The 110199-nt window shown below is 72.0% G+C and carries 115 protein-coding genes and 2 pseudogenes (2 of these 117 cut by a window edge); 60 read left to right on the forward strand and 57 right to left on the reverse strand.

The annotated features are described in order from the left end of the window. Positions 1-349: the 5' portion of a hypothetical protein gene (locus ACH5AC_RS06760; protein ID WP_398860584.1), read on the reverse strand. 419 nt of this gene lie to the left of the window's left edge; 349 of the gene's 768 nt are visible here — the first part of the coding sequence; its start codon is at positions 347-349; its stop codon lies beyond the left edge, outside the window. Between the two features lie 147 nt (positions 350-496). Here ACH5AC_RS06760 and ACH5AC_RS06765 point away from each other — a divergent pair, with 147 nt between their 5' ends. After that, positions 497-1465, forward strand: a complete 969-nt coding sequence (locus tag ACH5AC_RS06765; protein WP_398860585.1) for a nucleoside hydrolase — start codon at positions 497-499, stop codon at positions 1463-1465. Between the two features lie 65 nt (positions 1466-1530). Here the strand turns inward: ACH5AC_RS06765 and ACH5AC_RS06770 are convergent, their stop codons facing one another. Continuing rightward, positions 1531-2487: an LAETG motif-containing sortase-dependent surface protein gene (locus tag ACH5AC_RS06770; RefSeq protein ID WP_398860586.1), complete on the reverse strand. Its 957-nt coding sequence runs from the start codon at positions 2485-2487 to the stop codon at positions 1531-1533. Between the two features lie 261 nt (positions 2488-2748). Next, positions 2749-3243 carry a hypothetical protein gene (locus ACH5AC_RS06775; protein ID WP_398860587.1) on the reverse strand — a complete coding sequence of 165 codons (495 nt, stop codon included), beginning with the start codon at positions 3241-3243 and terminating at the stop codon, positions 2749-2751. Positions 3244-3551: 308 nt separating this feature from the next. On the opposite strand from ACH5AC_RS06775, the gene ACH5AC_RS06780 reads away from it, so the two are divergent. Together ACH5AC_RS06780 and ACH5AC_RS06785 are read left to right on the forward strand one after the other, a co-directional pair. Beyond that, positions 3552-4349, forward strand: coding sequence for a M23 family metallopeptidase (locus tag ACH5AC_RS06780; protein ID WP_398860588.1), 798 nt, complete (start codon positions 3552-3554; stop codon positions 4347-4349). Positions 4350-4506: 157 nt separating this feature from the next. Further along, positions 4507-5862, forward strand: a complete 1356-nt coding sequence (locus tag ACH5AC_RS06785; protein ID WP_398860590.1) for a hypothetical protein — start codon at positions 4507-4509, stop codon at positions 5860-5862. 61 nt (positions 5863-5923) lie between these two features. Here the strand turns inward: ACH5AC_RS06785 and ACH5AC_RS06790 are convergent, their stop codons facing one another. Beyond that, positions 5924-7609: a lysyl oxidase family protein gene (locus ACH5AC_RS06790; protein ID WP_398860591.1), complete on the reverse strand. Its 1686-nt coding sequence runs from the start codon at positions 7607-7609 to the stop codon at positions 5924-5926. A 170-nt stretch (positions 7610-7779) separates the two neighbouring features. Between ACH5AC_RS06790 and cpt the strand changes: the two genes are divergently transcribed. After that, positions 7780-8313 carry a chloramphenicol phosphotransferase CPT gene (gene cpt / locus ACH5AC_RS06795; RefSeq protein WP_398860592.1) on the forward strand — a complete coding sequence of 178 codons (534 nt, stop codon included), beginning with the start codon at positions 7780-7782 and terminating at the stop codon, positions 8311-8313. A 124-nt stretch (positions 8314-8437) separates the two neighbouring features. Here cpt and ACH5AC_RS06800 read toward each other — a convergent pair whose 3' ends face one another. From ACH5AC_RS06800 to ACH5AC_RS06810, 3 genes are all read right to left on the reverse strand, one after another. Beyond that, positions 8438-8770, reverse strand: coding sequence for an STAS domain-containing protein (locus ACH5AC_RS06800; RefSeq protein ID WP_398860593.1), 333 nt, complete (start codon positions 8768-8770; stop codon positions 8438-8440). 219 nt (positions 8771-8989) lie between these two features. Beyond that, entirely contained in the window at positions 8990-9331 is a 342-nt protein-coding gene (locus tag ACH5AC_RS06805) for a TfoX/Sxy family protein (protein ID WP_398860594.1), read from the reverse strand. A gap of 63 nt (positions 9332-9394) precedes the next feature. Beyond that, positions 9395-10786: a hypothetical protein gene (locus ACH5AC_RS06810; protein WP_398860595.1), complete on the reverse strand. Its 1392-nt coding sequence runs from the start codon at positions 10784-10786 to the stop codon at positions 9395-9397. 113 nt (positions 10787-10899) lie between these two features. Between ACH5AC_RS06810 and ACH5AC_RS06815 the strand changes: the two genes are divergently transcribed. Further along, entirely contained in the window at positions 10900-12165 is a 1266-nt protein-coding gene (locus tag ACH5AC_RS06815) for a molybdopterin-dependent oxidoreductase (RefSeq protein WP_398860596.1), read from the forward strand. Between the two features lie 322 nt (positions 12166-12487). On the opposite strand, the gene ACH5AC_RS06820 is transcribed toward ACH5AC_RS06815, so the two are convergent. The 3 genes from ACH5AC_RS06820 to ACH5AC_RS06830 all read right to left on the reverse strand — a co-directional run bounded on the left by ACH5AC_RS06820 (position 12488) and on the right by ACH5AC_RS06830 (position 14841). Then, complete coding sequence (locus ACH5AC_RS06820) at positions 12488-13255, reverse strand: class I SAM-dependent methyltransferase (RefSeq protein ID WP_398860597.1); 768 nt, start codon at positions 13253-13255, stop codon at positions 12488-12490. Further along, a complete protein-coding gene (locus tag ACH5AC_RS06825) occupies positions 13252-13881 on the reverse strand; it encodes a DUF2064 domain-containing protein (RefSeq protein ID WP_398860599.1) in 630 nt (209 codons plus the stop codon). The genes ACH5AC_RS06820 and ACH5AC_RS06825 overlap by 4 nt, the downstream gene beginning before the upstream one ends. Before the next feature lie 249 nt (positions 13882-14130). Then, positions 14131-14841, reverse strand: coding sequence for a glycosyltransferase family 2 protein (locus ACH5AC_RS06830; protein ID WP_398860600.1), 711 nt, complete (start codon positions 14839-14841; stop codon positions 14131-14133). A gap of 103 nt (positions 14842-14944) precedes the next feature. Here ACH5AC_RS06830 and ACH5AC_RS06835 point away from each other — a divergent pair, with 103 nt between their 5' ends. Together ACH5AC_RS06835 and ACH5AC_RS06840 are read left to right on the forward strand one after the other, a co-directional pair. Continuing rightward, the gene (locus tag ACH5AC_RS06835; protein ID WP_398860601.1) at positions 14945-15733 is read left to right on the forward strand and encodes a response regulator transcription factor; all 789 of its coding nucleotides are present in this window, start codon (positions 14945-14947) and stop codon (positions 15731-15733) included. Positions 15734-15735: 2 nt separating this feature from the next. Next, a complete protein-coding gene (locus ACH5AC_RS06840; protein WP_398860602.1) occupies positions 15736-16848 on the forward strand; it encodes a sensor histidine kinase in 1113 nt (370 codons plus the stop codon). Positions 16849-16851: 3 nt separating this feature from the next. Here ACH5AC_RS06840 and ACH5AC_RS06845 read toward each other — a convergent pair whose 3' ends face one another. Next, positions 16852-17841 (reverse strand): NAD-dependent epimerase/dehydratase family protein, encoded by a 990-nt coding sequence (locus tag ACH5AC_RS06845; RefSeq protein WP_398860603.1) that lies wholly within the window; start codon positions 17839-17841, stop codon positions 16852-16854. A 173-nt stretch (positions 17842-18014) separates the two neighbouring features. Between ACH5AC_RS06845 and ACH5AC_RS06850 the strand changes: the two genes are divergently transcribed. After that, positions 18015-19238 (forward strand): FG-GAP-like repeat-containing protein, encoded by a 1224-nt coding sequence (locus ACH5AC_RS06850; RefSeq protein ID WP_398860604.1) that lies wholly within the window; start codon positions 18015-18017, stop codon positions 19236-19238. Between the two features lie 370 nt (positions 19239-19608). Here ACH5AC_RS06850 and ACH5AC_RS06855 read toward each other — a convergent pair whose 3' ends face one another. From ACH5AC_RS06855 to ACH5AC_RS06870, 4 genes are all read right to left on the reverse strand, one after another. Continuing rightward, positions 19609-20355 carry a DUF4142 domain-containing protein gene (locus tag ACH5AC_RS06855; protein ID WP_398860605.1) on the reverse strand — a complete coding sequence of 249 codons (747 nt, stop codon included), beginning with the start codon at positions 20353-20355 and terminating at the stop codon, positions 19609-19611. Between the two features lie 108 nt (positions 20356-20463). Next, positions 20464-20856 carry an SCO5389 family protein gene (locus tag ACH5AC_RS06860; protein WP_398860606.1) on the reverse strand — a complete coding sequence of 131 codons (393 nt, stop codon included), beginning with the start codon at positions 20854-20856 and terminating at the stop codon, positions 20464-20466. 30 nt (positions 20857-20886) lie between these two features. Continuing rightward, the gene (locus tag ACH5AC_RS06865; RefSeq protein WP_398860607.1) at positions 20887-21861 is read right to left on the reverse strand and encodes an adenylyl-sulfate kinase; all 975 of its coding nucleotides are present in this window, start codon (positions 21859-21861) and stop codon (positions 20887-20889) included. A gap of 80 nt (positions 21862-21941) precedes the next feature. Beyond that, positions 21942-22499, reverse strand: coding sequence for a YciI family protein (locus ACH5AC_RS06870; protein ID WP_398860608.1), 558 nt, complete (start codon positions 22497-22499; stop codon positions 21942-21944). A gap of 168 nt (positions 22500-22667) precedes the next feature. Here ACH5AC_RS06870 and ACH5AC_RS06875 point away from each other — a divergent pair, with 168 nt between their 5' ends. From ACH5AC_RS06875 to ACH5AC_RS06890, 4 genes are read left to right on the forward strand one after another with little or no spacing between them, the layout of a single operon-like run. After that, positions 22668-23099, forward strand: coding sequence for a sortase-dependent protein (locus tag ACH5AC_RS06875; protein ID WP_398860609.1), 432 nt, complete (start codon positions 22668-22670; stop codon positions 23097-23099). Then, positions 23096-23704: a class F sortase gene (locus ACH5AC_RS06880; protein ID WP_398860610.1), complete on the forward strand. Its 609-nt coding sequence runs from the start codon at positions 23096-23098 to the stop codon at positions 23702-23704. The genes ACH5AC_RS06875 and ACH5AC_RS06880 overlap by 4 nt, the downstream gene beginning before the upstream one ends. Before the next feature lie 5 nt (positions 23705-23709). Then, positions 23710-24210: an RNA polymerase sigma factor gene (locus ACH5AC_RS06885; protein WP_398860611.1), complete on the forward strand. Its 501-nt coding sequence runs from the start codon at positions 23710-23712 to the stop codon at positions 24208-24210. After that, positions 24194-24727 (forward strand): hypothetical protein, encoded by a 534-nt coding sequence (locus ACH5AC_RS06890; RefSeq protein WP_398860612.1) that lies wholly within the window; start codon positions 24194-24196, stop codon positions 24725-24727. Before ACH5AC_RS06885 ends, ACH5AC_RS06890 begins: the two co-directional genes overlap by 17 nt. 54 nt (positions 24728-24781) lie before the next feature. Here ACH5AC_RS06890 and ACH5AC_RS06895 read toward each other — a convergent pair whose 3' ends face one another. The 3 genes from ACH5AC_RS06895 to ACH5AC_RS06905 are packed head-to-tail and all read right to left on the reverse strand — an operon-like array spanning position 24782 to position 26384. Further along, a complete protein-coding gene (locus ACH5AC_RS06895) occupies positions 24782-25636 on the reverse strand; it encodes a helix-turn-helix domain-containing protein (protein WP_398860613.1) in 855 nt (284 codons plus the stop codon). A gap of 6 nt (positions 25637-25642) precedes the next feature. Beyond that, positions 25643-26158 (reverse strand): DUF6879 family protein, encoded by a 516-nt coding sequence (locus tag ACH5AC_RS06900; protein WP_398860614.1) that lies wholly within the window; start codon positions 26156-26158, stop codon positions 25643-25645. Next, the gene (locus tag ACH5AC_RS06905) at positions 26133-26384 is read right to left on the reverse strand and encodes a hypothetical protein (protein ID WP_398860615.1); all 252 of its coding nucleotides are present in this window, start codon (positions 26382-26384) and stop codon (positions 26133-26135) included. Before ACH5AC_RS06905 ends, ACH5AC_RS06900 begins: the two co-directional genes overlap by 26 nt. Before the next feature lie 308 nt (positions 26385-26692). Between ACH5AC_RS06905 and ACH5AC_RS06910 the strand changes: the two genes are divergently transcribed. The 3 genes from ACH5AC_RS06910 (at position 26693) to ACH5AC_RS06920 (ending at position 28125) form a co-directional block, all read left to right on the forward strand. Beyond that, positions 26693-27019, forward strand: coding sequence for a DUF6415 family natural product biosynthesis protein (locus tag ACH5AC_RS06910; RefSeq protein ID WP_398860616.1), 327 nt, complete (start codon positions 26693-26695; stop codon positions 27017-27019). Between the two features lie 297 nt (positions 27020-27316). Further along, complete coding sequence (locus ACH5AC_RS06915) at positions 27317-27550, forward strand: DUF397 domain-containing protein (RefSeq protein ID WP_398860617.1); 234 nt, start codon at positions 27317-27319, stop codon at positions 27548-27550. A 92-nt stretch (positions 27551-27642) separates the two neighbouring features. Next, positions 27643-28125 (forward strand): hypothetical protein, encoded by a 483-nt coding sequence (locus ACH5AC_RS06920; RefSeq protein WP_398860618.1) that lies wholly within the window; start codon positions 27643-27645, stop codon positions 28123-28125. Here ACH5AC_RS06920 and ACH5AC_RS06925 read toward each other — a convergent pair. From ACH5AC_RS06925 to ACH5AC_RS06935, 3 genes are read right to left on the reverse strand one after another with little or no spacing between them, the layout of a single operon-like run. Continuing rightward, the gene (locus tag ACH5AC_RS06925) at positions 28109-28567 is read right to left on the reverse strand and encodes a hypothetical protein (protein ID WP_398860619.1); all 459 of its coding nucleotides are present in this window, start codon (positions 28565-28567) and stop codon (positions 28109-28111) included. The genes ACH5AC_RS06920 and ACH5AC_RS06925 overlap by 17 nt on opposite strands. Then, positions 28564-28746, reverse strand: a complete 183-nt coding sequence (locus ACH5AC_RS06930; RefSeq protein WP_398860620.1) for a DUF397 domain-containing protein — start codon at positions 28744-28746, stop codon at positions 28564-28566. Before ACH5AC_RS06930 ends, ACH5AC_RS06925 begins: the two co-directional genes overlap by 4 nt. Continuing rightward, complete coding sequence (locus ACH5AC_RS06935; protein WP_398860621.1) at positions 28746-29597, reverse strand: helix-turn-helix domain-containing protein; 852 nt, start codon at positions 29595-29597, stop codon at positions 28746-28748. The genes ACH5AC_RS06930 and ACH5AC_RS06935 overlap by 1 nt, the downstream gene beginning before the upstream one ends. A 234-nt stretch (positions 29598-29831) precedes the next feature. Between ACH5AC_RS06935 and ACH5AC_RS06940 the strand changes: the two genes are divergently transcribed. The 3 genes from ACH5AC_RS06940 to ACH5AC_RS06950 all read left to right on the forward strand — a co-directional run bounded on the left by ACH5AC_RS06940 (position 29832) and on the right by ACH5AC_RS06950 (position 31473). Next, complete coding sequence (locus ACH5AC_RS06940) at positions 29832-30257, forward strand: ATP-binding protein (RefSeq protein WP_398860622.1); 426 nt, start codon at positions 29832-29834, stop codon at positions 30255-30257. Positions 30258-30352: 95 nt separating this feature from the next. After that, positions 30353-30745 (forward strand): luciferase family protein, encoded by a 393-nt coding sequence (locus tag ACH5AC_RS06945; RefSeq protein WP_398860623.1) that lies wholly within the window; start codon positions 30353-30355, stop codon positions 30743-30745. A gap of 47 nt (positions 30746-30792) precedes the next feature. Continuing rightward, positions 30793-31473 carry a hypothetical protein gene (locus ACH5AC_RS06950; RefSeq protein WP_398860624.1) on the forward strand — a complete coding sequence of 227 codons (681 nt, stop codon included), beginning with the start codon at positions 30793-30795 and terminating at the stop codon, positions 31471-31473. A gap of 19 nt (positions 31474-31492) precedes the next feature. Here ACH5AC_RS06950 and ACH5AC_RS06955 read toward each other — a convergent pair whose 3' ends face one another. Continuing rightward, complete coding sequence (locus ACH5AC_RS06955) at positions 31493-32020, reverse strand: DUF4396 domain-containing protein (RefSeq protein WP_398860625.1); 528 nt, start codon at positions 32018-32020, stop codon at positions 31493-31495. A 164-nt stretch (positions 32021-32184) separates the two neighbouring features. Between ACH5AC_RS06955 and ACH5AC_RS06960 the strand changes: the two genes are divergently transcribed. Next, positions 32185-32991: a DUF2182 domain-containing protein gene (locus ACH5AC_RS06960; RefSeq protein ID WP_398860627.1), complete on the forward strand. Its 807-nt coding sequence runs from the start codon at positions 32185-32187 to the stop codon at positions 32989-32991. Between the two features lie 42 nt (positions 32992-33033). On the opposite strand, the gene nrtS is transcribed toward ACH5AC_RS06960, so the two are convergent. Both nrtS and ACH5AC_RS06970 read right to left on the reverse strand, forming a co-directional pair. Next, a complete protein-coding gene (gene nrtS, locus ACH5AC_RS06965; RefSeq protein ID WP_398860628.1) occupies positions 33034-33285 on the reverse strand; it encodes a nitrate/nitrite transporter NrtS in 252 nt (83 codons plus the stop codon). Then, positions 33278-33901, reverse strand: coding sequence for a DUF1326 domain-containing protein (locus ACH5AC_RS06970; protein ID WP_398860629.1), 624 nt, complete (start codon positions 33899-33901; stop codon positions 33278-33280). Before ACH5AC_RS06970 ends, nrtS begins: the two co-directional genes overlap by 8 nt. Before the next feature lie 192 nt (positions 33902-34093). On the opposite strand from ACH5AC_RS06970, the gene ACH5AC_RS06975 reads away from it, so the two are divergent. From ACH5AC_RS06975 to ACH5AC_RS07000, 6 genes and pseudogenes are all read left to right on the forward strand, one after another. After that, a complete protein-coding gene (locus tag ACH5AC_RS06975) occupies positions 34094-36373 on the forward strand; it encodes a heavy metal translocating P-type ATPase (protein WP_398860630.1) in 2280 nt (759 codons plus the stop codon). Between the two features lie 393 nt (positions 36374-36766). After that, positions 36767-37492, forward strand: a complete 726-nt coding sequence (locus tag ACH5AC_RS06980; RefSeq protein WP_398860631.1) for a flavodoxin family protein — start codon at positions 36767-36769, stop codon at positions 37490-37492. A 51-nt stretch (positions 37493-37543) separates the two neighbouring features. Further along, a complete protein-coding gene (locus tag ACH5AC_RS06985) occupies positions 37544-37678 on the forward strand; it encodes a hypothetical protein (protein ID WP_398860632.1) in 135 nt (44 codons plus the stop codon). 375 nt (positions 37679-38053) lie between these two features. After that, positions 38054-39475, forward strand: a complete 1422-nt coding sequence (locus ACH5AC_RS06990) for a PH domain-containing protein (RefSeq protein ID WP_398860633.1) — start codon at positions 38054-38056, stop codon at positions 39473-39475. 253 nt (positions 39476-39728) lie between these two features. Then, positions 39729-39923, forward strand: a pseudogene (locus ACH5AC_RS06995) (tachylectin-related carbohydrate-binding protein); the annotation flags it as partial. 224 nt (positions 39924-40147) lie between these two features. Beyond that, entirely contained in the window at positions 40148-42058 is a 1911-nt protein-coding gene (locus ACH5AC_RS07000) for a PA domain-containing protein (RefSeq protein ID WP_398860634.1), read from the forward strand. 49 nt (positions 42059-42107) lie between these two features. Here ACH5AC_RS07000 and ACH5AC_RS07005 read toward each other — a convergent pair whose 3' ends face one another. Then, entirely contained in the window at positions 42108-43097 is a 990-nt protein-coding gene (locus tag ACH5AC_RS07005) for a LacI family DNA-binding transcriptional regulator (RefSeq protein ID WP_398860635.1), read from the reverse strand. 215 nt (positions 43098-43312) lie between these two features. On the opposite strand from ACH5AC_RS07005, the gene ACH5AC_RS07010 reads away from it, so the two are divergent. Then, complete coding sequence (locus tag ACH5AC_RS07010) at positions 43313-45346, forward strand: RICIN domain-containing protein (RefSeq protein ID WP_398860636.1); 2034 nt, start codon at positions 43313-43315, stop codon at positions 45344-45346. Between the two features lie 143 nt (positions 45347-45489). Here ACH5AC_RS07010 and ACH5AC_RS07015 read toward each other — a convergent pair whose 3' ends face one another. Then, the gene (locus ACH5AC_RS07015; RefSeq protein ID WP_398860637.1) at positions 45490-46302 is read right to left on the reverse strand and encodes a MerR family transcriptional regulator; all 813 of its coding nucleotides are present in this window, start codon (positions 46300-46302) and stop codon (positions 45490-45492) included. Between the two features lie 396 nt (positions 46303-46698). Here ACH5AC_RS07015 and ACH5AC_RS07020 point away from each other — a divergent pair, with 396 nt between their 5' ends. The 3 genes from ACH5AC_RS07020 to ACH5AC_RS07030 all read left to right on the forward strand — a co-directional run bounded on the left by ACH5AC_RS07020 (position 46699) and on the right by ACH5AC_RS07030 (position 49088). Continuing rightward, positions 46699-47226, forward strand: coding sequence for a DinB family protein (locus tag ACH5AC_RS07020; protein WP_398860638.1), 528 nt, complete (start codon positions 46699-46701; stop codon positions 47224-47226). 90 nt (positions 47227-47316) lie between these two features. Beyond that, entirely contained in the window at positions 47317-48297 is a 981-nt protein-coding gene (locus ACH5AC_RS07025) for an ATP-binding cassette domain-containing protein (protein WP_398860639.1), read from the forward strand. Next, a complete protein-coding gene (locus tag ACH5AC_RS07030; RefSeq protein ID WP_398860640.1) occupies positions 48294-49088 on the forward strand; it encodes an ABC transporter permease in 795 nt (264 codons plus the stop codon). Before ACH5AC_RS07025 ends, ACH5AC_RS07030 begins: the two co-directional genes overlap by 4 nt. Here the strand turns inward: ACH5AC_RS07030 and ACH5AC_RS07035 are convergent. Together ACH5AC_RS07035 and ACH5AC_RS07040 are read right to left on the reverse strand one after the other, a co-directional pair. Beyond that, positions 49066-52209, reverse strand: a complete 3144-nt coding sequence (locus ACH5AC_RS07035) for an ATP-binding protein (protein ID WP_398860642.1) — start codon at positions 52207-52209, stop codon at positions 49066-49068. The genes ACH5AC_RS07030 and ACH5AC_RS07035 overlap by 23 nt on opposite strands. A 526-nt stretch (positions 52210-52735) precedes the next feature. Then, a complete protein-coding gene (locus ACH5AC_RS07040) occupies positions 52736-52930 on the reverse strand; it encodes a hypothetical protein (RefSeq protein WP_398860643.1) in 195 nt (64 codons plus the stop codon). A gap of 686 nt (positions 52931-53616) precedes the next feature. Between ACH5AC_RS07040 and ACH5AC_RS07045 the strand changes: the two genes are divergently transcribed. The 6 genes from ACH5AC_RS07045 (at position 53617) to ACH5AC_RS07070 (ending at position 59289) form a co-directional block, all read left to right on the forward strand. Continuing rightward, entirely contained in the window at positions 53617-53868 is a 252-nt protein-coding gene (locus ACH5AC_RS07045) for a GntR family transcriptional regulator (protein WP_398860645.1), read from the forward strand. A 457-nt stretch (positions 53869-54325) separates the two neighbouring features. Then, positions 54326-54730, forward strand: a complete 405-nt coding sequence (locus tag ACH5AC_RS07050; protein ID WP_398860646.1) for a DUF6507 family protein — start codon at positions 54326-54328, stop codon at positions 54728-54730. Continuing rightward, complete coding sequence (locus ACH5AC_RS07055) at positions 54727-56682, forward strand: hypothetical protein (RefSeq protein WP_398860647.1); 1956 nt, start codon at positions 54727-54729, stop codon at positions 56680-56682. The genes ACH5AC_RS07050 and ACH5AC_RS07055 overlap by 4 nt, the downstream gene beginning before the upstream one ends. After that, positions 56670-57164, forward strand: coding sequence for a hypothetical protein (locus tag ACH5AC_RS07060; protein ID WP_398860648.1), 495 nt, complete (start codon positions 56670-56672; stop codon positions 57162-57164). Before ACH5AC_RS07055 ends, ACH5AC_RS07060 begins: the two co-directional genes overlap by 13 nt. Before the next feature lie 9 nt (positions 57165-57173). Continuing rightward, positions 57174-57818, forward strand: coding sequence for a hypothetical protein (locus ACH5AC_RS07065; protein ID WP_398860649.1), 645 nt, complete (start codon positions 57174-57176; stop codon positions 57816-57818). Between the two features lie 61 nt (positions 57819-57879). Then, entirely contained in the window at positions 57880-59289 is a 1410-nt protein-coding gene (locus ACH5AC_RS07070) for a DUF6177 family protein (RefSeq protein ID WP_398860650.1), read from the forward strand. Positions 59290-59324: 35 nt separating this feature from the next. Here ACH5AC_RS07070 and ACH5AC_RS07075 read toward each other — a convergent pair whose 3' ends face one another. Further along, the gene (locus ACH5AC_RS07075; protein WP_398860651.1) at positions 59325-60308 is read right to left on the reverse strand and encodes an MBL fold metallo-hydrolase; all 984 of its coding nucleotides are present in this window, start codon (positions 60306-60308) and stop codon (positions 59325-59327) included. Positions 60309-60386: 78 nt separating this feature from the next. Continuing rightward, positions 60387-61313: a serine hydrolase gene (locus tag ACH5AC_RS07080; RefSeq protein ID WP_398860652.1), complete on the reverse strand. Its 927-nt coding sequence runs from the start codon at positions 61311-61313 to the stop codon at positions 60387-60389. A 49-nt stretch (positions 61314-61362) separates the two neighbouring features. Here ACH5AC_RS07080 and ACH5AC_RS07085 point away from each other — a divergent pair, with 49 nt between their 5' ends. Continuing rightward, entirely contained in the window at positions 61363-62319 is a 957-nt protein-coding gene (locus ACH5AC_RS07085) for a LysR family transcriptional regulator (protein WP_398860653.1), read from the forward strand. Between the two features lie 49 nt (positions 62320-62368). Here the strand turns inward: ACH5AC_RS07085 and ACH5AC_RS07090 are convergent, their stop codons facing one another. Beyond that, complete coding sequence (locus tag ACH5AC_RS07090; RefSeq protein ID WP_398860654.1) at positions 62369-62896, reverse strand: DUF1062 domain-containing protein; 528 nt, start codon at positions 62894-62896, stop codon at positions 62369-62371. Positions 62897-63153: 257 nt separating this feature from the next. Here ACH5AC_RS07090 and ACH5AC_RS07095 point away from each other — a divergent pair, with 257 nt between their 5' ends. Next, on the forward strand, positions 63154-63633 hold the full coding sequence (locus tag ACH5AC_RS07095; RefSeq protein ID WP_398860656.1) for a cation:proton antiporter regulatory subunit: 480 nt from the start codon (positions 63154-63156) through the stop codon (positions 63631-63633). Positions 63634-63638: 5 nt separating this feature from the next. Then, entirely contained in the window at positions 63639-64787 is a 1149-nt protein-coding gene (locus tag ACH5AC_RS07100; RefSeq protein ID WP_398860657.1) for a cation:proton antiporter, read from the forward strand. A gap of 72 nt (positions 64788-64859) precedes the next feature. Here the strand turns inward: ACH5AC_RS07100 and ACH5AC_RS07105 are convergent, their stop codons facing one another. Both ACH5AC_RS07105 and ACH5AC_RS07110 read right to left on the reverse strand, forming a co-directional pair. Continuing rightward, positions 64860-66086, reverse strand: coding sequence for a cation:proton antiporter (locus tag ACH5AC_RS07105; RefSeq protein ID WP_398860658.1), 1227 nt, complete (start codon positions 66084-66086; stop codon positions 64860-64862). Between the two features lie 6 nt (positions 66087-66092). Next, positions 66093-66563, reverse strand: coding sequence for a cation:proton antiporter regulatory subunit (locus tag ACH5AC_RS07110; RefSeq protein WP_398860919.1), 471 nt, complete (start codon positions 66561-66563; stop codon positions 66093-66095). Positions 66564-66697: 134 nt separating this feature from the next. On the opposite strand from ACH5AC_RS07110, the gene ACH5AC_RS07115 reads away from it, so the two are divergent. Beyond that, positions 66698-67114, forward strand: a complete 417-nt coding sequence (locus ACH5AC_RS07115; protein WP_398860659.1) for a hypothetical protein — start codon at positions 66698-66700, stop codon at positions 67112-67114. A 394-nt stretch (positions 67115-67508) separates the two neighbouring features. Beyond that, complete coding sequence (locus tag ACH5AC_RS07120) at positions 67509-67889, forward strand: hypothetical protein (protein ID WP_398860660.1); 381 nt, start codon at positions 67509-67511, stop codon at positions 67887-67889. Between the two features lie 2 nt (positions 67890-67891). Here the strand turns inward: ACH5AC_RS07120 and ACH5AC_RS07125 are convergent, their stop codons facing one another. The 9 genes from ACH5AC_RS07125 to ACH5AC_RS07165 all read right to left on the reverse strand — a co-directional run bounded on the left by ACH5AC_RS07125 (position 67892) and on the right by ACH5AC_RS07165 (position 76445). Beyond that, positions 67892-68395, reverse strand: coding sequence for a DUF5994 family protein (locus ACH5AC_RS07125; RefSeq protein ID WP_398860662.1), 504 nt, complete (start codon positions 68393-68395; stop codon positions 67892-67894). Between the two features lie 68 nt (positions 68396-68463). Then, positions 68464-68754: an SCO5918 family protein gene (locus ACH5AC_RS07130; RefSeq protein ID WP_398860663.1), complete on the reverse strand. Its 291-nt coding sequence runs from the start codon at positions 68752-68754 to the stop codon at positions 68464-68466. Positions 68755-68784: 30 nt separating this feature from the next. After that, complete coding sequence (locus ACH5AC_RS07135) at positions 68785-70179, reverse strand: DEAD/DEAH box helicase (RefSeq protein WP_398860664.1); 1395 nt, start codon at positions 70177-70179, stop codon at positions 68785-68787. Positions 70180-70411: 232 nt separating this feature from the next. Then, a complete protein-coding gene (locus ACH5AC_RS07140) occupies positions 70412-70615 on the reverse strand; it encodes a cold-shock protein (protein ID WP_010032345.1) in 204 nt (67 codons plus the stop codon). Between the two features lie 230 nt (positions 70616-70845). Next, the gene (locus ACH5AC_RS07145; RefSeq protein ID WP_398860666.1) at positions 70846-71187 is read right to left on the reverse strand and encodes a MerR family transcriptional regulator; all 342 of its coding nucleotides are present in this window, start codon (positions 71185-71187) and stop codon (positions 70846-70848) included. 180 nt (positions 71188-71367) lie between these two features. Next, entirely contained in the window at positions 71368-73761 is a 2394-nt protein-coding gene (locus ACH5AC_RS07150; protein WP_398860667.1) for an endonuclease/exonuclease/phosphatase family protein, read from the reverse strand. A 209-nt stretch (positions 73762-73970) separates the two neighbouring features. Beyond that, a complete protein-coding gene (locus ACH5AC_RS07155; protein ID WP_398860668.1) occupies positions 73971-74693 on the reverse strand; it encodes a hypothetical protein in 723 nt (240 codons plus the stop codon). Positions 74694-74778: 85 nt separating this feature from the next. Further along, positions 74779-75654 (reverse strand): DUF2690 domain-containing protein, encoded by an 876-nt coding sequence (locus tag ACH5AC_RS07160; protein ID WP_398860669.1) that lies wholly within the window; start codon positions 75652-75654, stop codon positions 74779-74781. Further along, positions 75651-76445: a peptidoglycan-binding protein gene (locus ACH5AC_RS07165; protein WP_398860670.1), complete on the reverse strand. Its 795-nt coding sequence runs from the start codon at positions 76443-76445 to the stop codon at positions 75651-75653. Before ACH5AC_RS07165 ends, ACH5AC_RS07160 begins: the two co-directional genes overlap by 4 nt. 297 nt (positions 76446-76742) lie before the next feature. Here ACH5AC_RS07165 and ACH5AC_RS07170 point away from each other — a divergent pair, with 297 nt between their 5' ends. After that, positions 76743-77207, forward strand: a complete 465-nt coding sequence (locus ACH5AC_RS07170) for a hypothetical protein (protein ID WP_398860671.1) — start codon at positions 76743-76745, stop codon at positions 77205-77207. A gap of 394 nt (positions 77208-77601) precedes the next feature. Next, on the forward strand, positions 77602-78330 hold the full coding sequence (locus ACH5AC_RS07175; protein ID WP_398860672.1) for a ferritin-like domain-containing protein: 729 nt from the start codon (positions 77602-77604) through the stop codon (positions 78328-78330). Here ACH5AC_RS07175 and ACH5AC_RS07180 read toward each other — a convergent pair. From ACH5AC_RS07180 to ACH5AC_RS07215, 8 genes are all read right to left on the reverse strand, one after another. After that, the gene (locus ACH5AC_RS07180; protein WP_398860673.1) at positions 78297-79502 is read right to left on the reverse strand and encodes a methyltransferase domain-containing protein; all 1206 of its coding nucleotides are present in this window, start codon (positions 79500-79502) and stop codon (positions 78297-78299) included. The genes ACH5AC_RS07175 and ACH5AC_RS07180 overlap by 34 nt on opposite strands. Beyond that, a complete protein-coding gene (gene tgmB / locus ACH5AC_RS07185; RefSeq protein ID WP_398860674.1) occupies positions 79499-80464 on the reverse strand; it encodes an ATP-grasp ribosomal peptide maturase in 966 nt (321 codons plus the stop codon). The genes ACH5AC_RS07180 and tgmB overlap by 4 nt, the downstream gene beginning before the upstream one ends. Before the next feature lie 7 nt (positions 80465-80471). Continuing rightward, positions 80472-80768, reverse strand: a complete 297-nt coding sequence (tgmA, locus tag ACH5AC_RS07190; protein ID WP_398860675.1) for a putative ATP-grasp-modified RiPP — start codon at positions 80766-80768, stop codon at positions 80472-80474. 203 nt (positions 80769-80971) lie between these two features. Next, a complete protein-coding gene (locus tag ACH5AC_RS07195) occupies positions 80972-81433 on the reverse strand; it encodes a hypothetical protein (RefSeq protein ID WP_398860676.1) in 462 nt (153 codons plus the stop codon). Then, positions 81430-81612 carry a hypothetical protein gene (locus ACH5AC_RS07200; RefSeq protein ID WP_398860677.1) on the reverse strand — a complete coding sequence of 61 codons (183 nt, stop codon included), beginning with the start codon at positions 81610-81612 and terminating at the stop codon, positions 81430-81432. Before ACH5AC_RS07200 ends, ACH5AC_RS07195 begins: the two co-directional genes overlap by 4 nt. 167 nt (positions 81613-81779) lie before the next feature. After that, the gene (locus ACH5AC_RS07205) at positions 81780-82964 is read right to left on the reverse strand and encodes a helix-turn-helix domain-containing protein (RefSeq protein WP_398860678.1); all 1185 of its coding nucleotides are present in this window, start codon (positions 82962-82964) and stop codon (positions 81780-81782) included. Between the two features lie 229 nt (positions 82965-83193). Further along, on the reverse strand, positions 83194-84471 hold the full coding sequence (locus ACH5AC_RS07210) for an MFS transporter (protein ID WP_398860680.1): 1278 nt from the start codon (positions 84469-84471) through the stop codon (positions 83194-83196). Continuing rightward, positions 84468-85820, reverse strand: a complete 1353-nt coding sequence (locus ACH5AC_RS07215) for a rhodanese-like domain-containing protein (RefSeq protein WP_398860681.1) — start codon at positions 85818-85820, stop codon at positions 84468-84470. Before ACH5AC_RS07215 ends, ACH5AC_RS07210 begins: the two co-directional genes overlap by 4 nt. A gap of 76 nt (positions 85821-85896) precedes the next feature. Here ACH5AC_RS07215 and ACH5AC_RS07220 point away from each other — a divergent pair, with 76 nt between their 5' ends. From ACH5AC_RS07220 to ACH5AC_RS07235, 4 genes are read left to right on the forward strand one after another with little or no spacing between them, the layout of a single operon-like run. Continuing rightward, positions 85897-86622, forward strand: a complete 726-nt coding sequence (locus tag ACH5AC_RS07220; protein WP_398860682.1) for an ArsR/SmtB family transcription factor — start codon at positions 85897-85899, stop codon at positions 86620-86622. After that, a complete protein-coding gene (locus tag ACH5AC_RS07225; RefSeq protein WP_398860683.1) occupies positions 86619-87875 on the forward strand; it encodes an MFS transporter in 1257 nt (418 codons plus the stop codon). Before ACH5AC_RS07220 ends, ACH5AC_RS07225 begins: the two co-directional genes overlap by 4 nt. Continuing rightward, a complete protein-coding gene (locus ACH5AC_RS07230) occupies positions 87872-88030 on the forward strand; it encodes a hypothetical protein (protein WP_398860684.1) in 159 nt (52 codons plus the stop codon). Before ACH5AC_RS07225 ends, ACH5AC_RS07230 begins: the two co-directional genes overlap by 4 nt. Further along, positions 88027-88302, forward strand: coding sequence for a sulfurtransferase TusA family protein (locus ACH5AC_RS07235; protein ID WP_398860685.1), 276 nt, complete (start codon positions 88027-88029; stop codon positions 88300-88302). Before ACH5AC_RS07230 ends, ACH5AC_RS07235 begins: the two co-directional genes overlap by 4 nt. 3 nt (positions 88303-88305) lie before the next feature. Here the strand turns inward: ACH5AC_RS07235 and ACH5AC_RS07240 are convergent, their stop codons facing one another. Beyond that, the gene (locus ACH5AC_RS07240; RefSeq protein ID WP_398860686.1) at positions 88306-88767 is read right to left on the reverse strand and encodes a MarR family winged helix-turn-helix transcriptional regulator; all 462 of its coding nucleotides are present in this window, start codon (positions 88765-88767) and stop codon (positions 88306-88308) included. A 59-nt stretch (positions 88768-88826) separates the two neighbouring features. On the opposite strand from ACH5AC_RS07240, the gene ACH5AC_RS07245 reads away from it, so the two are divergent. From ACH5AC_RS07245 to ACH5AC_RS07255, 3 genes are all read left to right on the forward strand, one after another. After that, on the forward strand, positions 88827-89486 hold the full coding sequence (locus tag ACH5AC_RS07245; protein ID WP_398860687.1) for a class I SAM-dependent methyltransferase: 660 nt from the start codon (positions 88827-88829) through the stop codon (positions 89484-89486). Beyond that, the gene (locus ACH5AC_RS07250) at positions 89483-89884 is read left to right on the forward strand and encodes a spore germination protein GerW family protein (RefSeq protein ID WP_398860688.1); all 402 of its coding nucleotides are present in this window, start codon (positions 89483-89485) and stop codon (positions 89882-89884) included. Before ACH5AC_RS07245 ends, ACH5AC_RS07250 begins: the two co-directional genes overlap by 4 nt. 131 nt (positions 89885-90015) lie before the next feature. After that, positions 90016-90711 carry an ester cyclase gene (locus ACH5AC_RS07255; protein ID WP_398860689.1) on the forward strand — a complete coding sequence of 232 codons (696 nt, stop codon included), beginning with the start codon at positions 90016-90018 and terminating at the stop codon, positions 90709-90711. Between the two features lie 4 nt (positions 90712-90715). On the opposite strand, the gene ACH5AC_RS07260 is transcribed toward ACH5AC_RS07255, so the two are convergent. Beyond that, positions 90716-91171: a CDP-alcohol phosphatidyltransferase family protein gene (locus ACH5AC_RS07260; protein ID WP_398860690.1), complete on the reverse strand. Its 456-nt coding sequence runs from the start codon at positions 91169-91171 to the stop codon at positions 90716-90718. Here ACH5AC_RS07260 and ACH5AC_RS07265 point away from each other — a divergent pair. After that, complete coding sequence (locus ACH5AC_RS07265) at positions 91139-92215, forward strand: class I SAM-dependent methyltransferase (protein ID WP_398860691.1); 1077 nt, start codon at positions 91139-91141, stop codon at positions 92213-92215. The two genes, ACH5AC_RS07260 and ACH5AC_RS07265, sit on opposite strands and share 33 nt — an antisense overlap. Before the next feature lie 35 nt (positions 92216-92250). Beyond that, positions 92251-93594, forward strand: a complete 1344-nt coding sequence (locus ACH5AC_RS07270) for a phosphatase PAP2 family protein (protein WP_398860920.1) — start codon at positions 92251-92253, stop codon at positions 93592-93594. A 5-nt stretch (positions 93595-93599) separates the two neighbouring features. Here the strand turns inward: ACH5AC_RS07270 and ACH5AC_RS07275 are convergent, their stop codons facing one another. Beyond that, the gene (locus tag ACH5AC_RS07275) at positions 93600-94796 is read right to left on the reverse strand and encodes an Ig-like domain-containing protein (protein ID WP_398860692.1); all 1197 of its coding nucleotides are present in this window, start codon (positions 94794-94796) and stop codon (positions 93600-93602) included. Positions 94797-95002: 206 nt separating this feature from the next. Between ACH5AC_RS07275 and ACH5AC_RS07280 the strand changes: the two are divergent. The 5 genes and pseudogenes from ACH5AC_RS07280 (at position 95003) to ACH5AC_RS07300 (ending at position 100648) form a co-directional block, all read left to right on the forward strand. Beyond that, a pseudogene (locus tag ACH5AC_RS07280) lies at positions 95003-96197 on the forward strand (lipid II:glycine glycyltransferase FemX). Further along, the gene (gene murJ / locus ACH5AC_RS07285) at positions 96194-97807 is read left to right on the forward strand and encodes a murein biosynthesis integral membrane protein MurJ (RefSeq protein ID WP_398860693.1); all 1614 of its coding nucleotides are present in this window, start codon (positions 96194-96196) and stop codon (positions 97805-97807) included. The pseudogene ACH5AC_RS07280 and the gene murJ overlap by 4 nt, the downstream one beginning before the upstream one ends. An 83-nt stretch (positions 97808-97890) precedes the next feature. Next, on the forward strand, positions 97891-98583 hold the full coding sequence (locus ACH5AC_RS07290; protein ID WP_398860921.1) for a response regulator: 693 nt from the start codon (positions 97891-97893) through the stop codon (positions 98581-98583). Next, positions 98580-100058, forward strand: a complete 1479-nt coding sequence (locus tag ACH5AC_RS07295) for an ATP-binding protein (RefSeq protein ID WP_398860694.1) — start codon at positions 98580-98582, stop codon at positions 100056-100058. Before ACH5AC_RS07290 ends, ACH5AC_RS07295 begins: the two co-directional genes overlap by 4 nt. After that, entirely contained in the window at positions 100055-100648 is a 594-nt protein-coding gene (locus ACH5AC_RS07300; RefSeq protein WP_398860696.1) for a hypothetical protein, read from the forward strand. Before ACH5AC_RS07295 ends, ACH5AC_RS07300 begins: the two co-directional genes overlap by 4 nt. A 48-nt stretch (positions 100649-100696) precedes the next feature. Here the strand turns inward: ACH5AC_RS07300 and ACH5AC_RS07305 are convergent, their stop codons facing one another. After that, positions 100697-102031, reverse strand: a complete 1335-nt coding sequence (locus tag ACH5AC_RS07305; protein ID WP_398860922.1) for a helix-turn-helix domain-containing protein — start codon at positions 102029-102031, stop codon at positions 100697-100699. A gap of 214 nt (positions 102032-102245) precedes the next feature. Here ACH5AC_RS07305 and ACH5AC_RS07310 point away from each other — a divergent pair, with 214 nt between their 5' ends. Next, positions 102246-103010 (forward strand): DUF4232 domain-containing protein, encoded by a 765-nt coding sequence (locus tag ACH5AC_RS07310; protein ID WP_398860697.1) that lies wholly within the window; start codon positions 102246-102248, stop codon positions 103008-103010. A gap of 67 nt (positions 103011-103077) precedes the next feature. Here ACH5AC_RS07310 and ACH5AC_RS07315 read toward each other — a convergent pair whose 3' ends face one another. Then, complete coding sequence (locus ACH5AC_RS07315; RefSeq protein ID WP_398860698.1) at positions 103078-104586, reverse strand: nitronate monooxygenase; 1509 nt, start codon at positions 104584-104586, stop codon at positions 103078-103080. A gap of 459 nt (positions 104587-105045) precedes the next feature. On the opposite strand from ACH5AC_RS07315, the gene ACH5AC_RS07320 reads away from it, so the two are divergent. After that, complete coding sequence (locus tag ACH5AC_RS07320; protein ID WP_398860699.1) at positions 105046-105822, forward strand: hypothetical protein; 777 nt, start codon at positions 105046-105048, stop codon at positions 105820-105822. Positions 105823-105911: 89 nt separating this feature from the next. Beyond that, complete coding sequence (locus ACH5AC_RS07325) at positions 105912-107456, forward strand: HD domain-containing phosphohydrolase (RefSeq protein WP_398860700.1); 1545 nt, start codon at positions 105912-105914, stop codon at positions 107454-107456. 13 nt (positions 107457-107469) lie between these two features. Here the strand turns inward: ACH5AC_RS07325 and ACH5AC_RS07330 are convergent, their stop codons facing one another. Both ACH5AC_RS07330 and ACH5AC_RS07335 read right to left on the reverse strand, forming a co-directional pair. Beyond that, the gene (locus ACH5AC_RS07330; RefSeq protein WP_398860702.1) at positions 107470-108279 is read right to left on the reverse strand and encodes an alpha/beta fold hydrolase; all 810 of its coding nucleotides are present in this window, start codon (positions 108277-108279) and stop codon (positions 107470-107472) included. Then, positions 108276-109160, reverse strand: a complete 885-nt coding sequence (locus ACH5AC_RS07335) for an alpha/beta fold hydrolase (protein ID WP_398860703.1) — start codon at positions 109158-109160, stop codon at positions 108276-108278. Before ACH5AC_RS07335 ends, ACH5AC_RS07330 begins: the two co-directional genes overlap by 4 nt. Positions 109161-109623: 463 nt before the next feature. Between ACH5AC_RS07335 and ACH5AC_RS07340 the strand changes: the two genes are divergently transcribed. Beyond that, on the forward strand, positions 109624-110199 hold the beginning of the coding sequence (locus tag ACH5AC_RS07340) for an ATP-binding protein (RefSeq protein ID WP_398860704.1). It continues 1971 nt past the right edge of the window; 576 of the gene's 2547 nt are visible here — the first part of the coding sequence; it begins with the start codon at positions 109624-109626; its stop codon lies off the right edge, out of view.

Consider the following 110199-nt stretch of genomic DNA (forward strand, 5'->3'; position numbering starts at 1 on the left):
CGCGGGCGGGCCCGCCGAGCAGCTCATCGGTGTAGAGCACGTCCAGCAGCCGCTGGCACTCACCGGCGGCCGTGGACTTCAGCAGCCCGTCCCGCCAGGTCGCCGCCCCCCGCGTCGCCGCCCACGGCGCGCCCAGATCCGACACGGTGATCAACGCGGCCTGCGCCTGCGCAGCGCTCAGCCCGTCCGTCCCGTCCCCCGTACCCGCCGTCGGCACCGGCGCCGACGACTCGACCGTCGGGGTGGGGCGGGGCGCGGTCGCCGGGTGCTCCAGACCGAGCCCGGCACAGCCGGTGGTGAGGAGCAGGCCGAGGACGAGGAGGGTGGGGCGGGCGACGCGGCGGCTCATGGCGGGGCCTCCTCGGTGGGGGATCTCCCTCCCACGGCACCACCGGCACGGTCGCCCCACCAGCGCGGAGGTCCGTATGGGGGTACGGCCCCGCGTCCCCTCGGCGGCGTCGCGGCTTACGCTCGCAGCAAGCGGAAGGAGTCCGGTATGGCCGATGACCAGCGCACCCCCGTGATCATGGACTGTGACACCGGTGTGGACGACGCGCTCGCCCTGCTGTTCGCCGTGCGGCACCCGGCGTTGGAGCTGCGGGCGGTGACGTGCGTGGCCGGGAACACGGATGTGGACGGCGTCGTACGGAACACGCTGACCGTGCTGGAGCAGGCCGGGGCGCCGGAGATCCCGGTCGCGCGGGGGGCCGAGCGGCCGTTGCTGGAGGCGCCCCGGGTGGCCCGGCATGTGCACGGTGAGGACGGGATGGCGGACCTGGGGCTGCCGGCGCCCACGCGTCGTCCCGCCGAGGTGGACGCGGTGACGCTGCTGCGCCGCGAGATCCTCGCCGCACCCCGCCCGGTGACGCTGATCCCGACCGCGCCGCTCACCAATATCGCCCTGCTGCTGCGCACCCACCCGGAGGTGGTGCGCAACATCGAGCGGATCGTGTTCATGGGGGGTGCGGTGGCCTGCGGGAACGCCACGCCGGTCGCCGAGTTCAACGTGTGGCACGACCCGGAGGCGGCGGCGATCCTGCTGACCGCCGGGGTGCCGACCACGATGTACGGGCTGGATGTGTTCCAGCGGGTGGTGGTGCCCGGCGCGGAGGTGCGGCGGCTGTGCGGGAGCGCCGAACCGGGTGCCCGGCTGGCGGGGCGGCTGCTGTCCCACCGTCCGGCCACACCGGACGCCGACGGGGACGACCCCGGCGGCGGCATCGGCGACGCGGGCGCGGTGTGCGCGGTCGCCGACCCGGCGGGCCTGACCACGCGCCGCCTGCCGGTCGAGGTCGCCCTGTCCACCGGTCCGACCCGCGGCCAGACCGTCGTCGACCGCCGCCCGCGCCCCGGCGAGGCGGAGATCCACGGCGGTGGTCGCGAACAGGCTTTGCTGGACGTGGCGTTGGACGTGGACGTGGACCGCTGGGTGAAGCTGTACCTGGAGACGGTCGAGAGCGTCTAGCGCCACAGCGGCGCCGGGTGGGTGGTTGCCTTCCCGCCCGGCGCCGCTGATCGCGTGTCGGGGTGTTACGCGCCGGTCGCGCGCCGACGACGCGTCGCCACGACGATGCCCGCACCGCCCGCGAGGAGGACGGCCGCGCCGCCCGCCAGCAGGGCGGTGTTGTCGCCGCCGCCGGTCTCGGCGAGGTCACCGCCGCCACCGTTGGGGGTGGGCGCCGGGGCGGGCGTGGAAGCGGAGGCGCTCGGCGTCGGGGTCGACGGCTCCGAGGGAGTCTCCGAGGGGGTCTCGGACGGCGTGTCGGCCGGCGGCGTGGAGGGGGTCTCCTCGCTCGGCGGCGTGGACGGGGGCTGCTCCGGCTCGGTCGGCGGCTGCTCCGGCTGGGACGGCGGGGGCTGCTCGACGGTCGTGCAGTCCTTCGTACCGCCGTTCCAGGCGGCGATCAGCTTGTCCTTGATGACCGGGCGGTCCGGGCCCTTGGGCAGCTCGCCGTGCTCGTAGCCGTCCTGCGCGTCGAGCCTGCCGTCGAACTTGACCGCGCCCCGGTAGAGGTCGATCTGCGCGTAGCAGCCGGCGTCCGGCACGGCGATGTCGAGGGTGTCGGTGGCGCCGGGCTTGACCGTCACGGTGTCGAAGTCGACGAAGACCTGCTCGCCGGAGGTCTTGAAGTCCGGGCCGTGGGCCAGGTAGGAGGCGAGCGAGGCGGTGCAGGTGGTGGCGTTGCCGGCGGCGCGGACGGTGATGTGGACCTTGCCGTCGGAGGTCGGCTTCAGGTTCTGGTCGTCGACGCGGACGGAGTCGAAGAACTCCTTGCCGTCGAGGGAGAACTGGCAGCGGTCGGTCTGCGTCTCGGTGCCCGCGCCCGTCCCCGGCTTGTACGTGTCGCCGGCCTTCCAGCCGTCCCCGCCGGGCGCGCTGGAGGCCCAGGCGCCGGAGGCGGCGGCGACGGAGGCGGCGCACAGGGTGAGCGACGCGGCGCCGGTCACCAGAAGGCGTCGCACAGTGACACGTCTCGCTATGGACATGCGGATCCCATCTTGGCGTGTGCCAGGGCTGATTGGTCAGATCAGAGCAAGCTCGGACGGAGCCGACACCATGACGGCACGGCAGGCGTCCGGAGAAACACTGGGCCCATTCGTCAAATGCGCAACAGTGTGGGCCCATCGTTGTGCCCGGCTCTCGCCCTGTCAACTCACCCTGGCCCCCGGGGAATCCGTGGTTCCGTCACAACTCCGCTACAAGGGGACCAACTCACTCCGATTTCGCGTCGGCGTGAGCCTCCGGCGTCAGTAGCGGACCGCTCTCTCCAGGGTCGTCCTGACCTCGTCCTCGGCGCCGAGGTCGCGGGTGCTGCGCGCGGTGGCCTCGGCGGTGCGGGTGGGGGCGACGTCGGGGACGGTGACGACGACCGTGTCCAGCCAACTGCCGGAGGCGTCGGTGAAGTTGACCTGGACAGCGAAGGACTTGGTCGAGTCGGCGGTGTTCTCCGCCGTCACCTGGACGAGGACGTGGCCGTCCGGGTCGGTCGTGGGGGTGCCCAGCCGGACGTCGTCCTTGGCGTCCACACCCTCCTTGATCTCGTCGAACCGGCGGCCCGCCTCCGCCGTCGCCGACGCGAACGCGTCCGTCGCCTCCGAGGCGAGCGACGCCGCGGCGGAGGCGGCCCGCTCGGCCGGGTCGGACGCGCCGTCGTCATCGCCGCAGCCGGTGAGCGCGACGAGCGCCACCGACACACAGACCGCCACCGTGCCTGCGGTCCGGCGTGAGCGGGGAGTGGCCATCGTGCCTCCAGCGTCGGGTTCGGTCGGTACCGGCGGCGGCCCAGCCGCCGTCGGTACCGGCGGCGGCCCAGCCGCCCGCCTCCGCCCAGTGAAGTCCCCTCCACGCCCACCCGCATGCCGGCTCATCCGTATGGCGCACGTCTCACGGAGCTGATGTGCCAGTACCGCCGGCGGCTGGTCGGCCCGGGCGTGCTGGTGCTTGGTGGGGGCGGCTCCGGACCGCTGCAGGAGGGCCATCCGGTGGAACCTCCGGCGCGTTCGGGATCGTCGTACCCCGCTCGGCGCACCCTCGGTCCGATGATCCGGAGATGCGACGAGAACACCGCATTCGCACCTGCCGCCGCCGTCTCCGCCGCACGGTCGTCTGCACCGTGCTGCTGCTCGCCCTCGCCGCGACTCCCGCCCTGGCCGACGGCGGCTCCGGCCGCTCCGCCGCCGCCAAAGCCGTACGCGACCACGAACGGGCCCGGGAACGCGTCGAGCGGCTACGGGCGGCAGGCGCCCCCGCGGACCAGGTGCAGGCGGCCGAGAAGCGCCGGAAGGAGATCCGCGCCCAGCTGTGGGACCAGCTCTGGGCGGTGCAGCGGAGCCTCGGTGACCCGGTCGCCGTCGACCGGTCCGGGCGGGCCGGGCGCTGCCCCGTCGGCCGGCGCAGCACCCCGCCCCTCCACGCACCCACCTCCTGGACCGCTCCGGCGAAGGACTACTGGCTCTCCGCCGGGTACGCCGACAAGGGCGGCCACTGGAGGCACCAGCACACCGGCCAGGACTTCGCGGTGAACTCCGGCACCCCGGTGTACGCGGTCGGCCCCGGCACGGTCCGTGCCGCCACCTGCGGCGACGGCTTCGGCAACCAGGTCCTGGTCCGCCACGCCGACGGCTACTTCACCCAGTACGCCCACCTCTCCCGCATCGACGTCCGCAAGGACCAGCGGGTACGCGCAGGCCAGCGCATCGGCCTGTCCGGCGCGACCGGCAACGTCACCGGCCCGCACCTGCACTTCGAGGTACGCGTCACGCCGTACCTCGGATCGTCGGTACCGCCACTGCCGTGGCTGCGACGCAAGGAAGTGCTGGTGGCGGCGACTTCCGGTCCGCGCGGGTGAACGTCCCGCCAACGGGCGTCGAACGCCTGGCGATCGGCGGCTGACCTGGCAGAACAGTGGCTGCCGGCGTACAACCATCGTCCGCTCCCGGTCGTCCAACTCCCGCCCGGTGCACCCCATCGCACCGGTGTTCTCACCCTCGCATCCGGGAGATGCCATGAGTTCTGTCTCCGCCGGCCGTATACAGCGGCGCGGAGTGTGTGTCGCGGCCGTCGGTGGTCTGGTGCTGGCCGCGCTGGGTGGCGGGGTCGCCGTCGCCGAGGAGGAGCCGCAGAGCGACCAGCTGTGGATCCAGGCCCCGTACGAGCAGACGGTCACCGTCGCTCCGGCGGGCGGCGTCGCCGCGTACCGGTCGCTCGCGCTCGGGCTGTACCACGACAACGACAACTTCACCGTCACGGACGGCCGCATCAACGTCGACATCTCCGGGCTCGCCGGTGTCGCCGAGGTGGCCTGGCCCGACAACTGCACGCCGGCGGACGCCGACGGTACGACGGCCGTGTGCGACACGGGTGACGTGTCCGTCTTCGCGAAGACGTCGTTCGAGCTGAAGGTGCGCGCCGTCGAAGGGGCCGCTCTGGGCGCCGAGGGGCTCATCAGCTACTCCGCGGAGGCCACCGGCGGTCCCGAGGGCACGCTGACCACCCCGGAGGGCTGGTCCGAGACGACCGTACGCGTCGGCTCCGGCCCCGACCTCGGCATCGCCCACCCGGCCGCGCTGACCGACGTCGCCCCCGGCACCGTACTCACCGCACCGTCCGTGATCACCAACACCGGCAACGAGGCCGCACAGGGCTTCACCGTGTGGATGGCCGCGACGTACGGCATCGACTTCGTCACCAAGTTCCCCGAGTGCACCTACCCCGAAGCCGGGGAGAGCGGGGACACGAAGCAGGTCAGCTGCTCCTTCGACACCGTCGTCGAGCCGGGCGCCACCGTCGAACTGCCCGAGCCGCTGAAGCTCGCGGTGAACTCCCGTGCCCTGTACGACCGTTTCGACATCAGCGTCCAGCCGGGCGGCGACACCGAGGACCTGGACGGCCGCGACAACTACCGCGCCTGGAGCATCGGCGCCGCCAACACCGCCGACTTCGCGGTGCGCGGCAGCGATGTGAGCGGCGCGGCCGGTGAGACCGTCGACGCCACGTTCCGCTTCGTCAACCGCGGACCGGCCTGGGTCGCGCACGTCTTCTCCGGTGACGCGCCCGCGCTGATCGACTTCACCGTCCCCGAGGGGACGACCGCGACCACCGTGCCCGAGCTGTGCCAGCCGCGCACCCTGGACGGCGAGTGGATCGAGCGGCGCGTCGGCGCCCCGCGCTACACCTGCTTCCTGCCGTCGGCGGCCTTCCCGGGCCTCACCGTCGACTACGCCTTCGAGCTGCGCGTCGACCGCGTCGTCCCGGACGCGACCGGCACGGTCGTCGCCCACCCCGAGCGCGGCACCGGCCACCCCTTCCCGTTCGACCCGACGCCGCGCAACAACACGGCCAAGGTCGTGGTGAACGGCTAGCGACGGACAAGGGGGGACGGCCGGGTGCTCCGGCCGTCCCCCCACTCCTGACCACTGCTCCTTACGGCGCGTCGATCAGCCCGTGCGGCGGGACCTGCACCGTGCGGGCGCCGGGCTCGCCGCCCAGGATCACCTTGCGCAGGGAGACGTTGTTCTTCGTGTCGGTCTCCTGCAGGCGGTTCTCCGGGTTGGCGATGACCTGGATGTGGTACGTGCCGTTCGGCAGGTCCGTGATGTCGAAGGACTGGCCGGGACGGTACTGGGTGTACGTGTCGCCGGAGCCGACGTCGAGGACCTCACGCACGGAGATCGAGTTCTCCGAGCCGCAGGCCGTCGACAGGTCGGTGTTGTACGGGTGCCAGTTGGCGTTCTTCACCGTGTAGTCGATGGCGTCGGTGTTGGCCAGGCAGAACGCCTCCTTGCCGCTGCGCACCTCCTTGGTCTTGTCCTCGCTGAGCAGCCGGTAGCTGGCGAAGTCCGTGAAGTGCCAGTGCTCGTGGCCGATGCGCGCGTCCCACTCCATGGTGCCGGTGGGCGTGTATCCGACCTGCTTGCCGTTCGCGTCGTAGAAGTACTGGTACGCGTCCATCAGGTCCTCGCCGGGCTTGCGGAAGCCGTCGACGACGAGCGGGGCGGGGCCCGCGTTCCACACGTTGGCGCTGAAGGCGAGGTAGTCCCGGCCGGGCGCGTCGCCGTCCTCGCCGTCGGTGACCTCGATGCCCCAGGCGGGCAGCGACCGCAGGTCCGGCTTGGGCACGTTGGCCGGGACGCCCGCGAGGCCGGTGGGCCGCTTGGAGTTGGCCTTCAGCGCGGGCGCGATGCGGGAGCCGTCGGTGTGGCCGAGGCCGTCCCCGAGGTGGTGGGCGAGGCCGCGGGCCTTCAGGGCGTGCGAGAGGGCGCCGGGGGTGGGCGCGTCGGCGCCGCGCGGGCCGTACACGTGCGTGTGCCCGGCGCTGTCCGGCCCGGTGCTCTCGTGCCCGGCGTGGGCGGAGGAGCGCATGCGGGCCGTACCGCGGCCCTCGCCCTCTTCGTCGTCCCAGCTCCGTTCACGGACCGTCACCTTGATGGTGGGCCGGTCGTCGGGGATGCGGAACAGGTCGCGGTACTTCTTGGCGACGGACACCTTGGCGGTGTACTCGCCGGCCGGCAGGTCGACGGGAGTGTCGTAGTCGACGGTGCTGGAGTTGGCCGCCCAGCCCTTCTCGACGCCCCACACCGAGCCGAGCGTGAACGGGTTCTCGGGGCAGCTCTCCGGGTAGTGCGAGGTCGCCGGGGCGTCCGGGCGCAGGCGGCCCGAGGCGTTGTTGGGGCAGAAGTTGCCCTGGCTCTTCACGACTTCCTTCCCGTCGGCGTCCGTCACGGACACCTCCAGGAAGCCGCGCAGCCCGGAGAAGTCGTCGACGAGCCCGGCGGGCAGGACCTTCGAGGTCACCTTCTTCCCGTTGCGCAGGATCTGCTTCGCGACGACGGGGTCGTTGTACGACTTGCGCGTCACCTGGAACTCCAGCGGCGCGTTGTCGACGGTGATGTACGTGCCGAGGTCGAGGTAGATCCCGGGCTCGTCGTCCCAGCGGTCGAGCGTCACGGACTTCGTCGCGGCGACAAGCTTGAGCTGCGGCTTTCCGGGTGTGGTCTTCGTGGCGGTACCGGCGCCGGGAGCGGCCCCGGCGACGGTGACGACGGCAAGCGCGGCCCCCGCGGCGAACGTCGCGCGCTTGAGCTTTTTGCGGTCTGGCTGACTGGTCATCGGTTCCTCGTCTGCGAGTGCCTTGGTCAGAGGCATCGGACAGAGACTGTGAGCACTCTGTGAGAGGGGTAATTACCGTGCCGAGGTTGCCTGTTGGGGAGAAGTTCCCCTGATCGGGTGGCCGGGAAATCGGTTGGGGCGGGGGTGGGGGACGGCCGTAGGGTGCCCGGGTGACGACTCAGGTGATCGTGCTCAACGGCGGTTCCAGCTCCGGCAAGTCCGGCCTCGTGCGGTGTCTTCAGGCGGTGCTGCCGGACCCCTGGCTGGCGATGGCCGTCGACTCGTTCGTGGACGCGCTGCCCGCGCCGCTGCGGGCCTCGGCCGAGGGCTTCGATGTCGCGGCGGACGGCGCGGTGCGGATCGGGCCGGCCTTCCGGGCCCTCCAGTCGGCGTGGGAGCAGGGCGTCGCCACGATGGCCCGGGCGGGGGCCCGCGTCATCATCGACGACGTCTTCCTCGGCGGCGCGGCGACCCAGGACCGCTGGCGGACGGTCCTCGACGGGTTGGACGTGCTGTGGGTCGGCGTCCGCTGCGACGCCGAGGTGGCAGCGGGCCGCGAGATCGCCCGCGGGGACCGCACCCCCGGCATGGCCGAGTCACAGGCCACCCTGGTCCACAAGGGCGTCGTCTACGACATGGAGGTGGACACCACACACACGGAGTCCCTGACCTGCGCCCGCCTCATCGCGGCCCAGGTGCGCTGACAACTGGTGACGGGGCTGGGGCGTGTTTCGAAAGTCCCGCCTGTCCCGCGACGCCTGGCATCGCACGCACCTGACGCCGCGGGACCCGCCCTTCGGGCGGACGACGGGACTTTCGAGACACGCCCTACGCGGACCTGCGGTGGTCCAGGAGGGGGTCCAGGTTGCACAGGCGCAGGACCTGCCGCTGTCGGGGGTTGTCGCAGAGTACGTGCAGGGTGCCGTGGAGGCGGGTGACCTGCCGCTGGATCCGTACCAGGAGGCGCAGGCCGCCCGCGTCCAGGAACGTGGCGGGGCGCAGGTCGACCAGGACGGCCGTCCCCGGCCGGTCGATCAGCGCGCTGATCCGTACGTGCAGATCCTGGTCTGCCCACGCGTCCAGCTCACCGTGCAGCTCAAGGACGGTCGTGCCGTCGGTGACGCGGTGACGGAGACGGAACGGGACTGGATGGCTGTCCATGGCTGACACCCCGGTCACGTTGGCCCGCAGAACGGCTACTTCTCTGGTGCCCGCTGCGGCGGTGGGTACGCCCGCCCCGCAGGTCCGGAAGCGCACGGTGGGCCGACCTGGACCCTTCCGGCCGGGACTCATCCTGCCCGGCCGCAACCCGCAGCCGACCCCCCGTGAGGCTGTTGGAGACGCCGGGTCGGCCACCTGCCCGGAGCACCTACGCGCACATCAAAGTGGCCTCCGCTTCGGTGGCAGGCTCGCCGCGAAGGTGTGGCCCTCCTCGACCCAGGTGCGCAGGGCGTCGTCCTCGGTGACCGCCGCGCCCTCGACCACGACCCAGCCGCGCATCGGGCGGCCCGTCATGTCGAAGACGCGGGTGCCGGGGCGGGTGAGGGCCGTGTCGGTCGCGTCGGCGCCGACACGGACCATGAGGTCGTCGCCGGTGACGCCGACGGCCATGTTGCCGGCGTGGAGGAACGCGAGCCCGCCGAACATGTGCTTCTCGGTGACCTCGGGGTCCGGGGCGAGGAGTTCTCGGACGCGCCGGGCGAGTCCTTCGTCGTATGCCATGGGCAGCAGGATCCGGTATGCGGTCGGCTGTCCACAGGGTGTGGATGGTGTGTCGCCCCCGGGTCACCAGTCCGTGTGGAGGAGGTGGTTCAGGACGAGGGGGAGGGCCGCCTGGGCCGTCAGCCAGGCGCGCGGGTGGGAGAGGAAGGCGCCCGCCGGGAGCAGCCACATCGCGAAGGGCAGCCAGATGCGTTCCGTCTCGGCCTTGCTCATGCCGGAGAGGTCGGCCACCAGCAGCGCCAGAAGGGCGGCGGCGATGAGGAAGGCCAGGCGGCGGGCGGCGGGGCTGGGCGGGGTGCGGAGGGTGGTGGCCGTACGGCGCAGGCCCGCCGCTGTCGCCAGGCCCGTGATCAGGACCGTGCAGGCCAGGTTCGCCCAGATCCAGTAGGAGTACGGGCGAACCCCGCCGGCGCCCTGGTAGTAGCGGGTGACCAGGGTGTCGTAACCCTCGTACCAGTTGAAGCCGAGTGAGGTGAAGACGGTGGGGACGACCGCCAGGCCGGCCAGGAGGGGGAGCAGGAGGGGGAGCGGGCGTTCGCGCAGGGTGCGGTGGGTGAGGAGGAGGACGGCGGCGGCGATGACGGCGAACAGGGTCAGGCCGTACGACAGGTAGCAGGTCAGGCCGAAGAGGAGGCCCGAAACGGCCGCCCAGAGCGGCGAGCGGCGGGTGAGGGCCAGTGCCAGCGCGGCGATCGCCCAGGCGGCCACCGCCGCGAAGTACGCGTCCGCCGATGTGCCCAGCCACACCGCGGCCGGCGCCAGCACCAGGAAGGGCGCCGCGCGTCGGGCCAGCGCCTCGTCGGCCAGCGCCCGCACCGCCACCAGCACCGCGAGGCACGCCGTGGAGCCGAGGGTGATGCACCAGACGCCGGCCCAGCCGCCACCGCCCAGTCCGATCCGGTCCAGGAGGACGAAGGTGAGCGTGGCGCCCGGCGGGTGCCCGGCGACATGGGCGGGCCAGTTGTCGGGGGAGCCGATCAGGATGTGGTTCGTGAAGTCGCGGAGGGTCGCCGGGATGTTCTCCCAGCGGTGCGGGACGACCTGGAGGTATTCGAAGCGGGTGGTGAGGCGGACCGCGACGCCGCGGTGCCAGCCGTCGATCAGGGCCAGTGACCAGATCCAGGCCAGCGACGCGCCCCAGGCCGTCGCCAGCAGGGCCCGCCAGGGCAGCCGGGCGGCCAGGGTGGGGCCGTACGCCACCGTCGCCACCGCCACCAGCACGGCGGCCGGGGTGCCGGGGCCGAGGTGCGGGCCCCAGGTCGCGGCCAGGGGGGCCCAGTGGACGTAGAGCGTGTGGTCGGTGTTCTGGATGTGATGGCCGATGACGATCGCGGCCGTCACGAGCAGGGCGGCGGCGAGGGCGGCGTAGAGGTCTCGGCGGAGGGGGCGCGGGGCGGCGCGCCGGTCGGTACGGGGGTCTGTGCGGAGGTCGGTACGGGGGTCTGTGCGGGTCACACCCGCACGCTAGGGCGGGCGACGGGGTCATGGGCGGCGCACACGGTGGACGTCAGCGTTTCGTCATGGGTCGCGCGGGCTTCCCGGGGCTCCACCCGTCCTACCGTCGAACCATGCGCGACCCACTCCATACGGCCCGGCGGCCACGGCTCCCCACTTCGCCCGGCTTCTGGCGCAGCCCCCTGCGCGGACCCGCGTTCACCTCGGTGCTCGGGCTCGTCCTGCTCGCCGGCATCACCGTGCTGTTCCTGACCGGGCTCGTCTCGTACGCCGCCTACAACCCGGACCTGCACCCGGTGAACGACAAGACCCCCGACAAGGGCGTCCTCGGCTTCTACCTCTTCGCCTGGCCGACGAACCCGACCTGGCTGTACCGGCTCAACCAGGGCGTCCATGTCACCCTCGGGCTCGTCCTCATCCCCGTCCTGCTGGCCAAGCTGTGGTCGGTCGTGCCCCGGCTGTTCACCCTGCCGCCGGCCCGCTCCCTCTCCCACGCCCTGGAGCGGATCTCGCTGCTGCTGCTGGTCGGGGGCGCGCTGTTCGAGTTCACGACCGGGGTGCTCAACGTCCAGCTGGAGTACGTCTTCCCCGGCTCCTTCTATCCCCTGCACTTCTACGGGGCGTGGGTGTTCTTCGCCGCGTTCGTCACGCACGCCGTGCTGAAGGTGCCGGTGGCGGTGCGCAACGTGCGGCGGATGCGGCACGGGCAGGAGGGCGACAGCGATCTGGTCCCGCCGCGTCCCGATCCGCCCACCGTGTCCCGGCGGGGCGCGCTGTGGTTCGTCGGCGGGGGGTCCCTGCTGCTGTTCGTGACGAGCGTCGGGCGCAACTTCGACGGCCCGCTGCGGCGGACGGCGATCCTCACCCCGCACGGCGGCGCCGAGCCGGGCAGCGGGCCCAACGGCTTCCAGATCAACAAGACGGCCGCCTACGCGGGCATCGTCCCGGCGGAGACGACCGAGGAGGCGTGGCGGCTGGTCGTCGTCGGGAAGGACGGCGCCACGGTACGGCTCGGCCGCGCCGAACTGCTGCGACTCCCGCTGCACAGCTCGGCGTTGCCGATCGCCTGCGTCGAGGGCTGGTCGACGTCCGACCAGTGGTGGCGCGGGGTGCGGCTGCGGGACCTCGCGGCGCTCGTCGGATACGACGCCGAGGATCCGCCGGACGTGCTGGTCGAGTCGCTCCAGCGGCGCGGCGCCTTCCGCCGGGCCGCCCTGCGCGCCAACCAGGTGGCCGACCCGCGCTCCCTGCTCGCCCTCCAGGTCAACGGCGAGGATCTGTCCCCCGACCACGGCCACCCGGCCCGCGTGATCGTGCCCGCCGCGCCCGGGGTGCTGTGCACCAAGTGGGTGGCCCGGATGACGTTCGGAGACCTGTGATGAGGCCGAGCATGCGGCGGCTGCCGATCGGCAGCCCCTTCCAACTCCTCCTCCTCACCTGCTCGTTCGCGCTCGCCGGGTACGCGGGCGTGCGGCTGTTCGCCGACGACTGGTTCGGGGTGGCGGTGTGGTTCGTGGGCGCGGCCCTGCTGCACGACCTCGTGCTGCTGCCGGTGTACGCGCTCGCCGACCGGGCCGTCGTACGGGGGCTGGGTGCCGTACGACGGCGGGAGTGGGCGGTGTACGTACGGGTGCCGGCGGCGCTGTCCGGGCTGTTGCTGCTGGTGTGGTTCCCGCTGATCAGCGGGTCGGTGGCGCGGCGTTACCGGGCGGCGTCCGGGCTGTCGGCGGAGCCCTTCCTGGCCCACTGGCTGCTCATCACCGCCGTGCTCTTCGGCGGCTCGGCGCTGCTGCTGGCGCTGCGGGTGCGCAGGGCGGCGAAGCAGCGGCCACCGGCGCTCCACTGACCGGCCCGCTGCCAGCCGCCCGCGTACCGCAGCAGGGCGGGGGTGCCGAGGCGCGCCCAGGGGAAGGGGGCACCGGTCGTCGCCCGGGTGTCGGTGACGTCGACGACCTGGACGTGGACGCGTTCGTCGATGTCCACGGGGGCGGTCTCGGCGATCAGCAGGCCGCCGGGGGCGAGGAGCCGGGCGGCGCGGTCGAGGAGGGCGCGCGGGTCGCCTCCGATGCCGATGTTGCCGTCCATGAGGAGGACGGTGCCCCAGCGGCCCTCGCCGGGCAGCGGGTCGAACACGGAGCGGCGCAGGGCCTGACCGCCGAGGGCCTCCGTGTGGGCCACCGCCGCCTCACTGACGTCGATGCCGAGGACGGTACGGCCGCGTGCGGCCAGCTCGGCGACGAGCCGGCCGGGGCCGCAGCCCACGTCGAGGACGGCGCCCTCGCAGCGGTCCAGCACGGCCCGGTCCACCCGGTCCGCCCGCGCGCACCAGCGCTCGACGTCCAGGGGCAGCAGCCAGCCGTCGGTGCGGCGCAGGAAGAGGGGGCCGCGGCCGGTGCGCAGGGCGCTGGCGTACGGGTCGGAGGCGGCCCACGCGGGGGAGGGGGCGGTGAGTTCGGGGGCGCTGCTCATCGGCGGCCCGTCGGGGTCGCCGCATAGGTGGCCAGGCGGGCGGCGAACCGGCCGGCGGGGGTGAGGGCGGCGACCGCCTCGGCGTCGGCGACCGTGTCCACGTCCCGCAGACACGGCAGGTCCCGGACGCGCAGGCCCGCCGCGACGAGGCGCTCCCGCTGTACGGCACCTGTCCACGCCGTCGACATCGGGACGCCGCGCAGCAGCGCCGGGTCGGGGACGGCGAGGCCGAGCGCCCAGAAGCCGCCGTCGGCCGCCGGGCCGAAGTACGCGTCGCAGTCCGCGAAGTCCACGGTGAGCAGGTCGGGGGTGACCTGCGGGGTGTCCATGCCGATGAGCAGCGCGGGGCCGCCGCCCGTGTGCCGGGCGAAGGCGTCGGCGAGCCGCTCGTCCAGGCCGCCCGGACACTGCCGTACGACGTCGAAGCCGGGCGGGAGCCAGGGGCCGGGGTCGCCGTCCAGCACGAGGACGCGCCGGTCGGCGGGGGTGGCCGCGACGGCGTGCAGCGTGTCGGCCAGCGCCGCCTCGGCGAGCGCGGCGGCCTCCGCCGGGCTGAAGGGGGGCGTCAGCCGCGTCTTCACCCGCCCGGGGCGCGGCTCTTTGGCGATGACGAGCAGAGTGGTCACCAGGGGCTCCGTTCCGTCGGGGGGTGGGTCACGGGGTGGGTCGCGCAACTCGGCGCTGCCGAGGTGCCGCTGCGCCCACCCGTGCCGCTCCAGCGGCACGACTGCCCGCAGCTGGGGCGACTGCCAAGCACGCTTGACTGCGGCGTACCCAGGGGCGCGGGGCTGTGTTTCATGTGCGGCTCCGCCGCGTGGGCGCGATCAGCCACGACGCGCCCGCACCCGGTCGATACGCCCCCGCCCCACGGCGATTCACCGCGCACCCCCTTCCCCCAGCACGCGGCTCATGTCGCGCACCGCCTGCCAGGTCCCCCGCCACGTCCCCGTGACCTTGGACTTGCCGGCGCGCGGCAGATACGGGACGTCGTACTCGGCGATACGCCACCCCGCGTCGGACGCGCGCACGACCATCTGCAGCGGATACCCACTGCGCCGGTCCGTGAGGCCGAGCGCGAGGAGCGCCTCGCGGCGGGCGGCCCGCAGCGGCCCGAGGTCGTGCAGCCGCAGCCCGGTACGCCGCCGCAGCATGCGGGAGAGCGCCAGGTTGCCGACGCGCGCATGGGCGGGCCAGGCACCCCGGGACTGCGGCCGGCGGCGCCCGAGCACGAGGTCGGCCGATCCGCCCCGCACCTCCTGGACGAAGGGCGTCAGCAGCCCGGGATCGAGGGACGCGTCGCAGTCGCAGAAGCAGACGACGTCGGCGGTCGCGGCGGTCAGCCCGGCATGGCAGGCCGCGCCGAACCCCCGGCGGGCCTCGTGCACGACGGTCGCGCCGAGCGCCAGCGCGATGTCGGCGGAGCCGTCCGTGGAGCCGTTGTCCACGACGATCGCGCGCCAGCCGGCCGGGATGCGGTCGAGGACCCAGGGGAGGGCCTCGGCCTCGTTCAGACAGGGGAGCACGACGTCGACGTCCTGCGTCGGTGGGGAACTCGTCACGGGAGTCTCGGGTGTCACGGGTCTCACCCTACGGACGCAAAACCGGCAAACCGGACCTCGGCTCCTTACGAAACGCGGACGTCGGCACCACGACCGCACACACGGACGCCCACGGTGCGACGCTGGACGCATGCAGCAGCCGTACGAGCCGCCCCGGGAGGGCCCCGCCCGCGTCCTGGTCGTCGACGACGACCCCACCGTCGCGGAGGTCGTCGCCGGATACCTGGACCGCGCCGGTTACGTCGTCGACCGTGCCGACGACGGCCCGACGGCCCTGACCCGCGCCGCCGCGCACCGGCCCGACCTGGTGGTGCTGGACCTGATGCTGCCCGGCATGGACGGCCTGGAGGTCTGCCGGCGGATGCGCGGCCAGGGCGCCCCCGTGGCGGTCATCATGCTCACCGCGCGCGGCGACGAGGACGACCGCATCCTCGGCCTGGAGGTCGGCGCCGACGACTACGTCACCAAGCCCTTCAGCCCCCGCGAACTGGTCCTGCGCGTGGAGTCGGTGCTGCGCCGCACCCGCCCCCGCCCGGACACCGGGCCACTCGGCGGCGCCGGCGGCCTGACCGTCGACCCGGCGGCCCGCCGCGCCACCAAGAACGGCAGCGAACTTGCCCTCACCCTCCGCGAGTTCGACCTGCTCGCGTTCTTCCTGAGCCATCCGGGGCGGGCGTACAGCCGTGAGGACCTGATGCGCGAGGTGTGGGGCTGGGACTTCGGCGACCTGTCCACCGTCACGGTCCACGTCCGCCGGCTGCGCGGCAAGGTCGAGGACGACCCCGCCCGCCCCCGCCTCATCCAGACGGTGTGGGGCGTCGGCTACCGCTTCGACCCCACCGGCGGCGACGGCGGCCAGGGCGCGGGCGCGGGCACGGATACGGGCACGGGTTCGGGCGCGCACGAGGGGGCGGCCTGACCATGCGCGACACCCTCCTCATCGCCCTGTACGCCTTCGCCGGCGCCGCCGCCACCGGCCTGGTCGGCGCGGCCGTGCTCCGGCTGATCCGCCGCCGTTCGCTCACCGCGTCGCTGGCGGTGGTGGCGGCCGTGGGGGTGGTGGCCATGCTCGCGGGCACCCTCGCCGTCGCCTGGGCGATGTTCCTCTCCCCGCACGACCTGACCGTCGTCACCACCGTCGTCGCGATGGCGGCCGTGGTCTCCCTGCTCACCGCCCTGCTGCTGGGCCGCTGGGTGGTGGCCCGCAGCCGTGAACTGGCCGTCGCGGCCCGCTCGTTCGGCGACGGCGGCGACTTCGCGGCGCCCGCCGAACCGGCCACCGCCGAACTCGACGCGCTCAGCCGCGAGCTGGCGGCGACCAGCGCCAAGCTCGCCGAATCCCGGGAGCGCGAACGGGCGTTGGAGACCTCCCGGCGCGAACTGGTCGCCTGGATCTCGCACGACCTGCGCACCCCGCTGGCCGGTCTGCGCGCGATGTCCGAGGCCCTGGAGGACGGCGTCGCCGCCGACCCGCACCGCTACCTCCGCCAGATCCGCACCGAGGTGGAACGCCTCAACGGCATGGTCGGCGACCTCTTCGAACTCTCCCGCATCCACGCCGGCACCCTCCCCCTCACCCCCACCCGTATCTCCCTCTACGACCTCGTCGGCGACGCCCTCGCGGGCGCGGACCCGCTGGCCCGCGAGTACGGCGTACGGCTGGTGGGGGCGCGGGTGGATCCGGTGCCGGTGGAGGTCGACGGCAAGGAGATGAGCCGGGTCCTCGGCAACCTGCTGGTCAACGCGATCCGCCGGACCCCGGCGGACGGCACGGTCGCCATCGCCGCCGAACACTCCCCGCGGGGCGTGGTCCTGTCGGTGACCGACGGCTGCGGCGGCATCCCGGCGGAGGATCTGCCGCGCGTCTTCGACACGGGCTGGCGCGGCACGGACGCGCGGACGCCTCCGGCGGGGGCGGGACTCGGCCTGGCCATCGTCCGGGGGATCGTGGAGGCGCACCAGGGCAGTACCACGGTGCGCAACATCCCCGGCGGCTGCCGCTTCGAGGTGACACTGCCGGTGGCGCGGGCGTGACTCTCATTCCTCCTCGGCGAACTCCCGCATGCCCTCCTCGAAGCCGACCTCGGGCTTCCAGCCCAGCTCCGCCCGCAGCCGCGACGAGTCGGCGGTGATGTGCCGGACGTCGCCCAGCCGGTACTCCCCGGTGACGACCGGCGCGGGCCCGCCACAGGCCGCGGCCAGCGCCTCGGCCATCTCACCGACGGTGTGCGGGTCCCCGCTGCCGGTGTTGTAGGCGGCGAGCATCCCGCCGCGCCCGTCCGCCTCCAGCGCGGTCACATTGGCGGCGGCGACATCCCGTACGTGGACGAAGTCGCGCCGCTGCCGCCCGTCCTCGTAGACGCGCGGGGCCCGCCCGTGGGCGAGCGCGGACCGGAAGAAGGAGGCGACACCGGCGTACGGGGTGTCGCGGGGCATCCGTGGGCCGTACACGTTGTGGTAGCGCAGGGAGACGGCACTCCCGCCCGTCGACCGGGCCCACGCGGCGGCCAGGTGCTCCTGCGCCAGCTTGGTGGTGGCGTACACGTTGCGCGGGTCGACGGGCGCGTCCTCGCCGACCAGCCCGGGTACGAGGTCCTCCCCGCACACCGGGCACAGCGGCTCGAAGCGCCCGGCGTCGAGATCGTCGACGGCTCGCGGCCCGGGCCGTACGACGCCGTGCCGCGCACACTCGTACCGCCCCTCCCCGTAGACGACCATCGACCCCGCCAGCACCAGGTGCCGTACGCCCGCGTCGGCCATGGCGGCGAGCAGTACGGCCGTGCCGAGGTCGTTGCGGGAGACGTACTCGGCGGCGTCGGCGACGCCGTTGCCGAGGCCGACCATCGCCGCCTGGTGGCACACGGCGTCCACTCCGACGAGCGCCTGTGCGACGGCCGTGGGATCCCGCACATCGTGCCCGGGCTCGCCCCGTACGTCGTACACGACGGCCTCATGACCCCGCTTCCGCAGGGCGTCGACGACATGGGACCCGATGAACCCGGCTCCGCCGGTGACCAGTACGCGCATACGGCCACGCTAGGGCGGGGCCGCCGGGGAAGTCCCGGGCTGACCTGGTGTGTCACGACTCTGTAAGAAGTCCTGACGCGTGAGGTCCCGCCCGTAGGCGTGATCATATGGACGGGTTATCGTCCTCCGGCGGCGCGTCGAGCATCTCTCCGCGCCGTTCAGGGAGGGAAGACATGCGCGTACCACTGCTTCGGCGCCTGGCCACGCTGGCCACGACGCTGGGGCTCACCTCGCTGGGGCTCCTCGGCGCGGGCTCGGCGCCCGCCCAGGCCGCGATCAGCGACTGCCCGTCGGGCTATTTCTGTGCCTGGAAGACGTATGACGGCACGGGCACGATGTTCAAGTCGAACACCAGCGTGGCGACGCTCGGCACCTGGGACAACACGTTCCGGGCGGTCGTGAACCGCACATCCAAGTACGCCTGCCTGCACGACGACCAGAACTACGGGCAGACCGGACTCGTCACCACGTGGAACCCGGACCCCGCGGGCACCGAGTGGGGCAACGCGGGCAGCACGTCCGTCAGCTCGGTGAAGCTCGTCTCCACGGCGCGGGAGTGCACCCAGCCGGCCTACCCCCAGTGGTACGCGGTCACCGCTCCCCAGGCGGCGGGCTTCGGTGACCTCAACGCCGACCGCCGGGCCGACGTCCTCGTGCGGGACAAGGCGGGCCGGCTGTGGTTCCTGCCCGGCGACAACACCGGGAAGCTGGTCGGCAGCGGCGGCTGGAACGCGTTCAACGCGCTCGTCCGGCACGGTGACTTCAGCGGTGACGGCCGCGAGGACGTGATCGCCCGCGAGGCGTCCACCGGCAGGCTGTGGCTGTACCCGGGCACCGGCACCGGCTCCCTCGGTGCGCGCAAGCTCATCGGCACGGGCGGCTGGAACGCCATGGGCCGCCTGGTCGCGTTCGGCGACCTCTCCGGCGACGGCCGCTCGGACCTGCTGGCCGTCGAGAAGTCCACCGGCAGGCTGTGGCTGTACCCGGGCACCTCCACCGGCACCCTCGGTGCGCGCAAGCTCATCGGCACCGGCGGCTGGAACGCCATGAACGGCCTGGTCGGGGCCGGCGACATGAACAGCGACGGCCGCGCCGACCTGATCGGCCGCGAGGCGTCCACCGGCAAGCTGTGGCTGTACCCGGGCAAGACCGGGGCCCTCGGCTCCCGCGTCCTGATCGGCTCCGGCGGCTGGAACGTCATGGACACCCTCATGGGCCTGGGCGACGTCTCCGGCGACAGCCGCCCCGACCTCGTCACCACCACCAAGAGCAGCTACGTCGGCGAGGGCTGCCGCGGCGTCGGCTGCCAGCTCGTCTACGCGGGCACCGGCACCGGCACGCTCGGCCGGGGCGTCATCTCGGCCGACGACTGGTGGGGCCTGAACGGCACCTTCTGACGGGAAAGGGCCCCACGAGAAATCGGGGGCCCTTTTTTCATGCCCTTGGCCAGGAGGCAGATCGGCAGCACGGAAGGGACATCCATGATCACCGCCACCCAGGGAGCCCAGCTCACCTCGCCGTGCGCGACCTGCGCTGGTGTGCTGGTCCGCGACGTCGGTCAGTTCATCGACCGGGGAGAGGTGTGCTGGGGCGTCGAAGGGCGCTGTCAGGCTTGCGGCAACGCATGGTGCGAGACGGGCACAGGCCCAGCTCCCGAAGAGATCAGGCAGGCGCTCCTGTCCGAGCACGGGGCCGCTCGAGAAATGGCGCACCTGGCGGAAGGGCTCCGTAAGCGGTCCGTGGCCACGACCCTCGCGAACGCTCCTGTCACCCCGCCGACGGCGCCGGTGTGGGGGCCGGGGACCTGGTGTTGACGTTCAGGTCGGGGCGGGGGGTGAGGACCACGACCGGGGAGCCGGGCTGGGGTGGGGGCGGGGTCAGCTGGTCCTTGGGGAGGGTCGGGGGGCTGGTCTGCTGGAGGTTGACCTGTTCGTAGTTGATGACGCCGGTCTTCTCCAGGACGGTGATGTGGTCCAGCACGGTGTCGTTGGCGAGGTCGGCGAGCTGACGCACCAGGGTGTTCTTGGTGTTGGCGCGGATCTTGGCGATGGCCGGGAAGATCTGGCCGTGGGTGACCCGCATGATGTTGGCGGCGGTGCTGTCGAACTGCGGCCCCGACAGCGCCGCCGACGTCGCCACGAACTGCTGCTGCTGCGGGCTGGCCTGGTTGGGCAGTTCGATGCGCAGCTCCGGCGCGATCTTCCGGCACATCTCGTCCAGCCCCGCGTGCCCGACGATCAGATGCGCCCCCGCCTCCTTCATCTCCGGCGTCGAGCCCTTCTCCATCGCCAGCTCACCCAGCGGGTACTCCCACAGCCCCGCCGCCCGCACCTTCACCACGAAGTCACGGTCGGCCTCGCTGAGCGGGCCGTACGGGGTCTCGCGGACGATCCGGTCCGGGTCGGCGGACATCTTCTGCATACCGAGCATGGCCGGGTAGGCGAGCGAGGTGACGGTCAACGTCAACGCACCCGCCACGATGACCGATCCTGCCAGCTTGCGGGTGACGGGCATGGTCCCTCCAGACGCGGTACTTCAGCACTTCGAGCACTCCGGTGAGTTGCGAGTACTTCAGTAAGTACGCACGGGACGGCCGGACCGATCAGCGTGGCGGCGAGTTTTTCAGCAGTCCCGGAACTCCGGGGACTGGTTGAGGATCTGGGCGCGCAGGGAGGTGAAGCGCGTGTGCGTCTCGCTGCCGCGGGCGTCCGGGTGGAAGGCGGCGACGCGGTGGCAGTTCTGGAAGGCGAGGGTGATGCCGAAGTGGCGCTCCAGAGTGCCCCGGATGGCGTCGCTGGACAGGGCGCGCAGCAGCTGGCCGCGCTCCTTCTCCGAGGGCGGCGGGGTCTGGTTGTCGGCGAACTCGGCGCTGCCCGAGCGCAGTTCGTCGGCGAGGCGGGCTATGAGGTCGTAGGCGTACGGCAGGGACGTACGGACCGTGGCGACGAAGTCCTCCTCCCGCACCTCACCGGTTTCGGCGTCGGCGAGCAGCTGCGGGGAGACGTCGAGAGACATGTGGTTCCTGTTCTTGTTCTGTTCTTGGTCTTAGCGGTTGTTGCGGTTGTTGTGGTCGGCCAGGGCGGTCGGGCCGTGGCGGAAGTCCGGGTCGATCTGGGCGGCGAGATCCTGGCCGGTCGCCATGTTGGCCCAGGCGGCGGCGTTGCGCAGGTGGAACTCGACGGCGTGGCGCTGGAAGGTGTCCCAGTCCTTGGTGCGGGCGTCGACGGCGGCCCGGAGCGTGTCCAGTGCGCGGAGGTTGTCGTACTCCAACTCGCCGTGCTCCCGGCCCTGTTCCAGGGCCCGCACGTACGAGGAGAGCACGCAGTGGGTCAACAGGTCGTCGCCCACGTGCTCCTTGAGGAAGAGCAGGTCGTCCTCGCCGGTGACCTTGTTGCCGACGACCGCGATCGGGATGCCGAACTCGGCGGCGTGGTCCCGGTACTGGCGGTACACGGAGACGCTCTTGCGGGTCGGCTCGACGACCAGGAAGGTCATGTCGAAGCGGGTGAACAGGCCGGAGGCGAAGGCGTCGGCGCCGGCGGTCATGTCGACGACGACGTACTCGCCGGGTCCGTCGACGAGGTGGTTGAGGTACAGCTCGACCGCGCCGAGCTTGGAGTGGTAGCAGGCCACGCCGAGGTCGCGTTCGTCGAAGGCGCCGGTCACCATGAGCGGGACGCCGCCGACGGACCGGACATGGCGGGAGTGGATCTCGTCCTCGCCCAGCGGGCGCAGCAGGCGGGAGCCGCGGCCGGGCGGGGTCGTCTTGACCATGGCCTCACGGGACGCGATACGGGGATTGGTGCCGCGCAGGTAGTCCTTGATCTCACCGGTGCGCGCGCTCAGCGGCGGCGCCCCGAACCGCTCGTCCTCGTCCAGGCCGAGGGCGTACGCCAGGTGCTGGTTGATGTCCCCGTCGATGGCGACGACCGGCGCGCCCGAGCGGGCGAGACGACGGGAGAAGAGGGCGGACAGGGTGGTCTTGCCGCTGCCGCCCTTGCCGACGAAGGCGACGCGCACGGCTAACCCCCACTATTGAAAATGGATTTCATGAAGCAATAGGTAGGGGTTGGGTGGGGCCGGTGTCAAATCGCCTGTGGTCAGGGCCGGTTGGGTCGACCGCCATGGCACCAGCGCTGCCCGGTGAGGACGGCGGATGCGCCGGCGAGGTGGTCGGCGAGGGGCTGCGTGAGCTTTCGGGCCTCGTCCGGGAGGGCGGCTACGACGGTGACGATCCCGGTCGTGTGACGCCGGGCGTCGTCCGCGAGAACCGCCGCGAAGGTCAGGCGGCCGTCCAGGTCGAACGCGCCGGGGCGCGGCCTCGGCGACCAGCGGGCGGTGACGAGGGACAGCGGCGTGTCGTCGGCGGGTGTGCGGCCGCGGTTGAGGAGCACCTCGGCACGGGTCGCCGTGAAGGACTCGTACAGGCCCGCCCGCCAGAACGGCTCCTCGGTGGCGAACCGCTCCGCGGACTCCCGGTCGGGGAGGTCGACGACATGGACACTCCCGGTGTGCTCCTCCCCGTCGGCGGAGAGGGTCGGGCCGCGCAGGACGAGGCGGTCGGCGAAGCGGTCCATGTAGGACCAGTGGGCCTCGGAGAGGGCGATGAGCCGGTCGGCGACGGCCGGTCGGTCCTGGGCGTGGACGTAGAAGGTCATGGCGGGGACCGTAGCCACGACGTGTGCGGCCCGCCCGGATTTTCCCGCGCGGGCGGGCTTTGCCATCTCTTTACAACGCGGTGCACCCCCGGCTCGTCTCTCCGCTCGATCCGATCCACCTCCTGTGGATGAGGGCGAGCGAACGTGAGTGACAAGGAGAGCGAGTCCATGCGACGAACCGTTCTGGGGATGGCGGCACTTGTGTGCGCCGGTGTGCTGATGTCGGGCGCGGGGCCGGCCTTCGCGGCGGACGGGGCGGCGACGCCGGTCCCGGCCCCGGCGGATGAGGCAGCGACGCCGGTCCTGGCCCCCGCGGATGAGACGGCGACGCCGGCCCCGGCCCCCTCCGAGGCGAGCGCGGAGCCGGCCCCCGCCCCCTCCGAGGCGAGCGCCGTGCCGACGCCCGTACCCTCGACACCCGGGCAGGTGGCCGTCGTACCGTCGGGGGCGCCCGACACCGGAGCGGTGACGGGGACGACCTCCGACGACGGCACGGGTGGGGAGATCGTGGGCGCAGGCGCGGCCGCGGCGTTCGCGGCGGGCGGTGCGGTGCTCTTCGTCGTACGGCGACGGAGGCGGGCGACCGCGAGCGGGGCGTGACCTCGCTGTCCAGGCGCGGGTTCGGCATCGCGGCGCTGACCGCCACGGGCGCGCTGGTGGCGGTGGGCTGCGGCGGCGCGGACGCGGGTGCGCCGCCGGCCCGGCGCCGCCGGGCTCCCTCGGACACGTCGCCGTCCGGGGATTCCCGGGCGGCGACGCCGGTCGGGCTGCGGATCCCCGCCATCGGTGTCGACACCCCGGTCATCCCGCTCGGGCTCGCCCCGGACGGCACCGTGGAGGTGCCGCCGATCACCGAGGACGACCCCGCCGGCTGGTACCGGCACTCCCCGGTGCCGGGCCGGACCGGCCCCTCGGTCATCCTCGGCCATGTCACCGTCGGCCCCCACGGCGACGGCGTCTTCCGGCACCTCGGCCGACTGCGCCCCGGGGACGGCATCCTGACGCGTCTGGACAGCGGCGGCGCACCGGAGTTCACGGTCACCTCCGTACGGACGGTCGCGAAGGCGGACTTCCCGACGGACCAGGTCTACGGCGACGTGGACCGGCCGGAGCTGCGGCTGATCACGTGCGGGGGACCGCGTACGGGCGGGGACGGGACCGGCGGCTACCGGGACAACGTGATCGTGTTCGCGGCGGTCCGGTGAGCCACGTGGGGAGACGGGCCCGCGACCGGGCGGCGTCCGAGCTGTTCGCCGCCCTCTATCCACGGCTGGCGGGCTGGTGCCGGCGGCTCGTGGACGACGACGACACGGCCCATGAGATCGCCTCGGAGGCGTTCACCCGGCTGTGGGCCCGCTGGACGACCGTGGCGGAGCCGCGCGGCTTCCTCTACGTCACGGCGGCCAACCTGGTCCGGGACCACTGGCGCAAGCTGGAGCGCGAGCGCAGCGCGGTACGGCGGGCCGGGACCGAGGCGGTGGTGCGGGCGCAGGGCGCTGCCGGAGAGGCCGATCCGTCGGTGCGGCTGCTGGTGCAGTCCCTGCCGGAGCGACTGCGCGTCCCGATCCTCCTCCACTACTACGCTGACATGCCGCTCCGGGAGGTGTCCGTGCTGACCGGACGAAAGGAAGGAACCGTCAAGGCCGACCTCCACACGGCCCGCGAACTGCTCCGCGCCCACCTGAGGAGAAGCCTTGACCACACGGTTTGACGAGGACGGCCGCTACGACGACGGTGGCTACGACGACGGCCGCTACGACGACGGCCGCTACGACGGGGGCCCCGACGACCCCCTCGCGGTGATCCTGCGCCCCCCGGCCGACTTCCTCGGCGTGCCGCCCGGCCGTTACGAGGCGGTCCGGCGTGCCGCGTACCGCCGCAGGCTGGTGCGTACGGCGGTGGGGGCCGGCGTGGCCTGCGCTGCGGCGGCGCTGATCACGCTGCCGTTCCTCATCGGGCGGGACTCCGGCGCTCCGCCCCTGGCACCTCCCCTGTCCCCGCCGTCGGTCGGCACCACGACACCACCCCCCGAAAGCACCGTTCCCCCACCGACCCCGATCCCCTCGGATCCCTCCACCGCCTCCCTGGCACCTTCGGAGCTCGCCACCGCGCAGCCCACCGCGTCGCAGTCGGCCACCGCGGAGCCCGCCCCCTCGGCGTCCGCCGCCACGTGGCCGCCACCGGCCCCGGCCACTGCCGTACCCAGCCCGGCGACGAGCATCCCTTGACGCGGGTCCCCGGTCCTTCGCGGGGCGGGAGGGGGCCGTCTGGTCACGCCCGGGTCAGTGCAGCGCCTCGATGGCCTTCAAGATCAGGGCGCGCGCCTGCGCGCCGTACACGGCCAGTTCCCTGAGCCGGGCGAACGCCCGAAGGTAGATGTCCAGTTCGCCCGGCGCGGTGACGGTCACCTTCGCGGCAAGCAACTCAACATGGATTCGGGTGTCGTCGAAGACCGTGAACTGTTCGACAGGCCACAGCACGCCCTCCCTGGCGGCCGCTGCCGGGATGATGCCCAGGGACATTGAAGGCAGGGTCATCGCGGCAAGCAGGTTGCCGAGTTGGCCAGCCATCACGTCGTGGTCGCCGATCCGATGATTGAGGACGTCCTCCTCGATGAGCGTCGCGAACCGGTGGTCGCCTTCGTGGATGACCCGGGCGCGCCGCATACGGACCTCGACCGCCTCGGCAACGTCGTCCGGCGTGCCGCGGAACCCGGCAATCGTGCCCATGAGGGCCGTCGCGTAGCCGGGCGTCTGGAGATAGCCGGGCATGACGTGGGAGGCGTACACGCGGAACAGGCGAGTTCGCTCGTACAGCTTCGCTGACGTCTCCGCCAGCTGCTTCATGCCCGTGCGCTGGAGCCGCTTCCAGTGCAGGTACATGGCGTCGGCCTGCCGGTTGGCCGCGATCAGGTCGTCCGCCTGGTCGTCGGCGCCGCACGCCGCGCACCAGGCCCGGATGTCCGCGTCGGCTGGAGCGGTGACGGCGTTCTCGATCCTGGAGGGCTTGGCGACGGACCAGCCCGCAAGACGCGCGACTTCCTTGCTTGTGATGCCCGCGTCCAGGCGCAGTTCCCGCAGCCGGGCCGCGAGAGCTGCGCGCGCTTCCTGCACGCTGGACGTGGGGAACGTGGACATCGTCTGTTACTTGACCTCGTACTGGTCGTGTGGGACGGCTCGCTCCCAGACCTGTTCGAACGCGGCCGCGTGGCGGTCGACCACGGCAGGATCGTCGCACAGTTCTTTGCTGATCCACTCGCCCGCGCCCGAGAAGTGGTGGACACGCATCAGGCGCCCGTCGAAGATCCACAGATCGGCACCGGGCAGGAGCAGGTCCCACGCGCGGTGCCGCGGCAGCCAGCGGACCTGTTCGCCGGCCTCCATGTTGGCGCGGGTCTGGTAGTGCTCCCAACGGATGTAGTCGGTGACCGGCTCGGACACGACACGGGCGCGGCGCACGGTTACACCGCGGGAGACGGCGTCTGCGATGTCCTGGTGGAAGGGCCGCCACCAGAGGGCGCGGTCGTCCCAGTCGACGCGCTGGCCGTTCTGCCATGCCTCGAAGCGGGGGTTGCTGTAGTAGGTGTCCCGCATCTCCAGATGGACGGCCGACTGGCCGGCGTCGGCCAGGAGTTCACCGAACTCCGGGATCGAGCTCATCGCACGCCTTCCTGATGATTGGGATCATGCGGGCCGGGATCCTGATGACGGTCTCGCCGGGCGGGATCGGCGCCCGGGCCGGGGACAGTGCGTCGCAGGTCGCTGTCGTCTCATCGTCGGCCTGGTAGCTCTGGATCAGCAGATCGTCCGTGCTGGTGTCCACCCAGACTGTGGGGCATCCGTCCTCGTCCGTCTCGGGGTCGATCCCGACGAAGTGAATGTTCACGGTGGCTGGCCTCCCGCGCTAGTCGGTTGCAGCGATTTACACCACAGTCGCTTCCATGGGCCGCATGGTCAAGAGCACATACTGGCCATGGCCTCGAGTATTCGATTGCCATGTAATTCCATGCAACTTTGTAGCCGGGGCAATACCGCGGTTCCTAGCGTCGGCACGTACGACAAAGCCCTGGCGAGGCGGCGCAGCCTCCCAGGGCACGGCCGACGCTGCGAAGGAGCGCCAGCACCGTGAAGACGACAGCCCCAGCGACGCGCGCCTCAGATAGGGGCCATGACGACCCACCGGACATCGCGACGATGCGCGAGACCGTGGCCATCCTCCTGGAGCCCGACGCGTCCCCCGGCGTCCTGCCGCCGTCCGGCACCGAACTGGAGACGCTGACCGCGACACTGCGCGGGCACATCGAGGTGCTCATCCCCGAGGTCCAGAAGGCCGCCGGGAAGCTGAAGAAGACGACCGTCACCCGCCAGGAGGCCCTGTCCTGCGCCTGGGAGGCGCGCAGTAGGCTCCACGCCGACCCGAACAGCGGCTACGGCGGCACCCTCGGTCACGCGCGACGCCTGGCCCGCTCCCTCAACGCCCTGTGCAATTACGTCGAACGCCTCGGCGGAGAACGCTCGTGACGGCCGCCGCCGACGTGGTCCTGTCTGCCGAGTGCGCGGTTGCCCGGAAGTACGACGACTGCACGAGGATGCACGACTGGTGCCGCCAGAACCGGGACATCCCATTGCCGCAATCGAACGGGAAGATCCTCCTCGTTCGGCGCTGCACCTGCGCGTGCCACTGGCAGTCCAAGAGCACGCCCTGACGCGCTGCGTCGGCCGTCTCTGAGGCGAATTGCCCCACCCCCATTGACTCCCGCCCGGTCGGGCGGCGGCGGTCAGTCATGGCCGCGATCAGTTGAGCAGGAAGGTGCAGTGATGCGGGACGGAAGTGACCTGTACGCCCTCGACATCGACACCGCCGTGTTCGCCAAGGCATGCGGCGGCAACACCCACCCCGACGGCGAGGCATGCGTGACGCTCGCCCGGATCGGTGACCACGCCTGGGCCCTCGGTGACAGCAAGCGGCCGGACGCGCAGCCACTGAGGTTCACCACGGCGGAGCTGGACGCGGCCGGGATCGACCCGGCCCGGTTCGGCGTGTCCGTCTGACCGACCCGAACAGCCGGCCCCGACCCAGCGCGATCCACGGGTCGGGGCCGGCCATCACCGGCTACGCCCAGAGAACCGAACGGGAACGACAGGTGCACCACCACGGCTATGTGTGGACCGGCCCGAAACCACGCTTCGACGAGGAGGCCCTGCGCAGGCCGCCGCACAGCGAACCGCCCTCGCCCGGAAGCAAGCCGGAGCTGATCCAGCGGTACCGGGAAGTGGCCGCCGAGTTCCCGGTCTCGGACCTACCCCCGCTGGAAACGGCGTACTGGTTGCTCAAACCCCGGACGCTGGTCCGGGGCACATGGGATCAGCCGCAGCCTGCGACGGCCTGGCTCACCGACCTGTTGACCGACTACGCGCCCCGCTTCGCCTCGGACGCACAGCGCGCTCCCGCCCACTTGTCCCGGCTCGTCACCTCTGCCGCAGAGCGGTTGGGCGGAGGCGGCGACGTGTCCTACGGCTTCTACCTGGAGCGCCCCTCGTACCTGTCCGTGTCCTTGGTGACGTGCTCTCCGAACCGCATGAAGCCGGAACTGGTCTGCCCAACGGGCGTCAATCCCACCAGTTGAACAGCAGGTCGCTCAGCGCTTCTGGACGCCAGTAGCGGATCTGGGTCAGCTCTGCCTCTGTCAGTCCCGTCGCGTCCACGTCGGACATCGGCGTGCGCAGTTCCTCAACGGACAGGCATCGGAAACCGACTGTCGAAAAACCGTCCGCCCACCCCGGCGGATCCACAAACCCCGTCAAGGGTCGCCCTGGCACCGGCGCAGCGTCAGCGAAGGCGATGACCGGCAGGTGCGCGTGGCATAGGACGACGTGCGTCTCGGCACGGCGGGTGATGGCGACCGAGTAGAAGCTGGAAGCAGCGGCCCAAGCCAACTCGCCGACACGGCCGCCGACCCTCCTGGCGGCTTCCCAACAGATGGTGCGCAGGAGTGCCGGGTCGGTTTCGGGGGCCGGCTCGTCCCCGTGGTTCCAGAATCCGGTCGCTCCTCGCTCAATTCGCGTCAACGCCGTGCCTGTCTCTTGAGGTGGTCGAGGAAGGCGGTGAAGGACGCGGTGGGGAAGGAGAGGGTGGCCTGGGTGGGGGTCTTGGAGTCGCGGATGGCTATGCGGGTGGGGAGGGGGGCTATCTCGACGCAGGTGTTGCCCTCGCCGCCGCCCGAGTACGTGGACTTTCGCCAGTTCATCAGAGTTCCTCGATCAAGCGGTGAATCAAGTCCCGCGAGCCCGAGGGGTCCAGCGACGACTCCTTCACCGTGCGGTAGAGCGTTCGAAGGCGATTCAAGTGGGCTTCCGCGTCGATGAACAGGGTTCCCGTAGGTGCGTCGAGGAGGCCGGTGTCGAGCCTCGGCACCGGACCGCCCAGGTACATCATCGAGGCATCCGCACCAGCGAAACCGTCCTGGTCGACCGGGATTACCCGCACGATGGCATGGCCCTTCTCGATCTCGTCGAGGATGAGGCGGAGCTGGGACAGGGATGTCCGGCGGTCGGCCACGCGGATGCGCAGGGCGAACTCATGGATGACCGTCTCGTACGGCGTCGGATTCTCGCCCTCGATGACGACGCGACGCCTCATCCGGTGTTCCACACGGGGTGCCACCTCGCTCTCTGGCAGCTCCGGGCGCATGTACCTGAAGACCGCGCGGGCGTAATCCGGGGTCTGGAGCAGACCAGGGACGTGAGTGATCACGACCTCACGCAGGAACGCCGCGTGATGTTCGGCCTCGGCCACGTCCAGGTTCACTTGGGGCAGGACTCCTCGGTAGTCCTCCCACCAGCCATGTGTACGGTCACCCGTCATGGCCACGAGCGCATCGACGAACGCCTCGTCCGCGCAACCGTAATGAGCCGCCAGCCGACGGACGCGCTCCGCGCTGACCCCGGAGATCCCCGCCTCCGTTTGGCTCATCTGCGCAGAGGTCGAGTTCAGCGCCATGGCCACCTGACGCGCCTTCAGGCCGGCTGCCTCGCGCAGCTTGCGCAACTCGGCTCCCAGGCGCACTTGCCGGGCGGTGGGATTACTCCTGGGCGCCATACGTCTCCCGTCCCAACGTCCCTGTGGAGGTGCCACGTTCAGGTGCCAGATTATGACAACGGGTTGCGAGAGGAGAAATTTCTCCTCTACCGTCGGTGACGCGACGCACACGCTGCGGAACCGCCGGGACCCCGGAAGCGCACCGCCCCGTCCTGCCATGACGGCTGCGGCACTGCCACCGCCCGCGAACCGCAGATCACCCACACCCCCACTGCGCCTACCCGGAGTTGACGCATGTCCGAAACTGAGACAACGGCCGCCGACGAACCCTGGGAGTACTGCCTCCACATCCCCAACGACCCGCGAGCCGTCACCGTAAGTCGCCGCACCCTCCGCCTGATCCTCACCCTGCACGGACTGATCAACCTGGTCGACACCGCGGAGCTGCTCGCGGCGGAGCTGGTCGCCAACGCCGTACGGCACACGGACGGGCCCGCGGCGCCGCGGGTGCGCTGGGCGGCGGGGGTGCTGCGGATCGGTGCTTGGGACGCGGACCCGGGGCCGCCGGAGTTTCCGGGGGAGCTGAAGGAGGCGGCGGTCGACGAGGGCGGGCGGGGGCTCGGCCTGGTCAGGGCCTGCGCCGATCCGTGGGGTTGGCAGCCGCTGGCCGGAACCGGCAGCAGGGGCAAGTACGTGTGGTGCGAACTGGCGGCGGCCTGACGGGCGGACACGTCGGCCGACTGCCGAACCTCACGTCCAGGTTACGGATCGCTCAAGGTCTGGTGTCGGCGCGGTGATGCGGCGACGATGGTGCCATGACTCCGGCCGAGCGAGCCCTGGCTCACCTGGAAACATGGCGTGACCTCACCGAGGTCCCGGCCTCCTGTGGCACGGGCCGGGCTCTGAGCACCCCGGACGCCGAGATCGTCCACTTCCACTCCGACCACGAGGTGGATCTGCACCTCACCGGCGCCGCGATCCACCGCTTCGCCGCCGACCTGCGCGCGTCCACGGCCATCCGCCTGCTCCCGGGCTCCCGTTGGGTGACCGTCCACCTGGACTGCGACGCGGACGTCCACCTCCTGCTGAGCCTGGTCAGCATGGCCCTTCAGGCCCACCAGCACCCTGCCGTACACAACGACCCGTCTCCGGCCGCCTGCAACCGCAACCGCGTCATGCTGCTGCCCCGGGACGCGCCCCTGGTCTGACCGGCAGGCCGTAATCGGCGGCTGAAGACGTGCGCTTGGATGTGCGGGTGACCGTTCATGACGTTGCCCGCAAGCTGCCCGACATCGCCGTCCTGCGGGACCACTGCCGTTCCCTGGCCATGGTGGAGGCGATCCTGAGTCCCGAGTGGGGCGACCGCTACTACTCATTCGACTCGCGCTGGTCCGAGACCGAGTCGATGGCCTCGATGCGCGACGGACAGGGCGACGAGTACGCGATCGTCTTCTCGGGCGCCGGGGCGTATGTGCGCGGCTTCGCCCATGAGTCGCCCATGAGCCCGTATGTGGGGGAGGGCGGGCCGTGGCCCGGGGTGCTCGACGAGGTGCCCGAGGTGTTCCGGGTGTATGTGGAGGAGCCCGCGTTCTCGGACGAGGACGGGCTGCCCATTGCCACAGCGTGCCTGTGGCGGGAGGCGGGCGACGGTGTCTGGCGGGCGGGGGCGATCGACTTTCCCGGCGAGTCCACGGGCGAGGGCGGCTCGGACCCCGATGGCGCGGGGCAGCTGTTCCACCTGCTCGTGGACCGTTCGGCGGAGGCGTATCAGGCGTGGGCGGAGGAGTACTACGACGTTCCGGTGGATGTGGCGGCCGTACGGCACATCCTCTCCCTGCGCCCGCTGACCGAGGCCGTGGTCGGCGCGTTGAACCCGGGGACGACGGTTGCCGACCTCGCGGACGACGTCGCGGAGATCGGCTATCCGTCGGGCTGAGCGGCACTGCCCGGCCTTCTCAGTGGAAGGAGTGGACCACCGCGTGGCCCTTGCCGCGGCCGATCATCCACTTGTTGGCCGGGGTGGTGACGACGAAGGCGACCGCGAAGCCGCCGAGCAGGGCGGCCCAGAAGAGTGCGTCGGTGAGGTGGGCGTCCATGGCGCCCGGGGTGAGGGCGATGATGCCGTTGTCGACGAGTTCCATCACCGCGATGGAGACCGTGTCGGCGGCCAGGGCCACCTTGATCGCGGACTTGAGGTCCAGGCCGGCACGGATCACCGCGTACAGGGTGAAGGAGTAGCCGAAGAGGAAGGCGAGGGTGATCGCCAGGGCCATGGTCGGCACGTTGCCCCAGCCCAGCGCGGTGCCGATGACCATGCCGAGGATCTCGCCGATGGCACAGCCGGTGAGGCAGTGCAGGGTTGCCCGCAGGGCCATGGACCAGGAGGCGCCGCCGGTGTGGGCGGTGTGGGCGGAGTGGTCGGTGTGGCCGTGGCCCTCGTGAGCGCTGTGGTCGTGCGTGGCGTGGTGAGTGGTGTGTTCCATGACCTTCCCCTGTCCCCGTCCGGTGTGAGCCGGTTTTCTCCGGCCTCACGGTCGGGAACCATATACCCCCATGGGGTATTCCGCCAGGGGCGCTCGGGGCGTGAAGATGCGGCCGGTCCGATACGCGTGGTGTCCTGAAAGGAGTTCCGCAGGGAGGCACCCCGATGCGTCTCACCCAGCTGTCGGTCCCGGAGTCGCTGCCGAAGCGGGAGCTCGCGGTCGCCTGGGTCCTCGTCGCCCTGATCGCCGTACCCGCGTGGGTGCTCACCGTCGGCCAGGCCCGGGACATGGGGGTCGAGCCCGGCACCATGGGCATGGCACTGCCCCTGTTCCTGCTGCTCTGGGTGACGATGATGGCGGCCATGATGCTGCCGTCGATGGCGCCGGTGGCCATCACCTGGGTGCGGGGCATCGGGCGGCAGTCCTCCGGCGGGCACCGGGCCGTGCGGACCGCCGGGTTCATCGCCGGGTATCTGATCGCCTGGTCCGCCTTCGGCGTGCTCGCGTACGGGGCCCTGGCGCTCACCGGCGATCTGGTGGCCGACCACCCGGCCGCCGGGCGCTGGATCGGCTTCACCGCGTTCCTGCTCGCGGGCCTGTACCAGCTGGGGCCGCTCAAGCACGTCTGTCTACGGCACTGCCGCAACCCGCTGAGTCACCTGGTGCACTACGCCGGGTTCCGGCCGCCGGCCCGCGACCTGCGGGTCGGGGTCCACCACGGCGCCTACTGCGTCGGCTGCTGCGCAGGGCTGATGGTCGTCCTGATCCCGCTGGGCATGATGAACGTCGCGGCGATGGCGGGGCTGGCCGTGGTGATCTTCGTGGAGAAGCTGTGGTCCCGGGGGCCGCTGCTCACCCGGGTCGTGGGCGTCGGCTTCCTGCTGCTGGCCGTGCTCGTCCTCTTCGAGCCGTTCGAGGACTGGCTGCTGCCGGGGCTGGAGGACTCGATGCCGTCGATGGGCGGCATGTGACGCCCGGCTGACTCACCGAGTCAACCCGTGCGCGTGGCTGACTCACCGCCCCCGCGCCCGCCAAGCCGCCCGCCGGCAGCTGAAGAACCCCGCGCTGGACACGCAGAACGGCACCGCGTAGTTGAACAGCACCCGCCACCAGGTCGCCGCCGTGGCGTCCCCGGACGCGATGACGGCGCCCTGGTTGACGAGCGAGAGCAGGGTGCCCACGAAGACGGCGATCGGTACGCACCGCGACAGCGAGGGCGCCGAGAACACCGTGGCCAGCAGCCGCGGGGCCCCTCGCTCAGGCACGGCCCGTGCTGGCTCCCTCGGTCTCCTCGCTGCTGAAGACGTAGTCGGCGGACTCGCCGTACGCCGCGTCGAAGGTCATCCCGAAGGCGTCGGACCGGCCGCTGGTCGTGCCCACCCCGAACTCCGGCGCGAAGCCGAACATGGCGTTCTTGATCTTCGTCGGGTTGCCGTCGGGGCCCTTGAGGGCTTCGAACGACAGCTCGGTACGGCCCTCGACCTTGAGGCCGGGCGTGTCGCCGTCCGTGAGGGAGACCTGCGCGCGCTCCATGCCCAGGTACTCGCCGTAGAACTGGGAGAGCTGACCGAAGGGGCCGCCTTCCCGTCCGGACAGGATGCTCTCCAGGGCGTTCGCCTGCTCGTCGCTGGCCCCGCTGTCCACCACGAGGCCGACCTTCCAGTCGCCGGCCGTCAGGTGGGAGGGGAACAGGTTGTAGAAGGCGAAGTCCACGCCCGACAGGTCGACGTCGTCCAGGTTGCCGTTCGCCACATGGAAGACGGCGGCGCCTCGGCACTCGGTCCCGCCCGAGGAGTCATGAGGCTGGCCGTCGTACGGGCAGCTGCACAGCACGGCGCAGGAGCATCCGGCGACGTACGAGCCGGAAATCGTCCATGACATGACTCTGCCTCCCTTCTCTCTGCTCTCTCTGTACTTTCACGCTAGACCTGTCAAATGGGTGTGTAAACGGACGAATCGTCATGGAGTGATGGGGGATTCAGGACCCTCCGCCCCTTGCCTCTCATACCGGTGGGGGGTATATGTTTAGCTCGTTGTCGTCATACCCCCATGGGGTAGCAGGAGGGGCAGAACATGACCACCACCGCACCCGGCGTAGCGGGCGGCACGGGCACCGCCGAGGTCGAGCTCGTCATCGGCGGCATGACCTGCGCCTCGTGCGCGGCCCGTATCGAGAAGAAGCTGAACCGGATGGAGGGCGTGGAGGCCAGCGTCAACTACGCCACCGAGAAGGCCAAGGTCAGCTTCCCCGAGGGCGTCAGCGTCGGTGATCTCATCGCCACCGTGGAGGCCACCGGGTACACCGCGCGGGAACCGGTACCGGAGAAGGCGGCGGCCGCACCGGACGAGGAGGACACGGGCGAGCCCGCCGAACTGCGCTCGCTGCGCCAGCGGTTGACCACGGCGGTCGTGCTCGCCGTGCCGGTCATCGCGATGGCGATGGTCCCGGCGCTGCAGTTCGAGTACTGGCAGTGGCTGTCCCTCACCCTCGCCGCGCCCGTCGTCACCTACGCCGCCTGGCCCTTCCACCGGGCCGCCTGGACCAACGCCCGGCACGGCGCGGCCACCATGGACACGCTGATCTCGGTCGGCACCTCGGCGGCGTTCCTGTGGTCGCTGTGGGCGCTGTTCTTCGGGACCGCCGGGACGCCGGGGATGACCCACCCCTTCGAGCTGACCATCGCCCGCAGCGACGGCGCCGGGAACATCTACCTGGAGGCCGCCGCCGGGGTCACCGCGTTCATCCTGGCCGGGCGGTACTTCGAGGCCCGCTCCAAGCGGAAGGCGGGCGCGGCGCTCCGGGCGCTGCTGGAACTGGGCGCCAAGGACGTGACCGTACTGCGCGCGGACGGGCGGGAAGAGACCGTGCCGGTGGGGGAGCTGAAGGTCGGCGACCGCTTCCTGGTGCGGCCAGGCGAGAAGGTCGCCACCGACGGCACGGTCGTCGAGGGCTCCTCCGCGGTGGACGCCTCGATGCTCACCGGCGAGTCCGTGCCCGTCGAGGTGCAGGTCGGGGACGGCGTCACCGGGGCGACCCTCAACGCGGGCGGCCGGCTGGTCGTGGAGGCCACCCGGGTCGGCGCCGACACCCAGCTGTCCCGGATGGCCAGGCTGGTGGAGGACGCGCAGAACGGCAAGGCGGCGGCCCAGCGGCTCGCCGACCGGATCTCCGGTGTCTTCGTGCCGGTCGTCATCGCCCTCGCCCTGGCCACGCTCGGCTTCTGGCTCGGCGGCGGGGCCGGGCTCACGGCCGCCTTCACCGCCGCCGTCGCCGTACTGATCATCGCCTGCCCGTGCGCGCTCGGCCTCGCGACCCCGACCGCACTGATGGTCGGCACCGGGCGCGGCGCGCAGCTCGGCATCCTCATCAAGGGGCCGGAGGTGTTGGAGTCCACGCGCAAGGTCGACACCATCGTCCTGGACAAGACCGGCACGGTCACCACCGGCCGGATGACCCTGCTGGCCGTGCACACCGCCGACGGCGAGACCGAGGAGGAGGTGCTGCGGCTGGCCGGCGCCCTGGAGCACGCCTCCGAGCATCCCATCGCCCAGGCCGTCGCCACCGGCGCCGCCGCCCGGGTGGGCACCCTGCCCGCCCCCGAGGACTTCGTCAACGTGCCCGGGCTGGGCGTACAGGGCGTCGTCGAGGGGCATGCGGTCCTCGTAGGGCGGGAGCAGTTGCTTGCCGAGTGGGCGATGGAACTGCCCGCCGATCTGCGGAGCGCCAAGCAGGACGCCGAGGCGGGCGGTCGTACGGCCATCGCCGTGGCCTGGGACGGCGCGGCGCGCGCGGTGCTGGTGGTCGCCGACGCGGTGAAGGAGACCAGCCCCGAGGCCATACGACAGCTGCGCGCGCTCGGTCTCACCCCCGTGCTGCTCACCGGCGACAACCGGGCGGTGGCCGAGGCGGTCGCGGCGGAGGTCGGTATCGGCTCCGGTGACGTGATCGCCGAGGTGCTGCCCGAGGACAAGGTCGACGTCGTCAAGCGGCTGCAGGGCGATGGGCGTTCGGTGGCCATGGTCGGCGACGGCGTCAACGACGCGGCCGCGCTCGCCCAGGCCGACCTGGGCCTGGCCATGGGCACCGGCACGGACGCCGCGATCGAGGCCGGTGACCTCACCCTCGTCCGGGGCGACCTGCGCGTCGCCGCCGACGCGATCCGGCTCGCCCGCCGGACGCTGGGCACCATCCGCTCCAACCTGTTCTGGGCCTTCGCCTACAACGTCGCCGCCCTCCCGCTCGCCGCCGCCGGCCTGCTCAACCCGATGATCGCGGGCGCGGCCATGGCCTTCTCCTCGGTCTTCGTGGTCGGCAACAGCCTGAGGCTACGGCGCTTCCGGGCCGTGGCCTGACGGGCTCAGGGCCGGTCCGGCGGGATCACCGACGCCGCGATGACGGCTCAGGGCCTGCCCAGCGGATCACCGACGCCGACTTCCGGCGACCTGATCCGCCGGGCGGGTTCTGCGTGTCCGGTCGGGCGGGCGGTCGGGATCTGCGCGTCGCGCCGGTCGGACAGCCCTACGCGTCGAGCCGGTCCGGCAGCCCGAAGAGGCGCGTCTCCAGTCGGGGCGTCATCCCCGGCCCCCTCGTCTGTACGCCACGTGCGGCCCGGCGAGGACAGCCGCCGGGCCGCCCTTCGGATATGACGTGTCGGTGGCCAAGGCGGGGCATTCTGTGACAAAGGGGTTCTGTCGCGAGAAGCTGCGCTGAGTCGGAGTCCGCCCTCCCCCGAAGGAGTCCCGCTCATGACCGAACCCGCCGCCGACCCCTACCGCTTCGACGACCTCACCGCCCTCTTCGTCAACTGCACGCTGAAGCCCTCCCCGCAGCTCAGCCACACCCAGGGGCTGGTCGACAAGAGCCGGGCCATCATGGACGGGCGCGGTGTCACCACGGAGGTGATCCGGGCCGTCGACCATGACATCGCCCCCGGCGTCTACCCGGACATGACCGAGCACGGGTTCGCCACGGACGCCTGGCCGGCGCTGTACGGGAAGGTGATGGCCGCCGACATCCTGGTGCTGTGCGGGCCGATCTGGCTCGGCGACAACAGCTCCGTGACGAAGAAGGTGATCGAGCGGCTCTACAGTTGCTCCGGTCTGCTCAACCCCGCCGGGCAGTACGCGTACTACGGCCGGGTCGGTGGCTGTCTGATCACCGGCAACGAGGACGGGGTGAAGCACTGCGCGATGAACGTCCTCTACAGCCTCCAGCACCTCGGCTACGCCATCCCGCCCCAGGCGGACGCCGGCTGGATCGGCCCGGCCGGCCCCGGGCCGTCGTATCTCGACCCTGGTTCGGGTGGCCCGGACAACGACTTCACGAACCGCAACACCACCTTCATGACCTGGAACCTCCTGCACCTCGCCGCCCTGCTGAAGCGCTCCGGCGGCATCCCCGCCCACGGCAACCAGCGCTCCGAGTGGGACGCGGGCTGCCGCTTCGACGCGCCGAACCCGGACTACCGTTGACGCCTGACGCCTGACGCCTGACGCCTGACGCCTGACGCCTGACGCTTCGTCGTGACGTTCATGCTGGTCGACGAGTTGCGCCTGCGTCTGGACGACCGGTTGGCGGCGGACAGCCTGGCGACCGCCGTCGGTGTCGCTGTCGCCCTCACGGTCTTCACGGCCTGTACGCGACTGCGCCGGGCCTGACGGTCCCCCGCGCCGGAGGGTTCGGTCGGAGGGCGGCATCAAAGCCGCGGGAAGATTGCCGGAACCAGGCAGTGTCGTGTGTGCGGGCCGGATGGAAATATGAGGTCAGCGACGGGGGTCGTGCGGAGCGGCGATGGATGCGGGCGGCCTGGTTTCCAGGTGTCGGCATTACGGGGTTACGGGGGTAACGGGGGTCGCCCTCCGCGAAGGACCAGGGACCCGGGTGGCTTCGCGGCCGCCCGGGTCCCTGGCCGTGTGACCTACCGGCCGGTCGCCGCCGGACATACGGGGTGTGGGGTCGGCAGTGTGGGGGCCGGTGAGACTGCCGTCAGGTGCACAAGCGTGCGGGAACCGGGCAATGGCACGCTCTCGTGCATGGACGGTGTCATGGACAGTGCCGCGGACGACGTGATCTGCCGCTGGGGTCCGCTGCGGATGAGCGGCGATGCGTACGGGCTGCGCTGCCGGACCCTGCTGCGGCGCTGGAGCGTGCCGTGGGACGACGTCGCCGAGGTGCGTGTGCACCTGAGGCACGTACGGGGGCGGCCCTCGCGGCAGGTCGGCGTGCTGCTGCAGGACGGGCGTCGGCGGCGGCTGCCGCTGCCGTGGAGCGGGACGCGGGACGGCGACCCCGACTTCGACGCGACGGTGGAGGCGCTTCGCGCGCTGCACCGCCGGCATGGCGGCACGCCGGCTACCGGGGCCGCCGAGGCCGCCGAGGCCGCAGACCCGGGTCCCGTCCCCGTCGTCTCGGACCGCACCGCCGGGCGTGGCCGGGCCGGGACGCTGACCCTGTGTCTCGTGCTGCTGGCCTGCGCGGCCGTGGCCGCGTTGTTCGTGCCGCAGGCCACGGCGCAGAAGCGGGCGTGGCAGGCGGCCGTTCCGTGTTCCGCGGGGGCGCCGGGGCGGGAGTGCCTGATCAGCGCACCGGCGGTGATCGAGCGGACCGATCCGCAGGGGCACCGGCAGCGCAGCTGGCTGTACTTCACCGGCGGCCGCCCGACGGAGCGGCTCAGCGTCGACGAGGAGGCCGCCCGCGCGTTCCGGGCCGGTGACCGCGTCGAGGTGACCGTCTGGCGCGGTGAGGTGAGGGAGGTCAGCAGCGACCGGCATGTGTGGCGGGAGCACTTCCCGGGCGGCGGGGAAGTCGCCGTCATCGCCACCGCCTGCGCGCTCGCCGCCGGCTATCCCGCCGCCCTGCTGCTGGTGCGCCGGCGCGGGCGCCGCCTGGCCGACGACGAAGTCCTCCCGTCGGCCCTCCCCTTCGCGGCCCCTCTCGTCGGAACCGCCCTGTGGCTGCTGCCCCTCGCCTACCGGCACCCCCTGACCGTGTTCTCCGACCCGGCCGCCCTCACCTGGGCGGCGGCGGGCTCGCTCGCCTCGCTGCTCCTTCTCACCTGGGCCTGGCACGCCACCCGCGTCCGCCCGCCCGGCCCGGCCGACCAGCGCTCGGCGCCGTCGGCCGGTCCGGCCTTCCTCCCCGCCCGCTTCCTGGAATCCACCGACTACAACCCCCACCACTTCGGCACCCACATCGCCCTCGGCGACGGCCCGCCCGCCGTGACCCCCGGCCGGGACCGCTTCGCCGCCCGCGCCATCCCGGCGGAACGCCTCACCCTCAAGGAGGTCCGCCGCGTCCGTGGCGCCGACGGCGACACCGTCTCCCGCAGCTGGCACATCGCGGAACTCGACGACGCGGGGCAACCGGTCCGCCTCGCCGCCGCCCCCGCCGACCTGACGCGCATCCTGAACGAGCTGCGGCTGACGCGGCACGAGGGAGCCAGTACGCGCGCCTAGCCGTATCGCCCTGTCCGGCGGTTGACCCCGAAGCCGCGGCGCGCGGCGCGCACATCTGCCGCGTCGTCACCACCCGCACCGATGCTCCACGCCCGGCTCCCGTGCGCGGAGGCTCCGCTCACCTGGGCCGACGAGCCGCCGCCGGATGCCCGCGATCCGATCCGCCCGGTGGGCCCTGGCGCGGCGCCGGTGCGTGGACCCACGCGGCGAGCCGGGTGCGTGAGGTGAGGGCGAGCCTGGTCAGGACGCGGGCCACTGGTCGGGGGCGTCGGGCAACCAGATCGGTCAGGGCTGGGGCGACATCAGGCGGATCGTCAGCGGCGGGAAGGGCGTCATCTACGCGGCTCGCGACGACGGGGCGCTGCTGTTCTTCCAGGACCTGAACCGCGACGGCACGCAAGGCCGGTCGGCCGCGTCGGGCAACCAGATCGGTCAGGGTTGGCCGTGAAATGGGGCGTTTGTCTCACCAGCGGCCGCCCGGAAGCCCCAATCAGCGGGCTTCTGCGGCTCACTCGGTGACACATTCGCTCCACACGCGACCGCCACTCACCTGAATACGATCACGTTAACGGTGGCGCCCACCCCTTCCCCCACAGCCGAGCCACAGAGTACGTTCCACCTCGCCGCCCCCCGCGCTTCTTCACTCTCGAAACTCTCGAACCAAGGAGAGCCATGGGAAGAGCCACGGGAAGAGCCGTGGGCAGGGCAGCGGGACGCCGTATGCGGGCGGTGAGTTGTCTCGCCGCCGCGGGCCTGGTCGCCGGTGCCCTCGCGGGTGTCGCCCACGCTCATGACGGCGCCTCCGCCGACGACGGCGGGATCGACAACGCCAAGGCCACTCACGATCACCACAGCCACCAGCACGGTGGTGACGAGGGCCACCTCCCGGCAAGCAGCGAGAACGTCCGGCTGGTCAGCAAGCTGGGCCTGAAGAACGTCGAGCCGGAGAAGATCGCCGACGTCGGGGTCTTCAAGGGCTACGCCTACCTCGCCGCCTGGGGCGGCGCGACCTGCAAGTACAACGGCGTGCACGTGGTGGACATCCGGAAGCCCACCGCGCCCAAGGAGGTCGCCTTCATCCAGGCGAAGGAGGGCAGCGCACCCGGCGAGGGCATCCAGGCCCTGCACATCGACACCCCGTACTTCAACGGCGACCTGCTGGTCAGCAACAACGAGAAGTGCAAGGAGCCCGCCGGCTTCGGCGGCATGAACCTCTACGACGTCACCGACCCGGCGCACCCGACCCCGCTCGCCGAGGGCGTCGGCGACCACACGGTCAGGGGCCAGGGCAAGAAGGACGCCAACGAGATCCACAGCGTCTACGCCTGGGACGCGGGCGACAAGGCGTACGCGGTGATCGTCGACAACGACGAGGGGCCGGACGTCGACATCGTCGACATCACCAACCCCAGGAAGGCGAAGGTCATCGCCGAGTACGACCTCGACGAGGCGTTCCCGCAGATCCTCCAGGACGCCCCGGCCAACCTCACCGAGGTCTTCCTGCACGACATGGTCGTCAAGGAGATCGGCGGCCGGCAGATCATGCTCGCCTCCTACTGGGACGGCGGCTACGTCACCCTCGACGTGACCGACCCGACCAAGGCCACCTACCTCGGCGACACCGACTTCGCGCTGCTCGACCCGGAGGGGCTGGAGAGCGGCCTGGAGGTGGCGCCCGAAGGCAACGCCCACCAGGCCGAGTTCACCCTCGACAACCAGTACGTCGTCGGCGCCGACGAGGACTTCGGGCCGTACGCCCTCACCGCCCGCAACCTCACCGACGACACCGAGGTCACCGCCAGCCAGGGCAGCAACACCACGCGGCTGGAGGAGGGGCAGACCATCACCGGCCCCTCGGTCTTCGCGGGCCGCGCCTGCGACGGCGACACCGCGGTCCCCGCCGGTGACCCGAACGCCGTCGACGTCGCGGTCGTCGAGCGCGGCGTGTGCACCTTCACCGAGAAGGTCGCCAACGTCGTCGCGGCCGGCGGCTATGACGCCGTTCTCGTCTTCAACCGCACCGGGTCTGACGCCTGCGACCAGACCCTCGGCATGAGCGTCGAGGGCGACATCCCGACGTTCGGTGTGGCGCCGCGCGGGCAGGGCTTCGCGCTCTTCGGGCAGCCGTACGACGACGCCGCCTGCGTCGCCGGGAGCGGCCCGGCCCAGCTGCCCGTGCCGGTCGGCACCAGGGGCGACACGCTGACCTTCTCGTCGTACTTCGACGGCTGGGGCTACGCGCACCTGTACCGCAACGAGAACGGCAAGCTGACGGAACTCGACACCTACGCCGTTCCCGAGGCCCACGACCCCGCCCACGCCACGGGCTCCGGCGACCTGTCCATCCACGAGGTCGCCGTGTCCCAGCAGAGGGCCGACCTGCTCTACTTCTCGTACTACGCGGCCGGTCTGCGCGTCGCGAAGATCGTCGACGATCGGATCGTCGAGGTCGGCCACTACATCGACGAGCACGGCAACAACTTCTGGGGCGCCGAGGTCTTCGAGTCGGGCGGCAAGGAGTACGTCGCCGCCTCCGACCGGGACCACGGGCTGTACATCTTCGAGTACACCGGCGGTGAGTGACCGGCGGACCTGACCGACCCCCTGGGCCGCGAAGGCCCAGGGGGTCTTCTCATGGGCGCGGCGGTGCCGCCGTGCTCCTGCGCCGTACCAGCCGTGTCGGTACGAGCGTCGTGCCGTGCTCGGACGTCCCGCGCCGCATCTTGCTGAGCACGCCCTCCACGCACAGCCGGCCCACCTCGGCGAAGTCCTGGTGGATGGTGGTGAGGGGCGGGAGGAAGGACGCGGCCTCGGGGAGGTCGTCGAAGCCGACGACGCTCACGTCCTCCGGGACTCTCCGCCCCCGCTCGTGCAGCGCCCGCAGCAGGCCGAGCGCCATCTGGTCGTTGGCCGCGAAGACCGCCGTGCAGTCCGGGCGGTCGGCGAGGCGCAGGCCCGCCCGGTAGCCGGACTCGGCCGACCAGTCGCCGCGTTCCGGCGGGGGCGGGGTCCGGCCGGCCTCGGTGAGGGTGGTGTGCCAGGCGTTGGCGCGGCGCTGGGCGGCGAAGGAGTCCTCGGGTCCGGCGAGGTGCCACACGGTGTCGTGGCCGAGGTCCAGCAGGTGCCGTACGGCGTCCCGCGCGCCGCCCGCCTGGTCGGTGTCGACGACGGTGTAGCGGTCACCGGCGTCGGAGTCGGCGACGACGACCTGGACGCCGGGCGGGAGGGAGACGGTCGCGGCGTCGAGGAGGTGGATCTCCATGATGACGATGACGGCGTCGACGGCGAGTTCGCCGAGGCGGGAGAAGGCGCCGTTGACCTCGTCCTGGGTGGGGACGGCGACCGGGAGGAGGGTGACGGCGTAGCCGTGCTCGGCGGCGGAGGTGGCGATGGCCTCCAGGGTGCGGACGTTGCCCATGGTGGAGAGGGAGAAGGTGATGACGCCGAGGGTGCGGAACTCGCCGCGTTTGAGGGCGCGGGCGGCGCTGTTGGGGCGGTAGCCCAGCTCCCGCATGGCGGCGAGGACCTGGCGGCGGGTCTCCTCGGTGACGCCGGCGTAGCCGTTGGAGACGCGGGAGACCGTCTGGGAGGAGACGCCGGCGAGGCGGGCGACGTCGGCCATGGACGCGCCCTGGCGGGGGCGGGCGGGGCGTTTTCGCGGACGCCTTTCGTCCTCGGTCACTGTCTGCTCCCAGGCTGCGCAACTTTCGGTCCGGACGACTCCTTGACCGTCGAGATGGGGCAAGTGTAGACATCACGCCACCGGATGTTTACGTAAACATGCCCCACCCGAAACACGCATGCCCAGCCCTCGGACACGAGCCTTGGAGCACTGAGATGGCACACCGCACCCCCACGAGACGGCTCCCCGGGGCCATCGGCATCACCGCCCTCGCGACCGGAACCCTCCTCGCCACCACCGCACTCCCCGTCGCCCACGCGGAGACGGCCGTCACCTCCGCCGTCACCGTCCGGCTCGACCCGTCGTACCGGACGGAGAAGTTCGAGGGCTGGGGCACCAGCCTGGTCTGGTTCGCCAACGCCACGGGCGACTACCCCGAGGAGATCCGCGAGAGGCTCGCCCAGCTCCTCTTCGGTGACGACGGCCTCGCCCTGAACATCGCCCGCTACAACATCGGCGGCGGCAACGCGCCGGACGTCAAGGACTATCTGCGTCCCGGCGGTGCGGTCGAGGGCTGGTGGAAGGCGCCCGAGGGCACCACGCGCACGGACACCGACTGGTGGAACGCCGACGACCCCGCCGACTGGAACGAGAACGCGGACGCCACCCAGCGCTGGTGGGTGGACCGCATCAAGGACGACATCACGCACTGGGAGGCGTTCAGCAACTCGCCGCCCTGGTTCATGACGGTCAGCGGCTACGTCTCGGGCGGCTTCGACGCCAACGCCGACCAGCTGAAGACGGAGTCCGTGGACGACTTCGCCGCCTACCTGGTGGGCGCCACCGAGCGCCTCGAGGAGGCGCACGGCATCGAGGTCGACACCCTCGACCCGTTCAACGAGCCGAACACCGGCTACTGGTCCACCCGGCTCGGCGCGGACGGCGAGCCCGTCGGCGGCCGCCAGGAGGGCGCCCACATCGGGCCCGAGCTGCAGCAGAAGGTGATCCGCGCGCTGGGCCCGGCCCTGGAGGAGTCCGACACCGACGCGCGGATCTCCGCGATGGACGAGACCAACCCCTCGATCTTCGCCACCAACTGGAACTCCTACCCGCAGGACGTGCGCGACCTCGTCGGCCAGATGAACGTGCACACCTACGGCACCGGCCAGCGCACCACCGTCCGCGACCTGGCCAAGGCCGCCGACAAGCGGCTGTGGATGAGCGAGGTCGAGGGCGACTGGGGCGACGGGCAGTCCTTCACGGACATGCGGCCCGGCCTCGGCCTCGCCCAGCGCATCGTCGACGACCTGCGCGAACTGGAGCCCCGCGCCTGGGTGTTCTGGCAGCCCGTCGAGGACTACGACAACATGAAGCCCGGCGGTGAGTCCGCGAAGGGCGGCAACTGGGGCGAGATCCAGATCCCGTTCGACTGCACTGCCTCGGACACCCTGGAGACCTGCCCGATCTACACGAACACCAAGTACGACACCGCCCGTAACTTCACCCACTACATCAAGCCCGGCGACCGGCTGATCAAGACGGACGACACCTCCAGCGCCGCCGCGCTCGGGCAGAAGGGCGACCGGGCGACCGTCGTCCACGTCAACAGCACGACCGGGGCGCGGGACGTCACCATCGACCTGTCGAAGTTCGGGCGCGTCTCCTCGCGGGCCACCGTCACCCCGGTGGTGACCAGCGCCGACGGCAAGCTCTCCCGGCAGAAGCCGGTCCGGGTCACCGGCAAGCAGGCCACCGTGACCGTGCCCGCCCAGTCGGTGACCTCCTTCCTCGTCCAGGGCGTTTCCGGCGTCGCCAAGGACGCGGCCGAACTCCGCAAGGGCCATTCCTACCGGCTGACCGGCGTCCAGAGCGGCAAGCACCTCTCCATCGGCGCCGACGGCACCGGCCTGGTCATCAGCAGCGCGGGCCAGGACTGGCGGGTGGCGCAGATCAGCGGCACGGACAACAAGAAGCGGTACGTCTTCAAGGAGACCTCGACCGGACAGCGCCTGGCCATACGTGACGGCAGGCTGGTCGCCGAGCCCGACGACACCACCCGTGACCGCGCCGCCCAGTGGATCATGTCCTCGACCGGCGACGGCACCTGGACCCTTGTCAACGCCGCCACCGGCCAACTCCCGGATGTCTTCGGCCAGTCCACGAACGACGGCGCGACGGTCGGAGTGTGGTGGCCCAACTCCGGCTCCAACCAGCGCTGGAGGGTGACGGCGACGACGCCGACCGCCTGACGCTCCACCCCCTCACGAGAACCGCCCCCCGCACGACCGACAGGCCGCGCAGGGGGCGGTTCCGTGCGCTGAACGGCGGCGGCCACAGGTCGAAGGCACCCGCCTTGATGCCGGCCAGGAGAGCCCGGCCGGCTCTTCTCCTGTCAGATCTTGGTCACCGGTTCCTGGAGTTCGGTGACCCACTCGTCGTGGTTGTCGGGGCATTCCAGGCTGATCTCTCGGGGGTAGCCCACCGAGCGGTAGCCGTTGGCGTCGATCCAGCGGCCGAGGGTCTGGACGGTGGGCAGGACGGTCTCCATCGAGCCGCGGTGCATGACGGTCGCCGCCTGCTCGACGGGCGGCAGGTCCACGATGTGTAGCCCGTCGTCCTCGCCGAGGGGCGCGGAGACCTCGACGCCCGCGTGGATGAGGATCCCGCCGTCCGGTGCGTCCTCGTAGTAGGCGACCCCGGGCCCGGCGGGGGCGATGCCCGCCGCCTCCAGACGCCGGAACAACTCGCCGTACAGCGGCTGGATGACCGGGCCGATGGTGTCGAAGTCCGGTGCCACGCTGGTCAGTTCGGCCACCCGCACGCTCGGCAGGCTCTTCAGTACGACATCGTTGCTGGGCATCTGCCCCTCGCTCTCGATCGAGCGGAGCCTCGCCTCGACCTGGGTCAGCCGGGCCGCCGCGGCCGTCATCGCGGCCTCCAGCTCCGCGCGTCGCATCCGGAGCATGGCGCGCAGCTCCTCGGTGGTCACCTTCTCGTCCAGGATCGCCTGGACCTGCTGGAGGGTGAACCCGAGGTCCTTGAGCGCGATGACGCGGTTGAGGCGGGACAGCTGGGCGGCCGTGTAGTAGCGGTAGCCGGTGGTCGGGTCGACGTGTGCCGGGTGCAGCAGACCGATCGCGTCGTAATGACGCAGCATCCGGACCGAGACGCGACCGTGCCGGGCGAAGTCTCCGATGGTGAACATGATGCTCCGAGTTGACCGCCTGACACGGTGTGAGGGTCAAGAACACTACTGGGATGCCCGGAAAGACCGTTCGGGATGCCGGCCTTGGCGCTGATCTCGCGGCACGTTGGGCGGTGAAGGTGCGTTCCATCTGCTTGCGGGGTGCCGCGCGGACGGGGCTCGGAGGAGTACGCGACGTGCATCGGCACGTAGTCGATCCGCCGTCCCAGGAACCTCGCCGTACGCATGGCCTCCGCCCCCACCCCGAACCCACCTCCATCGCATAACCGGCCACCATCTCGGGCCGCGCCGGAATCACCCGCCGTACGGTCACATCGATCGCCCTGCCCGCCACCACACCACCGTCATTGCACCGGCCGCCCGAATGCAGCAGGGCCACTCTGACAGGCTGGGCGCATGACGACGACACCGGACGGACGACCCATCCCGCCCCCCTACGCCGACGAGCGCGCCATGCTGGAAGCCTGGCTGGACTTCCACCGTGCGACGCTCGTGCTCAAGTGTTCGGGCCTCAGTGACGATCAGGTACGGCTGGCCGCGGCGGCGCCGTCGTCGATGACGCTGCTGGGCCTCGTCCAGCACCTCGCCGAGGTCGAACGGAACTGGTTCCAGCGTGTGTTCGTCGGCCAGGACGTGCCCCCGGTCTTCGGTGAGTGGGAGGGCGACGGCTTCGCGCTGCGGCCGGACCGAGGGCTCGACGAGGTGATGGCGGCCTGGCGGGCGGAGGTCGAGCGGGGACGTGAGATCGCCGCCGGTGCGTCGCTGGACGACTCCGGCCGTCTGTCCGAGAAGGAGGCGGGTCACGCCGGGGTTCCGGGGGTCTCCCTGCGCTGGATCATGGTGCACATGATCGAGGAGTACGCGCGGCACAACGGTCACGCCGATCTCATCCGCGAGGGGATCGACGGAGTGACCGGGGCCTGACCCTCGGGTTTCATCCCCCCTGTAAGCCGCCCGGGACACTGAAACCGCGCTGAAGCCCTCCTGAATCCCGCCCGCCGCAAGCTCTCCGGCATGACGACGACAGCGGTGAAGCAGGGAAGTGAAGGCAGCGCGATCGCGGCCACCGGGCTGCGGAAGGCGTACGGGGACAAGACGGTGCTCGACGGGATCGACATCCATGTGCCGGCCGGGACGGTGTTCTCGCTGCTCGGGCCGAACGGGGCCGGGAAGACGACCGCGGTGAGCATCCTGTCGACGCTGATCTGCGCCGATGGCGGCCAGGCGCGGGTCGGCGGGCACGATCTCGTCCGGGAGGCTCAGGCGGTGCGGGCGGCGATCGGGGTGACCGGGCAGTTCTCCGCGGTGGACGGGCTGATCACCGGGGAGGAGAACATGCTGCTGATGGCGGACCTGCATCACCTTCCCAGGAGGGAGGGGCGGCGGGTCGTCGCCGAGCTGCTGGAGCGGTTCGACCTGGTGGAGGCGGCGAAGAAGCCGGCCTCCACGTACTCGGGCGGGATGAAGCGGCGGCTGGACATCGCGATGACGTTGGTCGGCGCGCCGCGGATCATCTTCCTCGACGAGCCGACCACCGGCCTCGACCCGCGCTCGCGGCACACCATGTGGCAGATCATCCGGGAGCTGGTGTCCGGTGGGACCACGGTGTTCCTCACCACGCAGTACCTGGAGGAGGCCGACCAGCTCGCCGACCGTATCGCCGTGCTCAACGGCGGCAGGCTCGTCGCCGAGGGGAGCGCCGAGGAGCTGAAGCGGCTGGTGCCCGGCGGGCATGTGCGGCTGCGGTTCTCCGACCCGGTGGCGTACGAGCGGGCGGCGACCTCGCTGCGTGAGACCACCCGGGACGACCAGGCGCTCACCCTGCAGATCCCCAGCGACGGCAGCCAGCGTGAGCTGCGCGCCATCCTCGACTGGCTCGACGCGGCCGGCATCGAGGCCGACGAGCTGTCCGTGCACACGCCCGACCTCGACGACGTGTTCTTCGCCCTCACCGCCGCCCCCGCCCGGCCCGCCACGAAGGAGTCCCTCCGATGAGCTCGCTCACCCTCGCCGCCCGCGACAACCTCACCATGCTGCGGCGCAACCTCCTGCACGCCCGCCGCTACCCCTCCCTCACCCTCAACCTCCTGCTCACCCCGGTGATGATGCTGCTGCTCTTCGTCTACGTCTTCGGTGACGTGATGAGCGCCGGCATGAACGGCGGCACCGCGGACCGCGCCGACTACATCGCCTACATCGTCCCCGGCATCCTCATGATGACCGTGGGCGGCATCGCGCTCGGCACCGCGGTGTCCGTGGCCACCGACATGACCGAGGGCATCATCGCCCGCTTCCGCACCATGGCCATCTCCCGCCCCTCCGTGCTGATCGGCCATGTCGCCGGCAGCGCGATCCAGGCGCTGCTCGCCCTGGCGCTGGTCCTGGGCATCGGCGTGGCCATCGGCTTCCGGCCGAACGCGACACCGCTGGAGTGGCTCGCGGCGGCGGGCCTGCTGACGCTGGTCAGCGTGGCGCTGATCTGGATCGGCGTCGGCATCGGCCTGGCGTCCCCCAACGCCGAGGGCGCCAGCAACAGCGGGATGCCGCTGATGATCCTGCCGCTGCTGGGCAGCGCGTTCGTGCCGGTGGACGCCATGCCGGGCGGGTTCCGCTGGTTCGCCGAGTACCAGCCCTTCTCACCGGCCATCGAGACCCTGCGCGGCCTGCTGATGGGCACCGAGATCGGCACGAAGAACGCCGTCCTCGCCCTCGGCTGGTGCCTGGGCCTGAGCCTGCTGGGCTACTTCTGGTCCAAGGCGCAGTTCAACCGTGAACCGCGGCGCTGAGCTCCCGCAGGGCCGCCGCCCGCAACTCGTCCCGCCCCAGGGCGGCGTACGCCGACTTCGCCTCGGTGTACGCCGCCCCGTCGGCGTTCTCGGCGGCCTCGCGGGCCCGGTTCAGGGACAGGGCGGGGAACTGCCGTACGACCGGCATGCGTTCCGCGAGCGCCATCAGGCGTACGGCCGTGGTGTCGCCCTCGGCGAGCCCGGCGAAGCCGAGGGCCAGCAGGACCGTGCCGTACAGCGGGAGCGCCACCGGGGCCGAGGCGTCGGGATCGTCGGGGCCGTCGGACAGCAGGGCGCGCAGCCGGTCCCGGAGTTCGCCGGCCAGACCGGCCACCGGGGCGAGGCGGCCGCACTGCGCGTGGGCGGCCAGGGAGGCCGACTTCAGCTCCAGCGCCCAGGGCTCCACGAACGGGTCGTCGGCGTGCAGCCGGCTCGCCTCCCGCATCCGCTCCACCGCCTGGCGCCACAGCCCGAGCCCGACCTCGGACAGCCCCCGGGCCAGCGCGATCTCCGCCCGGGCGGGCAGCTCGGACGTGAAGACCTGCGCGGACTGCGGCTGCCGGTCCATGGCGGCCCGCCCCAGCCAGTACTCCGCCTCGTCGACCTCCCCGCGCTGCAGGCACGCCGTGACCAGGCCCCAGCTCACGCCGACCGAGTCCCACCAGTCACCGAACTGGTCGAGCGCACCGAGCGCGGCCCGCAGATGCTCGTACGCCTCCTCGCCCCGCTCGGTCTTCAGGCACAGTTCGCCGACCCGGCCGTGGCTGAGCAGCAGCAGGGTCGGATTGCGGAGCGTGCCCAGCGTGCCGACCAGGCGGCGGGCGCACTCCAGGGCTTGCTCCGTCTCGTGCTCGGCCTCCCACACGTAGCTGGCGACGCAGGTCGCGACGCCCGACAGCAGGGGCTCGTCGGCGTCGCAGAGTTCCCGCAGCCGGGTGTAGTGCGGCGGGTGGATGTCCGGGATGGTCACCAGGACCTGGGCGAGTGCCCGCAGGAGGGTGTCCGGCGGGGCGGGCGGCAGCCGGCGCAGGGTGACGAGCTGGCGTACGGCGTGCGGGCCGTGGCCCATGAAGAGGGTGCTCACGCAGGACGCGGCGGCGCTGCGGGCGGGCTCGACGTCCTCGGGTCCGGGGCGGAAGTGGGACAGCGGGCCCCCGGTCTCGGCGGCGAGGCCGGCGATGCGGGCGTAGTTGGACTCGGTGGCCCACAGACCGGCCAGGACGGCGGTGAGGGCCGCGGTGGCGGGGCCGTCGGCGCGGGCGAGCGCGTACCGCAGGGCGAGGACGAGGTTGTCCTGCTCGGCCCGGACGCGCTGCCAGGAGGGCAGCGGGTCGGAGCTGAACAGCACGTCGTGGTGGGTGCGGCCGAAGTCCCGCGCCCAGGCCAGGAACCGGTCGGTCACCGCCTCCTCCTCGCCGGCCTCGGCGCGCCGGGCGGCGCTGAACTCCCGTAGCGTCTCCAGCATGTGGAAGCGCACCCCGGAGGGGCTGTCGCCCACCTTGACCAGGGACTGGTCGGCGAGCTGCTCCAGCAGGGTCAGCGTGTCCTCGCCGGTGTCACCCGTGTTGCCGAGGACGTACTCGGCCGCCTCCTCGGTGAACCCCCCGGGGAAGACGGACAGGGCGCGCAGTGCCGCCCGGCCGTCCTCCTCCAGCAGGTTCCAGCTCCAGTCGACCACCGCGCGCAGCGTGCGGTGTCGCTCGGGTGCGTCGCGGGCGCCGCCGCGCAGCAGGGCGAAACGGTCCCTCAGGCGACGCGAGATGTCGTCCACGGACAGCACCCGCACCCGGGCGGCGGCGAGTTCCACGGCCAGCGGCAGCCCGTCCAGATGGGCGCAGATCTCGGCGACCCTGTCGGCGGGCAGGTCCACGCCGGGCCGGGCCGCCCGCGCCCGCTGCCCGAACAGCTCGACGGAGGTGGCGAGGGACAGCTCGGGCAGCGCGTACACGGACTCCGAGGTCAGGCCCAGCGGTGCCCGGCTGGTGGCCAGGACCCGCAGCTCCTTCGACCGCGCCACCAGGGCCCGTACGAGATCGGCGGCACCGGCGAGCACATGCTCGCAGTTGTCCAGCACCAGCAGGGCGGGGCCGGTGCCCAGCGCGCCGACGATGCCGCTCACGGCGTCCCCGCCGCCCGCGACGGCACCGACCGCCGAGAGCACCTCGTCGGTGACGTCGTCGTCGGCGGTGACACCGGCCAGCGGGACGAAGTGCACCAGGGGCTGCTCGGCCGCCCGGCTCACCGCGTGGGAGAGGCGGGTCTTGCCCAGCCCGCCCGGCCCTACGACGGTGACCACGCGGGCGTCGCGCAGCAGCCCGGAGACGGCGGTGACATCGGCGTCCCGGCCCAGCAGGGGGTTCGGGTCGTGCGGCACACCGTGCCGGACGGGCGCCGCGTCCGCGCGCAGCAACTCCTGGTAGAGCGAGCGGAGCCCGGGCCCGGGGTCGGTGCCGAGCTCGTCCCGCAGCGTGCGCCGGTAGGTGTCGTACCGGGTGAGCGCGGCGGCCCGGCCGGCGGTGGTCGCCTCGCAGCGCAGCAGTTCCGCCAGCACCTCCTCGTCGCGCGGCAGTTCGCGGGCCAGGTCGGCGAGCGGCGCCACGGCCTCCTCGTGGCGGCCCACCCGGGCCAGGGCGAGGGCCCGCAGCCTCACCAGCGAGCGGTGGGTACGGACCCGGTCCAGGCGCAACGCCACCACCGGGTCGTGCAGTTCCTCGCCCTCCCCGGCGCCCACGCTCCCGTCCCACAGCGCCAGCCCCGCCTCGGCCCGCGCCAGCGCACCCTCGTGATCCCCGGCCCGCGCCCGCTCGGCGCCCGCCGCCTCGTGCGACAGCAGCGCCGAGCTGTCGACCCGCGTCTCGTCCAGCGCCAGCCGGTACCCGGCCGGCGTGCTCACCACCAGCTCGGCCCCCACCTGCGCCCGCAGCCGCGACACCAGCACCTGCACCGCCTTGCCCGGCCGCTCCGGCTGCTCGTCCGGCCACAGCCCCGCCGCGAGCCGGCCGGTACTGCACCCGCCCCGCAGATCCTCGGCCAGCAGCGCCAACAGCCCGCGCAGCCGCGGCGCGGTGATCTCCCGCCCACGGCAGGCGACTCGGGACAGCAGGGTCAACTCGGTGGTCACATACGAAGGTTAGCCAGGCCCGCGGTGGGGAGGTCGGCCAGTTCGGCGGCGTGACTGTCGGTGCCCCAGAGGCTCGCGCCCCGCCATTCTGGGGTAACCGCACGTCAGACAGTCTCGGGGCCGCCCGCCCCCCCCGGATCGGCGTGGCTTGGGCGGGCGGCCGTCGGTGAGGGACCGCTGCCGGCCGCGTGGTCGGTGGCCGGTCAGGTGGCGGCGTGGGCGGGGGCTGGTCAGGTGGCGGCGTGGGCGGTGGCCGGTCCGGCGGCAGCGCGGGCAGCGGCACGGGGGCCACGCCAGGGACGTCGGCGGGAGGGCAGCCGCGCCGAACGTGCGCTTCATGGTCTCGTCGATCCGACGCCTCCGCGCGTCCAGGCGGTAGGTGCTGAGGGTCAGCCGCGAGCGGCCCGGTTCGGGAGGGGTTCCGGCGTTCATCGGGTCCACTCCTGGCGGGTGAGCGCGGCGCCCACCTCCACGGCTGCCCCGTCGGGGCCATGCCGCGCGGGCACGGTCATCTTGCGACGGCGGTTCACCGCGCCTCCCCCTCGGCCGGCGTATGGCAGGGGCACGGGCAGCGGGGCACCAGGACCAGGCCCCGGCCGTGGGGGAGCGGGACGTCCTCGGTCCGGCGGCACCGGGCGTGCAGGTCTTCGAAGCCGTCCTCGCGGGCGACCGTGCACTCGGCCGACAACCGGGACGCGTCGACAGCGTTGGGGGCGCTCACTGATCCTCGCCCCCGCTGGGGGCGGAGGAAAGGAAGGTGAGCACGTCCGGCACCTTCGGGATCTGCGGGGCACAGTCTCGGCACGCGTACACCGTGAACCCGGGCCCGGAGTTCTGGTGCACCTCCGAGACGACGACCGGGGTGTCGGTGATTGCGCCGCACCGCACGCACATCCGGACCGGCACCCGCCTCCCACGCGGGAACGTCCCGGAACCTTCACTCTGCCCGCTCACCCGGCCACCGCCTCAGCGACGACCACTTGCTCGAGCCGCGCGGCCAGACGCCGCCGGTGCTGCCACTCGGCCTGAGCGACGTAGAGACGGACCGGGCTCGCCTCGTGCCCATCGAGGGGCGCGTCGAACCTGTACGGCGAACGCTGAACAGGCAACTGCGGGACGGCCGTAGGGGACGCCCCCGGCATACGTACGGGGGTCTCGTTGGGGCGCGTACCCGCCTGACGTCTGCCAGTACCGCGCGCGAACACGTACAGCGCCCAGGCAAGCAGCGCAGAGATAAGGTTTTGCACGCCGAAGCTCCATTCTTCGGTAGGCCCCTGAGTGATCCCTCGCCCGGATCGCTCGGGGGCGTTCTGTTTTGCGTCACGACCAGCTTACGCACAGTCCGCACACTGTGCACAGTGTGCTTCCCAAAGTGTGGTGCGCGCAGCGTGCACAGAGCATGAAGGGGTGATCTACGAATGGCAGCGGGTAGCAGACGACCTTGAACGCCGCATCCGTGCTGGGGAGATCCCGCCGGGTGGACGACTTGAGAACGAGCGGGAGCTGGCCGACGTGTACCGCGTGAGTGCAGGAACGGTACGCCGCGCCGTCCGAGCACTGCGCGAGCGTGGCTTGGTTGGGACCTTGCCCGCAAAGGGTTCCTACGTCGTTGACCCACTTCCGCCTACCGACGCTCCAGCGGGCGGCGAGCCCGGCTGACGGTCGCGTCCCGCCGGGGCCGGGTGGTGCGGTCCGGCGGCTGTTTGCTTCGTAGGTCACCGCGGTGTTCGGCCTGCGACCCGGGCGGCGAGAGGCCCGTCACCCCGTTCGGCTCGCTCTGGGGCGGGGAGTGGAGCGAATGTCGCACGAGGCGCCCGCTCCACCTCGCTCTCCCTGCCCTTCAGATGCGACATTCGCTCCAATTGTCGGCTGAAGCTGCGCCAATTCGAGTTACGTCACGGTCCCGGTCTTCGATCTGGCCGCCTGCAGCCTCCTTGCCCCGCTCGGGTTCCACCGCCTGAATCCAGCCAGCTGGCCAAGGGAGGGCTGCGAGTTCACCGCGGCGTGCGAGAGAATGTTCGACGATTCGTGGGGCGCACGCGGGAGACGATCCGGATGGTGGACCGCCGCATGTCGGCCCCACGCCCGTGGTATGCGCAGGACTTGGGGGAGCGGTGTGACGGGGTGGGACATCGACGTCGTCGGGGTGTACGGGGTTCTGTCGCAGTCGGGTGCGCAGGCGCGGAATCTGTCGGACACGGGTGTGGCGATGCAGGGGAATCTGGCGGAGGCGGCGTCGGCGGCGGGGACGATCACCAGCCAGTTGGGGCCGTACACGAGCACGGCGGGGCCGGTGGGTGCGGCGCTGGGTGAGTTCCTGCAGCGCTGGAGCCTTGATCTGCGCTATGTCGCGGAGCGTGCGTCGAAGTCGCTGAACGGGGCCGGTGAAGCGGTCGGCCATTACGTACAGGGCGACTTGGCGATGGCGGCGACCGCCCAGGCGGAGGCGGCGAAGGAACCGAGGCTGGATCTGCCGGGGGCGGGAGGCACCCCGGGTCTGCGGGCGGGGGCGCAGGAGTGAGCGGCGGGGCGGATCTGATCGACCCGGACGGGATACCGCACTTCATCGGGGACCTGTCCACGCTGGACACGGACGTGATGCTGCTGTCCGCGAACGCGGCGCAGTTCCGTGCCTCCGGCGGGAACGTGCATACCCTCTTCCAGGGCCTGGCCGCGTTCTACCGCGCCCCGGAAGCCCCGGACCTGTTCGCCACCACCCTCCCGGTGAAGACGAAGGCCGACGAGTTCGCCGGTGATCTGGAGCAGGTCGCCCAGGCCCTGTCGGACTACAGCTTCGCAGTGCAGCCGCTGATCGAGAAGCTGGCGGTGCTGAAGGCGGACGCGACCGCCTTCGTCAACTCGGTCGCGGGGGACGGTGACTGGCGCAAGGACCAGGACAAGGTCGACCGCAACAACGAACTCTGGCGGGACGTCAACCACACCGTCGCCGCGTTCCAGGCCGCCGAACTGGCCTGCCACAACAAGATCACCGCGCTGGTCGGCGGCACGGTCCTGACCGTCGACGACGGCACGCACGGCCCGGACATGTACGGCTACCGCGCCGAGGACCTCGACCAGGCCGGCGCGACCCCGTGGGGCCTGCCGGTGGAGCGGGAGCGGGAGGGCGTGGACTGGCTGCTGCATGAGGGCAAGCAGGTCTGGGACGGCGTCTGGGAAGACGGCGTGATCGGCACTTACCACGGCCTGAAGACCCTGGTCGGCGGCGACGGCTGGGACGCGGCCGGCCAGGCGTGGAAGAGCCTGGCCCAGGTCGGCACCGCCTCCGTCCTCACCAGCGCCACCCTGGGCACCTGGTGGCTCGTCCCCGCCGACAAACTCCCCGCCTGGCTGCGCGACTCCCGCACCGCCTACAAGGAGACGGTCAAGGGCTTCGTCGCCCACGACCAGTGGCAGACCAACCCCTCCCGCGCCGCAGGCCACGTCAGCTTCAACGTCCTGACCACCATCGCCGGCACCGAAGGAGCCGGCGCAGCGGCCACCGCGGCGGGCAGAACCGGCGCCGGAGCCCGCGCCCTGTCCGCCGCGAGCAAGGTCGGCAAGGCCATCGACCCCTTCACCTACGTCGGCAAAGCCGGCGAGGTCGCCTTCGTCAAGATCGGCGACACCTTCCGCGCACTCAAGGACCTCCACTCTGGAGACACCCTCAACCTGCTCCAACAGGCCGACGCCCTCCGCTCGCCCAAGGTCCCCGCCGACGCGATCCCCTTCCTCGACGAAGCCACCGGCAAGACCATCTACCTGACCAAGGAAGGCGACCTCCTCAACGCCGACGGCACCATCCACCAGCCAAAGGAACAAGCCCCGCACGAGCTCTCCGCGAATGACCGAGCTGCGGCCAACCCCATGTCCGACATCCAGTCAGGCGGTCGCGAGCTGGCAGGAGTCGGGGGCCGCGAAACTGAAGCCGCAGCCCGCGTGGGAGACAATCTTCCCCCTCGTGCCATCCACGACAACTCGGCCGGGAGCCACTCAACAGGCAAGACAGGGGACAGCGCTCCGAGGACCCCTGAGACGCCTGGCTCAAGTGGTGGCAGGGCACCGGAAGCAGGCCGCCCCGGTGAACAGGGCGCCGGAACCAGCACCGAACCCGACGCACCTGCCCACGGACACGGATCTGGTGAACCCCCTTCGGATTCCTCTCCCCACGGGCTTCCCGATCCGCACCGTGCGGATCCCTCCTATGGCGATGCACACAACATTGGTGATCAGCCCTCGCCGGACGGTTCTCATGCGGTGCCTGGTGGTGCTGCTGACGGTCCTCCTGGCATCGATCCGACCAAGTACACGAAGACGTCAATGACCTTGCGCAGGCTCATACAGGCAGAATGGAGCCGGAACAAGAAGCTGGAGTCCTTGAGGAACTGTCCCGTGCCAAGATGTCTCAGCAAGATCAGGAGCGGGTGCTTCGCTCTCTACGCAAGGACCCATACGGAGCTGGCGTGGCCGAGATGATCTCCCGTGGCCATCTCCGTGAGATTGAGGGCTATAAGAAGCTGCTGGATAGCTGCAAGCAGGGGCCGACAAAGGCTGACCCCAAGGGCATGGTGCCAGCTGCTTACATGGCCATGAGGATCGTCACTGACCTGATGGAACAGGGCACCGTGAGGGTTGGAGTAGAGCTCGACACGAAGACGTTCGATCTCGATGTCTACACACGGCACGCCGACGGTTCTATCGACTACGGATACCAGCTGAAGGACGTCGACACCGTCAAGGGAATCAAGAGAAACGCCGAGAAGGCCACCAAGCAATTGGCTTACGACGGCATAAATCATCGAGTGGCCGTCCTGGATGTCCATCAATCAATTACTGGGCTCACTCCACGGGTGTTCAGTGATGTTGAGTTCCAAGCGCGAAGGATGGGCGGGGTCTTCTTGCTGCGCTTCACCGATGGCTCTATAACCATCCCGCCAGATGGACCCACCTTCCCATAAGGAAAGACCATGTCGACATTGATGCGCGCACCGCGGGAACGTGGTTCCTGGTATTGGGATCTCTACGACTTTGCCGGTCCAGGGCTGGAGCCAGCCCTTTCAGTCGCAGCACGAATGTGCGATGTACTGGCTCGGTTTGAACTCCTTGCGCCCAGCGAACTCAAGTACTCCTGGTACGTCCTGGATGCTGGACCAACGGGCATCACAAGTATTCTCGATCTGGTGAAGCCGCTGGGAGACCCGAGCCTTCCAGAGCGAGTACGAGGCAGCCGTCCCGCTGGATATCCCACGGCCGATATCGCCGACATCTGTGTGCTCGGCAGCGGTAAATGGATCGACGTCAGCGGCCAGCCCCGGACTGAACCAGGGCTGGTCGACTTGTCCCTCTCTACGGCTCCCACTGGCCTCTCAGCCGAGCTTTCCGTGCACCACGACGTCTGGGGCTTGTACGACTTCGCGGGGCGACCGCACCCCGAGATCTTTCGAAACAACGCTCCACGACTCGCTGCCGCGCTGAGGGATCTCACTGCTCTGCTCGGCATGCCCCCCGAACCTGGCGAACCAACGTATTTCGGAGCGGCCACCGTTGATGGGCTCGCCGAACCAGACGCGGATGATCAGGGCATGGGCCCTGACTTGACCAACAGACTTTGACGGACCAGATCAGCGTGAACGAACAGACGGAACTCGCCCCTGGATCGACGGAAAACAACGCATGACAAGAGATGTCATCGCCCTCACCCCGAAGATGCCCGACAGCCGGTCGCTGCTGACCGCGCTGCACGCGGGTGGTCCCGATCTGGGTCTGGTGGCTACCGACGACGGTGCGGTCATCCAGCTGTGTACGGCTGCGGGACGTCCGCTGGTCTCGGTGGAGTCGCCGGTTCTTGTGCACGTGCCAGGCGAGGCCCACCGCCTTCTCGGGGATCGGGTGGCTGCCCCGGAGCTGCCGTTCTGGTGGACGGAGATGCGTGCCTCCACCGACGTTCCCGAGGCGATATCCCTTGCGGGATCCGTCTGCGGTCGGCTGACGACGCTGCTCGGTGGGACCGTCTGGCCGCCCGGAGTCGCGCACACCGCACGTGTTCTGGCCACCGCGGATGAGAACGACGAGGCAGCAGTCTCCGGCGGCGTCGACGCCCTGACCGACTCGACCGCCGTCGTCCTGGCGGACCGGCCGCTCCTCCCCCTCACCGCCTGGCTCTCCGGCACCCTGCGGGCCTCAGCACAGGCCAACCGTGCCCTGCACGTGGTCACACCTCCCCACACCCGCCTCACGCTGCCGCTGCGCGCGGCGCTGGGCGGGACGCCCAACCGCTGGGTGGTGCAGGACCCGGCAGGCGGGTACTACGACGGCCTGTCCGGCGTCCGACTCGCCTGGCAGAACGGTGCTTTCATGCCGACCGGCGCAACGGTCGCCGACGGCTTCGCTGCAGGAGCCGTGGCCACCCGGCAGCGGCAGCTCGCCCTTTCCTTCCGCACGGTGCATGCGCCGGACGAGCAACTCGTCCTCGGTCGCGCGTTGGAGGCCACCTGGCAGCACCTCACCGGTGCGCCGCCCGTCGGCTGGGGCACCGCTGAGCCGGTCAGCCTGCCCTGGTCGCCGCACCAGTTGACCGATCTGGCCCGCGACCGGGCCCCCGCCTCCACGCAGCTGATCGCCGTGGGCAGCGCTGACCGTCCGGCCATCGCCACGCAGCGCATCGCCCGTACGACGGCGGGTGTGGCTGAGGAAGTCACCCTCGCACTCGGCTACGACCGGCCGCAGGACATGCCCCTGGACGCCTTGGAGGCCCTCGCCGAGACCCTCACCGCGGAGCACGGCCTGACGACCATGCTCGCCACCGTCCGAGCGGCCCGCGCCGACCTGACCCTCCCGGCACAGCTGGAGGCCCCACCCCTTCCGGTCTGCTTCACCCTCGGCCCGCGTGACGTGCGCCAGATCGGCCTTACGCACGCCCTCCGCTCACCCATCGAGGCACAGCCCCGGCAACTCGGCTCACCTGCCAATCAGGCGCTCCACTACACCCTCGGGGACGGGACCGACCCCGAGGCATGGACCGCGTTCCAGAAACTCGGCGCGCATCTCAGGACCGCGCCCAGGACAGGAAGCGACCGCCCCTGACGGCGGTGACGAAGGGGCGGCCCTGACGCTGTAGGTCACCGCCCCCGGGGTCGCATGGCGCCGTCGTACACCGTCCGGTAGTCCGGTACGACGGCCCGCGCCCCCGGGGAGGTGCGCGCCACCTGGGCGAGGAACGCGGCCAGGTCCATCGACGGGTCCCGCACCGGCGAACCGCCCAGCGGCACCTCGAAGTTGTCCCAGTGGACGGGGACGACGACGCCGGGGTGATCCAGGGCGCGCAGCAGCCGGGGCACATAGCGGTGGGTGGAGGTGCTGGAGGGAACGGCGACCATCGCGAGGTCGGGGCGCAGACCCCGTACGGCCCGCTCGGAGAAGTCGCTGGCGCCCATGAGGAACGCCGACGGTCCGTCCTGCCCGGCGGTGACCTGGAAGGCGAGGGTGTCGCCCTCGGGCAGGTCCGCGATGGTGCTCGGGGCCGTGGCGGGCGGGGAGGTGAGCGTGCCCGGGGCGAAGTAGGCGCACTTCTTGTTGCGGCTGTGCAGGCTGGGCACCACCTCGACGACGATCCCGCCGAGGTCCAGCACCTCGCCGCCCTTCACCACGGAGATCTGCCCGGCGTCCACACCCAGGGAGACCAGCAGGTGGTACGTGGTCTCGGTGCCGATGACGCGGGCGCCGGTGCTCCTGGCGATGTGCGGTACGTCGGCGAGGTGGTCCCAGTGCGAGTGGCTGACGAGAACCACCTCGGGGCGGCCGATGTGCGCGTCGACGATCTCGGGCCTGCTCTGCAGCGGGGTGCGCGGATCGAAGGCGCCGTCGAAGAGGCCGGTGCTGAAGCGGGTCAGGTACGGGTCGAAGAGCAGGGTCCGCTCACCGACGTCGATACGCCAGCCGGACGTGCCGAGCCAGCGGAACGACACCGGGGCGGTGGTGGTGGCCGGGGTGGCGGCCCGGGCGTTGCCGGTGGCCGGGATCAGCGGGGCGGCCGCACCGAGCGCGGCGCCACGCAGCACCGTACGACGGTCGAGGCCCCCGGCGACATGTGTCTGGTGGGTCATGGCGTCAGCAGAGCAGGGCCCGAACTCCCCTGTCCAAGACCGGAATCGGCCCCCGGCGATATGCGAACGCATATCCGATCAGGTCAGCGCGGTAGCGCTGCCCTGGCCGCCACCGCGAAGAAATCCGACCGCGGTTCCGGCGGCCCGGCCGATCGCCGCGTCCACCGTGGCGCGGGAGGCGGTCAGGTCCTGTGTGCGGGCGAAGACGGCGATCGCGTAGCAGGCGCCGTCCGGGTAGCGGGCCACGCCGGCCTCCATGTGCAGGCCAGGCAGGGTGCCCGTCTTGGCCGCGACGGTGACGTCGTCGGGGAAACCGGACACGAGGCGATGCCGGAATACCTGGCGGCTCATCAACTGCCGTACCGTCGCGCACGCCTCCGGCGGGCCTGCGGAGTCGGTCCAGATCAGCCGCAGCAGCCGGGTGATCTCCCGAGGCGTGCTCGCCGTGGTGTGGCGGGGGTCCAGCACCGCCAGCCGCCGCTTGCGCTCGTCGGGGAGGGCCGGATAGCGGACGGCGAACTCCCGCTCGTCGCGCGCCCCGACCTCCGCGAGCATCGACTCCAGCAGATCGCGCGGCCCGCCCACGATCCGGGTCCGCTCCAGCCCGAGCTCCTCGGCGAGCAGCCGTACGGTGTCCAGGCCGACGCGGGCCAGCAGCAGGTCCGCCGCCGAGTTGTCGCTGACCGACATCGCGAAGTGGGCCAGGTCGCGCAGCGACAGCTCGACGTCGTCCAGACAGCCCGCGGTGCCCCAGCCACCGAGCCGGTCGGCCGCGGTCACCCGCACCCGCTCCCTCGGATCGAGCTGCCCGGCGACGACCTGCCGGGCGAACTCCAGCACCAGCAGCACCTTGAAGATCGAGGCGATGACCACGGGTTCGTCGGCACCCATGGCGACCTCACGGCCGGGATCCGCGACCGGTACGGCGTGCAACTGCCCCTCGGACCCGGCCTCGCCGAAGACCCGCCGGACACGCTCCTCGATCTCCTCGATCTCCTCGATCACCACGCACTCCCCCCGGCGACCACAGCCGCCGCCCCGTAAGGTCATCGCCGTGGATCTCCTTCGCCACCTGCGACTCTTCGTCACCGTAGCCGACGAGCTGCACTTCAGCCGGGCGGCCGAGCGGCTGGGCATGGCACAGCCACCGCTCAGTCAGGCGATCCGCCGGCTGGAGAGGGAACTAGGCGCGGAACTCTTCGACCGCTCACCGCGCGGCGTCCGGCTGAGTGCCGCCGGGGCGGCGCTGCTGGACGAGGCCCAGGAACTCCTCGCCCGGGAGGAGCGGTTGCGCACGCTGGCCCGCCGCGCCGCCGACGGCGGCCTCGGCACGCTCCGCGCGGGCGTCCCGCCGGACACCACGGCCGCCGTGCTCTCCGCGCTGCTCGCCGCCTGCGCGGAACACGCCCCGGGACTCTCCGTGGACCTCCAGGAGGTCACCACCGACGAACAGATACGACTGCTCTCCTCCGGCGGCCTGGACGTCGGACTCGTCCACCACCCCGTCGACACCACCGAACTGCGGCTCGGCCCCGAAACCTCCCTCGACCTGGGCGTCGTCCTCCCGCGCACCTCACCGCTGGCCCGCCTCCCGGAGGTCTCCCTCGGCGAACTCTCCGGCCACGACCTGGTGCTGTTCCCGAGGGCCCACGCCCCCGGCTGGTACGACAGGATCCTCGACGTCTGCCGCGCCGAGGGCTTCGTCCCCGGCCGCCTCCGGCACGCCTCCAACCCCGAGTTCCTGCTCGCCCTCGTCACAGCGGGCCACGGAGTCGCCTTCGACCAGGGCCCGGTGGCCCGCAAGGAACCCCGGGTCGCCTGGCGTCCCCTGACCGACCGCCCCCTCACCCTGCGCATCAGCGGCGCCTGGCCCACCACCCGCCCACCCCACCCGGCCGCCCCCCGCTTCAGCGAACTGGCCGCCACGGTCCTCTCCCGGAACCACACCGCCACCTCCCGCCCCGCCCCGGACGACGACACCCGCCGCCCGTGGTCGGTCGTGTACGGATAGGGCCTGCCCGGCGTGGCCTGCCGGACAGGCCCGTGCGCCCAAGGACGGCTCAGCGCTTGAGCGTGAAGGTGAAGTCGCCGGAGAGCTTCCCGCTCAGCCGGGCCGCCGAAACGAGCTTCCCGTCCGTGATCAGCCTCTCGACCTCGGCCCGCGAGAGACCGCAGCCCTCCGCGATCAGCCGCACCGGCCGTACGGGGATCCGGGCCGCGAAGCGGACCGAGACATCGATCACCTCACGGTCCAGGTGCTCCGGTCCGCCGGTGTCGAGGCGCCAGGCGTCGTCCCAGTCGAGGGCGATCCGATTACGGCGCCGCACGACCGGGTCCTGGAGCAACTCGGCGGCCAGCCCAGGGTCGTTGTCATGGAGCCGGTCCAGCAGCCCCGGTCGTACGGCGCGCACGTTCACGCGCTCCAGGACGGTGAGTTTCGCCGTGTCCCCGCACCCGGTGCAGAGCACGAGGAGCCAGGCGTCGAGGAGCTTGTGGTTCGCGTTGACGCGGAATCTGCCGTTCGCCCGGAAGCGCCCGGACGCGCACGCGTGGCAACGGCGGAGAACAGTCGGCAGGCAGGTGGGCATGACGACCCAGTCATTGAGCACAGAAGTACACCGGTTTCAGCGAGAAGTCCGCAGCAGGAAGCAGCGCGGCGCACAGGCGCGACGCGCGACGAATCAGCTCTCGGGAGGTCTCACACGGTGTACAACGGCACGTCCTTGACGTAGACGACTCGGTCCGGCAGCACGGTAACGGCGCCCGGCGGCGCGACTCCACCGGTTTTCGCACGCCCCGGTGGTCGCGGATGGCGGGCTGGGAGGACCGGCTCGATGATGGGGGCATGGATGTCACCGAGGTGCTGCTGCCCGGTGTGGGTCTGCGCTACGAGTTCACCAACCACCGGGGCGAGCGGGTCGGAGTGGTGGCCCGGCGCACCGGTGATTTCGAGCTGGTGGTCTACGAGGGTGAGGATCCGGACGAGGGCCGTCCCGTGCTGGAGCTGAACAGTGAGGAGGCGGACACGGTCGCCGAGATCCTGGGCGCCCCACGCATCGCGGAGCGGTTCGCGGACCTGACGAAGGAGGTGCCCGGGCTGGTGTCCGGGCAGGTCGAGGTGGGCGAGGGCAGCGCGTTCGAGGGACAGCCCCTCGGCGCGACCCGGGCGCGCACCCGGACCGGGGCGTCGATCGTCGCGGTGGTGCGGGGCGAGGACGTCATCGCCTCACCCACGCCGCAGGAGATCCTGCGGGGCGGGGACGTCCTGGTGGTGATCGGCACCCATGAGGGCATCACGGGCGTGGCACAGATCCTGCGGGGCTGAGCCCCGTGCGTACGCCGGTCACGCTGCTGCTGGAGCTGGGGGTGATCCTCGCCGCCCTCAGCGTCCTCGGCACGGTGGCCCGGCGCTTCACCCTCTCGCCGATCCCGCTGTACCTGCTGGCGGGCCTGGCCCTCGGCGAGGGCGGCCTGGCGCCGGTCCCGGCGGCGGGGCAGTTCGTGGAGACCGGGGCCTCGATCGGCGTCGTACTGCTGCTGCTGACGCTCGGTCTGGAGTTCACCATGACCGAGTTCGCGGCCGGTATGCGCCGGCACGTGCCGTCGGCCCTGGTCGACGTCGTCCTCAACGCCGCACCCGGGGCGGTGGCCGGGGTACTGCTCGGCCTGGACGGCGTCGGTGTCCTCGCGCTCGCCGGCGCCACGTACATCTCCTCCTCCGGCATCATCGCCCGGCTGCTCGCCGACCTGCGTCGACTCGGCAACCGGGAGACCCCGGCGGTCCTGTCGGTGCTGGTCATGGAGGACTGCGTGATGGCCCTCTACCTGCCGGTGCTCGCCGTGCTCGCCTCCGGCGGCCGCTGGTGGCAGGCGCTGCTGGGGGTGCTCGTCGCGGTCGGCGCCGTGATCGCCGCCGCGACCCTCTCCTACCGGTGGGGGCACCACCTGGGGCGGCTCCTCGCCCACCCCGACGCCGAGCAGCTGCTGCTGCGGGTGCTCGGTCTCACCCTGATCGTCGCCGCCTTCGCCGAGTTCGTCCACGCCTCGGCCGCCGTCGGCGCCTTCCTCGTCGGGCTCGCCCTGACCGGCCGGACCGCCGCCCGGACCCGCGCCGTGCTCAGCCCCCTGCGCGACCTCTTCGCCGCCATCTACTTCCTCGCGATCGGGCTGTCCGTGGCCCCGGCCGACCTGCTGCCCGCCCTCCCGGCGGCACTCGCGCTCGCCGCCGTCACCATGGTCACCAAGATCCTCACCGGACGGTACGCCGCAGCCCGCGACCAGGTCGGCCGCCGCGGCCAGTTGCGCGCCGGGACCGCGCTCATCGCCCGCGGCGAGTTCTCCCTGGTGATCGTCGGTCTGGTCGGCACCCTGCACGACACCCTCGGCCCCCTGGTCACGGCGTACGTCTTCCTCCTCGCCATCGCGGGCCCCGTCCTCACCCGCCTCGCGGCTCCCCCACCGGCGCCCCACGCGCCGTGACCCCGTCGCGAGGCCGGGCCTTTCGGACCAGCCATGACCGCAGCGAAGGTTCCACCTGCGGAAGCCGGGCTGTCAGGGGCGGCCGACGCTGTCCGGGGTCTCCGTGGTGGGCTGTGGGCCGGCCGTCGGGGGCGGGCTGCCGCGGCGGGCGGTCAGGCGGAGGGCCACGGGCTCGGTGTAGCGGGCGGTGAGGGGGCCGACGATCACCAGGATCAGGACGTACGCCGTGGCGAGCGGGCCGAGCGAGGGTTCGATCCCTGCGGTGACGGCGAGTCCGGCGATGACGATGGAGAACTCCCCGCGCGCGACCAGCGTGCCGCCCGCCCGCCAGCGCCCCTTGGGGGAGATGCCGGCGCGCCTCGCCGCCCAGTACCCGGTGGCGATCTTCGTCAGCGCGGTGACGACGGCCAGCGCGAGCGCGGGAAGGAGCACGGGCGGGATGCTGGCCGGGTCGGTGTGCAGGCCGAAGAAGACGAAGAACACGGCGGCGAACAGGTCGCGCAGCGGGGCGAGGAGGTTGTGCGCGCCCTCGGCCACCTCACCGGACAGGGCGATACCGACCAGGAAGGCCCCCACCGCGGCGGACACCTGCAGCTCCTGCGCGATGCCCGCCACCAGCAGGGTCAGCCCGAGGACCACCAGCAGCAGCTTCTCCGGGTCGTCGCTGGAGACGAACCGGGAGATGTGCCGGCCGTACCGCACCGCCGCCAGCAGGACGAGCCCGGCGGCACCGAGGGCGACGGCCAGCGTGACACTGCCCGCGGCGAGACCCGTACCCGCCAGCAGGGCGGTGATGATCGGCAGGTAGACCGCCATGGACAGGTCCTCCAGGACCAGGATGCTCAGGATCACCGGGGTCTCCCGGTTGCCCAGCCGACCGAGGTCGCCGAGGACCTTGGCGATGACCCCGGAGGAGGAGATCCAGGTGACGCCGCCCAGCACCACGGCGGCGACCGGCCCCCAGCCGAGCAGCAGCGCCATCGCGGCGCCGGGCAGCGCGTTCAGCGCGGCGTCGACCAGTCCGGCCGGGTACTGCGTCTTGAGGTTGGAGACCAGGTCGCTCGCCGTGTACTCCAGGCCCAGCATCAGCAGCAGCAAGATCACACCGATCTCGGCGCCGATCGCCACGAACTCCTCGCTGGCGCCCAGCGGCAGCAGACCACCCGTGCCGAAGGCGAGCCCGGCCAGCAGGTACAGCGGGATCGGGGAGAGCCGGAAGCGGCCGGCGAACCGGCCCAGCAGCCCCAGACCGAGGATGATCGCGCCGAACTCGATCAGGAAGACCGCGGAGGAGTGCACCGCGGATCACTCCCGCCCGAGTATCGCGGCGGCGGCGTCCACGCCCTCACGCGTACCGATCACGATCAGCGTGTCCCCGCCGGCCAGCCGGAAGTCCGGTCCCGGCGCGGGTATCGCCTCGGCCCGGCGCAGCACCGCCACGATCGACACACCGGTCTGCGTCCGCATCCGGGTGTCGCCGAGCAGCCGCCCGTTCCAGTGCGAGGCCGCCGCCAGCTCGACCCGCTCGGCCACCAGCCCCAGCGCGGTCGTCGACAGCAGGCTCGGGCTGTGATGCTGCGGCATCATCGCGTCGATGAGCGCCTCCGTCTCGCCCGACGTCAGCCGCACGGACAGCGCGCACGCGTCGGGATCGTCCTCCCGGTACGCGCTCAGCGTCCGCGACCCGTCCCGGTGCGCCACCACCGACAGGCGGCGCCGCTCCCGCGTGGTCAGGTCGTAGCGCACCCCGATCCCCGGCAACGGCGTACTGCTCATGCGTACGGCGCCCACGGCTGTCTCCTTCGCTGTTCGGCGGACCTCTGCCGCCACCGTAACGGCCTCAGCTACTCGGAATCGGTCTGAGTACCTTCGCTCTGTCCCGGGCCGGCGCGAACCGAAACGCTGGGGGCATGAGCCAAGGAGTGAAGCAACTCGTTTCGCAGGTGGGGTCGCAGCTGGGCTCGATCCTCGCGCTAGCCGTGGTGTCGTCGGCGCTGTGGGCCGCCTGGCTGGGCTGGGACCAGCACAAGGACGTACAGCCGGACGGCTCGGAGACCGGCCCCTACGACGCATGGCAGGTGATCGGCCTGGTCCTGACCCTCCTCCTGCCGGTGTGCTGGGCGGCGGCCCGGCGCCACTACGCGGGCGCCGTGCTCGGCACCACGCTCGGTCTGACCGCCGCCGCCTGGTACGACTGGTCGGAGGACTCCAGCGGCCTCTTCGTGATCGGCGTCTTCCTGCTGATGACGGGCACCTTCGTCGCGACCACCTTCATCGCCGGCCTGTTCGCCTCGGCTCAACGCGATGGGGGACGCCCGGTGGCCTGAGCCACCGTCACCCGTCGCCGAGGGCCACCGTGAGGGAGATCTTGACCGCCAGCCGTGTCGGCCAGTTCCGCCGAGGCGGGCTCGAGGGCGGTGCGGGCGCGGCCCGGGGTCTTTTCGTCGCCGAGGGCGAGGGCCGCGCGGGGGCCCCTGGAGCGAGCGCCTCCGGCAGCCCGTTGTGCGTTCGCCCGCCTCGACTGGACGGCGCACGAGATGCGGCAACTCGGCACTGATGGTGCGATGTCACCTCGGCATTCCCGTGCGCCGGTCAGGAGTACGGTGGGAAGAGCCGAGGGTAGGTCGTACACCGGCGAGAGGGTCGGTCTCGTCCTCGGCGCACGGTACGGGCCGCTCGGCGTGGGCGAGCCGTTCTCCCGGCCCGGGACGGGTACGCCGCATGACCTCCGAACCGCTGGATCTGCCGGACGAGCCCGCCGCCGACGAGGAGGGCCGGGTGGAGGTCCGTATCGTCTCGATGGATCCCGAAGCGGTCCGGACGGTCGCGGACGCGCTGCGGATGCTGTTCGGCGGAGGTGAGCAGCGCAGTTATCCGGCGTTCTCCTCCGGCCGGGGCACTCGTATGCACCTCACCCTCGACCCGGGCCACGGCGCCGGGCCGCTGCGCTCCTGGCTGGACAGCAGCAGACCGCCGGTCGACCGGACGCACCCCGACGAGCTCACCGATTCCGTGTCCGCCCACCACCGGCCGACGGGCCCGCCCACGGAGGACCTCCCGCTGCCCCCGCCCCCGGAGGACGCACCGGAGGAGCCGTCCTGACGCTACGTCCCGCCTGAACCGTCTGCGCGGCCGTTCCCGTTCCAATGGGCCTCGGCGAGGGCCAGCAGGTGCGGGGCCGACAAGGTGTTGCCCGGCGCCGCGGCGGCGGTCAGGAGCCAGGCGGCCGCTTCGGTGGGTTCACCGGGCGGGACGACCAGCAGTGCCCGGCGTCCTGCCGTGCCCCGGTCCAGGACGATGGCGTGGGCCTCGGTGTCGACGTCCGACAGGCGCACCTCGATGACCTGCCCGGGCATCAGCACCGTGGGCGGGGCGTCGGGCCAGGCCGCGGTGTCCACGCTCACGCGGGTCACCGTGCCGGGACCGGCTGCCAGGGCGCCGATCAGCGCGGGCAGCTCCAGTTCCAGCGCGTCGCAGCGGGGCCACCAGCCTCCGTGCAGCGGGCCGCGGCCGGCGTCGGGGGCGAGCGTCAGCCGGGGGAGCGGCATCCGGTAGGTCTGTGCCCCACCGCGGAACGCGTCCCCGGTGGGCCTTCCAGTGGTGTCCATCGAGCAGCATCCCGTCTCAGACAGAGCGGAGGCGGCCATGGGGCCGTGTGCAGGCCGTGCGGAGCGGTCTAGCTCAGTGTGGTGTCGCTCCAGGGAAGCGACGGGCGGGTGTGCGGGCGGGCCTGCGGGACCTCGTGGCAGGTGAAGCCGAGCCGGGAGAGGGCCCTGCTCACCTCGGCCGCGGTGAAGTCGCGGCGGTCCTGCTTGGTGATCACCTGGCCGACCTGCTTGACCGGGTAGACCTGGTCGCCGACGGTCACGCAGACACCGAGGGCGGGTTCGGGCTGGATGCCCTCCATGGACCGCTCGACCTCGCTCTTGATCAGGTCGAAGGGGAAACGGGCGATGACACAGCGCATGGTGCCTCCAGGGGCGGGGTGGCCGAGGGGTCAGGGGCGGTCGGGGGTGGTGGAGGTGCGCCGGGGGGAGCGTCCGCGGCCGGACCCGCGGGTGCCGGCCCGCTTGGCCTGCCCGCCGGCCCGGCCGCGTCCGGCGCTTCCGGCGCGCCGGGGGCGTTCGGGGGTGGCCGGGGCGGCGACCGTGACGGTGACGGGCACTCCGGAGGGCGTCCGCGCGCCGGTGATCCGGCTCAGCTCGGCCTCGCCGGGGCGGACGCGGGTGGTGCGGGGTGCGATGCCGGCGTCGGCCATCAGGCGGTCCACCGCGCGCCGCTGGTGCGGCAGGACGAGTGTGACGACGGTGCCGGACTCGCCGGCCCGGGCGGTACGGCCGCCGCGGTGCAGGTAGTCCTTGTGGTCGCCGGGCGGGTCGACGTTCACGACGAGGTCGACCTGGTCGACGTGCAGGCCGCGCGCGGCGACGTTGGTGGCGACCAGGACCGTGACGTGGCCGTCCTTGAACTGGGCGAGGGTCCGGTTGCGCTGCGGCTGGGACTTGCCGCCGTGCAGGGCGGAGGCGCGCACACCGACCGACAGCAGGTGCTTGGCGAGTCGTTCCGCCGCGTGCTTGGTGTCCAGGAACATGATCACGCGTCCGTCGCGGGCGGCGATCTCGGTGGCGGTGGCGTGCTTGTCGTCGTCGTGCACCTGGAGCAGGTGGTGCTCCATCGTGGTGACCGCGCCCGCGGACGGGTCGACCGAGTGGACCACGGGGTCGTGCAGGTAGCGGCGCACCAGGAGGTCGATGTTGCGGTCGAGGGTGGCCGAGAACAGCAGCCGCTGGCCGTCCGGGCGCACCTGGTCGAGCAGCGCGGTCACCTGGGGCAGGAAGCCCATGTCGGTCATCTGGTCGGCCTCGTCCAGGACGGTGACGGCCACCTGGTCCAGCCGGCAGTCGCCCCGGTCGATGAGGTCCTTGAGGCGGCCGGGCGTCGCGACGACCACCTCGGCGCCGCCGCGCAGCGCACCGGCCTGACGGCCGATCGACATGCCGCCGACGACCGTGGCCAGGCGCAGGCGCAGGGCCCGTGCGTAGGGGGTGAGGGCCTCGGTGACCTGCTGCGCCAGTTCCCGGGTGGGTACGAGGACGAGTGCGAGGGGCTGACGGGGTTCGGCCCGTCGGCCGTCGAGGCGGGCCAGCAGGGGGAGGCCGAAGGCGAGGGTCTTGCCCGACCCCGTGCGGCCGCGGCCCAGGACGTCCCGGCCGGCCAGCGAGTTCGGCAGGGTCGCCGCCTGGATCGGGAAGGGCACGGTCACGCCCTCGGCGCGGAGCGCGCTCTGCACCCGCTCGGGGAGATCGAGGTCGGCGAACGCCTCCACGGGCGGCAGGGCCTCCGTGCGGGTGACGGGAAGGGCGAACTCGGCGCGCGGCCTTCCGGATTTCACCGCCGTGCCGTTCTTTCGCGCCGTGCCGTTCTTTCGTGCCGTTCCGGATGTGCGGGTTTTTCTGCGGTTCAGGGAGAGCCCCTCCTCGATGCGTGCGGCACGTATCGAGGAATTCTCTTCGGCGGTGCGGAGCCGCGCGAGAAATTCGCAGGAATTGAGCCGAAGGAAATGAGAACGGGCTGGGGCCCGCGCCCCAAGAGCGCGGGCCCCAGCCACGTGGTCTGCGTCAGCGTCAGGCAGGAACGATGTTCTCGGCCTGCGGGCCCTTCTGGCCCTGCGTGACGTCGAAGGTCACCTTCTGGCCCTCCTGAAGCTCGCGGAAGCCGGAGGTGGCGATGTTCGAGTAGTGGGCGAAGACGTCGGGGCCGCCACCCTCCTGCTCGATGAAGCCGAAGCCCTTTTCCGCGTTGAACCACTTCACGGTGCCAGATGCCATATTGAATCTCCCTTGAGGGGGCAGTGCCGGGATCCGCACTGTACGGACCCGAGTCGCCGCGATGATCACCCCGAAGGAATCTTCGGCAATCAAAACTGCAACAGTTATCACGGTAACACAGCCCGGCTCGGGATGCCCGCACTTTTCCCAATTCTCGCCTGGCGGGGATATGAAAACCTCGCACTCGCCTGTCCGTAATCCTGCGATGGCCGCGGCAGATATTCGTCGGTTCAGGCGCGGTCGCCCGCACCCGCGTCGCCCAGTCTGCGGCGCATCTCCTCGTTGAGGCGGAGGGCGTCCTCCAACTGGTCCTCGAGGATGATGATGCGGCAGGCGGCCTCGATGGGCGTGCCCTGGTCGACGAGTTCACGGGCACGGGAGGCGATGCGCAACTGGTAGCGGGAGTAGCGGCGATGGCCGCCCTCCGAACGCAGCGGAGTGATCAGCTTCGCCTCGCCGAGGGCCCGCAGGAAGGCAGGCGTGGTGCCGAGGATCGCGGCGGCGCGCCCCATGGTGTACGCGGGGTAGTCGTCGTCGTCGAGGTTGCGGGCGGGGGAGTTCTCGGCCGGCATGGCGCCTTCGTCTGGGGGACAGGGCGGGGGCAAGGGGTGCCCTGGTGCTCCCAACCCTAACGTCGGCAGAGGCGAAGATGTGGCGTTGCGCTGACAGATTTCTGTCCGCCCGGAAAGGGAGCCGGAACCCGAAGCGGGAGGGTGCGCGCTGTGGGGCGTGTCACCCTCCCGCCGCTGGGCTCAGCCCTTACGGCACCTGCTGAGGTCGATCCGCACGATCTGCGGGTCGTGGTCGCTCGCCTGGTCGGCGAACTCGGCGTTGATGTGCACGATGTCGTAGTCGAAGTGCGTGACGGCCGGGCTCGTCAGGATGTGGTCCAGGGTCTGCGAGTTGCCGTCGTAGACGTAGGTGTAGCGCTCGGCGGCGGGCAGGGTGGTGACCAGCGGGCGCAGCACACCGCCGTCGGTCAGCGTGGTCACCGTCTGCGAGAACTCGAAGTCGTTGAGGTCACCGAGGACGACGGCCTTGGCGTTCTTGTCGGCCGCGAGCAGCGACTTGACGAAGGTGTTGACCTCGGCGGCCTGCTGGTGCCGCTTGGTCTCCGAGCCGCGGGTCGGCTCCTGGAAGCGGCCGTGCAGGGGCTGGTCGCCGCCCTTGGAGCCGAAGTGGTTGGCGATCACGAAGACGCGCTCGCCCTGGAAGACGAACTCGCCCACCAGCGGCTTGCGGCTGCTGCCCCAGGCGTCGCTCGTCGGGTTGATCCGGCCGGGGGAGTGCGTGAGCTGGGCGCCCTTCTTGGTCTTCACCACGCCGGTGCTGGTGGTGGCGTCGCCGCCGGGCCGGTCGGTGAACGAGACCCGCTCGGGGTTGTAGAGGAAGACCAGGCGGATGTTGCCGCCGGGCTCGCCGCCGTCCTTGTTGTTCTCGGGTGCGACATAGCGCCACGCGTAGGCGGGCCCGCCGGCCGCGCGGATGGCGTCGGTGAACCGGGTCAGGGTGGCCTCGGCGGTGACGGTGCCGTCGTTCACGGGGCCGTTGTCGTCCTGGATCTCCTCCAGGGCGACGATGTCGGGCGAGCTGAGGCTGACCGCGACGCCCTCGGCGAGCCGGTCGAACTTCTCCTGGCTGTCGCGGGCGTCCAGGTTCTCCACGTTGTACGTGGCGACCGCCAGCTCCCTGCCGCGCTGCCGGCGGGTCACCTCGTGCTGGAGCCCGCCGTCGACCAGCGTGCCGAGCCGGGTGGCCTGGAGGTTGTAGCCGCCGAAGTGGGAGTAGTCGAGCGGCCCGCTGGTGGTGCCGGACAGCGCGTCACCGACGTTGGCGACGGGGAAGGCGCTGGTGGTGTCGAGCGACATCACCTTGATACGACCGGTGCCCTGTCCGTCGTACGACGAGTACAGGGTGCCGCCGCGGGCGCTGGGCGTCTCCTCGGGCTTGGCCGTGACCCACAGCTCGTCGTACCGGGTGGTCGCGCCGACCACGCGCGCGTCGGAGACCTCGACCCGCATGCCCTCCAGGGACTCGTAGAAGTCCAGGGCGTAGACGGCCGGTTCGAGGGCGAGCGTGTCGATGCTGCCGCCGCCGGCGGTGGGCACGTACGCGTCCGGGACGGTCGTGTCGTCCAGTACGACGGCCTCGGGCAGCGGGTTGCCGCTGGACAGGACGGTCTGGGTGGGGCCGGTGATCTCGGTGACGGACTGGCTGGTGCTGCTCGGGTAGTACTCGGTGACCTTGCCGCTCACCAGGACCGAGTCGCCGACGGCCACGGTCGGGGCGGCCGAGCCGGTGTAGACGAACACGGCCTCGCTGGTGCGGGCGTCGGCGTCGGCCTGCGGGTCCTGGATCCAGTAGCCGCGCGAGCCGGTGGTGCGCACGCCGGTGACGATGCCGGGCACCCGGGTGACCGTCTGCCCGGCGAGCGGGGAGAGGCGGGTGGTGCCCTGGATGTCGCGGACTCGGACGGTACCGGGCTCGGTCGAACCGCCGCCGTCGCCGCCACCGCCGTCACCGTCGCCGTCCCCCGAACCCGGGGTCTGCCCGGCCGAGTTGACCGGGGTCGGCGTACCGGCGGCGAAGTCCGCGGCGTTGTCGTCGGTGTCGGCCAGGGAGGCGGGGCGGGCGACCGAGGCGGTGTTGGAGGCGCCGGCCGCCGGGCCGCCGCCCTCCCGGACGAGGGCGCTGCCGTAGCCCACCAGGTCGACGATCCGGCTGTCGGCCGCGCAGTCCGCGGCGGTCTTGCAGGTCAGCGCGGTGGTGCCGGAGACCAGGGCGACCGTGCCGCTGCCGGCGGCCATGGCGATCGGGCCGGTGGCGTCCGGCGTGGGCAGTGCCGTCGTACCGCCGGTCCCGGCCGCCTCGGCGACCAGGTACCGGCCGCCGGGAGCGATCGACCCGTCGAGCGCGGTCACCTGCCACTGCGAGGAGGCCGACGGCGAGCCCGGCAGGTACTGCACGCTGAGGCCCGACAGGTCGTAGGCCGCCGAACCGGCGTTGCCGAGCTCGATGAAGTCCCGTACCAGGGTCGCCCCCGAGTTGCCCCCGCCGCCGTACACCTCGGCGATGACCGCGGTGGCGGACGGCGCCGCGTACGCGGCGGGCAGGGCGGTGAGGGCGAACGCGCTCGCCACACCCACGGATATCACCGGGTATGCGGCGCGGCGCGCACGGCGTCTGCTTCCTGCGGATGTTGACACCTGGCGGTCTCCTCGTGCGTTGGTTCGGGTACGTCGTCGTACGGGTGTGGGGGGAGCCCTGGTGTGGGGGAGTCGGCTCAAGTTACGCGCGTAGAGACCGCGTCGCCAAGAGCCGGTAGGTTAATTTCGGGGAACGAAGTGCCCTGGCCCTAGGGCGTGTCGCCGTCCTGGACGTCGGCCGAGGACCGCTCCGCCCGCCGGCGCCGCCAGGCGAGTGCGAAGCCGACTCCCGCCAGCAGGGCGGGGAAGGCCAGTTCGGTCGCCAGGGAGGCCAGCCAGTCGGGGTTCAGCTGCCGGGTCATGCCGCTGGTGTACTGACAGGTCGCCTGTGGGGGGAAGAAGCTGTACTCCAGGGTCTTCGGCGCTTGGGATCCCCAATCTCCGCCCGCCGAACAGACCGACGACGGCCCCGTGAACAGCTGCCATCCCGCCAGCGCGTAGAACATGAGGAACACGGAGCCGGTCACGAAGAACGCCGTCCCGGTGCGGCGCAGTTTCTCGGTCCGGCTCATGGGCACCACCAGGTCGCTGCCGAGCGGCGGATCGAGGCACTCCGCGACCAGGGCCACGAACAGACAGACCACCAGGACCACCAGCGAGGCCCAGAGCAGGAAGGCGAGCACTCCGGATCCGCCGACGGACGAGACCTCGCCGCGCTCGAACTCGCAGATGGTGGCCGGTGGGAACGCCTCATTCCGCGTCCGCAGCAGCCTGCCCGGTCCCCGCGTCATCCCGTGCATGCAGCGCTCGTCGAACTCCAGCATGCCGAAGCCGGCGATCGCCGACCCGGCGATCAGGACGCAGAACGACACCGCCGCCGCGATCCACAGACCGTCCGTCCGATAGCCGCCGTGCGCGCGTATGTCTGGCATGCGCGCACCGTAACCGATCGGGACGCGGCGCCTGACGGGGGACACTTCCGCGCACACCGTCAGGTCGGTGCGGCGTATGGCTGCCTCATCTTGAGGACACCGTCTCGGACGGAGTGGCGTTCCGGCCCACGCGGGCCTCGAAGCACTCCTGTTGGCCGTCGGCCGCCGCGGACCGGAAGCAGGCCCGGATCGTGCCGCTGGGACGGACGGCCGTCATCGCGGTATAGGTGTAGGTCTCCGCGTCGTCCTGGTCCTCGACGCGCACGTACTGTGCCGCGCCGTCCGCCGTGACGTCCAGCCGGTCGCCGATCCGGGTCCCCCACATCCGGGCCCAGCCCGCGCCGCACTTCTCGCTGTAGCGCAACTCCACGTGGGCGCCGGTGGCGGTGCGGTACGTGGCCAGGGAGTCAGGGCTGATGCCGCAGACCAGGCTCATCGGGTCCCGGCCGTCGCAGGCGGCTTCGTGGCATGGGGGGACGAAGGAGTACGGGGCGGAGGCGGACAGGGGTTCGCCCTCCGCGACCTTCCGGTCCGGCGGCAGGACGAGGACCAGTGCCCCGCCGCCGACGATCACGGTGTACGCAGACGCCAGCATCACCAGGAGCCTGCCTCTGCCGCCGTGCCTCCGTCCGGTCCCGGAGGACGGCGGTGACTCCTGTGGATCGGGCCGCGGCGCATCCGCGGTGGGGGCAGGAGCAGGGGCAGGGTCGGGGGCCGCCGCGCGTCCGCGCCAGTCCGACTCCGCGATCTCCCACAGGGCCAGCAGCCGGCCGTCCGGTTCGTCCGCGACCCGGCACAGTTCCTGTACGGCCTGACGAGGGGGCAGGCTCCTGCCGTTCAGGTAGCGCTCCCACGAGGACTTGCTGTACGACGTCCGCTCCGCCAGCGCCGCCAGGCTCAGACCCGTACGGGCCCGCAGCTCCCGCAGCGCCGCGACCAGCCGGGTGCGCTCCCTGGTCACTTCGCCTCCCGCAGGGCCTTCCAGGTGTGCGGGCCGATGACACCGTCCACGACCAGCCCGTCCCGAGTCTGGATGTCCTGGACCGCACGCTGGGTCTTCGGGCCGAAGACGCCGTCGATCTCGCCCGGCGAGATGCCCGCCCGGCGCAGCAGGCACTGGGCCTCGGCCACTTCGGGCCCCACGTGGGTGTACGCCAGGATGGTGTCCTTGGTGCGGCTGAGGCCCGCGTACCAGAGGCCGTCGTGCTGCTCCAGCCGGCAGGTGTAGACGACCGGTATCAGGGACTCCGACATGGTGGCCGGGGCCGTCGCGCTCCCCTCGGCGCGCTCGCGCTCGCGCTCGAGCTGGGCGCGGGCTTCGGCGAGCTGAACGGCCAGCACGAGCACCGCGGAGACGGACAGCACCAGGGCCACCGCCCCCGCCGTGATCGCGGCGCGCAGGTGACGTCCGTACGGCGGCTGCTGCGTGGGCGGGTGCGCCGGGCCGTTGTCTCTCTCGGGGATATCGGTGTCGACCGCGCTCGCTTCCGCCCAGCGCTCGGCGGCGATCTCGTGCAGCACCAACAACCGGTCCGGATCGTCACCGCAGACGCGCGCCATCGCCTCGACGGCCTCCCGGGGCGGCAGTGACATGCCGTTCAGATAGCGCTGCCACGACTTCGCGCTGTACCCGGTCTTGGCGGCCAGCTGACGTGTGCTCAGTTCGCTGCGGTCCTTCAGTCTGCGCAGTCGCACGATCAACTGATGGACGAGCGGATGCAGTTCCGCGGGCAGCGCTTTCCAACGCGACATGCTTCCCCCGATTCGCGTTCGGGACCGCTGGTCCGGCCCCCCTGTGTCCCGATCTCATTCTGCATCGACGGCCACGGCAGTCACGGGGCGGGGCCGAATTCGGCCAACCCCCGCTTCAGGCCGTCCCGCCACAGGGACTTCGCGGGCGACATCGATGCAGGTCAGTGCACGGGACATCCTGGGACGAGGCCACTTCAACGTCAACTGTGGCCGAACATCGCGCCAAACCCCCAGTCTCGTCGCGGAGTCGGCCGGTGCGGTCGGCTCCGTCCATGCCACCTCACGGGAAGTGTTCCAATGAAGCTGAACAGAAAGCTGGCGGCGACCCTGCTCACCGTCGGACTGGCCGCGGGCTCGACCATGCTGACGGCTCCGGCCGCGTCCGCCGTGTCCATGCACGGCTGCAGTTACCCGAACGTGTGTCTGTACGACGGCTCCTACCAGAGCGGCAGCATCTTCTTCCGGTTCCAGGGCACCGCCTACCAGAACCTCCCGGTCAGCGGACAGAACCGAGCGGACGCGGTCGTCAACACCCGCAACGATGACTCCGTCTGGCTGCTCGACACCGGCCCCTCCCCGGACGCGTACATCTGCATCCCGCGGAACACCGCCGTCAACCTCGGAAACTACGCCCATCCCAGGGGCGGCACCTGGGCGAACCACGTCGACACCGTCAAGATCTGGGGCGACCCCGACACCGGGACGTGCAGCGGCACCCTGCAGGTGCAGCAGGGCCGTGTCCCCGACGGCTGGCGCCCCTGACACACGCGAGCCGGCCCCGGCAGGCCGCCGAGTCGACGCTGACCACGCTCCCGTCGATCCGACCCGCGAGGTCGGCGTCGGCCGGCGGCTCGCGGAGTCCGGCGCCTGCCCGGCTCACGCCGGGTTGGGATTGCTGCCGCAACCGTTGTCACGATGAGCCCGGAGGCCGCCATGAGGGTGGCGACGGCGAAGCCGACGTCGCGCCAGAGGCGGCAGACGCCGACTGCGCGGGCTCACCGGGCGGGGGCCCCGCACCGGCGCGCCGGGTGATCACCGCCGCTGGCCGACTTCGGCCAACCCGGGCATGGTGACACGGCGTGGAACGATTCGGCGCCGGTCGGCGTCGTCCCTCTCCAGGGCACGGTGGCCGTGTCCTGGAGAGGGGTGGGCGCACATGGGTGAGTACGCCAAGTGGACACGGCGGTTCGAGGAGGAACGGGAGCGCAGGGACGCTCAGGGCGACCCGGACTGGGAGCAGGGGGCGACGCTGCACCCGGCGGTCCGGGCCAGCGTCCAGCGCTTCCAGGTCGGCGAGGACGGTGACGGCGCGAACCTCATCGGCAAGGCCGACCAGGCAGGCGACGCCGACTACGCGCGTGCGGTACGGCTCTTCGTCGCCGAGGAACAGAACCACGCCCGGCTCCTCGCCCGGCTGCTCGCCGCGGGCGGCGCCCCGACGCTGACCGGCCACTGGACCGACGCGGCTTTCGTACGGCTACGACGCCTCATGGGCCTGCGCATGGAACTGCTGGTCCTGATGATCGCGGAGGTCGTCGCCCTGCGCTACTACCGCGCCCTGCGCGACGGCAGCCCCGACCCGCTCACCTCGGACGTGGCGTCCCGCATCCTCTCCGACGAGGAACGCCACGTCCCCTTCCACTGCGGGCGCCTCCACACCTCCCTGACCGAACTCCCCCGCCCCCTGCGCCGCCCGGTACTGCTCCTGTGGCAACTCCTCCTCCTCGCGGCCACCTTGGTCGTCGCCGCCGACCACGGCCGCGCCCTGCACCACCTCGCCCTCCCCCGCCGCCGCTTCATCACGGACGTCATGTCCTCGTCCACGTCAGTCGTCTCCGCGGTACTGACCCCTCAACCGGACGCGTGGTCACCGCTCGACCGCTGACCAGGCAGGTGCCAGAGCGTGCCGTCGGCCAGGTACCAGGCATAGGCGCTCCCGTCAGCCTCCCGGGCGTAACCGAACCGGTCCTGCTCAGGCCGCCCAACGCTCGCCCACCACTTCCAGGCTGCCTCGGCTGCCTTCCACAGCCCGTCGTGATCGCCGTACGTCACGATGCCCGCGCCTTCCCCACTGAGTGGCACGCGCGCCCACGAGCCGTCGTTCCGCTGTAGCTGGAGCGCCATCCCGTTCTCGTCGACGTGGTAGACGAGTTCGGTGCCGGGCAGCTGGAAGGCGAGCACCAGCCGCAGCGGGTAGTGAGCACGGATCTCGGCTGCGGTGAGGGGCGTGGGCCGGCTCCCGGCCGCCGGAGCCCGCTCGGGGCGCGGCTGTTCCGGATAGGTGCGGGCTTGGCTGCGGGCCGGCATGAAGCGTCCGGCTGTGGCGGTGAAGGCGCCGCGTGTGCGTCCGTCACCTTGCGGGGACAGGCGTACGAGTCCGCCCTCGATGCCGAGCGCGATGTCGGTGACCAGGACGCCTCCCGGGCGGAGTTGCTCCAGCCACTCGCCGGGGACGGCGGGTACCGAGCAGGTGGCGATGAGCCGGTCGAAGAGAATCCCGTCTGGCCAGCCCTGCGTGCCGTCTCCGGCCACGAGCTGCGGCTCGTATCCGATCAGCGCCAGGCGCTGCCGCGCGGTGTCGACCAGTTCCTCGTCGACGTCCATGGAGTGGACGGCTGCCGGACCGAGCCGGGCGCACAGCAACGCGGCGTTGTAACCGGTACCGGTGCCGATCTCCAGGACGCGGTGACCGTCCTGGACGTCCAGGTCCTCAAGCATCCCGGCCATGAGGCTGGGCAGGGTGCTGGACGAGGTGGGGATGCCCGTCCAGGCCGTGTCGGCGACCTGCTCGGCGGTGGTGGGGTCGAGGGCTGTGACGAGGGTGATGTCGCGGTAGACGGCGGTGAGCGTGGTCTCGTCGGCGGCCTGGCGCTGCCGCCACACGGCGATGCCCTTGTCGTTGGTCTCCTGCTCGAACCAGGACGGGACGAACACGTGACGCGGCACCGACGCGAAGGCGTCGGCCCATGCCTTGCTGCGGATCGCGCCCGCCTGTTGGAGGTGCTCGGTGAGTGCGGCCAGGTGCGGGCGGGCACGGTCCAGGGCGGGGGCGCTCATGTGGCCGCTCCTTGCAGTTCGTCGGCGATGGCCTGGGAGATCGGCAGACCGGTGGCGTGTTCGATCCAGTCCCACTGTCCGCAAGGGTTCGCCTCCAGGAACGTCCATGCGCCGTCGGGGCCGACGATGAAGTCCAGGGCGGCAAAGCTGAGGGTGAGCCGCTCCATGTAGCGTCGCACGCCCGCGGCGATGCCGTCGGGGACTTCGGTGGCGCGGTAGGTGAGGGAGGCGTAGTCGCTGCGCCAGTCCGTGTGGGCGGCGTTGCTGCCCGCGTGGACCTCGGCTGCGAGCAGGCGGCGACCGACAACCGTCAGGCGTACCTCGTGCGCCTTGTCGATCCAGGCTTGGAAGAGGTGTGCGGTCGTGTCGATGCCGCTCAGGTCCTCCAGGTCGTTCTCCGTCAGGCGGCGGGTGTAGACGGTCTTGAGCTGGTCGTCCTCGATCAGCACCGGGGAGGCGACCGGCTTGCAGATGACGGCGCCGCGCATGTCGCCGATGAAGGCTCGGACAGCATCGGGCCGGTTGGTGATGAGGGTGGGCGGAATGGTGAGGCCACAGGCTCGCGCGGTGGCGAGCTGGAGCGGCTTGTACTCGGCGCGGGACATGGCGGCCGGGTGGCTGACCCAGCGGCAGTCGAGCGCCGAGATGATCCCGCCCAGACCGGAGCGGGCCTGGGCAGCGGCGAACCGACGCTCGGGCCCGGACATGGCGGCGGGCAGGTTGAAGGCGTTCGGGGTGCGGTAGTAGACGGCGCTGACGTCAGCGAGGTTCACGGCGCGGTGGGCGGTGGCAAGTCCGCCGAACCACCCTTGCCGGGCATCGATGCGCCCGGCAAAGGTGAGTTCCTGTGGAAACTCTGCGGTGTCCATGCGGAACACCTCCGCCCCGCCGTCCGTAAGGGCCTTGACCACACGGTCGGTCGGCCAGTCGTCGCGCGCTGCGATCACGAGAACGGTGGGCATCTGTGGATCAGTCTTTCGTGCCCTCGTCCAGCGGCGGGGGGTTCGTCACGTTGCCGTCCGGGACCGTCGGGGTGTGCGTCTGCATGAACGGCAGCTCCCCGTCGTACAGGCTCACCGACACCTGGCGCTCCTCGTCGTACTTCACGGGCGGCAGCACGACGGCCTGCTGCGCGTCCGGGATACGGGCGAACCGGAGGATCCACGGGCGCGTTGTCGGCCCGGTCGGCTCCTCCGCGCTGTGAGGGATGCGCCCGCCCTCGAGCGCGAGCGGGAAGACCTCCCGCAGGTCCGCAACAGTGGTCACCACATGTCCTTTCCTCTTGGAACTTGAATATGAGTCACTCCTCGTCGGGCCGGGCTCTTTCCGGGACGGGGAGGGGGATATCTGGTGTGCGACCCTGACCTGCGGTCGCCGGGGGGTGCGTCAGGCAGGTGTCCGCGCCAGCACCAGGGCGGGGACCGGGCCGGTCACGGCCGCCGGGTATACGAGCAGGCCGACCAGCCTCTTCACAGCCACCTGCGCGGCTGTCGCTCGCACGGCTCCCGGTGCGTGTACACCGGGGGCGGGAAGCCGGTGCCGGACTCCGGGAAGTACTCGTCGTACTCCTGGCCGGGTTCGATCCGCTTGCCGCAGCGGTCGCAGTGGACCCAGTGGCGCGTGCTCAGCCGGTACAGCAGGCGGCCCGTGTCGCACAGATGCCCCGACTGGCCACCGCACGTCGACGTGCAGGCCATGGCGTGGCTGACGGCTCCCGGCCAGGCACGGGTGCCGACGCAGGGGCGGCAGGCACGCGGGAACCAGCGCTCGGGCGGGGCCTGCTCGCCGAGGTCGATGGCCGACTCGGTGTTCAGCTCGTGATGGCACCACACGCACGCGGTGCCGCGCTGCTGCGCGTCGTCCCTCGTCTCCCGCGCGGGCAGGCCCAGGACCGCGAGTACCTCTGGGGTGACTTCCAGGGTGATGCTCACCGGGTCACCCCCGCACGATGGCTCGGGCACTGGCACGGCGGGTAGTAGGTCCCCGGCCTCGCCGGGAGCGGCCCGGCCGCGGGCGTCACGGCGCGCGTGCCACGGTCGGCGGTGATCGTGCCGTACCGGTTCACGGTGTGGACCCGCATCGTCATGCCGGGACCTTGTGTGCGTTCCATGGGCGGAGCTGTAGCGTTCATGATGTCGGCGCTCCTCAGCAGTGTTGGCCACGCCCCCGGACCTAGCCCGTCGCGGGGGTCTTTGTCGTCTGTTGCCAGAGTGCCGACAGCAAAGGGCCGGAACTATCAGACCTCACTGATAGCTCCGGCCCCGACTCAACGCAGCGTCACATCCCCAGCCACGCCCCGAAGTTGCTGAACGAGTCGGGCATCCTGCGCCTAGCGGATTCCAGACCGGCGTACGTCTCGCGCACAGTCGGGTGATAGCGGGTCTGCTGCGGCGCCAGCTTGCGCGCCGCGAGCAAGCTCCGGAAAGCGGCGTCGGTGCGTCCCGTCCACATCTGGGCCCGGGCCACCTCCGCGTGGTGGTGGCCAAGCCGGGACGGCGGCCAGCCCTCGGGGACGGAAACGCCCTCCGCCTCGTGCACAGCCTCCGGATACAGGTCCAGCTCCGCGAGCACGCTCACCCGGTGCACACCGACATTCGTCGGGCCGAAGCTCAGCCAGTGCACCTTCTCCGCCGGCCCGGTGCTCTTCGCGATACGAGCAGCCTCGGAGAGGTGTCCTTGCGCCTCCTCCTTGTCCTTGTCCCGGCCGGCCAACACCGCTGCCCCGAGGTGCAACTGCCCGACCAGGACGTCCCGGACTCTTCCGGGTTCGGCCTGCTGCAAGGTGGCCATACCGAGGCTTACGAGCCGCTTACCGGTGCGGTAGTCGCTGGCCCGCAGGTAGGCGAGGGAACGCAGGTACTGACGCATGCCACCGAGCACCGGATCCGAGGCGCGATGCGCGGCCCAGTCCATGCGGTCCAAGGCCACCATGCACAGGTCCGGGTAGCCGAGTTTCGTTGTCACGTCGTACGCGGTGCGGTAGGCGCTCGCGAGCAGTTGCCAGTTGCGGTCGACCGGGTTCGTGTGCGCGGCCGTCGTCGCCTCGTGGATCAGGCCAGGCAGATCAGCGGCCACCTGCTTGATGTTTGTTGCCCGGACCATGGCGCACAGTTTGTCGGCGTGCTCCTCCAGTTCCTCGATCGGACGCGGGGAGACGCCTGGATCGGCGCCGAGATCGTAGATGTTGAGCGCCTCTCGGATGGGGTTGATGAGCCCATCGAGCTGGTCCTGCCGCAGCTCCTCCAGATAGGGCTGGCCGTTGAGTTCAGCGACTGGTACCGACAGGGCGCGGGCCAGCGCTCCTGTCACGGACGGGCTCGCCGGCATGACGCCCTGCTCGATCTTCGTGATGGTGCTGTACGACACGTGCGAGAGGTCTGCCAGTTCGCGCTGGGTCAACTGGCGGACCTTGCGCACGTGCTTGATACGCGCGCCCGTGTGATCTTCAGCGTGCGGGGGCATACCGGTCTCCGTTCTGACGTCGCAATCAGAACGGTACCCGGACCCGCAGTCCGGGACTCGCTCAACGGCCCCCGCAATGACGGGGGCCGTTGCCGTGCCCGCACAGGGTCGGCGGGCATGGCAACTACCGGGGCGCGCAGTGCGCTTCGTAGGCCGCCGCGGCGTCCGGCCTGCTGCTGGGGCAGGAACTGGAGTGGGTTCGCTGGATTCTGTGGCGTCGGTCGGCCGGTCAGCCGGCGAGGCGGGGATGTGTCTCGTACATGCGCATCGCCACGAGTAGGCCGGAGGCCGCTGTGAGGGCGGCGATGGTCCAGATGGCGGTGGTCAGGCCGTAGGCGTCGGCGAGGGTGCCGGCGAGGAGGGCGCCGACGGCGAAGCCGGTGTCGCGCCAGAGGCGGTAGACGCCGACTGCGCGGGCGCGCCAGGCGGGGTGGGCCACGTCGCCGATGACGGCGAGGAGGGTGGGGTAGACGAGGGCGGTGCCGATGCCGAGGAGGATCTGGGCGGCGGCCCAGACGGGGAAGGTGGTGCCGAGGGCGACCAGGGCGATGGCCGCGGCCTGGAGCAGCATGCCGGCGGTGATGAGGTGTTTTCGGCCGACGCGGTCGGACCACCAGCCGGTGGCCGGCTGGCCGAGGCCCCAGACGGCCGGGTAGAGGGCGCTGAGGACGCCGATCTGGGCGAGGGGCAGGCCGTGCGCGGCGAAGAGGAGGGGGAAGATGCCCCAGGCGAGGGCGTCGTTGAGGTTGTTGACGAGGCCGGCCTGGCTGGCGGAGGAGAGGGCCTTGTCGCGGATGGTCGTGAGGTGGGCGATCCGGGCGGTGGTCAGGTGCTCGTGGTGGTCGGGGTGGGTGGGGTGCCGGGCGGCCTCCAGGCGGGCGTGGTCGCGGGTCTCCCGTACGGCCAGGGCGGACACGCCGGTGCCGAGGGCGGCGTAGGCGATGCCGAGGAAGAACGGCTCGGGGCGCAGGCCGGTGTGGGAGGCGATGGCGCCGGTGGCCATGGCGGTGGCCGCCAACGCCATGTAGCCGGCGGCCTCGTTGAAGCCCATGGCCAGGCCGCGCCGCGCCGGGCCGACCAGGTCGATCTTCATGATGACGGTGGTGGACCAGGTCAGTCCCTGGTTGATGCCGAGCAGCACGTTGGCGGCGACCACCCAGCCCCAGGACGGGGCCCAGATCAGCAGCAGGGGTACGGGCAGGGCGATCAGCCAGCCGGTCAGGAGGACCGGTTTGCGGCCGTAGCGGTCGGAGAGGGTGCCGGCGAAGAAGTTGGTGACCGCCTTGGTGGCGCCGAAGGCCACGATGTACGTGAGGGCGGCGGTGTGGGCGGAGAGGCGGAAGACGTCGTCGGCGAGGAGGGGCAGTACGACGCGTTCCTGGCCGAGCATGCCGCCGACCAGGGCGTTGACGGCGACGAGCAGGGTGAACTGGGCGAGGTTGGCGCGTAGTCCGAGGCGGATGCCGTTGCCGCCGCCGTCGTGTGTGGTGGTGCTGTCGGTGGTCACTCGCCTTCCTCCAGCGCGCGGCCGGTGGCCTGCGACCAGTCGGCCGGGCCGCCGGCCAGGACGGCGATCCGGTGGTGTCCGGCACGCTGGAGGAGGCTGGCGGCGGTCATGGCGCGCTCGCCGTGCCCGCAGTGCACGACCGCGCCGGTGGGTGCCTCGCCGGTGCGGGCGGGCAGTGCGCCGAGCTCGATGGCGGTGGCTCCGGGGATGTGGCCGGCGGTGTACTCCGTGCGCTGGCGGACGTCGAGGATCGGGCGGCGGTCGGTGAGCTGAGCGGGGGCCAGGAGTTCGACGGTGTCCTGCGGGCCGGTCCAGGCCCGCATGTCGAGGTGGCCGGCGAGGCGTTCGTAGCCGATCTTCAGGGCCTGCCAGGTGAGTTCGGTGAGGTCCTGCCCGGGGGCCGTGACGAAGACGAGCGGGGTGTCGTCGGGCAGGAGCCAGCCCAGCCAGGTGGCGAACTGGTCCCGGAGCGGTACGGACACGGCCCCGGGGATGTGTCCGGCGGCGAAGTCCGGGACCGGGCGGACGTCGACCGGCTGGGCCCCTTCGCCGAGCAGGCGCCGTACCTCGGGGACGGTGAGGGCGGTCGGCTCCGGGGGCGGATCCAGCACGGCCGGGCCGCGCCGGTTGGCCTCGGAGAGGCGGGCGAAGTAGGCGGGGTAGGAGCCGAGGCCGCCCAGCAGCCGTCGTACGAAGGTGTCCTCGTCCGGGGCGGTGAGCAGCGGGTTGGCGCGCTTCTGGGCGCCGATGGTGGTGGTGCGCTCGGCGCCGGGCGGGGCGGAGCAGAAGGAACCGGCGCCATGGGTGGGCCAGACGGGCAGCCGGTCGGGGAGCGCGGCCAGGCGGCGCAGCGAGCGGTACTGGGCGCGGGCCAGCTCCTCGGTCCGGTCGGCGCCCAGCAGGTCGGTGCGGGCGGCGGAGTTCACGATCAGCGAGCCGCCGGTGAACACGCCCAGCTCGCGGGCGCCGTCGAGGAGCAGGAAGGAGAGGTGCTCGTCGGTGTGGCCGGGGGTGGCCAGGGCACGCAGGGTCAGCCCGCCGAGGTCGGTCTCGTCGCCGTCGGTCAGGCCGCGGTGGGGGAACGCGCGGTGTCCGGCGGCGGAGGCCAGGACGGTCGCGTCGTCGTCGTGGGCGAGCTGGACGGCGCCGGAGAGGAAGTCGGCGTGCAGATGGGTGTCCGCGGCGAACGCCACGCGCAGCCCGCGCCGCTCGGCGGCGGCCCGCAGGGCGCGCAGGTCGCGGCAGGCGTCGACGGCCAGGGCGCGGCCGTCGCCGAGGTCGACGAGGTAGGCGCTGTTGCCGAGGCCCGCGTCGACCAGGGGGATCAGGTGGTCGTCGGTGAAGCTCATGACTCCTACTCCTCCTCTCCATTCATCCGTTCCCTTCAACTACACTATTCCATGGATTTATGGAGGAGGGGCTGGCATGGCGGGAAAGGGAACGACCACGGCCGACACCAAGGCGCGGCTCTACGACGCCTTCGCGGTCGGCGGCAAGGCGCTGGCCAGCGGAAAGCGCCTGGAACTGCTCGACCTGCTGGCCCAGGGCGAGCGCACGGTCGACGCCCTCGCCAAGGCCGCGGGCCTGAACCTGACGACGGCCTCGGCGCATCTGCAGACCCTCAAGCAGGCCGGGTTCGTCGCGACGCGGCGGGAGGGCGTACGGATCCACTACCGGCTCGCCGGGGACGACGTCGCCCAGCTGTTCGCGCTGCTGCGCAAGGTCACCGAGGCCCACCAGACGGCGGTGCCGCCCGCCCGTGAGGCGTACCTCGGCGCGGACGGCGCGGCCGGGATGACCCGGGAGGAGTTGCGGGCTCGGGCGGCGGCCGGGGAGGTGGTGGTGCTGGACGTGCGGCCGGTGGAGGAGTACCGGGCCGGGCACATCCCCGGCGCGCTCTCCATCCCGGTCGGCGAACTGGCCGACCGGATCGGCGAGTTGCCCGAGGAGGCCGAGGTCGTCGTGTACTGCCGCGGCGAGTACTGCGTGCTCGCCCACAACGCCGTACGGCTGCTCAGCGACCGCGGACGCAGGGCGATCCGCCTCCGCGACGGGATGCTGGAGTGGCGCCTGGCCGAGCTGCCCGTCGACGTCGGGGACCGGGACCGACCTGATGCGACACGTCCGGACGAGAGGAAGAGCCCCCAGTGACGAGTACGGCCCCCGCCGAAGCCGGTATATCCCCGCACCCCGAGGCACAGCGCCGCGTCCTGACCGTCCTGGTCGTCTCGCAGGTGCTCAGCGGTGCCGGACTGGCCGCCGGTATCACCGTCGGCGCGCTGCTCGCCCAGGACATGCTCGGCTCGACCGGCCTCGCCGGGCTGCCCAGCGCCCTGTTCACGGCGGGGTCGGCGCTCACCGCGGTCGCCGTCGGCCGCATCTCGCAGGCCCGCGGCCGCCGACCGGGCCTGGCCGCCGGATATCTCACCGGGGCGGTGGGCGCCGCGGCCGTCACCGTGGCCGCCGTCGTCGACAGCCCCGCCCTGCTGTTCCTCGCCCTGTTCGTCTACGGCGCCGGCACCGCCACCAACCTCCAGGCGCGGTACGCAGGCGCCGACCTGGCCGCCCCCGCCCACCGCGCCCGTGCCGTCTCCACCGTCCTGGTCGCCACCACCCTCGGCGGCGTCCTCGGCCCCAACCTCGCCTCACCCACCGGCGACCTCGCCCACGCCCTCGGCATCCCGCGCCTGGCCGGCCCCTTCCTCCTGGCCGGCGCCGCCTACGCGCTGGCCGCCCTCGTCCTGGCCGTCTGGCTGCGCCCCGACCCCCTCCTGCTCGCCCGCACCCTCGACCACGAGCGGACGACGACCACCGAGGCGTCCCCACGCGCCACACCGACGCCCGGCGGACGACGCGGCTCCTACGTCGTCCTGGGCGCCCTGATCATGATCCTCACCCAGCTGGTCATGGTCGCGATCATGACGATGACGCCGGTCCACATGCACGACCACGGACACGGCACCACCGCGGCCGGCCTCGTCATCGCCATCCACGTCGGGGCGATGTACCTGCCGTCACCGCTCACCGGCTGGTCCGTCGACCGCCTCGGCCCCGTCGCGGTCGCCGCCGCGTCGGGCGTCACCCTGCTGGCCGCGGGCATCCTCGCCGCCACCGCGCCCGGCGACTCCGTCGCCCTGCTGGCCCTCGCACTGGCCCTGCTGGGGCTCGGCTGGAACTTCGGGCTGGTGTCCGGCACCGCGATCATCACCGACGCCGTTCCGCTGGCCACCCGCGCCAAGACACAGGGCATGGTCGACGTCTCCATCGCCATCGCCGGCGCCACCGGCGGCCTGGCCTCCGGCGCCGTCGTCGCCGCCGCGAGCTACCCCGTCCTCGCCCTCACCGGCGGCATCCTCGCCCTGGCCGTCCTCCCGGCCATAGCCGCCACCGCGAGCAGCCGATGACCCCGCCACCCGACGTCACCGTGGACGGCACCGGCCTGCTGTGCGTCACGCTTCTGCTCGGACTGCGCGCCGCTGTCGACGCGGCCCGCCCGGGCTCCGTCGTCCATGTCCTGGCCGTCCGCCCGGCCATGGCCGCCACCGCGAGCAGCCGATGACCCCGCCACCCGACGTCACCGTGGACGGCACCGGCCTGCTGTGCGTCACGCTCCTGCTCCGACTGCGCGCCGCCGTCGACGCGGCACGTCCCGGCTCCGTCGTCCATGTCCTGGCCACCGACCCGGCCGCGCCCCTCGATCTGCCCGCCTGGTGTCACATGACCGGCCACGAGTACCTCGGGCCCGTGCGCGCGGAGCGGCCGACGTACGCCCTCCGGCTGACCGTCGGCGCACGGTCCACCCGCGCCGACGCGCCGTGGCACACCGCCTGACACCTACGGCCCCGATGCCCGCAGCCGGTCGATCACCTGCCCCAGGGTGGCGGTGAAGTCGGCGAGCCGGTCGGGGGGCAGGTCCGCGAAGAGTGCGGCGGCCAGCTCGTCGCGTCCGCCGCGCAGCCCGGCGGTGACCTCGCGTCCCGCCCCGGTGAGCGAGACGAGGGTCGCGCGCCGGTCGGTCGGATGGGCCTCGCGGACCACCAGCCCGTCCTCCTGGAGCGCGTCCAGCAGCCCGGTGACATTGCGGGGCGTGACCCCCAGCCGGCCGGCCAGCGCCCGCTGGGTCATCGGCCCCTCGTGGAACAGCGCCCACAGCACACCGGCCCGCGCGGTGGTCAGGCCGCGCTCGGCGACCCCGCGCTGCATCATCGTGCCCAGGACCTCGGCCAGTTCGAAGAGCCGGTCGAGAGAGGCCCTGGCGGTCGAGGGGCCCCCGGGGATATCGTGAAGTGACTTCACTATGTAGCACCTCCGCATCAAGGGTAGCGTCGGCGACACCGCAGAGGGAGATGGTCACCATGGCCGAGCGCATCAGGCACCCGGTCTTCGCCCGCTTCTACACCAGGCTCGCCGCCCCGGCCCTGGACAAGGCCGGGGTCGTCGAACACCGCCGCCGGCTGCTGGCCGACCTGTCCGGCGAGGTGATCGAGGTGGGCGCGGGCAACGGCCTGAACTTCCCGCACTACCCACCCGAGGTGAAACGCCTCGCCGCCGTCGAGCCGGAGCCGCGCCTGCGCGCCCTGGCGGAGGAACAGGGCCGCAGCGCCCCGGTCCCGGTGGAGACGTACGACGGCCGGGCCGAGCAACTGCCCTTCCCCGACGGCTCCTTCGACGCGGCGGTGCTCTGTCTGACGCTGTGCTCCGTCACCGACCCGCACGCCGCCCTCGCCGAACTCCACCGGGTCCTGCGCCCGGGCGGCCAACTGCGCTTCTTCGAGCACGTCCAGGCCGAATCGCCTGCCATGCGCCGCGTGCAGCGCGCCCTGGACGCCACCATCTGGCCCCGGCTGATGGGCGGTTGCCACACCGGCCGGGACAGCCGGGCGGCCCTCACGGCGGCCGGCTTCACCCTCACCACCGCCGACACGTTCCCCTTCCCCGACACCCGCGTCCCCTCACCGGCCGCCACCCACATCCTCGGCACCGCCGTACGCGCCCACTCAGGAGGCACCCGATGACCACCACCCCGCCCATCGAGCCGAACGCGGCCCACGCCTCGGCCGCCCTCCTGGAACGCCTGGCCGACAAGCTCGGCGGCCGGGCCTCGGTGACCGCCGTCTACGGAGAGCCCGTGGTCGGTGACGGCGTCACCGTCATCCCGGTCGCCGAGGTCGCCTTCGGCTTCGGCGGCGGCGCGGGGCTGGAAGTCGGCCGGGACAAGACCGGCGAGGGCGGGGGAGGCGGCGGTGGCGTCGCGGCCCGGCCGGTCGGCTTCATCGAGATCAAGGACGGCACGGCCACCTACAAGCCCCTTCGCAACCCCTGGGTGGACATCGTCCTCCCCCTCGCCGCCCTCCTGGCCGGCGCGGCCGCCCCGCGTCTCGTACGCCGTCTCGCGAAGCGCCGCCTTTCCTGAGCGAGCCCCTGCTTCTCGGTGGCCACGGAGTCCACGAGGCGGGAGCGGAATGCCCGGTATACGCTGAAATCGCCCCAATGCATCACGCGTGTCCACAGTCACGCACGTCACTCACCGCACGGGAGGGGCTCATGACCTTCGTCCAGCTCATCGACTGCAAGACCAGCAACGTCGATCACCTCAACCGGCTGATGGACGACTGGGTGGAAGCGACCCAGGGCAAGCGGACCGCCACGCACTCCATCGTCGGGCGGGACCGCCAGGACTCCACGCACGTCGTCGAGATCGTGGAGTTCCCGTCGTACGAGGAGGCGATGAAGAACTCCAACCTCCCCGAGACCAACCGCATCTTCGAGGAACTGGTCGCCGCCTGCGACGAGACGCCCAAGTTCACGGACCTCGACGTCGTACGGGACGAACAGCTCAACAAGAACGCCGTCAGCCGCTTCTTCGACGAGGTCGTCAACGCCAAGAGGTTCGACGTCGCCGACGAGCTGTGCACCGGTGACTACCGCGAGCACGACACCGCCCTCTCCTCCTACGACGTGGACCTCGCCCAGGCCAAGCGGGAGAACACCGAGATCATGAACGCCTTCGACTTCCGCATCAAGGTGGAGGGCATGATCGCCGAGGGCGACGTGGTGAGCTGCCGGCTGACCTACCAGGGCCGGCACACCGGCGCCTACCAGGGCATGGAAGCCACCAACCGCGACGTCTCCGGAACCGGCCACGCCACGTTCCGCTGCCAGGGCGGCAAGATCGCCGAGAGCTGGTGGAACTGGGACGAGCTCGGGCTGATGCGACAGCTCGGGGTCGTGGAGAGCTGACTCCTCAGGCGCCCCGCCGGACGCGGCCCAGGTGACGCACGGCGATGACGGCCTGCAGCGCGGCCGCGGGGCGCAGCAGCGTGGGGCGGGGCCGGTCGGGCATGGCGCCACGGCTGATGGCGACGGCGGTCATCGCGGCGACCGGCACCGCCCAGGCGGCGACGGCCGCCGCCCGCAGCGTCCGGCTGGGCTCGTGCCGGATCGCCAGCCAGGTCCAGAACGCCGCGTCGGCGAGGGAGTCGGCGTGGTCGCCGAAGGGCGTCACCGTGGCCCGGCGGCGGGCCAGCCGCCCGTCCGCGAGGTCGAGGACCACGGCCAGCAGCCCCGACCAGCGGCTCGCTCCCACGGCGGTGGCCGGGAGGTTCCCCCGGAGGAGGGTGAGCACGTCGGCCGGTGCGAGCCGGTCGCGCCGCTCCAGCAGCCCCAGATGCAGGACGACCAGACCCCAGCTGGCCCTCACCCCGGACGCCGGGTCCTGGACGTCGCCTCCGGCCGGGGCGCGACCGCCCTGCTGCTCGCCGACGGCTACGGCTGCCAGGTGGACGGCGTCGACTACGCGCCGGCCAACACCGCCCTGGCACGGGGCGCCGCCGTCGCCGCCGGCCTCGCCGAGCGGGCGGTGTTCGCCACGGGTGACGCGGAGCGACTGCCGTTCCCGGACGGTGTGTTCGACGCGGTCGTGTGCGAGTGCGCGCTGTGCACCTTCCCCGACAAGGCGCGGGCCGCCGCCGAGTTCGCCCGTGTCCTGCGGCCCGGCGGACGGGTCGGCATCACGGATGTCACCGCCGTCCCCGGCCGGCTGCCGCCCGAACTGACCGGTCTGACCGCCCGCATCGCCTGCGTCGCCGACGCGCGCTCCCTCGACGAGTACGTCGGCATCCTGGCCGCCGCCGGCCTGCGCACGCTCCGTACCGAGCGCCACGACCAGGACATGACCCGCGTGATCGACCAGATCGGCGCCCGGCTGGACCTGCTGCGCCTGACCGCGGCGACCGCGTTCGCCGACCTGACCCGGGACAAGGCTCCGGAAGCCCTTGCCGCCGCGCGCCGGGCGGTCGCCGACGGCGTACTCGGCTATGCCCTCTCCTCGTCGCCGAGAAGCCCCACACCCCCCTGCTACCGGCCCGCCTCGCCGAAGCCCTCGCGGACCGCCCCGACATCACCGTCACCTGGCAGGAGATCACCGACCCGGAACAGGCCGAGTGAGCCGGCATGCACGGCTCCCCCACCCTCCTCCTCGCCGGCACCGACCCCTTCTCCCCACCGACCCAGCCCCCCACCCTCTCCTGCCGTGTCACCCCACCCACCACGGCACCGCCTCGCCCGCCGTCACCTCGGTGAGCCGGTCCTCGGCCGGAAAGGGAACCTTCCGGCGGCGACGGCCGTCCTCCGAACCGCCCGTGAGCTGAGACCGAGCTGCGCCGCTAGCATGTTCGAGCTCACGACGAATGTCCGCATCATCACCCGCCCTGACCAATATCTGACAAATCGGCCGAACAATTGATATCTGCGTCCTCCCCATGGCGTCAGCCACGCGTGATCCTGTGGACCACCGCAGGTCTGGTGACCCTCGGGTTCCTCGCCGCGCTGGAGATCGCCGCACGGCACTACGCCCTGATGGGGCCGATCACCAGCCTCACCCGAGAGGTGGTCTGCCCGCCCAAGTCGGGCTTCGCGCTGTACGCCGGCATGGCGTTGACGATGGTGGTCCTCACCCGGCGGCAACGGTTCGTCGCGGCCGGCACCGCGATCGGCATCGACCTCGCCTTCTTCCTGGTGCGGTGGACGTTCGACGTGGAGGTGACCCACGGCCACCCCTTCGGCAACGGCGCCCTGTGGGTGATCCTGGGCTGCGCGGTCATCGCCGTGACGCGCCGCACCGGCCGGGAACGCCTCCTGATGCTCAAGGGCGCCGGCCTGGGCCTGCTGCTGGTGGCCGGACGTAAGACCGGCGACACCTGGCTGCTGATCACGTCGGAGACCCGCCCGACGGTGCTCGACCAGTACGTGGCGACCGCCGACCACGCGCTGGGCGATCCGTCCTGGCTGGCGGGCCGGATCCTCACGGCCACCGGCACCGTCGGCGCCCACGCCCTCAACTACGTCTACGCCCAGCTCGCGGTGGCCGCGGTCGTCGTGTCGCTGTACCAGATGCGGCACGTGGCGGCCGAGCGCCGCTTCCCGCGCCACCACCTGGTGCGCACCTTCCTGGTGATCGGCCTCCTCGGCCCCGCCATCTACATGATCTTCCCGGTGGTCGGACCGCTCTACGCCTACGGCGCCGGCAACGAGTACTGGGCGTCGGCCGACCTGTGGCCGCCCTCGCCGCCCACCGAGCAGTGGGCGGTGGCCAACCTGTGGCCGGACACACTGCCGCCGGTCGGCGCCCCGCACCCGATCCCGTTCGACGAGATCACCCCGCGCAACTGCATGCCCAGCCTGCACACCGCATGGGCCACCGCGATCTTCATCCACTCCCGCAAGGGCCCCCGGCTGCTGCGCTACGCGGGCACCTTCTGGCTGATCGCCACGCTCGCCGCGACGCTGGGATTCGGCTACCACTACGGCGCGGATCTCGTCGCCGGCGTGGTCTTCGCGGTCACGATCGAGGCAGCCCTGCGCGCGCACGACCGCGGCTGGGACCGGGCGGGCATCCAGCTGGTCGCCCACGGCACGGCGGTGTTCGCCGCGCTCCTCGTGTCGTACCGCTACCTCCCGGTGCAGATGGCCGAACTCCCGTGGCTGGCCGGGCCGCTGCTCCTCCTGGCGATGGCTTCGGTCGTCCACGGCTACGTACGCAGCACCACGACACGGTGGCAGGAACCGACCACGCCGGCACCCGTGCCCGAGCCGCGATCGGAGCAGCAGCCCGAAGTGGTCTGACCGGATCAGCGCAGGGCGCTCCTGCCCTGCCAGTCGGTCCAGGAGACGTTCCACGCGCCGAAGCCGTTGCCGGGTGCGACCACGCCCTTGGTGTCCCTGCCGGTGATCTCGAAGGGGTCGCCCGGCCGCACCTGCCCGTAGAACCAGGCCGCGTCGGCGTCGCTCATGCCGATGCAGCCGGAACTCCGGTTGGCCCTGCCGAAGTACTGCGCGTTCCACGGGGCGGCGTGCGCGTACATGCCCGACCAGGTCAGCCGCATCGAGTGGTCGACCATCTTGTCGTAGGCGTCGCCGAGGCCCACCGTCTCGGAGTTCATGTTGATCGTGCCCTCCTTGGCCATGAGCACGGCGGTCCCGCGCCAGGAGCGCTTGTCACCGCCGGGCGTGCCGCCGGAGACCGGGATACGGCGGACGGTCTCGCCGTCGCGCACGAGGGTGAGCTGGTGGCTGTCCAGGTCGACCTTGACCATCTGCTGGGCGCCGATGGTGAAGGTCGTCGTGTAGTCGCGTACGAACCAGCCGCCGGCGGCGCCCGAGTCGGTGCCGTTCAGCTCGGCGTTCAGGGTGACCTCGGTGCCGGGCTTCCAGTACGTCCTGGGCCGCCAGTCCACGCGGTCCCGGCCCGACCAGTCGCGTATCCAGCCCCAGGAGCCCTCGGTGCCGTTCGAGGTGGTGACCTTGAGCTGCTTCTCCACCTCGGCCTTGTTCGCGACCGGGTTGTCGAAGACCAGGGAGATCGGCTGGGCGATGCCGACGGTGGTGCCGGTGCCCGGCCGCCAGTCGACCTTGTTGACCTTGTCCGCCGGGGCCGTGGTGAAAGCGGCCTTGGTCGTCCTCGCGGTTCCGCCCTCGGCCTTGGCCGCCGCCGTCACCGTGTACGCCGTACCGGGAGCGGCCCTGCGGTCGGAGACCCATGACCGGCCGTCGGCGGCGACCTTCCCGGCCAGCCGGTGGCCCTCGGCGTCGGTGACGGTCACCGAGGTGAGGGTGCCGCCCGCGGCCCTGACCGTCACGGGCCCGCCCGCCGGGGCCCGTTCTCCCGCGGGCGTGACGGTGACCGTGACAGGGCGGTCCTCGGCGCCCGGCGTCACCTCGGGGTCCGCGGCGCTCGGGGAGGCGCCCGACGAACAGGCGGCGAGGGGAGCGAGCAGAGCCGCCGCAACAGCGGCCCGAGCATGGACGAGTACACGGGTGCGTGACAACAGAGCCTCCGGGATGGGCGACGAGGTGGTGGATGTCGTGACTGTAGAACCGGAAAACCCGAGGTCAGCCGCTACGGAGCCATGTGACGGCGACTGGTGAGGAACGGTCATGGTCCGGTCACATTCACCGGACGGGGCGGTCATGGACCGCTGTGAGCCTCCTGTGTGTCCCCGGGACGGACCGGGGAGAAGGAGAGGCTCACACTGTGTCAGCGCTGCTCGTTCCGCCCAGCCGCGTGCGCCGAGCGGGGAGCCCCGGCTTCGCCCTGCGCGCCATCACCCCGGAGACGTACCGCGCCTTCCTCGCGTCCCCCGACGGCGCGGCGCTCGGCGCCGGCTTCCTGCAGTGCCCGTCCTGGGCCGACGTCAAGGAGGGCTGGCGCGCCCAGCTGCTCGGCTGGGGGCCGGACCCGGAGGCCGGCGAACTGAAGGGCGTGGCCCTGGTGCTGCTGCGGCAGTTCCCCGGCACCCGCAAGTACTTCGCCTACCTCCCCGAAGGCCCCGTCGCCGACTGGACCGACCCCGACGTCGACGGCTGGCTCGGTCCGCTGCTGGAACACCTGCGCCGCGCGGGCGCCTTCGCCGTGCGCATCGGCCCGTCGCCCGCCTACCGGCGCTGGGACGCCGCCCTGCTCAAGCCGCACGCCGGCCCGGGCCGGCGGCTGGGCGACGTCCTCGCCAGCGAGGTCGACCCGCTCGGCACCGCCGTCGCCGAGCGGCTGCGGGCCGGCGGGTGGCGCCGCTGCGGCGGTGACGGGACCGGTCAGGACGGCGACGCGCAGCCCCGGTACGTCTTCCACGTACCGCTCGCCGGAAGGACCACCGAGGACCTGTGGTCCGGGCTCAACCAGGAGTGGCGCCGCAACGTCCGCCGCGCCCAGAAGGAGGGCGTGGAGGTGGTGGTGGGCAGCGCCGCCGAACTGCCCGAGTTCTACCGGCTGCTGACCGTCACCGAGCGCCGCGACGGCTTCCGGCTCGGCCGCTCGCTCGCGTACTACGAGCGCCAGTACGCGGCGCTCAACGCGGAGGAGCCCGGCCGGATGAAGCTGTACCTCGCCCGTCACCGGGGAGAGATCCTCGCCGCCCACACGATGATCACGGTGGGCCGCCGGGTCTGGTACCAGACCGGAGCCTCCGCCGACCACCGCCGCGAGGTGCGGCCCTCCAACGCCCTGCAGTGGAGGATGCTGCAGGACGCCCACGCGCTCGGCGCACGTCTACGACATGCGCGGGGTACCCTCCACTCTCGATCCTGAGGAACGCTCGTACGGACTGCTGCGGTGGAAGCTCGGCACCGGCGGACAGGTCGTCGAGACGTTGGGGGAATGGGAGAGACCGTTGGGCGGCAGCGCCAACCACACGCTCCACCGCGCCTTCCAGGCGTATCTGAACCGCCGATGAAACAGGCGACACCGACCAGCAGGGAGGCGGTCTCCGCCGCGCGGGGCAGTGCCGTCATGGCCGCCGGATCCGTCGTCGCCCGCGCCACCGGCTTCGCCCGCTCCGCCGTCGTCGCGGCGGCGATCGGCACCATCGGGCCGGTCGCCGACGGCTACGCGGTCGGCAACGCCCTGCCCACCATCGTCTACATGCTGCTCCTCGGCGGCGCGCTGAACGCCGTCTTCGTGCCCGAGCTGGTCAAGGCCGCCAAGGAGCACGACGACGGCGGCGCCGCGTACACCGACCGGCTCGTCACCGTCTGTGTGGTCGCCCTGCTGGCGATCACCACGACGGCGGTGTGGGCGGCCCCCGCGATCGTCGGCGCGTACACCGACTACACCGGCGGACAGGCGGCCATGACCGTCGCGTTCGCCCGCTACTGCCTGCCGCAGATCTTCTTCCTCGGCCTGTTCACCCTGCTCGGGCAGGTGCTCAACGCGCGCGGCCGGTTCGGGGCGATGATGTGGGCGCCGGTCCTGAACAACGTCGTCGTCATCGCCGTGTTCGGCCTGTATCTGGCGCTGGCCATGGGGGGCGGGGGTGCGCTCACGGCCGCCGAGACCGCCGTGCTGGGCTGGGGCACCACCGCCGGAATCGCCGCCCAGGCGCTCGCCCTCGTCCCCGCCCTGCGCGCGGCCCGCTTCCGCTGGCGGCCCCGCTTCGACTGGCGCGGCAGCGGACTGACCCGCCCCCTGCGGTCGGCGGGTTGGCTGGTGCTGCTGGTCCTGGCCAACCAGGCCGCCTACTGGGTCACCACCCGCCTGGCCACCACCGCGGGCGTGGACGGCGGCCCCGGATACGGCGCCTACAACAACGCCTACGCCCTGTGGGTCGTCCCGCACGGCATCATCACGGTCTCCGTGGTGACCGCGCTGCTGCCCCGGATGAGCGCGTCCGCCGCCGACGGCGACACCGCCGCGCTGCGGCGCGACGTCTCCCACGCCCTGCGCGTCAGCGCCTCGGCCGTCGTACCCGCCGCCTGCGCGCTGTTCGCCCTCGCCCAGCCGGTGACGGCCCTCGTCTTCGGGTACGGCAGGACGAGCGCCGCCGACACGGCCGCCATGGCCGGCATCCTGATGGCCTTCGCGCCCGGGCTCGTCGCCCTGTCCGGCCAGTACGTCCTGTCCCGCACGTTCTACGCGCTCTCCGACACCCGTACGCCGTTCCTGCTGAACCTGGTGATCGTCGCCCTCAACGCGGGACTGTCCCTGGCCGCCGCGCAGCTGCTGCCGGCCCGCTGGGCCGTGACGGGCATGGCGGCGGGGTACTCGCTGGCGCTGTGCGCGGGCTGGGCGGTGACCGCGCGGGTGCTGAGCCGGCGGCTCGCCGTGGCCCGCCCCCTGCGCTCGACCGCCGTCGGCGCGCACGTACGGCTGCTGCTCGCCGCCGTACCGGCGACCGCACTGGGCCACCTGACCGCCCTGGGCGCCGCACGTGCGGGGGCCCTGGCCGCCGCGGCCGCCGGCGCGACCGCCGTCGTCCTCACCTTCGCCCTGCTCGCCCGTCCGCTGCGCCTCACCGAACTGGACGCGCTGCTCAGGCGTCTACACCGACGGACGACCCGGACGTGACCAACACCGAGCCGGCCACCGCCGGTCTGGCCACCTCTGCCCGCTGCGGCCGCGAGCCGACCACCACCGAGGGAGAACCGCCGATGCCCCGCGTGCTCCTCATCGAGGACGACCCTTCCGTACGCGAGGGGGTCGAACTCGGTCTGCGCCGCCGAGGCCACGACGTACGGGCGGCCGCGACCGGCGAGGCCGGCCTGGCCGCGCTGGCCGAGTTCCGCCCCGACCTGCTGCTGCTGGACCTGATGCTGCCCGGTATGAACGGCGTCCAGGTCTGCCGTCAGGTCCGCGAGCGCAGCCAGCTGCCGATCATCATGCTCACCGCGCGCGGCGACGACTTCGACGTGGTCATCGGCCTGGAGGCCGGCGCCGACGACTACATCGTCAAGCCCGCCCGCACCGAGGTGATCGAGGCCCGGATCCGCGCCGTACTGCGCCGCATCGACGACGGCGGCGGCGTTCCGGGCGGCCGGCCGGCCATCGAGGTCCACGGCGAACTGGCCGTCGACCGGGTCGGCCTGACCGTCACCAAGGCCGGCGAGCGCCTCGCGCTCGCCCCCTCCGAGCTCAGACTCCTGCTGCACCTGTCCGCCGCACCCGAGCAGGTGTTCAGCAGACAGCAACTGCTGGAGCACGTCTGGGAGCACAGCTACCACGCCGACGCCCGCCTGGTCGACGCCTGCGTCGCGCGCCTGCGCGGCAAGATCGAGGACGAGGCCGGCAGCCCCCGCTACGTCCAGACGGTGCGCGGTTTCGGCTACCGCTTCGGACCGCTGTGAGCACCGGCCGACCGCGTCGTGTCAGGGCGTTCGGGCTGCGCACCCGGCTGCTGTTCGCCTTCCTGCTGGTCGCCGCCGTCAGCGCCGGTACGACGTCGGCGCTGACGTACCGCGAGGCCCGCAACGCGCTGCTGCAGACCGCCCAGGACACGGCGGTCTCGTCGTTCCGCGACCAGGTCCAGCAGACGGCCTGGGCCCTGCCCGTGCAGGAGGAGGGCCTGGAGGAGGTCCTGCGGGACCTCGCCCGCAAGGGCAAGCCGCGCCCCTGGGTGGTGTTCGCCGAGTACGGTTCGCTGCGCGCCTCCTCCGGCGAGAACCCCGTCTCCACCGTCATCACGGCCGAACTGCGCCGCGCCGCCCGGGCCAACCCCAACGGCAGCTTCGAGCGGGTCGTCAAGGACGGCGTTCCCTACCTGACCATCGCCATGCCCACCGTCTTCAAAACCGGCCCGTACGACGTGCTGCCCAGCGGGCTCGTCCTCTACGCCGTCATGCGGTTGACCGACGAGCAGGTCAACGTCGACGCCCTCCTCACCGCCGCCCGGGACGGCGCACTGCCCGGCCTCGCGATCGCGCTGATCCCCGGCCTGCTCGCCGCGCGCAGCGTGCTGCGCCCGGTAAGGGAACTGCGTCAGGCCGCCCGGAGCATGGGCAACGGCAGACTCGACACCCGCATCCCGGTGCGGGGCAGCGACGAACTCGCCGACCTCGCCCACACGTTCAACGAGTCCGCGGGCCAGCTCGAACACTCCGTGCGGGAACTGCGTGACGCCGAGGAACGCGCCCGCCGCTTCGCCTCCGACGTCTCGCACGAACTGCGCACCCCGCTCGCCGGAATGCTCGCCGTCACCGAGGTCCTCGACGAGGACGCGGACCGCCTGGACCCCGACACCGCCCGCGCGGTACGGCTGATCAGCGCCGAGACCGGAAAGCTCGCCGTGCTCGTCGAGGACCTGATGGAGATCTCCCGCTTCGACGCCCGCGCGGCCGAACTGCACACCGACGAGGTCGATGTGGCCGAGGCCATCCGCAAGAGCCTGGCCGCCCGCCACTGGACCGACGGCGACGACCGGATCCGCACCGACCTGCCCGACGGCATCCGGGCCCGACTCGACCCCCGCCGCTTCGACGTCGTCATCGCCAACCTCGTGGGCAACGCGCTGCGCCACGGCACGGCCCCCGTCACGGTCCGCCTGCGCACGCAGGCCCCGTCCCCGACCGCACCCCCCCTCCTGATCGCCGAGGTCGCGGACAGCGGCCCCGGCATCCACCCCGACGTGCTCCCGCACATCTTCGACCGCTTCTACAAGGCCGACGCGGCCCGCACCCGCTCGGCGGGCAGCGGCCTGGGCCTGGCGATCACCCTGGAGAACGTACGCCTCCACGGCGGCACGATCCACGCGCGGAACCTCCCCGGTTCCGGCGCCGTCTTCACCGTCGAGCTGCCACTCCACACGGAGGAGAACCCCGCATGAGCCGCGCGCGGTCGCGCCGGGCCGCTGTGGCCGTAGCGGCGCTCCTCCCGCTCTCCGCCTGCGGCATCCAGGAAACCGACGTCATCGAGGCCGGCGGCCCCGCCACCGTCGAGGCGTTCTTCAACCGCAACTACGACATGCTGCTCTTCTTCCACACCCCGGACGGCGCACTCCACCCCGTGGTCCGCAAGACCGCCTCGTCGATCGGCTTCGGCCCCGACTACGAAGTGTCGGCCGCCCAGTCCCAGGAACCCGTCCCCACGGAAAAGATCATCCTCGCCCTGCTCGCCGGCCCCCGCCCGGAAGACCGCTCCGCCGGCCTCGAAACCTCCCTCCCCTCCACGCCCCTCAAAGGCCCTCTCAGCGTCAAATCCACCCCGACCGGCCAGATCACGACCCTCCTCCCCATCCCCCTGACCGGCCTGGACACCACCGCCCTACGCCAACTCACCTGCACCATCGCCCACAACGAGACCCCCAACGGCCGGCCCACCGTCCACCTGACCGGCCAGGACGGCACCTCGACATCCAGCACTTGCGACCTGACCCCCGACCCCACCGGGACCACACCACCCACCACGGACGGCTGAGACCGCGCACGGCTCCGCGCGCCCCGGCCCATCGCCTCCCGGGGGCGTTCAGCCGGGAATGTCGGGGTCGGTCTCGTCCCGGCCCCACTCGGAGGAACCAAGCGGATAGGTGTAGGCGGGCCGTCCCACGTTCCCGCTCGTCCGGAAGGGCTTGCCGTTGTCGTCGACGCGTACGGTGCCCTGCTGGTCACCGCTGGACCAGTCCAGTTCCAGGTACCAGCTCACGTTGTGCGCCCGCGCGTCGGCGAAGACATAGAAGACTTCGGGATCGGACTCACTCACCTTGTACGGGAAGTCGCGCTGACCGGCCCTGGGGGAGAGCGCGGGCCGCCCGGCATCGAGGTCCACCTCGAACGCCACCGTCTCCACGTCACCACCGCACCCGACACCCATCGCGAAGTCGTTCCAGGCGAGCGGCGCGCTCTTCTCCACGACCCGGACATGCAGGTCCTTCAGGACCACGGTGGCCTTCCCGGTGCCCTGCACGGTCAGCGCGAGCAGCTGCTGCCCGGCGGTGACCCCGCCCAGCGCGTTGACCCACCCGCGCGCGTCCGGCTCGCTCGGCGGCGGGGGCACCTGCTCGGGCCGCCGGTCGACCAGGAAGTGCGGGCCGCATGGGTTCTCCCACTTGTACGGATTGACGGCGACGGTGGGCGCGGTGGCTCCGTCCTGGGCACTGCCCCCCCGGTCCGTCCCGGCCCCACTGCTCGGGGAGACGGAGGCGGAAGCCGAGGGACTCCCGCTGCGTGAGGCGGACGGCGAGGCAGAACCGCCCTTCGCCTCGGCCGACTCGGAGGCGCGGGGCGCCTCGTCGACGGATGGGGAGGCGGCCGCCCCGATGGACTGCTCCCCGGCCCGGTCGTCATCTGACCTGCCGGGCAGGAGATTCACGACGAGCGCGGCCGACACGGCGGCGGCGACGGCGACTCCGGTGAGTACGACGGTACGGCGCCGCACCGCGCGGGCTTCCTTCGAGGGCCACCGCTCGCCGTCGGGACGGGACTCGACCACCGTTTCGGACCCCGCCGTCTCGGATCCCGAGGGGTCGGTCTGCCCTGCCGCCCCGGTCCCGGCCTGCGCCGCCGGCGGCACCTGCGGTTGCCGCTCCGCAGGGGTGGGCCTGGGGTCCCCGCCCGCCTTCTGCCTCCGCCGGGCATCCGCGAGGACCCACTGCCGATGCAGCTCCACCAGTTCCTCGGGCGTCGCCTTGCACACCCGCGCGAGCCGTTCCACGGGCGCGTAGTCCGTCGGTACGGCGTCCCCGTTGACGTACCGGTGGAGGGTGGACGCACTCATGTGAAGCCGCTTACCGAGCACCCCGTAACTGAGGCCGGACCGCTCCTTCAACCGGCCCAACAGCTCCGCGAATTCGTCGCCCGCCACCATTCCGCTCTCTCCCCGTGTCCCGGAACCCCATTCCAGGGGGAGGTCATTCCCCCAGGTCAGAGCCATCGCAAGCATTCCAGCGTCCCGGATGCGCAGCCAGTCTTGGCGGTCGGGACGGATCACTGCACAAGCTTGGGCCATCCAAGCACGCCGCTCCCGGCACCCGGTCGAGCGGCCCCTGCCAACACCCGTACCGCACAAGGGGGATCACATGTCCACACGTACCCGCCGCACCGGCCGCACCCGCATGTTCGCCGCCGCCGCGCTCGCGGCCGCCGCGCTGACGCTGACGGCGTGCAACAACGGAGAGGGCGTCCGCGACGAGGGGGCGTCGGCGGGATCCGCGTCTGCGTCGGCGCCCATGGCCTCCACCACGCCCCCGTCCAAGGCGAGTGGGGGAACCTCCACCGGGGCGGGACAGGCCGCCCCTGCGGGCTCGACCTCCGAAGGCTCGACAGGCGGCGCTGCCGGGTCGAGCGGCACGACGGGTTCCCAGAGCGGGTCGGGTTCCACGAACTCCGAGGGCTCGTCGGGCTCCACGAACTCCAAGGACTCGGGGGCCACCCTCACTCCCTGCTCACCCGCCTCCACTCGGACGACCGCCACGGAGGTCTCCCGCCCCCTGAACCACCTCCTCCTCACCGTCACCAACACCGGCTCGAAGAACTGCGACCTCGTCTACTACCCGGCGGTCCGGTTCGGCGAGGCCCAGTCCGTCCCGCCGGCCTTCGAGGACTCCAAGCCGCAGGCGGTGGTCACGCTGGCCCCGGGCGAGTCGGGCTACGCGAGCGTCCGTCTCTCGGCCGCGGACGGCAGCGGTTCCAACGGCTACACGGCCAAGTCCCTCGCGGTCTACTTCAACACGGACGCGAGCACCGCCGCCCACCCGTCACTCCCCGCGAAGGGCGTCTACGTCGACGACTCGATCGGAGTCACGTACTGGCAGTTCACCATGGCCGACGCCCTGGAATGGTGATGCACCGGCTCACGGGCTGATCACCACGGCCGGCAAGAAGGCCCAGGTCGGATGACCTGGGCCTTCATCATGGAGCGGCTGATGAGGATCGCACTCGCACGCGGCGGTCGTGCTCAGACGGGTGCAGGCGCCGTCTCCCCGTCAGCCCCGCGGAAAGCCACCGCACCACCGTCTCGGCGCTGTACGGCGTGCCGTCCGGGGTGATGTCCCGGAGGAAGTCCAGGTCCTGGCCGATGGTGACGATGGGCGGTTCCACCACGCCCCGCGGCCGGCGCTGGCCGAGCCCTACGGCGGCCAGCAGGCCGTTGCACAGGCACTGCCGCCCCTCCGTGTGTTCGGGGGTTCCGCCCTTGCGGACGTAGGCCGCGCGGGGTTCCGCCGGGCATCGGTAGCCGATGTCGCCGCGAGCGGTCCGGTACGGGGTGCGCAGATAGCCGAGGTCGCAGACGCGGGCGCGGTCGGCGCTCGTGGCGGGGTCGGCCAGTGTGCCGGGCAGGTCGGCGACCTTGAAGGGGAAGGCGGTCGGGGAGGCGGCCGGGTCGTTGCGCACCGTCAGCTCGCCGGCCAGTTCACGCTCGACCACCTGCCGCCGCAGCGCCTCCTCCATGCCCGACTCCTCGCACAGCGCGAAGACGCTGCCGAGCTGAACACCGGCCGCCCCCCTCTCCCTGGCCTGACGGAGCTGCTCCGGCCCGCACTGACCGCCGGCGATCCAGAACGGCAGGCCGAGGGCGGCCATCTTCGCGAAGTCGGGGTTGTCCCGGGGGCCGTACAGGGGGTCGCCGTGCTCGTCCAGGCGCAGGGGGCCGCGCGGCGGGGCGCTGTGCCCGCCCGCGCGGTGGCCTTCGACGACGAATCCGTCCGGCCTGGTCTCCTCGTCGCGGTTCAGGTACGTGGCCAGGGCCGGCAGCGAGACGATGGCCAGGACGCGAGGGCGGTGCAACGGGCCCGGATCGGCTCCGCGCAGCACCGAGGCCGGGTCGAAGCGCAGGACGAGCGGCCGGTCGTCGCCCTCCACGTCCACCCGCGCGGTGACCGGCTCACGCCGGGCGAGCCCACGGGCGATCCCGGGAATCTGCCCGGGCACGCCCGCACCGACCAGGACGTAGTCCACGCCCGCGAGGATCGCCCCGAACATGGCCGGTACGGTGGCGAGTTGGACCTTCTCCAGGTAGTTGACGCCGACCGGTCCGCCGTGCCCCTCCTTGGCGAGCCACACCTCGCAGAAGTTGGCGACGACGGTCAGCGCCCGGGCCGGACACGCCGCGTCGGCCGTGAGCCGGGGAGTGGCCGCGAACCGCTCCCCTTCCCCGACCCCGCCCTCGACGAAGTACCGCTCCCGCACCGCCCCGGCGAGCTCCGGCACGGGGAAGGCGGCCAGCGCCCGCCTCAGACGGCCTCCTGGATCGCCGCTCTGCAACCCCCGGATGAGCAGCGTGTCGAGAGCGGTACCGGAGACGACCCCCAGCTGCCCGGTGCGCGCGACGGCCCGGGCGAGCCGCCACCCGGACACGCCCACGCCCATTCCCCCCTGGATCAGCCACGGCAGGTCTTCGGTGGTCCGGGCTGTGCGCATGGGTCCTCGCAAACGTCGCGCCAGAGGCTGCGGAGAGCAACCTTCGGTACCGTAACTTACGGCACCGTAGGTCGGCGTGGCGCGCGGGGGCGGCGTCAGAGCCGTCGCCGTTCACGTCGCCCGGTGAGGCCAGCTGGTTGATGGTGTTCCAGCCGCCGGTGCCGCTGACCTTGCGGGTGCCGAAGACGCCCCGGCCGTTGCCCGGGTGCAGCCACAGCTTCCCGGCGGTGTCGCGGGCCAGCAGGTCCCTGCGGCGGCCGACGTCGGACAGGGACGGGTCCGTAGGGGGGCGCCCTGGTACGGCCGTGTTGCTGTGTCACGAGCGTGTGATGGCGGTGTCGTGATGCGGGGACGGGCGTGACCTCCGGGAGCGGTGGGCCCTCTTGTCGGTCACACCGCGGGACAACGGCGGACGCACCGCCGGCCCCGCTCCTCCTCGCATCGGAAGGACCTCCCGTGATGAACCGTCACCTGCGCAAGGCCGCCGTCGTCACCGCCGCGATCACCGCGGGGCTGCTGATGACCGCCTGCCAGAACGACTCCGCGACCAGCGGCGGCTCGTCCTCGACCTCGTCCTCCGAACAGGGCAGCAAGGGCTCGGCCGCGGTCGCGGACAAGGCGGCGGACAAGGCCGGGGAGAAGGCCGGGGAGAAGGCCGGGGACCGGTCGGCGGGCAGCAAGGGCGTCAGCGGGACGTTCAGCAACGGCACGGTCACCTACCTCGCGCCGGGCAAGTACATCGTGTCCGTCCCGGGCAAGGGCGACCAGCAGTTCTGGGTCGCCGACGACACCGAGGTCCACGGCGCGGGCACCATCTGCGGGGACGCGCAGTCGAAGGTGGACGCGCCGTGCACACAGGACCAGTTGGAGACGGCCGCCAAGAAGGGTGCCGTCCCTGCCGATGTGGAGATGAAGGACGGAGTCGCCACCCGGGTCTCCGAGCGGCGCGCCAAGGGCAAGGGCGTCAACGGCACCTGGTTCGGCCATGTCTCCTACCTCGCACCGGGCACATACACGGTCACCGAGGAGCACGGCACCGCGCAGCAGTTCTTCATCGCCGAGGACACCCGCATCTGGGGCTACGGCCAGGTCTGCGGGGGCCCGGGGACTGGGGAAGGGGAGCAGGGCGGCACCGAGTGCACGGAAGCCGAACTGGAGAGCGCCGCCAAGAAGGGCTTCACCGCCGAGGTGGAGATCACCAACGGCGTGGCGACCACCCTCCGCGACACCCCCTGAACAACCGGCCCGGGGGTCACCAGCGGGCCATGCTGCCGGGTGGAGAACACGTGGGAAAATGGGCATGCCCCTACCTCCGGGGAGTGACCATGCCGGAGCAGTCGCGGTTGACGGAGCTGCTGGCCGCCCTGTCGGTGGCCACCGACCTCGGCATGGGGCAGCCGCCGGAGAAGGCGGTCCGGTCCTGTCTGCTGGCGACCGGTCTCGCCAGGGCCCTGGATCTGCCCGAGCGGCAGGTGCGGGACGTGTATCTGGCCTCCCTGCTGCGCCACCTCGGCTGTACGGCCACGGCGGCCGTCGAGGCACGCCTGTTCGGCGGCGACGAACTGGCGTCACGGTCGGCCGCCGAACCCGCGGACTTCGGTGACGCCCGGGAGATGCTCGCCCTGACCCTCGGCACCGGACGGGGCGCGGGCGTGCACCGGCCGCGGCTGGTGACCCGCGCCGTCCTGGGCAACCTCCAGCACGGGAAGACGATCTTCCGGTCCGTCTGCGAGGCGGCCTCCCTGCTCGCCGGCCGGCTCGGCCTCGGCCAGGAGGTCCGGGACTGTCTGTTCCAGCAGTTCGAGCGGTGGGACGGCAAGGGTGAGCCGCAGGGGCTGGCGAAGGACGAGATCGCGCTCCCGGCGCGGATCAGTGAGGTGGCCACGCAGGCCGTGCTGTTCCACCGGTCCGGCGGGCCGGACGCGGCCATGGCCGCACTGGGGCGCAGGGCAGGAGGCTGGTTCGACCCCGCCGTCGTCGACGTGTTCCGGCGGCACGGGCCCGCCCTGCTGCGCGGGATCGACGCCGTGGATCCGTGGGAGGCGGTTCTGGAGGCCGAGCCGGCGCCGGTGCGGTACGTGACCCGGGGCGAACTCGATCAGGTGGCGCGCGCCTTCGGGGACATGGTCGATCTCAAGGCGCCGTACACGCTGGGCCACTCGGCGGGGGTCGCCGCGCTGGCCGACGGCGCCGCCCGTTCGCTCGGACTGCCGGAACGCGAGGTCGAGGACCTGCGGCGGGCCGCGCTGCTGCACGACCTGGGGCGGGTCGGCGTCTCCAGCGGGATCTGGGACCGGCCCGGTCCGGTGACCCGTACCGAGCGTGAGCAGATCCGCCTGCACCCGTACCACACGGAGCGGATCCTGGCCTGTTCGCGCGTCCTCGAACCGCTGGGCCGCACGGCGGGCCTGCATCACGAGCGGCTCGACGGCAGCGGCTACCACCATGGGCTGCCGGCCGCCGGGATCCCCGTGGCGGCGCGGATCCTCGCGGCCGCCGACACGTACCAGGCGGCGACGCAGAACCGTCCGCACCGGCCCGCCCACAGCCCCGCCCGGGCCGCCGACCTGCTGGCCGAGGAGGCCGCGGCCGGCCGTCTCGATCCCGACTGCGCGCGGGCCGTCGTAGCGGCCGCCGGGCAGGTGCCGCCGCGGCTGCGGCCGAGCCCGCCGGCCGGGCTCACGGACCGGGAGGTCGACGTGCTGCGTCTGCTGGCCCGCGGTCTGACGAACAGGGAGATCGCCGGCCGGCTGGTGATCTCGCCCCGCACCGCCGAGCACCACGTCCAGCACATCTACGGCAAGATCGGCCACTCCACCCGCGCGGCCGCCGCCCTGTTCGCCATGGAGCACGACCTGGTGAGGGGCTGAGACCCCCCCGGGTTCATGACGTGAGGAACCCCCGTACGACCGCCGCCACCATCGCCGGGTCCGTCCGGTGGGCGATGTGCGCGTGACCGTCGAGGACACGGATCCGGGCACCGGGGATCGCCGCCGCGGCCCGGTCGGTGGCCTGCTTGAGCGCCGGTGGGCTCTCGGAGCCGGACAGGAGGAGTGTCCGTGCCGTGATCCCGGTGAACTGTCCGGGCCGGTAGACCCACTCCTCCTCGGCCCGTGCCTCCCGGGCCACGGTCGGTGCCACGGCGACGCGGCGTGCCCACTCCGGGCCGGAGCGTACGGCGTCGATCTGCGCGTCGGTGAACTCCAGCACGTCCCGGAGCACCAGGACGACGGCTTCCTCGTCGTCTCCGTCGGCGAGCGCCCGCTCGACCCTGCCGATCCAGCCGTCGGGGTAGACGAGCCCGAGGCTGGGCTCGTACAGCAGCAGGTGGCCGACGTTCCCCGTGAGCGTCGCGCCGCCCATGGCGAGGCTCGCCCCGTAGGAGTGGCCCCACACGGCGACCGGACCGCCGGTCCGGGCGGCCACGGCGTCGACGACGGCGGCCACGTCCTCGAACTCCCGCTCGATCGCATAGTCGGCTCCGTCACCGCTGGCGCCGAAGCCCCGGCGGTCCAGGGCGAAGGTGGTCAGGCCGGTACGGAGCTCGCCGACCAGGGCGGCCGAGACGGTGTGGTCCTGCAGCGAACCGTGCACCATGACCAGCGCGGGTCCCTCACCCTCGGCCCATACGGCGAGCGGGGTGCCGTCCGGGGCGCGGACGTCGAACCGGTTAATGCCGGGGCTGCCGCTCATCGCCGTGCCTCCTGCCTGCTCTCCGCGCGGGACATGAACGCCATGGTCACGCGCAGGAACGCCGCCGGATGCGTCACATGCGGAATGTGGCCCGCACCGGGGTACACGACGTGCTCGGCCTGCGGCAGCAGCTCCGCGAGCCGGGTCACCACCGGCCGGAACCAGGGCGGGCTCCGGTCACCGGACGTGAGCAGTACCGGTCCGCGATACCGGGCCAGCGCGGCCTGGTCGACGGTGTCGGCGCGGGGATCGCGGCCCTCGTCGAGGTAGGTCGGGGCGTTCCCGACGAACGTGCGCCGCATCCGGTCGGGCATCCGCGCCCAGCTGCCCGGCCCGAGGGCGACCGCGTCGACGAACAGCTCGGCCGCGCCGGCGTGGTCGCCCGCGTCGATGCGGCGCAGCACGTCCGCGAGTGGCCCCCGCCGCAGGGTCTCGACGGCGGCGGCCTCGGGACCGCCCCGCGGCAGCAGGGACCACAGCGGCGGCTCGTGCACGACGATCCCGCGCAGCAGGTGGGGGCGGGCCGCGGCCAGCCCGAGCGTGATGACCGCGCCGGCCGAGTTGCCGACGACCCAGGCCGGGGCCGCCCCGAGCCGCTCGATCAGCGCGGCGAGATCGGCCACGTCCTCGTCGAAACTGCCCTGGCCCAAGACGCGCTCGCTGTCGCTGTGGCCCCTCCGGTCGTAGGTGACGACGCGGAACCGGGGGACCAGGCCCGGTACGACCGGATCCCAGTTGTGGTGCGAACCCCAGCTGCCGTGCACGAGCACGAGCGGAACCGGCCCGTCACCGGCCGCCGCGTACGCGATCCGCACCCCGTTGACCCGAACGAACTCCACGGGACCCGCCGAGACGACGGCGCCCTCACCGATGCCGGCCATCTCACCGCTCCTCTCCTCGGACCTCGCCACCATGCTGGCGAGGCCACGGGCCGGCGCGCATCGGCAGACCTACCCATTCGGTGCGACCTCCCTCGACCGGCCGGCGCGATCGGCGCGTAAGGAGTGCGTCAAAGGGAGCGGCGTCGCCGTAAGAGGGGCGTCAAGGGGCGTTGAGTCCGGCCGCACGGGGCGTTTGCTGGTGTGGTCAGTCCGATGTCGAGTCCTGTTCAGGGAGCCTGCGATGGCCGACGTGGCCTTCGTCTTCGCCGCCGTCGTGGTGTTCGCGCTGGTGGCGCTCATCGCCAAAGGAGTGGGCCGGCTGTAGGCGCCGGACGGCGGCCGCCCTCGCCCTCCCCGGTTCCTGCCCGGCCGAACTATCTTCGGGTGTACACGGCCCGGCTGGGGGTGGTGAGCCGGTATGAGCCCCGCCGCACATCCCCGCAGAGACGAGACACCGAGACCCATGGCACGCGGCAAGCTACGCATCTACCTCGGCGCGGCACCCGGCGTCGGCAAGACCTACGCCATGCTCTCCGAGGCCCACCGGCGCGTGGAGCGCGGCACCGACTGCGTGGTCGGCTTCGTGGAGCACCACGACCGGCCGCGCACCGAGGTGATGCTGCACGGCCTGGAGGTCACGCCGCGCCGCGAGATCGAGTACCGGGGTACGACGTTCACGGAGATGGACGTCGACGCGGTCCTGGCCCGCCGCCCCCAGGTGGCGCTGGTCGACGAGCTCGCACACACCAACGTGCCCGGCTCCCGCAACACCAAGCGCTGGCAGGACGTCGAAGAGCTGCTGGCCGCCGGTGTCGACGTGATCTCCACCGTGAACATCCAGCACCTGGAGTCGCTGGGTGACGTCGTCGAGGCGATCACCGGCATACGGCAGCAGGAGACCGTCCCCGACGAGGTGGTCCGGCGCGCCGACCAGATCGAGCTGGTCGACATGTCCCCGCAGGCGCTGCGCCGCCGCATGGCGCACGGCAACATCTACCAGCCGGACAAGGTCGACGCGGCCCTGTCGAACTACTTCCGG

It is taken from the genome of Streptomyces sp. NPDC018693, from assembly GCF_044391385.1.
Classification (GTDB): Bacteria; Actinomycetota; Actinomycetes; order Streptomycetales; family Streptomycetaceae; genus Streptomyces.

Coding starts and splice junctions, on each gene's coding strand:
- ACH5AC_RS06765 (WP_398860585.1), top strand. CDS start 497: ATGGCCGATGACCAGCGCACCCCCGTGATCATGGACTGTGACACCGGT.
- ACH5AC_RS06770 (WP_398860586.1), bottom strand. CDS start 2,487: ATGTCCATAGCGAGACGTGTCACTGTGCGACGCCTTCTGGTGACCGGC.
- ACH5AC_RS06775 (WP_398860587.1), bottom strand. CDS start 3,243: ATGGCCACTCCCCGCTCACGCCGGACCGCAGGCACGGTGGCGGTCTGT.
- ACH5AC_RS06780 (WP_398860588.1), top strand. CDS start 3,552: ATGCGACGAGAACACCGCATTCGCACCTGCCGCCGCCGTCTCCGCCGC.
- ACH5AC_RS06785 (WP_398860590.1), top strand. CDS start 4,507: ATGAGTTCTGTCTCCGCCGGCCGTATACAGCGGCGCGGAGTGTGTGTC.
- ACH5AC_RS06790 (WP_398860591.1), bottom strand. CDS start 7,609: ATGACCAGTCAGCCAGACCGCAAAAAGCTCAAGCGCGCGACGTTCGCC.
- ACH5AC_RS06800 (WP_398860593.1), bottom strand. CDS start 8,770: ATGGACAGCCATCCAGTCCCGTTCCGTCTCCGTCACCGCGTCACCGAC.
- ACH5AC_RS06805 (WP_398860594.1), bottom strand. CDS start 9,331: ATGGCATACGACGAAGGACTCGCCCGGCGCGTCCGAGAACTCCTCGCC.
- ACH5AC_RS06815 (WP_398860596.1), top strand. CDS start 10,900: ATGCGCGACCCACTCCATACGGCCCGGCGGCCACGGCTCCCCACTTCG.
- ACH5AC_RS06820 (WP_398860597.1), bottom strand. CDS start 13,255: ATGAGCAGCGCCCCCGAACTCACCGCCCCCTCCCCCGCGTGGGCCGCC.
- ACH5AC_RS06835 (WP_398860601.1), top strand. CDS start 14,945: ATGCAGCAGCCGTACGAGCCGCCCCGGGAGGGCCCCGCCCGCGTCCTG.
- ACH5AC_RS06840 (WP_398860602.1), top strand. CDS start 15,736: ATGCGCGACACCCTCCTCATCGCCCTGTACGCCTTCGCCGGCGCCGCC.
- ACH5AC_RS06845 (WP_398860603.1), bottom strand. CDS start 17,841: ATGCGCGTACTGGTCACCGGCGGAGCCGGGTTCATCGGGTCCCATGTC.
- ACH5AC_RS06850 (WP_398860604.1), top strand. CDS start 18,015: ATGCGCGTACCACTGCTTCGGCGCCTGGCCACGCTGGCCACGACGCTG.
- ACH5AC_RS06855 (WP_398860605.1), bottom strand. CDS start 20,355: ATGCCCGTCACCCGCAAGCTGGCAGGATCGGTCATCGTGGCGGGTGCG.
- ACH5AC_RS06860 (WP_398860606.1), bottom strand. CDS start 20,856: ATGTCTCTCGACGTCTCCCCGCAGCTGCTCGCCGACGCCGAAACCGGT.
- ACH5AC_RS06870 (WP_398860608.1), bottom strand. CDS start 22,499: ATGACCTTCTACGTCCACGCCCAGGACCGACCGGCCGTCGCCGACCGG.
- ACH5AC_RS06875 (WP_398860609.1), top strand. CDS start 22,668: ATGCGACGAACCGTTCTGGGGATGGCGGCACTTGTGTGCGCCGGTGTG.
- ACH5AC_RS06895 (WP_398860613.1), bottom strand. CDS start 25,636: ATGTCCACGTTCCCCACGTCCAGCGTGCAGGAAGCGCGCGCAGCTCTC.
- ACH5AC_RS06900 (WP_398860614.1), bottom strand. CDS start 26,158: ATGAGCTCGATCCCGGAGTTCGGTGAACTCCTGGCCGACGCCGGCCAG.
- ACH5AC_RS06910 (WP_398860616.1), top strand. CDS start 26,693: ATGCGCGAGACCGTGGCCATCCTCCTGGAGCCCGACGCGTCCCCCGGC.
- ACH5AC_RS06915 (WP_398860617.1), top strand. CDS start 27,317: ATGCGGGACGGAAGTGACCTGTACGCCCTCGACATCGACACCGCCGTG.
- ACH5AC_RS06930 (WP_398860620.1), bottom strand. CDS start 28,746: ATGAACTGGCGAAAGTCCACGTACTCGGGCGGCGGCGAGGGCAACACC.
- ACH5AC_RS06935 (WP_398860621.1), bottom strand. CDS start 29,597: ATGGCGCCCAGGAGTAATCCCACCGCCCGGCAAGTGCGCCTGGGAGCC.
- ACH5AC_RS06940 (WP_398860622.1), top strand. CDS start 29,832: ATGTCCGAAACTGAGACAACGGCCGCCGACGAACCCTGGGAGTACTGC.
- ACH5AC_RS06945 (WP_398860623.1), top strand. CDS start 30,353: ATGACTCCGGCCGAGCGAGCCCTGGCTCACCTGGAAACATGGCGTGAC.
- ACH5AC_RS06955 (WP_398860625.1), bottom strand. CDS start 32,020: ATGGAACACACCACTCACCACGCCACGCACGACCACAGCGCTCACGAG.
- ACH5AC_RS06960 (WP_398860627.1), top strand. CDS start 32,185: ATGCGTCTCACCCAGCTGTCGGTCCCGGAGTCGCTGCCGAAGCGGGAG.
- ACH5AC_RS06970 (WP_398860629.1), bottom strand. CDS start 33,901: ATGTCATGGACGATTTCCGGCTCGTACGTCGCCGGATGCTCCTGCGCC.
- ACH5AC_RS06975 (WP_398860630.1), top strand. CDS start 34,094: ATGACCACCACCGCACCCGGCGTAGCGGGCGGCACGGGCACCGCCGAG.
- ACH5AC_RS06980 (WP_398860631.1), top strand. CDS start 36,767: ATGACCGAACCCGCCGCCGACCCCTACCGCTTCGACGACCTCACCGCC.
- ACH5AC_RS06990 (WP_398860633.1), top strand. CDS start 38,054: ATGGACGGTGTCATGGACAGTGCCGCGGACGACGTGATCTGCCGCTGG.
- ACH5AC_RS07000 (WP_398860634.1), top strand. CDS start 40,148: ATGGGAAGAGCCACGGGAAGAGCCGTGGGCAGGGCAGCGGGACGCCGT.
- ACH5AC_RS07005 (WP_398860635.1), bottom strand. CDS start 43,097: ATGGCCGACGTCGCCCGCCTCGCCGGCGTCTCCTCCCAGACGGTCTCC.
- ACH5AC_RS07010 (WP_398860636.1), top strand. CDS start 43,313: ATGGCACACCGCACCCCCACGAGACGGCTCCCCGGGGCCATCGGCATC.
- ACH5AC_RS07015 (WP_398860637.1), bottom strand. CDS start 46,302: ATGTTCACCATCGGAGACTTCGCCCGGCACGGTCGCGTCTCGGTCCGG.
- ACH5AC_RS07020 (WP_398860638.1), top strand. CDS start 46,699: ATGACGACGACACCGGACGGACGACCCATCCCGCCCCCCTACGCCGAC.
- ACH5AC_RS07025 (WP_398860639.1), top strand. CDS start 47,317: ATGACGACGACAGCGGTGAAGCAGGGAAGTGAAGGCAGCGCGATCGCG.
- ACH5AC_RS07030 (WP_398860640.1), top strand. CDS start 48,294: ATGAGCTCGCTCACCCTCGCCGCCCGCGACAACCTCACCATGCTGCGG.
- ACH5AC_RS07065 (WP_398860649.1), top strand. CDS start 57,174: ATGTCGACATTGATGCGCGCACCGCGGGAACGTGGTTCCTGGTATTGG.
- ACH5AC_RS07070 (WP_398860650.1), top strand. CDS start 57,880: ATGACAAGAGATGTCATCGCCCTCACCCCGAAGATGCCCGACAGCCGG.
- ACH5AC_RS07075 (WP_398860651.1), bottom strand. CDS start 60,308: ATGACCCACCAGACACATGTCGCCGGGGGCCTCGACCGTCGTACGGTG.
- ACH5AC_RS07090 (WP_398860654.1), bottom strand. CDS start 62,896: ATGCCCACCTGCCTGCCGACTGTTCTCCGCCGTTGCCACGCGTGCGCG.
- ACH5AC_RS07095 (WP_398860656.1), top strand. CDS start 63,154: ATGGATGTCACCGAGGTGCTGCTGCCCGGTGTGGGTCTGCGCTACGAG.
- ACH5AC_RS07110 (WP_398860919.1), bottom strand. CDS start 66,563: ATGAGCAGTACGCCGTTGCCGGGGATCGGGGTGCGCTACGACCTGACC.
- ACH5AC_RS07115 (WP_398860659.1), top strand. CDS start 66,698: ATGAGCCAAGGAGTGAAGCAACTCGTTTCGCAGGTGGGGTCGCAGCTG.
- ACH5AC_RS07120 (WP_398860660.1), top strand. CDS start 67,509: ATGACCTCCGAACCGCTGGATCTGCCGGACGAGCCCGCCGCCGACGAG.
- ACH5AC_RS07125 (WP_398860662.1), bottom strand. CDS start 68,395: ATGGACACCACTGGAAGGCCCACCGGGGACGCGTTCCGCGGTGGGGCA.
- ACH5AC_RS07130 (WP_398860663.1), bottom strand. CDS start 68,754: ATGCGCTGTGTCATCGCCCGTTTCCCCTTCGACCTGATCAAGAGCGAG.
- ACH5AC_RS07140 (WP_010032345.1), bottom strand. CDS start 70,615: ATGGCATCTGGCACCGTGAAGTGGTTCAACGCGGAAAAGGGCTTCGGC.
- ACH5AC_RS07145 (WP_398860666.1), bottom strand. CDS start 71,187: ATGCCGGCCGAGAACTCCCCCGCCCGCAACCTCGACGACGACGACTAC.
- ACH5AC_RS07155 (WP_398860668.1), bottom strand. CDS start 74,693: ATGCCAGACATACGCGCGCACGGCGGCTATCGGACGGACGGTCTGTGG.
- ACH5AC_RS07165 (WP_398860670.1), bottom strand. CDS start 76,445: ATGTCGCGTTGGAAAGCGCTGCCCGCGGAACTGCATCCGCTCGTCCAT.
- ACH5AC_RS07170 (WP_398860671.1), top strand. CDS start 76,743: ATGAAGCTGAACAGAAAGCTGGCGGCGACCCTGCTCACCGTCGGACTG.
- ACH5AC_RS07175 (WP_398860672.1), top strand. CDS start 77,602: ATGGGTGAGTACGCCAAGTGGACACGGCGGTTCGAGGAGGAACGGGAG.
- ACH5AC_RS07180 (WP_398860673.1), bottom strand. CDS start 79,502: ATGAGCGCCCCCGCCCTGGACCGTGCCCGCCCGCACCTGGCCGCACTC.
- tgmB (WP_398860674.1), bottom strand. CDS start 80,464: ATGCCCACCGTTCTCGTGATCGCAGCGCGCGACGACTGGCCGACCGAC.
- ACH5AC_RS07200 (WP_398860677.1), bottom strand. CDS start 81,612: ATGGAACGCACACAAGGTCCCGGCATGACGATGCGGGTCCACACCGTG.
- ACH5AC_RS07205 (WP_398860678.1), bottom strand. CDS start 82,964: ATGCCCCCGCACGCTGAAGATCACACGGGCGCGCGTATCAAGCACGTG.
- ACH5AC_RS07215 (WP_398860681.1), bottom strand. CDS start 85,820: ATGAGCTTCACCGACGACCACCTGATCCCCCTGGTCGACGCGGGCCTC.
- ACH5AC_RS07220 (WP_398860682.1), top strand. CDS start 85,897: ATGGCGGGAAAGGGAACGACCACGGCCGACACCAAGGCGCGGCTCTAC.
- ACH5AC_RS07230 (WP_398860684.1), top strand. CDS start 87,872: ATGACCCCGCCACCCGACGTCACCGTGGACGGCACCGGCCTGCTGTGC.
- ACH5AC_RS07235 (WP_398860685.1), top strand. CDS start 88,027: ATGACCCCGCCACCCGACGTCACCGTGGACGGCACCGGCCTGCTGTGC.
- ACH5AC_RS07245 (WP_398860687.1), top strand. CDS start 88,827: ATGGCCGAGCGCATCAGGCACCCGGTCTTCGCCCGCTTCTACACCAGG.
- ACH5AC_RS07250 (WP_398860688.1), top strand. CDS start 89,483: ATGACCACCACCCCGCCCATCGAGCCGAACGCGGCCCACGCCTCGGCC.
- ACH5AC_RS07255 (WP_398860689.1), top strand. CDS start 90,016: ATGACCTTCGTCCAGCTCATCGACTGCAAGACCAGCAACGTCGATCAC.
- ACH5AC_RS07265 (WP_398860691.1), top strand. CDS start 91,139: ATGCAGGACGACCAGACCCCAGCTGGCCCTCACCCCGGACGCCGGGTC.
- murJ (WP_398860693.1), top strand. CDS start 96,194: ATGAAACAGGCGACACCGACCAGCAGGGAGGCGGTCTCCGCCGCGCGG.
- ACH5AC_RS07290 (WP_398860921.1), top strand. CDS start 97,891: ATGCCCCGCGTGCTCCTCATCGAGGACGACCCTTCCGTACGCGAGGGG.
- ACH5AC_RS07300 (WP_398860696.1), top strand. CDS start 100,055: ATGAGCCGCGCGCGGTCGCGCCGGGCCGCTGTGGCCGTAGCGGCGCTC.
- ACH5AC_RS07310 (WP_398860697.1), top strand. CDS start 102,246: ATGTCCACACGTACCCGCCGCACCGGCCGCACCCGCATGTTCGCCGCC.
- ACH5AC_RS07315 (WP_398860698.1), bottom strand. CDS start 104,586: ATGCGCACAGCCCGGACCACCGAAGACCTGCCGTGGCTGATCCAGGGG.
- ACH5AC_RS07320 (WP_398860699.1), top strand. CDS start 105,046: ATGAACCGTCACCTGCGCAAGGCCGCCGTCGTCACCGCCGCGATCACC.
- ACH5AC_RS07325 (WP_398860700.1), top strand. CDS start 105,912: ATGCCGGAGCAGTCGCGGTTGACGGAGCTGCTGGCCGCCCTGTCGGTG.
- ACH5AC_RS07330 (WP_398860702.1), bottom strand. CDS start 108,279: ATGAGCGGCAGCCCCGGCATTAACCGGTTCGACGTCCGCGCCCCGGAC.
- ACH5AC_RS07335 (WP_398860703.1), bottom strand. CDS start 109,160: ATGGCCGGCATCGGTGAGGGCGCCGTCGTCTCGGCGGGTCCCGTGGAG.